Source organism: Streptomyces griseocarneus, assembly GCF_014655595.1.
Classification (GTDB): Bacteria; Actinomycetota; Actinomycetes; order Streptomycetales; family Streptomycetaceae; genus Streptomyces; species Streptomyces griseocarneus.
Map to the genome: position 1 here is coordinate 236435 of NZ_BNBL01000003.1, position 113809 is coordinate 350243.

General features: G+C 71.9%; 103 protein-coding genes and 1 pseudogene (2 of these 104 cut by a window edge). 48 read left to right on the top strand and 56 right to left on the bottom strand.

The features are described from left to right. The 4 genes from IE295_RS09795 to IE295_RS09810 form a co-directional block, all read right to left on the bottom strand. Nucleotides 1-276: the beginning of an ATP-binding protein gene (locus IE295_RS09795; RefSeq protein ID WP_372478820.1), read on the bottom strand. The gene continues 282 nt to the left of window position 1, outside the view; 276 of the gene's 558 nt are visible here — the first part of the coding sequence; its start codon is at nucleotides 274-276; its stop codon lies off the left edge, out of view. Between the two features lie 223 nt (nucleotides 277-499). Next, nucleotides 500-1267 carry an enoyl-CoA hydratase/isomerase family protein gene (locus tag IE295_RS09800; RefSeq protein ID WP_190063162.1) on the bottom strand — a complete coding sequence of 256 codons (768 nt, stop codon included), beginning with the start codon at nucleotides 1265-1267 and terminating at the stop codon, nucleotides 500-502. An 87-nt stretch (nucleotides 1268-1354) separates the two neighbouring features. Beyond that, nucleotides 1355-2593 carry a L,D-transpeptidase gene (locus IE295_RS09805; RefSeq protein WP_190063163.1) on the bottom strand — a complete coding sequence of 413 codons (1239 nt, stop codon included), beginning with the start codon at nucleotides 2591-2593 and terminating at the stop codon, nucleotides 1355-1357. A 222-nt stretch (nucleotides 2594-2815) separates the two neighbouring features. Further along, the gene (locus IE295_RS09810) at nucleotides 2816-4024 is read right to left on the bottom strand and encodes a L,D-transpeptidase (RefSeq protein WP_224323061.1); all 1209 of its coding nucleotides are present in this window, start codon (nucleotides 4022-4024) and stop codon (nucleotides 2816-2818) included. A 183-nt stretch (nucleotides 4025-4207) separates the two neighbouring features. On the opposite strand from IE295_RS09810, the gene glgX reads away from it, so the two are divergent. The 4 genes from glgX to IE295_RS09830 all read left to right on the top strand — a co-directional run bounded on the left by glgX (nucleotide 4208) and on the right by IE295_RS09830 (nucleotide 12662). After that, nucleotides 4208-6481 carry a glycogen debranching protein GlgX gene (glgX, locus tag IE295_RS09815; RefSeq protein ID WP_190063164.1) on the top strand — a complete coding sequence of 758 codons (2274 nt, stop codon included), beginning with the start codon at nucleotides 4208-4210 and terminating at the stop codon, nucleotides 6479-6481. A 34-nt stretch (nucleotides 6482-6515) separates the two neighbouring features. Further along, complete coding sequence (locus IE295_RS09820; protein WP_190063165.1) at nucleotides 6516-8324, top strand: ABC transporter ATP-binding protein; 1809 nt, start codon at nucleotides 6516-6518, stop codon at nucleotides 8322-8324. Further along, on the top strand, nucleotides 8321-10114 hold the full coding sequence (locus tag IE295_RS09825) for an ABC transporter ATP-binding protein (protein WP_190063166.1): 1794 nt from the start codon (nucleotides 8321-8323) through the stop codon (nucleotides 10112-10114). Before IE295_RS09820 ends, IE295_RS09825 begins: the two co-directional genes overlap by 4 nt. A 271-nt stretch (nucleotides 10115-10385) precedes the next feature. Continuing rightward, nucleotides 10386-12662, top strand: coding sequence for a M4 family metallopeptidase (locus tag IE295_RS09830; protein WP_190063167.1), 2277 nt, complete (start codon nucleotides 10386-10388; stop codon nucleotides 12660-12662). 85 nt (nucleotides 12663-12747) lie between these two features. Here the strand turns inward: IE295_RS09830 and glgP are convergent, their stop codons facing one another. After that, nucleotides 12748-15375: an alpha-glucan family phosphorylase gene (glgP, locus tag IE295_RS09835; RefSeq protein WP_190063168.1), complete on the bottom strand. Its 2628-nt coding sequence runs from the start codon at nucleotides 15373-15375 to the stop codon at nucleotides 12748-12750. 172 nt (nucleotides 15376-15547) lie between these two features. On the opposite strand from glgP, the gene IE295_RS09840 reads away from it, so the two are divergent. From IE295_RS09840 to glgB, 5 genes are all read left to right on the top strand, one after another. Continuing rightward, complete coding sequence (locus IE295_RS09840) at nucleotides 15548-16453, top strand: helix-turn-helix domain-containing protein (protein WP_190063169.1); 906 nt, start codon at nucleotides 15548-15550, stop codon at nucleotides 16451-16453. A 510-nt stretch (nucleotides 16454-16963) separates the two neighbouring features. Continuing rightward, nucleotides 16964-18958: an alpha-1,4-glucan--maltose-1-phosphate maltosyltransferase gene (locus IE295_RS09845; protein WP_190063170.1), complete on the top strand. Its 1995-nt coding sequence runs from the start codon at nucleotides 16964-16966 to the stop codon at nucleotides 18956-18958. Next, nucleotides 18955-20667, top strand: a complete 1713-nt coding sequence (treS, locus tag IE295_RS09850; RefSeq protein WP_190063171.1) for a maltose alpha-D-glucosyltransferase — start codon at nucleotides 18955-18957, stop codon at nucleotides 20665-20667. The genes IE295_RS09845 and treS overlap by 4 nt, the downstream gene beginning before the upstream one ends. Nucleotides 20668-21022: 355 nt before the next feature. Continuing rightward, the gene (locus IE295_RS09855) at nucleotides 21023-22513 is read left to right on the top strand and encodes a maltokinase N-terminal cap-like domain-containing protein (RefSeq protein ID WP_190063172.1); all 1491 of its coding nucleotides are present in this window, start codon (nucleotides 21023-21025) and stop codon (nucleotides 22511-22513) included. A gap of 44 nt (nucleotides 22514-22557) precedes the next feature. Then, nucleotides 22558-24900, top strand: a complete 2343-nt coding sequence (gene glgB, locus IE295_RS09860) for a 1,4-alpha-glucan branching enzyme (protein WP_372478814.1) — start codon at nucleotides 22558-22560, stop codon at nucleotides 24898-24900. Nucleotides 24901-24951: 51 nt separating this feature from the next. Here the strand turns inward: glgB and IE295_RS09865 are convergent, their stop codons facing one another. Further along, nucleotides 24952-26622 (bottom strand): MFS transporter, encoded by a 1671-nt coding sequence (locus tag IE295_RS09865; RefSeq protein WP_190063173.1) that lies wholly within the window; start codon nucleotides 26620-26622, stop codon nucleotides 24952-24954. A 134-nt stretch (nucleotides 26623-26756) separates the two neighbouring features. Between IE295_RS09865 and IE295_RS09870 the strand changes: the two genes are divergently transcribed. The 3 genes from IE295_RS09870 (at nucleotide 26757) to IE295_RS09880 (ending at nucleotide 28573) form a co-directional block, all read left to right on the top strand. Continuing rightward, a complete protein-coding gene (locus IE295_RS09870; RefSeq protein ID WP_190063174.1) occupies nucleotides 26757-27371 on the top strand; it encodes a TetR/AcrR family transcriptional regulator in 615 nt (204 codons plus the stop codon). Nucleotides 27372-27599: 228 nt separating this feature from the next. Beyond that, nucleotides 27600-27974: a hypothetical protein gene (locus tag IE295_RS09875; RefSeq protein ID WP_190063175.1), complete on the top strand. Its 375-nt coding sequence runs from the start codon at nucleotides 27600-27602 to the stop codon at nucleotides 27972-27974. Between the two features lie 314 nt (nucleotides 27975-28288). After that, nucleotides 28289-28573 carry a hypothetical protein gene (locus tag IE295_RS09880; protein ID WP_190063176.1) on the top strand — a complete coding sequence of 95 codons (285 nt, stop codon included), beginning with the start codon at nucleotides 28289-28291 and terminating at the stop codon, nucleotides 28571-28573. Between the two features lie 104 nt (nucleotides 28574-28677). Here IE295_RS09880 and IE295_RS09885 read toward each other — a convergent pair whose 3' ends face one another. From IE295_RS09885 to uppS, 4 genes are all read right to left on the bottom strand, one after another. Continuing rightward, on the bottom strand, nucleotides 28678-30048 hold the full coding sequence (locus IE295_RS09885) for a cytochrome P450 (RefSeq protein ID WP_190063177.1): 1371 nt from the start codon (nucleotides 30046-30048) through the stop codon (nucleotides 28678-28680). A 56-nt stretch (nucleotides 30049-30104) separates the two neighbouring features. After that, nucleotides 30105-31094 carry a spirocyclase AveC family protein gene (locus tag IE295_RS09890; RefSeq protein WP_190063178.1) on the bottom strand — a complete coding sequence of 330 codons (990 nt, stop codon included), beginning with the start codon at nucleotides 31092-31094 and terminating at the stop codon, nucleotides 30105-30107. A gap of 67 nt (nucleotides 31095-31161) precedes the next feature. After that, complete coding sequence (locus IE295_RS09895) at nucleotides 31162-32187, bottom strand: terpene synthase family protein (protein ID WP_190063179.1); 1026 nt, start codon at nucleotides 32185-32187, stop codon at nucleotides 31162-31164. Nucleotides 32188-32203: 16 nt separating this feature from the next. Then, on the bottom strand, nucleotides 32204-33013 hold the full coding sequence (uppS, locus tag IE295_RS09900; RefSeq protein WP_190063180.1) for a polyprenyl diphosphate synthase: 810 nt from the start codon (nucleotides 33011-33013) through the stop codon (nucleotides 32204-32206). Between the two features lie 720 nt (nucleotides 33014-33733). Here uppS and IE295_RS09905 point away from each other — a divergent pair. The 3 genes from IE295_RS09905 (at nucleotide 33734) to IE295_RS09915 (ending at nucleotide 35220) form a co-directional block, all read left to right on the top strand. Then, on the top strand, nucleotides 33734-34306 hold the full coding sequence (locus IE295_RS09905) for a dihydrofolate reductase family protein (RefSeq protein ID WP_190063181.1): 573 nt from the start codon (nucleotides 33734-33736) through the stop codon (nucleotides 34304-34306). 49 nt (nucleotides 34307-34355) lie between these two features. Beyond that, entirely contained in the window at nucleotides 34356-34568 is a 213-nt protein-coding gene (locus tag IE295_RS09910) for a DUF4287 domain-containing protein (RefSeq protein WP_190063182.1), read from the top strand. 286 nt (nucleotides 34569-34854) lie between these two features. Continuing rightward, the gene (locus tag IE295_RS09915; RefSeq protein WP_190063183.1) at nucleotides 34855-35220 is read left to right on the top strand and encodes a hypothetical protein; all 366 of its coding nucleotides are present in this window, start codon (nucleotides 34855-34857) and stop codon (nucleotides 35218-35220) included. Nucleotides 35221-35347: 127 nt separating this feature from the next. On the opposite strand, the gene IE295_RS09920 is transcribed toward IE295_RS09915, so the two are convergent. Beyond that, the gene (locus tag IE295_RS09920) at nucleotides 35348-35779 is read right to left on the bottom strand and encodes a hypothetical protein (RefSeq protein WP_190063184.1); all 432 of its coding nucleotides are present in this window, start codon (nucleotides 35777-35779) and stop codon (nucleotides 35348-35350) included. Nucleotides 35780-36037: 258 nt separating this feature from the next. Between IE295_RS09920 and IE295_RS09925 the strand changes: the two genes are divergently transcribed. Continuing rightward, on the top strand, nucleotides 36038-37051 hold the full coding sequence (locus IE295_RS09925; protein WP_190063185.1) for a GNAT family N-acetyltransferase: 1014 nt from the start codon (nucleotides 36038-36040) through the stop codon (nucleotides 37049-37051). Here the strand turns inward: IE295_RS09925 and IE295_RS09930 are convergent. Together IE295_RS09930 and IE295_RS09935 are read right to left on the bottom strand one after the other, a co-directional pair. Further along, complete coding sequence (locus IE295_RS09930; RefSeq protein ID WP_308013107.1) at nucleotides 37048-37233, bottom strand: DUF397 domain-containing protein; 186 nt, start codon at nucleotides 37231-37233, stop codon at nucleotides 37048-37050. The two genes, IE295_RS09925 and IE295_RS09930, sit on opposite strands and share 4 nt — an antisense overlap. A gap of 14 nt (nucleotides 37234-37247) precedes the next feature. After that, nucleotides 37248-38099, bottom strand: a complete 852-nt coding sequence (locus tag IE295_RS09935; protein WP_190063186.1) for a helix-turn-helix domain-containing protein — start codon at nucleotides 38097-38099, stop codon at nucleotides 37248-37250. A 175-nt stretch (nucleotides 38100-38274) separates the two neighbouring features. On the opposite strand from IE295_RS09935, the gene IE295_RS09940 reads away from it, so the two are divergent. Together IE295_RS09940 and IE295_RS34395 are read left to right on the top strand one after the other, a co-directional pair. Continuing rightward, nucleotides 38275-38571: a hypothetical protein gene (locus IE295_RS09940; RefSeq protein WP_190063187.1), complete on the top strand. Its 297-nt coding sequence runs from the start codon at nucleotides 38275-38277 to the stop codon at nucleotides 38569-38571. Beyond that, nucleotides 38568-38636 (top strand): annotated as a pseudogene (locus IE295_RS34395) (hypothetical protein); the annotation flags it as partial. The gene IE295_RS09940 and the pseudogene IE295_RS34395, both read left to right, overlap by 4 nt. A 145-nt stretch (nucleotides 38637-38781) precedes the next feature. On the opposite strand, the gene IE295_RS09945 reads toward IE295_RS34395, so the two are convergent. Beyond that, nucleotides 38782-39612, bottom strand: coding sequence for an XRE family transcriptional regulator (locus tag IE295_RS09945; protein ID WP_224323075.1), 831 nt, complete (start codon nucleotides 39610-39612; stop codon nucleotides 38782-38784). Between the two features lie 386 nt (nucleotides 39613-39998). Beyond that, entirely contained in the window at nucleotides 39999-40709 is a 711-nt protein-coding gene (locus tag IE295_RS09950) for a tectonin domain-containing protein (RefSeq protein ID WP_190063188.1), read from the bottom strand. A 460-nt stretch (nucleotides 40710-41169) separates the two neighbouring features. Between IE295_RS09950 and IE295_RS09955 the strand changes: the two genes are divergently transcribed. Continuing rightward, nucleotides 41170-41898 (top strand): DUF899 domain-containing protein, encoded by a 729-nt coding sequence (locus tag IE295_RS09955; protein WP_190063189.1) that lies wholly within the window; start codon nucleotides 41170-41172, stop codon nucleotides 41896-41898. 8 nt (nucleotides 41899-41906) lie between these two features. Here the strand turns inward: IE295_RS09955 and IE295_RS09960 are convergent, their stop codons facing one another. Beyond that, on the bottom strand, nucleotides 41907-43280 hold the full coding sequence (locus IE295_RS09960) for a cation:dicarboxylate symporter family transporter (RefSeq protein ID WP_372478813.1): 1374 nt from the start codon (nucleotides 43278-43280) through the stop codon (nucleotides 41907-41909). A gap of 125 nt (nucleotides 43281-43405) precedes the next feature. Between IE295_RS09960 and IE295_RS09965 the strand changes: the two genes are divergently transcribed. The 4 genes from IE295_RS09965 to IE295_RS09980 all read left to right on the top strand — a co-directional run bounded on the left by IE295_RS09965 (nucleotide 43406) and on the right by IE295_RS09980 (nucleotide 48057). After that, a complete protein-coding gene (locus IE295_RS09965) occupies nucleotides 43406-45037 on the top strand; it encodes a sensor histidine kinase (protein ID WP_190063190.1) in 1632 nt (543 codons plus the stop codon). Further along, nucleotides 45034-45750: a response regulator gene (locus IE295_RS09970; RefSeq protein ID WP_190063191.1), complete on the top strand. Its 717-nt coding sequence runs from the start codon at nucleotides 45034-45036 to the stop codon at nucleotides 45748-45750. The genes IE295_RS09965 and IE295_RS09970 overlap by 4 nt, the downstream gene beginning before the upstream one ends. A gap of 73 nt (nucleotides 45751-45823) precedes the next feature. After that, on the top strand, nucleotides 45824-47188 hold the full coding sequence (locus IE295_RS09975) for an extracellular solute-binding protein (protein WP_190063192.1): 1365 nt from the start codon (nucleotides 45824-45826) through the stop codon (nucleotides 47186-47188). Continuing rightward, a complete protein-coding gene (locus IE295_RS09980) occupies nucleotides 47185-48057 on the top strand; it encodes a carbohydrate ABC transporter permease (protein WP_190063193.1) in 873 nt (290 codons plus the stop codon). The genes IE295_RS09975 and IE295_RS09980 overlap by 4 nt, the downstream gene beginning before the upstream one ends. A gap of 105 nt (nucleotides 48058-48162) precedes the next feature. On the opposite strand, the gene IE295_RS09985 is transcribed toward IE295_RS09980, so the two are convergent. Continuing rightward, on the bottom strand, nucleotides 48163-48669 hold the full coding sequence (locus IE295_RS09985) for a hypothetical protein (RefSeq protein ID WP_190063194.1): 507 nt from the start codon (nucleotides 48667-48669) through the stop codon (nucleotides 48163-48165). 144 nt (nucleotides 48670-48813) lie between these two features. After that, nucleotides 48814-48966, bottom strand: coding sequence for a hypothetical protein (locus IE295_RS09990; protein ID WP_190063195.1), 153 nt, complete (start codon nucleotides 48964-48966; stop codon nucleotides 48814-48816). Nucleotides 48967-49228: 262 nt separating this feature from the next. On the opposite strand from IE295_RS09990, the gene IE295_RS09995 reads away from it, so the two are divergent. Then, the gene (locus tag IE295_RS09995; protein ID WP_190063196.1) at nucleotides 49229-49879 is read left to right on the top strand and encodes a transcriptional regulator; all 651 of its coding nucleotides are present in this window, start codon (nucleotides 49229-49231) and stop codon (nucleotides 49877-49879) included. On the opposite strand, the gene IE295_RS10000 is transcribed toward IE295_RS09995, so the two are convergent. Together IE295_RS10000 and IE295_RS10005 are read right to left on the bottom strand one after the other, a co-directional pair. Continuing rightward, entirely contained in the window at nucleotides 49864-50145 is a 282-nt protein-coding gene (locus tag IE295_RS10000; RefSeq protein WP_190063197.1) for an antibiotic biosynthesis monooxygenase, read from the bottom strand. The genes IE295_RS09995 and IE295_RS10000 overlap by 16 nt on opposite strands. A gap of 198 nt (nucleotides 50146-50343) precedes the next feature. Next, on the bottom strand, nucleotides 50344-51150 hold the full coding sequence (locus tag IE295_RS10005; RefSeq protein WP_190063198.1) for a VOC family protein: 807 nt from the start codon (nucleotides 51148-51150) through the stop codon (nucleotides 50344-50346). 235 nt (nucleotides 51151-51385) lie between these two features. Between IE295_RS10005 and IE295_RS10010 the strand changes: the two genes are divergently transcribed. The 3 genes from IE295_RS10010 to IE295_RS10020 all read left to right on the top strand — a co-directional run bounded on the left by IE295_RS10010 (nucleotide 51386) and on the right by IE295_RS10020 (nucleotide 53269). After that, nucleotides 51386-51811, top strand: a complete 426-nt coding sequence (locus tag IE295_RS10010) for a CBS domain-containing protein (protein ID WP_190063199.1) — start codon at nucleotides 51386-51388, stop codon at nucleotides 51809-51811. 66 nt (nucleotides 51812-51877) lie between these two features. Then, on the top strand, nucleotides 51878-52300 hold the full coding sequence (locus IE295_RS10015) for a CBS domain-containing protein (RefSeq protein ID WP_190063200.1): 423 nt from the start codon (nucleotides 51878-51880) through the stop codon (nucleotides 52298-52300). Nucleotides 52301-52432: 132 nt separating this feature from the next. Beyond that, entirely contained in the window at nucleotides 52433-53269 is an 837-nt protein-coding gene (locus IE295_RS10020; protein WP_190063201.1) for a carbohydrate ABC transporter permease, read from the top strand. Between the two features lie 16 nt (nucleotides 53270-53285). On the opposite strand, the gene IE295_RS10025 is transcribed toward IE295_RS10020, so the two are convergent. Both IE295_RS10025 and IE295_RS10030 read right to left on the bottom strand, forming a co-directional pair. Beyond that, nucleotides 53286-53684, bottom strand: coding sequence for a PIN domain-containing protein (locus IE295_RS10025; protein WP_190063202.1), 399 nt, complete (start codon nucleotides 53682-53684; stop codon nucleotides 53286-53288). Next, entirely contained in the window at nucleotides 53681-53965 is a 285-nt protein-coding gene (locus IE295_RS10030) for a hypothetical protein (RefSeq protein WP_190063203.1), read from the bottom strand. Before IE295_RS10030 ends, IE295_RS10025 begins: the two co-directional genes overlap by 4 nt. Nucleotides 53966-54223: 258 nt before the next feature. Here IE295_RS10030 and IE295_RS10035 point away from each other — a divergent pair, with 258 nt between their 5' ends. Next, nucleotides 54224-54976 (top strand): ABC transporter ATP-binding protein, encoded by a 753-nt coding sequence (locus tag IE295_RS10035; protein ID WP_190063463.1) that lies wholly within the window; start codon nucleotides 54224-54226, stop codon nucleotides 54974-54976. Between the two features lie 40 nt (nucleotides 54977-55016). Beyond that, nucleotides 55017-57551 (top strand): ABC transporter permease, encoded by a 2535-nt coding sequence (locus IE295_RS10040; RefSeq protein WP_190063204.1) that lies wholly within the window; start codon nucleotides 55017-55019, stop codon nucleotides 57549-57551. An 82-nt stretch (nucleotides 57552-57633) separates the two neighbouring features. Here IE295_RS10040 and IE295_RS10045 read toward each other — a convergent pair whose 3' ends face one another. Beyond that, nucleotides 57634-58659: an ATP-dependent 6-phosphofructokinase gene (locus IE295_RS10045; protein WP_190063205.1), complete on the bottom strand. Its 1026-nt coding sequence runs from the start codon at nucleotides 58657-58659 to the stop codon at nucleotides 57634-57636. Between the two features lie 209 nt (nucleotides 58660-58868). On the opposite strand from IE295_RS10045, the gene pta reads away from it, so the two are divergent. The 3 genes from pta (at nucleotide 58869) to pyk (ending at nucleotide 63797) form a co-directional block, all read left to right on the top strand. Then, the gene (gene pta, locus IE295_RS10050) at nucleotides 58869-60965 is read left to right on the top strand and encodes a phosphate acetyltransferase (RefSeq protein ID WP_190063206.1); all 2097 of its coding nucleotides are present in this window, start codon (nucleotides 58869-58871) and stop codon (nucleotides 60963-60965) included. Between the two features lie 123 nt (nucleotides 60966-61088). Further along, nucleotides 61089-62300, top strand: coding sequence for an acetate kinase (locus IE295_RS10055; protein ID WP_190063207.1), 1212 nt, complete (start codon nucleotides 61089-61091; stop codon nucleotides 62298-62300). Between the two features lie 72 nt (nucleotides 62301-62372). Next, nucleotides 62373-63797: a pyruvate kinase gene (gene pyk, locus IE295_RS10060; RefSeq protein WP_190063208.1), complete on the top strand. Its 1425-nt coding sequence runs from the start codon at nucleotides 62373-62375 to the stop codon at nucleotides 63795-63797. Between the two features lie 71 nt (nucleotides 63798-63868). Here the strand turns inward: pyk and IE295_RS10065 are convergent, their stop codons facing one another. The 4 genes from IE295_RS10065 to IE295_RS10080 all read right to left on the bottom strand — a co-directional run bounded on the left by IE295_RS10065 (nucleotide 63869) and on the right by IE295_RS10080 (nucleotide 67849). Then, on the bottom strand, nucleotides 63869-65143 hold the full coding sequence (locus IE295_RS10065; protein ID WP_190063209.1) for a hypothetical protein: 1275 nt from the start codon (nucleotides 65141-65143) through the stop codon (nucleotides 63869-63871). Then, nucleotides 65133-65582, bottom strand: coding sequence for a DUF6114 domain-containing protein (locus IE295_RS10070; protein ID WP_190063210.1), 450 nt, complete (start codon nucleotides 65580-65582; stop codon nucleotides 65133-65135). The genes IE295_RS10065 and IE295_RS10070 overlap by 11 nt, the downstream gene beginning before the upstream one ends. A 97-nt stretch (nucleotides 65583-65679) precedes the next feature. Further along, on the bottom strand, nucleotides 65680-66312 hold the full coding sequence (locus tag IE295_RS10075; protein WP_190063211.1) for a DUF6230 family protein: 633 nt from the start codon (nucleotides 66310-66312) through the stop codon (nucleotides 65680-65682). A 574-nt stretch (nucleotides 66313-66886) separates the two neighbouring features. Continuing rightward, nucleotides 66887-67849, bottom strand: coding sequence for a tetratricopeptide repeat protein (locus tag IE295_RS10080; protein ID WP_190063212.1), 963 nt, complete (start codon nucleotides 67847-67849; stop codon nucleotides 66887-66889). 205 nt (nucleotides 67850-68054) lie between these two features. On the opposite strand from IE295_RS10080, the gene IE295_RS10085 reads away from it, so the two are divergent. Then, nucleotides 68055-68705, top strand: a complete 651-nt coding sequence (locus IE295_RS10085; RefSeq protein ID WP_190063213.1) for a TetR/AcrR family transcriptional regulator — start codon at nucleotides 68055-68057, stop codon at nucleotides 68703-68705. Nucleotides 68706-68762: 57 nt separating this feature from the next. Here the strand turns inward: IE295_RS10085 and icmA are convergent, their stop codons facing one another. The 5 genes from icmA to IE295_RS10110 all read right to left on the bottom strand — a co-directional run bounded on the left by icmA (nucleotide 68763) and on the right by IE295_RS10110 (nucleotide 72169). Next, nucleotides 68763-70463: a coenzyme B12-dependent isobutyryl-CoA mutase large subunit gene (icmA, locus tag IE295_RS10090; protein ID WP_190063214.1), complete on the bottom strand. Its 1701-nt coding sequence runs from the start codon at nucleotides 70461-70463 to the stop codon at nucleotides 68763-68765. Nucleotides 70464-70540: 77 nt separating this feature from the next. After that, nucleotides 70541-70873 carry a DUF3817 domain-containing protein gene (locus IE295_RS10095; RefSeq protein ID WP_190063215.1) on the bottom strand — a complete coding sequence of 111 codons (333 nt, stop codon included), beginning with the start codon at nucleotides 70871-70873 and terminating at the stop codon, nucleotides 70541-70543. Nucleotides 70874-70928: 55 nt separating this feature from the next. Further along, nucleotides 70929-71438, bottom strand: a complete 510-nt coding sequence (locus tag IE295_RS10100; RefSeq protein WP_190063216.1) for a MarR family winged helix-turn-helix transcriptional regulator — start codon at nucleotides 71436-71438, stop codon at nucleotides 70929-70931. Nucleotides 71439-71525: 87 nt separating this feature from the next. Beyond that, a complete protein-coding gene (locus IE295_RS10105; RefSeq protein ID WP_190063217.1) occupies nucleotides 71526-71828 on the bottom strand; it encodes an MTH1187 family thiamine-binding protein in 303 nt (100 codons plus the stop codon). After that, on the bottom strand, nucleotides 71825-72169 hold the full coding sequence (locus IE295_RS10110; protein ID WP_190063218.1) for a DUF3817 domain-containing protein: 345 nt from the start codon (nucleotides 72167-72169) through the stop codon (nucleotides 71825-71827). Before IE295_RS10110 ends, IE295_RS10105 begins: the two co-directional genes overlap by 4 nt. 170 nt (nucleotides 72170-72339) lie before the next feature. Between IE295_RS10110 and IE295_RS10115 the strand changes: the two genes are divergently transcribed. The 4 genes from IE295_RS10115 (at nucleotide 72340) to IE295_RS10130 (ending at nucleotide 74971) form a co-directional block, all read left to right on the top strand. After that, complete coding sequence (locus IE295_RS10115) at nucleotides 72340-72978, top strand: AIM24 family protein (protein ID WP_190063219.1); 639 nt, start codon at nucleotides 72340-72342, stop codon at nucleotides 72976-72978. Then, on the top strand, nucleotides 72978-73628 hold the full coding sequence (locus IE295_RS10120) for an AIM24 family protein (RefSeq protein ID WP_190063220.1): 651 nt from the start codon (nucleotides 72978-72980) through the stop codon (nucleotides 73626-73628). The genes IE295_RS10115 and IE295_RS10120 overlap by 1 nt, the downstream gene beginning before the upstream one ends. Beyond that, a complete protein-coding gene (locus IE295_RS10125; RefSeq protein WP_190063221.1) occupies nucleotides 73625-74392 on the top strand; it encodes an AIM24 family protein in 768 nt (255 codons plus the stop codon). The genes IE295_RS10120 and IE295_RS10125 overlap by 4 nt, the downstream gene beginning before the upstream one ends. Before the next feature lie 102 nt (nucleotides 74393-74494). Then, on the top strand, nucleotides 74495-74971 hold the full coding sequence (locus IE295_RS10130) for a MarR family winged helix-turn-helix transcriptional regulator (protein WP_190063222.1): 477 nt from the start codon (nucleotides 74495-74497) through the stop codon (nucleotides 74969-74971). Between the two features lie 110 nt (nucleotides 74972-75081). Here IE295_RS10130 and meaB read toward each other — a convergent pair whose 3' ends face one another. Continuing rightward, a complete protein-coding gene (meaB, locus tag IE295_RS10135) occupies nucleotides 75082-76038 on the bottom strand; it encodes a methylmalonyl Co-A mutase-associated GTPase MeaB (protein ID WP_190063223.1) in 957 nt (318 codons plus the stop codon). An 82-nt stretch (nucleotides 76039-76120) separates the two neighbouring features. After that, on the bottom strand, nucleotides 76121-77332 hold the full coding sequence (locus IE295_RS10140) for an acetyl-CoA C-acetyltransferase (RefSeq protein ID WP_190063224.1): 1212 nt from the start codon (nucleotides 77330-77332) through the stop codon (nucleotides 76121-76123). Nucleotides 77333-77471: 139 nt separating this feature from the next. Here IE295_RS10140 and mce point away from each other — a divergent pair, with 139 nt between their 5' ends. From mce to IE295_RS10175, 7 genes are all read left to right on the top strand, one after another. Continuing rightward, nucleotides 77472-77912, top strand: coding sequence for a methylmalonyl-CoA epimerase (mce, locus tag IE295_RS10145; protein WP_190063225.1), 441 nt, complete (start codon nucleotides 77472-77474; stop codon nucleotides 77910-77912). 177 nt (nucleotides 77913-78089) lie between these two features. Beyond that, nucleotides 78090-83009 (top strand): polarized growth protein Scy, encoded by a 4920-nt coding sequence (gene scy / locus IE295_RS10150; protein WP_443732309.1) that lies wholly within the window; start codon nucleotides 78090-78092, stop codon nucleotides 83007-83009. 124 nt (nucleotides 83010-83133) lie between these two features. Then, nucleotides 83134-84072, top strand: a complete 939-nt coding sequence (locus IE295_RS10155) for a coiled-coil domain-containing protein (RefSeq protein WP_086568306.1) — start codon at nucleotides 83134-83136, stop codon at nucleotides 84070-84072. 182 nt (nucleotides 84073-84254) lie between these two features. After that, complete coding sequence (locus tag IE295_RS10160) at nucleotides 84255-85238, top strand: ATP-binding cassette domain-containing protein (RefSeq protein WP_190063227.1); 984 nt, start codon at nucleotides 84255-84257, stop codon at nucleotides 85236-85238. 2 nt (nucleotides 85239-85240) lie between these two features. Further along, a complete protein-coding gene (locus tag IE295_RS10165; RefSeq protein WP_190063228.1) occupies nucleotides 85241-86011 on the top strand; it encodes an ABC transporter permease in 771 nt (256 codons plus the stop codon). 244 nt (nucleotides 86012-86255) lie between these two features. Next, the gene (locus tag IE295_RS10170; RefSeq protein ID WP_190063229.1) at nucleotides 86256-87431 is read left to right on the top strand and encodes an ABC transporter ATP-binding protein; all 1176 of its coding nucleotides are present in this window, start codon (nucleotides 86256-86258) and stop codon (nucleotides 87429-87431) included. Continuing rightward, nucleotides 87428-88408: an ABC transporter permease subunit gene (locus IE295_RS10175; RefSeq protein WP_190063230.1), complete on the top strand. Its 981-nt coding sequence runs from the start codon at nucleotides 87428-87430 to the stop codon at nucleotides 88406-88408. The genes IE295_RS10170 and IE295_RS10175 overlap by 4 nt, the downstream gene beginning before the upstream one ends. A gap of 25 nt (nucleotides 88409-88433) precedes the next feature. Here the strand turns inward: IE295_RS10175 and IE295_RS10180 are convergent, their stop codons facing one another. Then, complete coding sequence (locus IE295_RS10180) at nucleotides 88434-88766, bottom strand: Rv1322 family protein (protein WP_190063231.1); 333 nt, start codon at nucleotides 88764-88766, stop codon at nucleotides 88434-88436. 203 nt (nucleotides 88767-88969) lie between these two features. Here IE295_RS10180 and IE295_RS10185 point away from each other — a divergent pair, with 203 nt between their 5' ends. Then, nucleotides 88970-89995 carry an LLM class flavin-dependent oxidoreductase gene (locus tag IE295_RS10185; RefSeq protein ID WP_190063232.1) on the top strand — a complete coding sequence of 342 codons (1026 nt, stop codon included), beginning with the start codon at nucleotides 88970-88972 and terminating at the stop codon, nucleotides 89993-89995. A 122-nt stretch (nucleotides 89996-90117) separates the two neighbouring features. On the opposite strand, the gene IE295_RS10190 is transcribed toward IE295_RS10185, so the two are convergent. Beyond that, complete coding sequence (locus tag IE295_RS10190; RefSeq protein ID WP_190063233.1) at nucleotides 90118-90510, bottom strand: SCO5389 family protein; 393 nt, start codon at nucleotides 90508-90510, stop codon at nucleotides 90118-90120. 207 nt (nucleotides 90511-90717) lie between these two features. Between IE295_RS10190 and nucS the strand changes: the two genes are divergently transcribed. Beyond that, nucleotides 90718-91377 (top strand): endonuclease NucS, encoded by a 660-nt coding sequence (gene nucS / locus IE295_RS10195; RefSeq protein ID WP_190063234.1) that lies wholly within the window; start codon nucleotides 90718-90720, stop codon nucleotides 91375-91377. A gap of 104 nt (nucleotides 91378-91481) precedes the next feature. On the opposite strand, the gene IE295_RS10200 is transcribed toward nucS, so the two are convergent. From IE295_RS10200 to IE295_RS10210, 3 genes are all read right to left on the bottom strand, one after another. Then, complete coding sequence (locus IE295_RS10200) at nucleotides 91482-94127, bottom strand: ATP-binding protein (protein WP_190063235.1); 2646 nt, start codon at nucleotides 94125-94127, stop codon at nucleotides 91482-91484. A 278-nt stretch (nucleotides 94128-94405) separates the two neighbouring features. Further along, nucleotides 94406-94729: an STAS domain-containing protein gene (locus IE295_RS10205; protein WP_190063236.1), complete on the bottom strand. Its 324-nt coding sequence runs from the start codon at nucleotides 94727-94729 to the stop codon at nucleotides 94406-94408. Nucleotides 94730-94865: 136 nt separating this feature from the next. Next, the gene (locus IE295_RS10210; protein WP_190063237.1) at nucleotides 94866-95714 is read right to left on the bottom strand and encodes a 3-hydroxyacyl-CoA dehydrogenase family protein; all 849 of its coding nucleotides are present in this window, start codon (nucleotides 95712-95714) and stop codon (nucleotides 94866-94868) included. A 244-nt stretch (nucleotides 95715-95958) separates the two neighbouring features. Here IE295_RS10210 and IE295_RS10215 point away from each other — a divergent pair, with 244 nt between their 5' ends. Then, nucleotides 95959-96531 (top strand): cob(I)yrinic acid a,c-diamide adenosyltransferase, encoded by a 573-nt coding sequence (locus tag IE295_RS10215; RefSeq protein ID WP_190063238.1) that lies wholly within the window; start codon nucleotides 95959-95961, stop codon nucleotides 96529-96531. Between the two features lie 85 nt (nucleotides 96532-96616). Here the strand turns inward: IE295_RS10215 and IE295_RS10220 are convergent, their stop codons facing one another. The 3 genes from IE295_RS10220 to IE295_RS10230 form a co-directional block, all read right to left on the bottom strand. Further along, nucleotides 96617-98686, bottom strand: coding sequence for a glycoside hydrolase family 18 chitinase (locus tag IE295_RS10220; protein WP_224323060.1), 2070 nt, complete (start codon nucleotides 98684-98686; stop codon nucleotides 96617-96619). Nucleotides 98687-98765: 79 nt separating this feature from the next. After that, nucleotides 98766-99425: a response regulator gene (locus tag IE295_RS10225; protein WP_190063240.1), complete on the bottom strand. Its 660-nt coding sequence runs from the start codon at nucleotides 99423-99425 to the stop codon at nucleotides 98766-98768. Then, a complete protein-coding gene (locus IE295_RS10230) occupies nucleotides 99422-100609 on the bottom strand; it encodes a sensor histidine kinase (RefSeq protein ID WP_190063241.1) in 1188 nt (395 codons plus the stop codon). Before IE295_RS10230 ends, IE295_RS10225 begins: the two co-directional genes overlap by 4 nt. 160 nt (nucleotides 100610-100769) lie before the next feature. On the opposite strand from IE295_RS10230, the gene IE295_RS10235 reads away from it, so the two are divergent. Then, nucleotides 100770-101342: a hypothetical protein gene (locus IE295_RS10235; protein ID WP_190063242.1), complete on the top strand. Its 573-nt coding sequence runs from the start codon at nucleotides 100770-100772 to the stop codon at nucleotides 101340-101342. Here the strand turns inward: IE295_RS10235 and IE295_RS10240 are convergent. The 14 genes from IE295_RS10240 to IE295_RS10305 all read right to left on the bottom strand — a co-directional run. After that, entirely contained in the window at nucleotides 101339-101788 is a 450-nt protein-coding gene (locus tag IE295_RS10240) for a DUF2550 domain-containing protein (protein ID WP_190063243.1), read from the bottom strand. The two genes, IE295_RS10235 and IE295_RS10240, sit on opposite strands and share 4 nt — an antisense overlap. A 121-nt stretch (nucleotides 101789-101909) precedes the next feature. Further along, complete coding sequence (locus tag IE295_RS10245) at nucleotides 101910-102284, bottom strand: F0F1 ATP synthase subunit epsilon (protein ID WP_190063244.1); 375 nt, start codon at nucleotides 102282-102284, stop codon at nucleotides 101910-101912. Nucleotides 102285-102396: 112 nt separating this feature from the next. Further along, on the bottom strand, nucleotides 102397-103839 hold the full coding sequence (atpD, locus tag IE295_RS10250; RefSeq protein WP_190063245.1) for a F0F1 ATP synthase subunit beta: 1443 nt from the start codon (nucleotides 103837-103839) through the stop codon (nucleotides 102397-102399). After that, nucleotides 103840-104760 (bottom strand): F0F1 ATP synthase subunit gamma, encoded by a 921-nt coding sequence (locus IE295_RS10255; protein ID WP_190063246.1) that lies wholly within the window; start codon nucleotides 104758-104760, stop codon nucleotides 103840-103842. Nucleotides 104761-104762: 2 nt separating this feature from the next. Next, nucleotides 104763-106334, bottom strand: a complete 1572-nt coding sequence (gene atpA / locus IE295_RS10260) for a F0F1 ATP synthase subunit alpha (protein ID WP_190063247.1) — start codon at nucleotides 106332-106334, stop codon at nucleotides 104763-104765. A 121-nt stretch (nucleotides 106335-106455) separates the two neighbouring features. Next, nucleotides 106456-107271, bottom strand: a complete 816-nt coding sequence (locus IE295_RS10265) for a F0F1 ATP synthase subunit delta (protein ID WP_190063248.1) — start codon at nucleotides 107269-107271, stop codon at nucleotides 106456-106458. Then, entirely contained in the window at nucleotides 107268-107828 is a 561-nt protein-coding gene (locus IE295_RS10270; RefSeq protein WP_190063249.1) for a F0F1 ATP synthase subunit B, read from the bottom strand. The genes IE295_RS10265 and IE295_RS10270 overlap by 4 nt, the downstream gene beginning before the upstream one ends. Nucleotides 107829-107869: 41 nt before the next feature. Next, nucleotides 107870-108121, bottom strand: coding sequence for an ATP synthase F0 subunit C (atpE, locus tag IE295_RS10275; protein WP_087926250.1), 252 nt, complete (start codon nucleotides 108119-108121; stop codon nucleotides 107870-107872). A 76-nt stretch (nucleotides 108122-108197) separates the two neighbouring features. Further along, a complete protein-coding gene (gene atpB, locus IE295_RS10280; RefSeq protein ID WP_190063250.1) occupies nucleotides 108198-109010 on the bottom strand; it encodes a F0F1 ATP synthase subunit A in 813 nt (270 codons plus the stop codon). Between the two features lie 264 nt (nucleotides 109011-109274). Continuing rightward, nucleotides 109275-109712, bottom strand: coding sequence for a Cg1360 family ATP-synthase-associated protein (locus tag IE295_RS10285; RefSeq protein WP_190063251.1), 438 nt, complete (start codon nucleotides 109710-109712; stop codon nucleotides 109275-109277). Between the two features lie 274 nt (nucleotides 109713-109986). Beyond that, on the bottom strand, nucleotides 109987-111288 hold the full coding sequence (locus IE295_RS10290; RefSeq protein ID WP_190063252.1) for an MraY family glycosyltransferase: 1302 nt from the start codon (nucleotides 111286-111288) through the stop codon (nucleotides 109987-109989). Nucleotides 111289-111400: 112 nt separating this feature from the next. Continuing rightward, nucleotides 111401-112708, bottom strand: coding sequence for a serine hydroxymethyltransferase (gene glyA / locus IE295_RS10295; protein ID WP_190063253.1), 1308 nt, complete (start codon nucleotides 112706-112708; stop codon nucleotides 111401-111403). A gap of 86 nt (nucleotides 112709-112794) precedes the next feature. After that, on the bottom strand, nucleotides 112795-113448 hold the full coding sequence (locus IE295_RS10300) for an arsenate reductase/protein-tyrosine-phosphatase family protein (RefSeq protein WP_190063254.1): 654 nt from the start codon (nucleotides 113446-113448) through the stop codon (nucleotides 112795-112797). Further along, a protein-coding gene (locus tag IE295_RS10305; protein WP_190063255.1) for an L-threonylcarbamoyladenylate synthase crosses the window boundary here: on the bottom strand, nucleotides 113445-113809 show its 3' portion. Its footprint extends 283 nt past the window's final position; only the last 365 of its 648 coding nucleotides appear in the window; its start codon lies off the right edge, out of view — the gene reads right to left on this strand; the stop codon is at nucleotides 113445-113447. Before IE295_RS10305 ends, IE295_RS10300 begins: the two co-directional genes overlap by 4 nt.

Genomic DNA, 113809 nt, shown 5'->3' on the forward strand with positions numbered 1-113809 from the left:
CCGTTCCGACAGGCCCCAGTGGCGCAGGACGACCGACTGGGTCAGTCGCCGAGCGGCCACGGCGGACTCGGGGCGCGAGGGCAGTCGCACCTCGCCGAGCGTAGGGTCGCCGAACAGCTCCAGCGCCTTGAGCGCCAGTTCGTCCTCAACCGTCGGGGTCCACCGCGCGGGGGCCGTTCCGACCCGCTGCCGTGGCTGCTCCGTTCCCTCCAGGCCCGCCATGCCCCCATCATGGCCGTCCGCACGGCGGCTGGGAGGGGAACGCCGGGATTCGATGGAGCGGAGCTCGCGGTTCCACGGCCGCTGTCCGTCATATGCCAGAGGCCGCAGGCCAATCGGGAAAACCCGACTGACCTGCAGCGACCCCAGGGGTGGAAAAGATCAACGGGTGGGCGGAGGAAGGCCGCATCCGGGACGGGTCGCCCCTGCCGGAATTCCCCCACAAGAGGCATGCTCCGGAATCCACGCCTCCGGGCATTTCACCCCAACCTGCGGCGTCTCAGACGAACTTGGCCTTGCCCGGACCGTCCTCCACGAAGCTGCGCATACCGATCTCCCGGTCCTCGGTGGCGAACAGCCCCGCGAACCAGTTGCGCTCGATGGCGAGTCCGGTGTCGATGTCGGTCTCCAGGCCCGCGTCCACGGCCTCCTTGGCCGCGCGCAGCGCGATGGCGGGGCCGGCGGCCAGCCGGGCGGCCCAGGCGTGCGCCTCGGCGTAGACGTCCGCCGCCGGGACCACGCGGTCCACCAGGCCCAGGGCGAGGGCCTCGTCGGCCTTGACCTGACGGCCGGTGAAGATGAGGTCCTTGGCCTTGGACGGGCCCACGAGCCGGGACAGCCGCTGGGTGCCGCCGGCGCCCGGGATGAGGCCCAGCAGGATCTCGGGCTGGCCGAGCTTGGCGTTGTCGGCGGCGATGCGGAAGTCGGCGCACAGCGCGAGCTCGCAGCCGCCGCCGAGGGCGTAGCCGGTGACGGCCGCGACCACGGGCTTGGGGATGCGGGCGACGGCGGTGAAGGAGTCCTGCAGCCCGCGCGACCGCGCGACCATGGCCGCGTGGTCCATGTGCTGCATCTCCTTGATGTCCGCGCCGGCCGCGAACACCTTCTCCCCGCCCCAGATGACCACCGCGCGGACGTCGTCGCGGCGGGTGAGCTCGTCGGCGAGCTCACGGAGCCGGTCCTGGGTGGCGATGTCGAGCGCGTTCATCGGCGGTCGGTCCAGCCGGACGGTACCGACGCCCTCGGCGACCTCAAGATGCACAGTCATGACACCAGGTTAGTGCCGGTTAACGCCGGGCGGCCCGGTGCACTTGGTCACAAGTGCACCGGGCCGCCGGTCGTGGACGAGGGGCCGTCAGCCGGCCTGGGGGTTGCTCTTGCCCCACTCCGACCACGGCAGGTTCCAGCCGTTGAGGCCGTTCTCCGGCTGGATCGTTTTGTCATCGGAGTTCTTCACGATGACGACGTCGCCGACCAGGGAGTTGTTGTAGAACCAGGCCGCCGGCGTGTTGGGGTCGCCGCCGCCGCGCTGGTCCTCCAGGCCCACGCAGCCGTGGCTGGCGTTCTCCGCGCCGAAGGTGGACGAGCCCGACCAGTAGTTGCCGTGCAGGAAGGTGCCGGAGGTGGACAGGCGCATCGCGTGCGGCACGTCCGGGATGTCGTACTCGCCCTTGCCGTCGCCCTTGGTGAAGCCGACGGTGGCGCCGTTCATGCGCGTCACCTCGTGCTTCTCACTGATGACCATCTGGCCGTTGTACGTGGGGTTGGCGGGGGCGCCGGCGGATATCGGGATGGTCCTGATGACCTTGCCGTCCCGCTCGACCACCATCGTGTGGGCCTTGGCGTCGACCGTGCTGACCTGGCTGCGGCCGACCGTGAACTTCACGGTCTTCGTCTGCGAGCCGTACACGCCCTCACGGCCCTGGACGCCGTCGAGGTTCAGGTCGACCGTCACCTTGGTGCCGGCGGCCCAGTACTTCTCGGGGCGGAAGTCGATGCGGTCGTTGCCGAACCAGTGCGCCTTGACCGGAACCGACGGCTCGGCGGTCACCTTGATGGCTCGTTCGACGGCCTTGGTGTCGGTGATGCCCCGGCTGAAATTGACCGACACGGGCATGCCCACGCCGACGGTGCTGCCGTCCTCCGGCGTGAAGTAGCCGACGAACGTGTTCTGCGGGGTGAGGGTGGTGAACGCCGCGTGCTTCGCGGACGGCCGGTTCCCCTTGTCCTTGGCGATCGCGTCCACGGTGTACTTCGTGGAGGCCGCGAGGTGGCTGGACGGCTCCCAGGCCGCGCCACCGTTGGTTATCTTGCCGTCGATCGTCCTGCCCTTGGCGTCGGCCACCCTGACGGACGTCAGGCTGCCCTTGTCCGCGGTCACCTTGAGCGCGCCGCTGGTGGCCACGTCCTTGGCGCCGTCCGTCGGCGCGATGTTCACGACAGCCTCCGACGGGCCCTTGGCGACCTTCTCGCCGTTCTTCCCGCCGTCGCCGCTGCCGCCGCCGTCACAGGCGCTGACCAGCGTCAGCACCGTTCCGAGCAGCAGGGCGGACAGCCCCACGCGGCGGCCCCGGCTCCCCGATATCGGCTGCACCTTCAAAACGGTTCTTCTCCCCTCGCACGGCCCGCGGCCACGCGGCGCCCCCGAGCGCGGCACCCCGCGCGTTGTCGATAGATAACCACACGTCACCGACAACGCCGATCTGGTGAATGTCACCGTTCGGTCCCAAATGGGGTCGGTGATACGAACCGTGCGCCTGTGGTGAGGGCGGTGACCGAAGTGAAGCGGCAGATTCCGGCCAGGTCAAACCAGGGCTCAGCCGAGCGCCGAACCCGCACGCCACTGGGCCCACGACATGTTCCAGCCACCGAGGCCGTTGTCGGGGGCGACCACGCGTTCCCGGGACCGGACGACCTCCACGACGTCGCCGATCAGCGAGGAGTCGTAGAACCGGCCCGCGGGGGTCGACGGGTCGCCGCCCTGGACGTCCGGCAGCCCGATGCAGCCGTGACTGACGTTCAGCGTGCCGAAGGCGGCGGGGTCGGCCCAGTAGTTGCCGTGCAGGAAGGTCCCCGACGCGGTGAGCCGCATGGCGTGTGGTACGTCCGAGATGTCGTACTCGCCGCCGAAGCCCACCGTGTCCCCGTTCATCCGGGTCACCGGGGCCTTCTCGGTGATCACCATCTTGCCGTTGTACGTGTCGCTGCCCGGCCCGCCCGCCGTGACCGGCACGGTCGCCGACGGCCTGCCGTCGCGGACGACCGTCATGGTGTGGGCGGCGGCGTCGACGGTGCTGACCTGGCTGCGGCCGATGTGGAACCCGACGGTCTTCCACTGGCTGCCGTACACGCCCTGCGCACCGCGCACGTCGCGCAGTCGCAGGTCGAGGGTGACGTCGGTACCCGGCTTCCAGTACGCGCGGGGCCGGAAGTCCAGGCGCGAGGAGCCGAACCAGTGGGCGGCGATCTCGGTCGGCGGCCGGGAGGTGACGCGGATGGCGCGCTCGACGGCGGCCCGGTCGGTGATGGGCCGGCTGAAGGCAAAGGAAACGATCATGCCGGTGCCGACCGTGGCGTAGGGCTCGGGGGTGAAGTAGCCGATGAAACGATGCTGCGGGACATACGTGGTGAACATGCTGTGCCGGACGGCGCGGTGGCCGGAGGAGTCCCGGGCGACGACGTCCACCGTGTAGCGGGCGGCGAGCCCGAGGCCGCCGGGCGCGGGCCGCCAGCTGTGCCGGTCGCCGGAGATCCGCCCCGGCACCGACCGCCGGGCGCCGTCGCGGAACTCGGCGACCGTGACCCGCTCCAGCGTCCCCTCCGGCGAGCGCACCTCGAAGCGCCCGGTGGCCGGGACGTTGCCGGCGCGGTCGCGCGGGGTGATCCGGATCAGCTCGCTGGCCGGCCGGGCGTCGTCCATGTCCACCAGCCGGGTCTTCGGCGCGACGACGGTGCACCCGGCGAGCACGACCAGGACCGCCAGCAGGGCGAGTCCCCGTGCCGCGCGCGAGAGGGCAACTGTCACACCCGGCCCAACGACGCGCGTGGCCGCGGGAAACGAGGCTGCACTCGCTTGCTGCGCCCGATCACACGTGTGAGCGCATGCGTGGATCTGGGAAGAACGGGGAGAAGGACGAAATCGCCAGACACCCGGTCCCGGGAAGCCGGGTGCCCGGCGCGCTACCCGAGAGCCGCCGGAGGCGAACACGTGTCGAGCGCAGCCGAGCAAGAGCCCCGCCGGTACGCCGGGTTCACCGACGTGTGGCCGGGCGGCCCGGAACCGCTCGGGGCCCGCTTCAAGGAGGCCACCGACGCCACGGGCGGCGTGGCGGGGACGAACTTCGCGCTGTGGGCCGGCGGCGCGGAGGCCGTGGAGCTGTGCCTGTTCGACGACGCGGACGGGTCCGTCGAAACCCGTCACGCGCTGACGGAGTTGACGCACGAGGTCTGGCACGGCTTCGTCCCCGGCGTGCTGCCCGGCCGGCGCTACGGCTACCGCGTCCACGGCCGCTGGGACCCCTGGACGGGCGCCCGCTGGAACCCGGCCAAGCTGCTCCTGGACCCCTACGCCCGCGCGGTCGACGGCGAATTCACCACGGCCGGCGGCGGCGCGCTGCCCGCCGAGCTGTACGGACACGTGCGCGACTGGCCGCAGCAGCACATCGCCGACACCGTCCGCGACGAGCGGGACTCGGCCCCGTACGTCCCCAAGGGCGTGGTCGTCGCCGATGACGACGACTGGTCGGACGACCGCCGCCCCAAGACGCCCTGGCCCGACTCGGTCATCTACGAGCTGCACGTCCGCGGCTTCACCATGCGCCACCCGGGCGTCCCCGAGCGTCTGCGCGGCACCTACGCCGGGCTCGCGCACCCGGCGGCGATCGAGCACCTGACCGGGCTGGGCGTGACCGCGGTCGAACTGCTGCCGGTGCATCAGTTCGCCCACGAGGACCACCTGCTGCGGCGCGGCCTGCGCAACTACTGGGGCTACAACTCCATCGGCTACTTCGCCCCGCACGCCGCCTACGCCGCCTCGGGGACGCGCGGCGAGCAGGTGGGCGAGTTCAAGCGGATGGTGCGGGCCCTGCACGCGGCCGGCATCGAGGTCATCCTCGACGTGGTCTACAACCACACCGCCGAGAGCGGCGAGCTGGGCCCGACGCTGTCGCTGCGCGGCATCGACAACCGCCGCTACTACCGCCTGCAGGGCGACCCGCGCCGGTACGCCGACTACACCGGCTGCGGCAACACCCTCCACGTGGTGCGGCCCAACGTCCTGCGCCTGATCACCGACTCGCTGCGCTACTGGGTGACGGAGATGGGCGTCGACGGCTTCCGCTTCGACCTGGCGGCGGCGCTGGCCCGCTCGATGCACGACGTGGACATGCTCTCGCCCTTTCTCGCCGTCATCGCCCAGGATCCCGTGCTGCGCCGGGTCAAGCTGATAGCCGAGCCCTGGGACGTGGGGGCCGGCGGCTATCAGGTGGGGGCCTTCCCGCCCCTGTGGACCGAGTGGAACGACCGCTACCGCGACGCCGTGCGCGACTTCTGGCGGGGCGCCCTGCCGGACGTGCGGGACCTGGGCTACCGGCTGTCCGGCTCGAGCGACCTCTACGCCTGGGGCGGCCGGCGCCCGTACGCCTCCGTCAACTTCGTCACCGCGCACGACGGCTTCACCCTGCGCGACCTGGTCAGCTACGAACGCAAGCACAACGAGGCCAACGGCGAGGGCAACCGCGACGGGACGGGCGACAACCGCTCCTGGAACTGCGGCGCCGAGGGCGAGAGCGCCGACCCCCGGGTGCTGGCCCTGCGCCGGCGGCAGATCCGCAACCTGCTGACGACGCTCCTGCTGTCCACGGGCGTGCCGATGCTGGTGGCCGGCGACGAGATGGGCCGCACGCAGGGCGGCAACAACAACGCCTACTGCCAGGACAACGAGATGGGCTGGGTCGACTGGTCGCTGACCGCCGACCCCGGCTGGCGGGCGCTGCGCGAGCTGTGCGCCCGCCTGCTCGACCTGCGCCGCGCCCACCCCGTGCTGCGCAGCCGGTCGTTCTTCTCCGGGCGGCCGCAGAGCGCGGACGGGCTGCGCGACCTGGCCTGGTTCACGCCGGGCGGCACGGAGATGACCGAGGCCGACTGGTACGCGCCCGCCGCGACCCTCGGGATGTACCTGTCGGGCCGGGACATCCCGCAGCGCGACCGACAGGGCGCACAGGTGACCGACGACAGCTTCCTCGCGGTCCTGCACGCCGGGCCGCGCCCCTTGCGCTTCACCCTGCCGGGACCGCCGTGGGCGGCGGCGTACGAACTCCTGGTCAACACCGCCCTGGAGGACCAGCGCACGGCCCCCGGCCTGCGCAGGGAGGCGGGGAGCCGGATATCGGTGCGGCCGCGTTCGGTGCTGCTGTGGCGGGTGGTGCCCGACGCGGAGGGGCCGGAGCCGCCGCCGGCGGAGCGAGGTCCGAAAACCGAGTGAGCGCCGTCGCCGGCCGACCGTAGTCTCGGCCCTGATGACGGCAAACCGCGAAGCCCCCAAGCCCGGCGGACGTCGTTCGACCGTGCGTTCGCTGGCGCGCCTGTGGCCGTATGTGCGACCGGTGCGCGGCACCCTGCTCGTGGCCGCGCTCGCCGCCGTGCTGGCGTCGTGTTTCGGCCTGGTGATCCCGCTGGCCCTGAAGTGGATCGTGGACGGGCCGGTGGCCGACCGCGATCCGCCGGGGGTGTGGCTGGGCGGGCTGGTGGTGGCGCTGCTCGGCGTGGCGGAGGCCGGGCTGGCCGGGGTGCGCCGGGTCGTCCTGGCCGGGCCGCTGGCGGGCGTGGAGGCCGAGATGCGCTCGGCGTTCTACCGCCGTCTGCAGCGGCTGCCCGTCTCCTTCCACGACCGCTGGCCGTCGGGCCAGCTGCTCTCGCGGGCCACGGCCGACCTGATGCTCGTCCGCGTCTTCCTGGCGTTCCCGCTGACCTTCCTGCTGGTCAACGGGGTGACGATCGTGATGGGGTTCGCCGTCCTGCTGCTGCAGGAGTGGACGCTGGGGCTGGTGCTGCTGGCGCCCGTCGTGCCGCTGATCGTGCTGTGCTCGCTCTTCGAGGAGCGCTACTCCCGCGCCGCACGCACCTCTCAGGACCGGGTCGGGGACCTGACGACGATCGTCGAGGAGAGCGTCCTGGGCATCCGCGTCATCAAGGGCTTCGGCCGGCACCGCGCCCAGGAGCAGGCCTTCGCCCGCCAGTCCGCCCTGCTGCGGGAGTCCGAGCTGCGCAAGGCGAGCCTGCTGGGCAGGCTCTGGGGGCTGGTCACGGCCCTGCCGGAGCTCGCGATCGGGGCGGCGCTGGTGCTCGGGGTGGTCCAGGTCGCCGACGGCGGGCTCACCGCGGGGACGCTGGTGGCGTTCCTGTCGACGGCCCTGGCGCTGCGCTGGCCCGTCGAGTCGATCGGCTTCCTGCTCGCCGTGACCAATGACGCGGCGGCCGCCACGGACCGCTTCTTCGAGGTGATGGACGCCCCCCAGGCCCCGCCCGACGCCGCGCCGGAGCCCGCCCCCGCCGACGGGAGCCGCACCGGGCGGGCCACCGTCCGGGACCGCGGACTGCGCCTGGCGGGCGTGGAGTTCCGCTATCCCGACGCCCCGGCGGCGGCCCCGCCCGTCCTGCGCGGCGTCGACCTGCACATCCGGCCCGGCGAGACCATGGCCCTCGTCGGCACCACGGGCTGCGGCAAGACCACGCTGACCGCCCTCATCCCCCGGCTGCACGAGGCCACGGCAGGGCGGATCACCCTGGACGGCCAGGAGATCACCGCCCTGCCCCGCGCGCGCCTGCGCGAGCTGGTGTCCGTCGCCTTCGAGGAGCCCACCCTCTTCTCCGCCAGCGCCGGGGAGAACGTCCTGATGGGCGCGGCCGGCGCCGGCGAGGCGGAGCTGCGGCGGGCCCTGGCCGTCGCCCAGGCCGGCTTCGTGCACTCCCTCCCCGACGGCCACCGCACCCAGGTCGGCGAGCTGGGCCTGAGCCTGTCCGGCGGGCAGCGGCAACGGCTCGCGCTGGCCCGCGCGGTCGTCGGCGGCCCGCGCTACCTGATCCTCGACGACCCGCTCTCGGCCCTCGACGTGCACACCGAGGCCCTGGTCGAGTCGGCCCTGCGGGAGGTGCTGGCGACCACCACCGCCCTGGTCGTGGCCCACCGGCCCTCCACCGTCCTGCTCGCCGACCGCGTCGCACTGCTCTCCGGCGGCCGGATCACCGCGGTGGGCACCCACCACGAACTCCTGCACGGCAACGGGGAGTACGCCTCGCTCATGTCAGGACCGGAGCGCCGCCCATGACCGAGCCCGCCGACCACGACGTCCTGTCCGCCGCCCAGGGCGCCTCGGCCGCCCTGCTGCGCTCGCTGCTCGCCCCGGCCCGCGGCCGGGTGCGCCTCACGGTGGTCCTGCTGCTGCTCCAGCAGGCCGCCGTGCAGGCCGGCCCGCTGCTCGTCGCCTACGCCATCGACCGTGGCGTGCCGGCCGCCCGGCAGCACGACTACGGTCCGGCGGCCGCGGCCGGCGCCTGCTATCTGCTGTGCGCCCTGGCCGCCGGGCTGATGCGGTACGCCGTGGTCCGGCTCACGGCGCGCATCGGCCAGGACGCGCTGCTGGACCTGCGCGGCCGGATCTTCCGCCACGGCCAGGCGCTCAGCGTCGACTTCCACGAGCGCTACACCTCCGGCCGGCTCGTCTCGCGCGCGACCACCGACGTCGAGTCGATCCGCGAGCTGCTGAACGACGGCCTGCAGGAGCTGATCGGCGTCGCCCTGTCGGTGCTCTACGTCACCGCCACCCTGCTGTACCTGGACCCGGGCATCGGCGGGGCCGCCCTGGTCTCCTTCGTGCCGCTGTCCCTGCTGGTGCGCGGCTACCGCCGGCGGTCGATCGTGGTGCACCGCGCGCGCTCGACGGCCATCGCCGCGGTCATCGTGAAGTTCACGGAGACCATGAACGGCATCCGGCCCGTCCAGGCGTTCCGCCGCGAGGCCGTCAACGACGCGCACTTCGAGCGGCTCAACCTCGAGCACCGGCGGACCAACACCGCCACCTCGCTGGCGATGGCCCGCTACGTGGTCTGCTCGCGGCTGACGGCCAACACCGCGGTGGCCGCGATCGTGGTGTGGGCCGCGTACCGGGTGGCGGAGGGCGGCCTGGCGCTCGGCGTCCTCGCCGCCTCGGTGCTCTACCTGCGCCGGCTGTACGACCCCATCGACCGGCTGGGGATGTTCCTCAACTCCTACCAGTCGGCGGCCGCGTCCCTGGAGAAGATCGCCGCCCTGCTGGCGCAGCGCCCCTCGGTCCCGGAGCCCGCCGTGCCCCTCCCGCTGCCCGATCGGGGGGCCGACGGGCCCGGCCGCGAGGTGGTCTTCGAGGGCGTGCGCTTCGGCTACCGCACGGGCGGCGAGGTGCTGCCGCGCTTCGACCTGACGCTGGGGGCCGGGCGGACGGTGGCGGTCGTCGGCGCGACGGGCGCGGGCAAGTCCACCCTCGCCAAGCTCCTGGCCCGCTTCTACGACCCCGTCGAGGGCCGGGTGCTGCTGGACGGCGTGCCGCTGCGCGACCTCGCCGGGGCGCGGCTGCGGCGCGAGGTGGTGATGGTGACGCAGGAGGCCTTCCTGTTCTCGGGCACGGTCGCCGAGAACATCGCCGTCGGCCGCCCGGACGCGAGCCGCGCGCAGATCGAGGCCGCGGCCGAAGCCATCGGGGCCCATGACTTCATCGCGGCCCTGCCGGAGGGCTACGACACCGACGTCCGCAAGCGCGGCGGTCGGGTCTCGGCGGGCCAGCGCCAGCTGATCTCCTTCGCCCGCGCCCTGCTGGCCGACCCGGCGGTGCTGATCCTGGACGAGGCGACGTCCTCACTGGACATCCCGGGCGAGCGGGCGGTGCAGCACGCGATGCGCACGGTGCTGCGCGGCCGCACGGCCGTTGTCATCGCGCACCGGCTGTCCACCGTGGAGATCGCGGACCGGGTGCTGGTGATGGCCGACGGCCGCATAGTGGAGGACGGCCCTCCGGCGGAACTCGTCGCGGCGGACGGCCACTTCGCTGACCTGCACCGGGCCTGGCGGGACAGCCTCGTCTGAGCGCCCGTTATACGGACATCGATCTTTGGCCAACGGACAGATTCCGGCCAACTTGTTGACGCGCTCCTGACACCCGCTGTGCCGCGGTGGCACTCTTCACCTCGACTGGCGCGGAGCACCCCCACATTCCCCACCTTCCCGCGACAGCCCGATTTTTACCTTTCCCCCCTTTCTCCATTTGTTCTGCCGTGCTCTGCCCGGCCGGCATCTCGCCGCCCGGTCGCCCACCGGCCACCCCACCCATGTCGTGGCCACCGCAGAAGGAGTCAGTGTGAGACCCACCCCCCCAAAGCGTGCCGTAGCCACCGGCGCGCTCGTCGCCGTCACCGCCATGCTCGCCGTGGGCACCCAGGCCGGCACCGCCGGCGCCCGCCCGGACGACGGCAGGGCCTCCGGCCGCCAGGCCGTCGCCAAGGCCGACCCGGGTGCCCTGCCCGCCAAGCTCACCCCCTCGCAGCGCGCGGAGCTCATACGCGAGGCCAACGCCACCAAGGCGGACACCGCCAAGACCCTGGGCCTCGGCGCCAAGGAGCAGCTCGTCGTCCGTGACGTCTCCCGCGACGTCAACGGCACGGTCCACACCCGCTACGAGCGCACCTACGACGGCCTGCCCGTGCTCGGCGGCGACCTCGTGGTCGACGCCACCAAGGGCGGCCAGGTCAAGACCGTGGCCAAGGCCACCAAGGCGCGGATGGCCCTGTCGACGACCTCGCCGTCGTTCGCCGCCGCCACGGCCGAGAAGGACGCCGTGAAGTCCGCCCGCGCCCAGGGCTCGAAGGCCGACAAGGCCGACCGGGCGCCGCGCAAGGTCGTCTGGGCCGCGAACGGCACGCCCGTGCTGGCGTACGAGACCGTCGTCGGCGGCCTGCAGCACGACGGCACGCCGAACGAGCTGCACGTCATCACCGACGCGAAGACCGGCAAGAAGCTCTTCGAGTTCCAGGGCGTCAAGCAGGGCACCGGCAACAGCCAGTACAGCGGCCAGGTCACCATCGGCACGACCCCGTCGTACACGATGACCGACGGGACGCGCGGCGGTCACAAGACCTACAACCTCAACCGCGGCTCCTCGGGCACCGGCACCCTCTTCACCGACTCCGACGACGTCTGGGGCGACGGCACCACCAAGGACCCGGCCACGGCCGGCGTCGACGCGCACTACGGCGCCCAGCTGACCTGGGACTACTACAAGAACGTGCACGGCCGCGCCGGCATCAAGGGCGACGGCAAGGGCGCGTACAGCCGGGTCCACTACGGCAACAGCTACGTCAACGCCTTCTGGTCCGACAGCTGCTTCTGCATGACCTACGGCGACGGCCAGAACAACGCCAAGCCGCTGACGTCCATCGACGTGGCCGCGCACGAGATGACCCACGGCGTCACCTCGGCCACCGCCAACCTCACCTACAGCGGCGAGTCGGGCGGCCTGAACGAGGCCACCTCCGACATCTTCGCCGCGGCCGTCGAGTTCTGGGCGAACAACCCCAGCGACCCCGGCGACTACCTGGTCGGCGAGAAGATCGACATCCGGGGCAACGGCAGCCCGCTGCGCTACATGGACAAGCCCAGCAAGGACGGCCAGTCCAAGGACAGCTGGTACTCCGGCCTCGGCGGCATCGACGTGCACTACTCGTCGGGCCCGGCCAACCACTGGTTCTACCTGGCCTCCGAGGGCAGCGGCGCCAAGACGGTCAACGGGGTCAAGTACGACTCCCCGACCTCCGACGGGCAGCCGGTCACCGGCATCGGCCGGGACAACGCCGCCAAGATCTGGTTCAAGGCGCTGACCCAGCGCATGCAGTCCAACACCAACTACGCGGGCGCGCGGGACGCGACGCTGTGGGCCGCCGGTGAGCTCTTCGGCGTCGGCAGCGAGACGTACAACAACGTCGCCAACGCCTGGGCGGGCATCAACGTCGGCAGCCGGCTCTCGACCGGCGTCTCGGTCAGCAGCCCCGGCGACCAGACCTCGCTCGTCAACACCGCCGTCTCCCTGCAGATCAAGGCGTCCAGCTCCACCACGGGCTCCCTGACCTACTCGGCCACCGGCCTGCCCGCCGGCCTGTCCATCAACGCCTCGACCGGCCTGATCACCGGCACCCCGACCACCACGGGCACCAGCAACGTGACCGTGACGGTGAAGGACTCGGGCGGCAAGACCGGCACCGCCTCCTTCAAGTGGACCGTGAACGCCACGGGCGGCGGCAGCGTCTTCGAGAACACCACCCCGGTCGCGATCCCGGACGCCGGCTCGGCCGTCACCTCGCCGATCGTCGTGACCCGCAGCGGCAACGGCTCCTCGGCGCTGAAGGTGGACGTGAACATCACGCACACCTACCGCGGTGACCTCAAGATCGACCTGGTCGCCCCCGACGGCAAGACGTGGAACCTCAAGGACTCCGACGCCTGGGACTCCGCCGAGGACGTCAAGGAGACCTACACCGTGGACGCCTCCGGCGTCTCGGCCACCGGTACCTGGAAGCTCCAGGTGCAGGACGTGTACTCCAACGACGACGGCACCGTGAACGGCTGGAAGCTCTCCTTCTGAGCCGCTCCCTGCCGTAACCCCTGAACCGGGCGCCGCCCGGGGTGAGTCCTCCTCCCCCGGACGGCGCCCTTTCAGTGCCCCGCCGTCACCGCATCAGCAGCCCGGCGGCCTCGCCGACCGCCTCGGACGGCACCGCCACCAGCCCCAGCTCCGCGCCGCCGGACAGCAGGCGGTGGGCGGGCAGGATGCGCACGGTGTAGCCGAAGGGGCCGGTGCGGTCCAGGGTCAGCGGCCCCTCGTAGAGCCGCCGGCCGTCCAGCCCCGGGGCCCCGGTGGCCTTGAGCGGGAAGGCGACCGTCCGGGTCAGCCGGTCGGCCCCGTCCACCCGGCCCGCCACGGCCTGCACCTCCACGTCCGAGGGGTCCAGCTCGCCGAGGGTCACGCTCACCCGCAGCGAGACCGTGGAGCCCAGCTCCGCGTGGCCGTTGAGCGGGCCGTCCGAGACCGCCTCGACGTGGTCGACCGCCACGGCCGGCCACGCCGCCCGCACCCGGGCCTTCCAGGCGGCCAGCTCGCCCGCGGCGTGGGGCTCCAGCGCCCGGTGGGCCTCGGCGGCGGGCACGTACAGCCGCTCGACGTACTCGCGCACCATGCGCCCGGCGAGGACCTTGGGGCCGAGGGTGGCCAGCGTCCCGCGGACCATCTCGATCCAGCGCCCGGGCAGCCCGCCCGCGCCCCGGTCGTAGAAGCGCGGCGCCACCCGCTGGGCCAGCAGGTCGTAGAGCGCCGCCGCCTCCAGGTCGTCGCGGCGGTCGTCGTCCATGGCCGCCCCGTCGGCGGTGGGGATGGCCCAGCCGAAGTCCGGTTCGTACCACTCGTCCCACCAGCCGTCCAGGACGGACAGGTTGAGACAGCCGTTGAGCGCGGCCTTCATGCCCGAGGTGCCGCACGCCTCCAGGGGCCGCAGCGGGTTGTTGAGCCAGACGTCGCAGCCGGGGTAGAGCCGCTGGGCCATCGCCATGCCGTAGTCGGGCAGGAAGACCAGGCGGTGGCGCACGCGCGCGTCGTCGGCGAAGCGGACGAGCTCCTGGACGAGCCGCTTGCCGCTGTCGTCCGCCGGGTGGGCCTTGCCCGCGACGACGATCTGCACGGGCCGCTCGGGGTGCAGCAGCAGCTCGGTCAGCCGCTCGCGGTCGCGCAGCATCAGCGTCAGGCGCTTGTAGGAGGGAACGCGCCGGGCGAAGCCGATGGTGAGGACGTCGGGGTCCAGCACCCCGTCGATCCAGCCCAGCTCGGCGCTGCCGGCGCCGCGCTCCCGCCAGGAGGCGCGCAGCCGCCGCCGCACCTCGTCCACCAGCTGCTCGCGCAGGGTGCGGCGCAGCTCCCAGATGTCGGCGTCGGAGATGTCGGCCACGGAGTCCCAGCGGTCGGAGCCGCCGACGGCCAGCGCGTCCTCGGCCCGGGCCAGGCCGATCCGCCGGGCGCCGAGCCGGAAGACCTCGGGGGCGACCCAGGTGGGGGCGTGGACGCCGTTGGTGACGGAGGTGATCGGCACCTCCTCGGGGTCGAAGCCCGGCCACAGCCCGGCGAACATCTCCCGGCTGACCTGGCCGTGCAGGGTGGAGACGCCGTTGGCCCGCTGGGCCAGGCGCAGTCCCATGACGGCCATGTTGAACAGCCCGGCCTGGCCGCCGGGGTAGTCCTCCCGGCCCAGCTCCAGGACGCGGTCGACGTCGATGCCGGCCAGCTCGCCGCCCTCGCCGAAGTGCCGGGCGACCAGGCCGGCCTCGAAGCGGTCGATGCCGGCGGGGACGGGGGTGTGGGTGGTGAAGACCGCGCCGGCGCGCACGCACTCCAGCGCGGCGGGGAAATCGGCACCCTGTTCGACGAGTTCGCGGATGCGTTCGAGGCCCAGGAAGCCGGCGTGGCCCTCGTTGGTGTGGAAGACCTCCGGCTCGGGGTGGCCGCTGAGCCGGCAGTACGTGCGCACCGCGCGCACCCCGCCGATGCCCAGCAGCATCTCCTGCAGCAGCCGGTGCTCGCTGCCGCCGCCGTAGAGGCGGTCGGTGACGTCGCGCTCGCCGGGGCCGTTGTCCTCCACGTCGGAGTCGAGGAGCAGCAGCGGCACCCGGCCCACCTGGGCCTTCCAGATGGAGGCGAGCAGCCGGCGGCCGCCGGGGAGGGCGAGGGTGACCCGGCTGGGGGTGCCGTCGGGCTCGCGGAGCATGGACAGCGGGAGCTCGTTGGGGTCGAGCAGGGGGTAGTGCTCCTGCTGCCAGCCCTCGCGGGAGAGGGACTGCCGGAAGTAGCCGTGGCGGTAGAGCAGTCCGACGCCGACGAGCGGGACGCCGAGGTCGCTGGCGGACTTCAGGTGGTCGCCCGCGAGGATGCCGAGGCCCCCGCTGTACTGCGGGAGGGCCGCGGTGATGCCGAACTCGGGCGAGAAGTAGGCGACGGCGGCGGGCAGTCCTTCGGGCTGTTCCTGGTACCACCGGCGGCCGGTCATGTAGTCGTGGAGATCATCGGCGGCCGCCGCGAGCCGCCGCCGGAAGCGGCGGTCCTCGGCCAGGACGGCCAGGCGGTCGGCGGAGACCGACCCCAGCAGGCGCAGCGGGTCGCCGGCGGCGGCCCGCCACCCCTCGGGGTCGACGGACTGGAACAGTTCGCGGGTCTCGGGATGCCAGGACCAGCGCAGATTGCGCGCCAGCTCGCTGAGCGGTCGTAGGGGCTCCGGAAGGACGGGACGCACGCTGAATCGACGAATGGCCTTCACGGTCACGACGGTAGCGGCGCGGGGCGGCCGGAGCCGCTCAAGCGGGACAAGTGCCCCCTTCCGCCTGACGGGCCCGGCGTGCCGCACGGGCCCCCGCGCGTCGTGCGCGTCACGTGTGCCTGACCCTCGCAGGGTCAGGCACACGAGACGCGGCTGCTGTTGACTGGTGCGCATGGACACACCAGCCGAGTTGGGCGACTTCCTGCGCACCCGCCGTGCCGCGCTGCGGCCCGAGGACGTGGGCGTGGTGTCGTACGGGCGTACGCGCCGCGTGCCGGGTCTGCGCCGGGAGGAGCTGGCGATGCTGGCGGGCGTGAGCGTGGCGTACTACACCCGGCTGGAGCAGGGGCAGTCCGCGAACGCCTCCGACGAGGTGCTGGACGCCATCGCGCGGGCCCTGCGGCTGAGCCCCGACGAGCACACCCACCTGCGCAACCTGGCGCGGCCGGGGCGGGCGGCGCGCCGCGCCGCCGAGCGGCCGGCGACGGCGGGGCCGGGGGTGCGGCAGCTGGTCGCGGCGATGGACGCGGTGCCGGCGATCGTCATCGACCACCGCTTCGACGTGCTGGCCTGGAACCCGCTGGCGCACGCGCTGCTGGCGGGCCACCTGGACGCGGACGCGCCCGGCCGGGTGGAGGACCGCCCCAACACCCAGCGGCTGTTCTTCCTCGACCCGCACGCGGCCGAGCTGTACCCGGACTGGGAGAAGGAGGCGCGGCGGGCGGTCTCCTCGCTGCGGATGTCGGCCGGCGAGCACCCGGAGGACCGCCGGCTGGCGGAGCTGATCGGCGAGCTGACGATGAAGAGCCCCCGGTTCGCGGCGCTGTGGGCGCGTCATCCGGTGCGGGCGTGCACCTCGGGGGTGAAGGCCTTCCACCATCCCGTGGTCGGTCCGCTGGAGTTGTCGTTCGAGATGATGCGGCTGCCCGGCACCGGGGGCCAGGGCCTGCTGGCGTTCAGCGCGGCGCCGGGCTCGGGCTCCGAGGCGGCGCTGCGGCTGCTGTCGGCGGCGGGTGCGCCGGTGGCGCGGCGTGCGGGCGGCGCGCACGCCGCCATCGGCACGAGAGAGACTCCCTGAAAAGTACTAGGCGAAATTACGTCCCGCCTACAGCAGCACTGTCCAAGGCCAAATGCCGTCGTGGCCTTCGAAGGTGATGCACGGCACCGACTTCCCTGATGGGGTTTCGTTTGCCGCCTTTCGTCACATTGCACGCGATCGGCCCAGCGGTCAGACTCCCTACGGGTGACGGAGGAACGGCCGCCCTCCGCACGTGGTGCCACGGGAACTACGCACGAGTAGTTCATACGGTCCGGGCATGCCCGGGCGGGCCCGGTGGGAAAGCTCACCCGGTATGCACAGCCGCCCATCCGCCGCCGTGCTCAGGGCGCGGTCTTTCCCCCTCCCTCCGGCACGCCAGCATGTTTGATTTCGGCCCAGCCGCCCACCCGAGTGAAGCGGACAGGAGCAGTCATGCCCGCACCCTCCCGAGCCCCGACGGAGCGGATAGAAAGTACAGAACCTTCCCCCAGCTACCGCTGGGAGGTACCCCCACCAGCCCAGATTCCCGTCGCATCTCCAGGTGATCCCATGATCGGTCGCATCCCCGTCCTGGACCTCGGACCGCTCGTCGACTGCGGTCGAAGGCCCGTCAAGGCCGTGGTGGGCGAGACCTTCGAGGTCACCGCCACGGTGTTCCGCGAAGGCCATGAGGCGGTCGGCGCGAACGTGGTGCTCCGGGGACCCGCGGGCCGCTGCGGCCCGTGGACCCCGATGCGCGAACTGGCGCCGGGCACCGACCGCTGGGGCGCGGAGGTCACCCCGGACTCCGAGGGCCGCTGGACGTACGCGGTGGAGGCCTGGGGCGACCCGGTCGCCACCTGGCGGGCGCACGCGCTGATCAAGATTCCGGCGGGCATCGACGTCTCCCTGGTGCTGGAGGAGGGCGCCCGGCTGCACGAACGGGCCGCGGCCGGGGTGCCCAAGAGCGGGGGCCGGGAGGCGGTGCTGGCCGCCGTCGACGCCCTGCGCGACGCCGAGCGCCCGCCCGAGGCCCGGCTGGACGCGGCCCTGGACCCCGAGGTCGTCGCGGCGCTGGCCGGTCACCCGCTGCGGGAGCTGGTCACCGCCTCCCGCCCGGTGCCGGTCCTGGTGGAGCGCGAACGGGCGCTGTTCGGCTCCTGGTACGAGCTCTTCCCGCGCTCGGAGGGCGCGGTGGTGCGCGAGGGGCGGCGGCCGGTCAGCGGGACGTTCCGCACGGCCGCGAACCGGCTGCCGGCCGTGGCCGCCATGGGCTTCGACGTCGTCTACCTCCCGCCGGTCCACCCCATCGGCTCGGCCTTCCGCAAGGGCCCCAACAACGCGCTCACCGCGGGGCCCTACGACGTGGGCAGCCCCTGGGCCATCGGCTCGCCCGAGGGCGGGCACGACGCGCTCCACCCCGACCTGGGCACGTTCGCGGACTTCGAGCACTTCGTCACGCGGGCGCGCGAGCTGCGGATGGAGGTGGCGCTGGACTTCGCGCTGCAGTGCTCCCCCGACCACCCGTGGGTGGGCAAGCACCCGGAGTGGTTCAACCACCGCGCCGACGGCTCGATCGCCCACGCCGAGAACCCGCCGAAGAAGTACCAGGACATCTACCCCATCGCCTTCGACGAGGACTTCGACGGCCTGCTGGCCGAGACGCTGCGCGTGCTGCGGTTCTGGATGGCGCGCGGGGTGCGGATCTTCCGGGTGGACAATCCGCACACCAAGCCGGTGGTCTTCTGGGAGCGGGTCATCGCCGAGATCGGCCGCACGGACCCGGACGTGGTCTTCCTGGCCGAGGCCTTCACCCGGCCCGCGATGATGCGCACCCTCGGCGCGGTCGGCTTCCAGCAGTCGTACACCTACTTCACCTGGCGCAACACCAAGCACGAGCTCACCGAGTACCTGACGGAGCTCTCGCGGGACTCGGCGGCGTGCATGCGCCCGAACCTCTTCGTCAACACCCCCGACATCCTGCACGCCTACCTCCAGGACGGCGGTCGGCCGGCCTTCGAGGCCCGGGCCGTGCTCGCCGCGACCCTCTCCCCCACCTGGGGCGTCTACGCCGGCTACGAGCTGTGCGAGAACGTCCCCGCGCACCAGGGGAGCGAGGAGTACCTGGACTCGGAGAAGTACCAACTGCGCCCGCGCGACTGGGAGTCCGCCGAGCGCGAAGGCCGCAGTCTCGCCCCCCTGATCACGGTCCTCAACCGGCTGAGGCGTCGTCAGCCCGCGCTGCGCCGGCTGCGCAACCTGCGCTTCCATGACGCCGACAACGACGCCGTCATCGCCTACTCCAAGCGGTCGGGTTCCTCCTGCGTCCTGGTGGTCGTCAACCTCGACCCCCACCACACCCAGGAGGCGACGGTCTCGTTGGACATGCCGGAGCTCGGCCTCGAATGGCACGAGTCCGTCCCGGTGCGCGACGAGCTCACCGGAGAGACCTATCACTGGGGCAGGGACAACTATGTGCGCCTCGAGCCGGGCCGTTCGATCGCGCCCGCGCACGTGTTCTCGCTGCGACCGTCCTCACAGATCGGAGGGTCACCCACACCATGATCGTCAATGAGCCCGTCCAGGACACCTTCGAGGACACTCCCGCGAAGGACCTGGATCCCGACTGGTTCAAGCGGGCCGTCTTCTACGAGGTCCTCGTACGGTCCTTCCAGGACAGCGACGGGGACGGCATCGGCGACCTCAAGGGACTGACGGCCAAACTGGACTACCTGCAGTGGCTGGGCGTCGACTGCCTGTGGCTGCCGCCGTTCTTCCAGTCCCCGCTGCGGGACGGCGGCTACGACGTCTCCGACTACACCTCGGTGCTGCCGGAGTTCGGTGACCTCGCGGATTTCGTGGAGTTCGTGGACGCCGCGCACACCCGGGGCATGCGCGTCATCATCGACTTTGTCATGAACCATACGAGCGACCAGCACGACTGGTTCCAGCAGTCCCGCACCGACCCCGACGGTCCGTACGGCGACTACTACGTATGGGCCGACGACGACAAGCAGTACCAGGGCGCGCGCATCATCTTCGTGGACACGGAGACGTCGAACTGGACCTTCGACCCGGTGCGCAAGCAGTACTACTGGCACCGCTTCTTCTCCCACCAGCCGGACCTCAACTACGAGAACCCGGCCGTGCAGGAGGAGATCCTGGCCGCGCTGCGGTTCTGGCTGGACCTGGGCATCGACGGCTTCCGGCTGGACGCGGTGCCGTACCTCTTCGCCGAGGAGGGCACCAACTGCGAGAACCTCCCCCGCAGCCACGAGTTCCTCAAGCGCGTCCGGGCCGAGATCGACGCCCACTACCCGGACACCGTGCTGCTGGCGGAGGCCAACCAGTGGCCCGAGGACGTGGTCGACTACTTCGGCGACTACGCCAAGGGCGGCGACGAATGCCACATGGCGTTCCACTTCCCCGTCATGCCGCGCATCTTCATGGCCGTACGACGGGAGTCGCGCTACCCGGTCTCGGAAATCCTGGCCAAGACCCCGGCCATCCCCTCCCGCTGCCAGTGGGGCATCTTCCTGCGCAACCACGACGAGCTCACCCTCGAGATGGTCACGGACGAAGAGCGCGACTACATGTGGGCGGAGTACGCCAAGGACCCGAGGATGCGCGCCAACATCGGCATCCGCCGCCGACTGGCCCCGCTGCTCGACAACGACCGCAACCAGATCGAGCTGTTCACCGCGCTGCTGCTCTCCCTGCCCGGCTCGCCGATCCTCTACTACGGCGACGAGATCGGCATGGGCGACAACATCTGGCTCGGCGACCGCGACGCGGTGCGCACCCCCATGCAGTGGACGCCGGACCGCAACGCCGGCTTCTCCTCCTGCGACCCGGGCCGGCTCTACCTGCCGACCATCATGGACCCGGTCTACGGCTACCAGGTCACCAACGTGGAGGCGGCCATGAGCAGCCCCTCCTCGCTGCTGCACTGGACCCGCCGGATGATCGAGATCCGCAAGCAGAACCCCGCGTTCGGGCTGGGCTCGTACACCGAGCTGACCTCGAGCAACCCGGCGGTGCTGGCGTTCCTGCGGGAGCACGGCGACGACCTCGTGCTGTGCGTGAACAACTTCTCCCGCTTCGCGCAGCCGACCGAGCTGGACCTGCGGGCGTTCAACCGCCGGCATCCGGTCGAGCTGATCGGCGGGGTGCGCTTCCCCGCCATCGGGGAGCTGCCGTACCTGCTGACGCTGGCCGGACACGGTTTCTACTGGTTCCGGCTCCGGGGCAACGCCCAGGCGCCCGCGCGCTGACCCCGCGCCCGTGCGCGGCCCTCGAACGGCGGCCGCGCACGGAAGCTCCGGCGGTTTTCCCCGCCGGGCCCTGGGCACTCGTACTACTGCGCCCGGGCCGGGGGGCCGTGAGTCGCCCGCACCTCGCGCACCGGTTTGCACCGCTCGCACGGACCGCACCTTCCGCACGTATCGCACGTACCGCACGGTCCGTGGCCCTGGGCCACGGGCGTCGCACGACATCGCATGCCGGGCGCAGGCGCTGACCGTACGGACGATCCTCGCCCGACACGTCCCGCACCATGCACCGGCCAAAGCCGCAATCCGGGACACTTTGCCCCATCCGTCGTGTGCCCCGGGGAAAGGACGCGACGCCATGTCGGACGCTGCACCGCCGCACCGGGAGGCCACCACCACCCGCCCGGGGCCGCACCCGGGCTCCTCGACGCCCTCCGCCGAGGGGGCACGGGCCTCCGGCGACGCGGGCCGCCCCGACGCGCGGGGACTGCTCGACTCGCTGGGACCGCTGCTGCTGGACTGGCTGCCGCGGCAGCGCTGGTTCGCCGGCAAGGGCCGCCCCATCACCGGCTTCGCCCTCGTCTCGGCCACCGAGCTGCTGCCCCCCTCCGGCGGCGCCCCCGGCCTGCTCCACCTGCTCGTGCACGCCCGGCAGGAGGGCATGAGCGAGGACTGCTACCAACTCCTGCTGGGCGTGCGGGACGTGCTCCCGCCGCACCTGGCGCCCGCGCTCGTCGGCCGCCCCGCGGACGGCCCGCTGCGCGGCCGCGCGGTGTACGAGGGGCTCACCGACCCCCGGCTGGCCACCCTGCTGCTGGAGCGGCTGAGGGTGCCCGGCCGGCTCGGCCCGTTGCGTTTCACCCGCGAACCGGACGTGGTCATTTCGCCGGACCTCGCCCCCCGCCTGCTCGACGCCGAACAGTCCAACTCCTCGGCCGTCTACGGCGAAACGTATATCCTCAAGCTCTTCCGCCGGGTCGGCCCCGGCGTCAATCCCGATCTCGAGCTGCCCCGCGCACTCGCGAACGCCGGCTGTGCGCGCGTGCCCGCGCCCGCCGCCTGGTTCGAGGCCGAACCACGCCACGCCGGCGCGGAGCCCATGACGCTCGGGGTGCTCCAGCCCTTCCTGCCGGGGTCCGCCGACGGCTGGCAGCTGGCGCTGGGCGCCCTGGCCGTGCGGGCCGACTTCACCGCGTCCGCCCGCGCGCTGGGCCACGCCACCGCCGAGGTCCACCTGGCCCTGGCCGAGGCGCTGCCCACCACCGTGCTGGACCGGCACCTGCTCGAGACCCTCGCCGCCGCCATGACCCGGCGCCTGGAGGCCGCCGCCGAGGCCGTCCCCGCGCTGCGCCCCTACCGGGCCGCCCTGCGCGCCGCCTACGACGACATCGCCGCCCCCGGCGGGGCGGGGCGCACCTGGCGCGCCCAGCGCATCCACGGCGACCTGCACCTGGGCCAGGCCCTGCGCACCCCCGCCGACGGCCGCTGGTCCCTCATCGACTTCGAGGGAGAGCCCGCGATCCCGCTGGCCGAGCGCCGCCGCCTCCAGCCGGCGGCCCGGGACATCGCGGGCATGCTGCGCTCCTTCGACTATGCGGCGGCGGTGGGCCGCGCGCCGGGCACCGGCTGGGCCGACGCCGCCCGCGCCGCCTTCTGCGAGGGCTACGCCGCCGTCCACCCCGACGACCCGCGGGAGGACCCCCGGCTGCTGCGCGCCCACGAGACGGACAAGGCCGTCTACGAGGTCCTCTACGAGGCCCGCCACCGGCCCGACTGGCTCGCCGTTCCGATGTCCGCGATCCGCCGGCTCGCGGACGGCCACCGCGCCGCGGGCGGAACGCCCGTGTGATCCCCGATGCCGCCGCCCGGAATCCAGACCCCGGAGGACCTCCAGTGACTGCACGACCGCCGTCCGGCACGCCGACGCCCCCCGAGCCCGGGGCCGTTCCGGCCACGTTCCTGCCCGCGCGGCCCGGTCCGGTGCCGCCCGGCCGGCCCTCGGGAGCGCCGCCCGCCGGGCCGGCGGGCGGGACCCGGGGCGTACGGCCGGCCGCGCCCCTCGACGACGACGCGCGCGGCCGCCTGCTGGCCGGCGCGCATCACGACCCGCACGGCGTGCTGGGGGCGCACCACGTGCCGGGCGGCGTGGAGTTCCGGGTCCTGCGCCCCTTCGCCCGCTCGGTCTCGGTGATCGCCGAGGGGCTGTGCGTCCCGCTGCTCGACGAGGGCGACGGCTTGTTCGCGGCGGTGCTGCCGCTGGGCCAGATCCCGCCCGGATACCGGCTGCGGGTCGCCTACGAGGACGCCGAGCTCGAGATCGAGGACCCCTACCGCTTCCTGCCCGCCCTGGGCGAGCTGGACCTGCACCTGATCGGCGAGGGCCGGCACGAGCAGCTGTGGCACGCGCTGGGATCCCGGCCGATGACCCACGAGGGCGTGGCCGGGACCCGGTTCACGGTGTGGGCGCCGAACGCGCGGGGGGTGCGCGTGGCCGGTGACTTCAACTACTGGGACGGCACGGCCCACCCGATGCGCTCGCTGGGCGGCACCGGGGTGTGGGAGCTGTTCCTGCCGGGCGTCGGCGAGGGGGCGCTGTACAAGTTCCAGATCACCCGGCCCGACGGCTCCCACAGCATGCGGGCCGACCCGATGGCCCGGCGCACCGAGGCGCCGCCCGCCAACGCCTCGATCGTGCACGCCTCGCACCACCTCTGGCGCGACGGCGCGTGGATGGACCGGCGGGGCGCACGGCCCGTGCACCAGGCGCCCTTCTCCGTCTACGAGGTGCACCTGCCCTCCTGGCGCCCCGGGCTGACCTACCGGCAGCTCGCCGACCAGCTCCCCGCGTACGTCAAGGACCTCGGCTTCACGCACGTCGAGCTGATGCCGGTGGCCGAGCACCCCTTCGGCGGCTCGTGGGGGTACCAGGTCACCGGCTTCTACGCCCCGACGGCGCGGCTGGGCACGCCCGACGACTTCAAGTACCTCGTCGACGCCCTGCACCGGGCCGGGATCGGGGTGCTGATGGACTGGGTGCCGGCGCACTTCCCGCGCGACGACTGGGCGCTGGCCCAGTTCGACGGCCGGCCGCTGTACGAGCCGCAGGACCCGGTGCGGGCGGCGCACCCCGACTGGGGCACGCTGGAGTTCGACTACGGGCGCCGGGAGGTCCGCAACTTCCTGGTGGCGAACGCGGTCTACTGGTGCGAGGAGTTCCACATCGACGGCCTGCGCGTGGACGCCGTCGCCTCGATGCTCTACCTCGACTACTCCCGGGAGCCGGGCCAGTGGTCGCCGAACGAGCACGGGGGCCGGGAGAACCTCGACGCGGTGGCCTTCCTGCAGGAGATGAACGCCACCGTCTACCGGCGCTGCCCCGGGGTGGTCACCGTCGCCGAGGAGTCCACCGCCTGGGACGGGGTCACCCGCGCCACCCACCTCCTGGGCGCCGGGGGCTTCGGGGGGCTGGGCTTCGGCCTGAAGTGGAACATGGGCTGGATGCACGACTCGCTGGAGTACGTCTCCAAGGAGCCGGTCCACCGCAAGTACCACCACGGCGAGATGACCTTCGCGATGGTCTACGCGTACAGCGAGAACTACGTGCTGCCGATCTCGCACGACGAGGTCGTGCACGGCAAGCGCTCGCTGGTGTCGAAGATGCCGGGCGACTGGTGGCAGCAGCGGGCCGACCACCGCGCCTTCCTGGGCTTCATGTGGGCCCACCCCGGGAAGCAGCTGCTGTTCATGGGACAGGAGTTCGCGCAGGGCGCGGAGTGGTCGGAGAGCCACGGCCCCGACTGGTGGCTGCTGGACCCCTCGTACGCCGCCGAGGCCGACCACCGCGGCGTGCGCGACCTGGTGCGCGACCTCAACACGTGCTACCGCGCCACGCCCGCGCTGTGGGAGGGCGACACCGTCCCGGAGGGCTTCTCCTGGGTCGACGGCAACGCCGCCGAGGACAACGTCTTCGCCTTCCTGCGCTTCGCCGCCGACGGCTCGCAGCTGCTGTGCGTCAGCAACTTCTCCCCGGTCGTCCGCGGCGCCTACCGGCTGGGCGTGCCGGCCCAGGACACGGTGTGGGAGGAGGTCCTCAACACGGACGCCGCGCGGTACGGCGGCAGCGGCGTCACCAACACGGACCCGGTCAAGGGCGAGGCCGTCCGCAGCCACGGCCGCCCGGCGAGCGTGACGCTGACGCTCCCGCCGCTGGCGACGGTGTGGCTGCGGCCCACATGAACAACGCCGGCCGGGCTGGTTCCAGCCCGGCCGGCGCTCGAGGGCGGCCCCTCAGACCGCTGCCGACTCCTTCTCGTTCTCCGCCTCCGCCGCGTCAGCGGCACCCGGCTTCGACGTCGACCTGCCCGGCAGCAGCACCGCGACCAGCACCGTGCCCACGCCGAGCACGATCGCGCCGACGAGGCTGGTGTGGGCGACGGCGTCGGAGAACGCCTTGTGCACGGCTTCCACGACCGTGTGCGCCTGCTGGGCGCCCAGCGCGGCCGCCTTCTCCGCGCCGACCTTGGGCGCGGCGCCGGCCGCGACCTGCTTGCCGACCTCCTCGGCGACGTACAGGCCCGCGCCGACCGAGTCCTGCGCGGCGCTCAGCGCCTTCTCCGGGAGCTTGGGGCCGCCTGCGGCAGCGGCAGTGGCGGCGGCGTCGCCCAGGTTGGAGGAGTAGGTCTTGGCGAGCACGGTGCCGAGGACGGCGATGCCCAGCGAGCCGCCCATCTCGATGGAGGTGCTGTTGACGGCGCCGCCGACGCCCAGCTGGTCCTCGGGGAAGGAGCCCATGATGGCGTTGGTGCACGGCGAGAGCGACAGGCCGATGGCCAGGCCCAGGATCACCAGCGGCAGGACGAAGTCGTCGTACGTCGAGGACGCGTCGACGCGGGTGAGCAGCGCGATGGCGACCGTACCGACGGTCATGCCGAGCGCGACGGTCACCTTCATGCCGAGCCTCGGCGTGAGCACCGCGGTCAGCGCGCCGCCGACGAACACCGCGCCGGCCAGCGGCAGCATGCGCACGCCGGTGTCGAGCGGCGAGTAGCCGAGCACGAACTGCAGGTGCTGGGTGAGGTAGTAGAACGCGCCGAAGACGGCGAGGAAGAAGAGGGCGACCGCCAGGGTCGAGCCCGCGAAGGCGCGCCGGGTGAAGCGGCGCACGTCGAGGACCGGGTGCGGGTGGCGCAGCTCCCACAGGACGAAGAGGACGAGGCCCACGCCCGCGATGACGGCGGCGGCGATCGCCTTGGCGCCCCAGCCGAAGTGGGGGCCCTCGATGATCATGTAGATGAGGGAGCCGACCCAGGCGACGGACAGCGCGCCGCCGACGTAGTCGATCTCCTTGACGCCCTCGGCCTTGGACGGCGGGACGAGCAGCAGCGCGCCGAGGATGCCGAGGGCGGCGATCGGCACGTTGATGAGGAAGGTGGAGGCCCAGCCGTGGTCCTCCAGCAGCGCACCGGCCACCAGCGGGCCGACGGCGATGGCGAGGCCGGCCGTGGCGGTCCATATGGTGATCGCCTTGGCGCGCTCGGCGCTCGGGAAGGTCGCGGCGAGCAGTGACAACGTCGCCGGCATGATCATGGCCGCGCCGACGCCCATCACGGCGCGGGCGGCGATGACGCCGGTGGAGCTGTCGACCAGCGAGCCCGCGACGGAGGCGGCGCCGAAGACGACGAGGCCGAGAACGAGCGCTCCGCGGCGGCTGTACTTGTCGCCGACGGCGCCGAGGATCAGCATCAGCGCGGCGTAGGGGACGGTGTAGCCGTCGATGACCCACTGCAGGTCCGAGCTGCCGAGGCCCAGGTCCTTGACCATGTCGGGGGCCGCGACCGTCAGCGAGGTGTTCGCCATGACGATGATCAGCAGGCTGAGGCAGAGCACGCCCAGCGCGGCCCAGCGCTTCTTGTACGGACCGTCCATCTTGTCGACCGGTGTCGACATCACGAGGCCCATCGGTCACCCCTTTCACAATCTTGCACAGTGCTGTGCAATTACACACTGGTGTGCAAATTACGGGACCGCGCGACCGCGTGCAAAATGTGGGCAGACGAATCGGCCACGGCCGACAGGATTGAGAAGAGAACCCGATGACCGGCAGGACGACCGGCCGAGCGGACGCCAATCGCCGCCGCATCATGGACATCGCCCTCGCGGAGCTGCTGCGCGATGCGGACGCGAGCATGGACCAGATCGCCCGCGCCGCCGGCGTCGTCCGGCGCACGGTCTACGGGCACTTCCCCAGCCGCGACGCCCTGGTCGCCGCCCTGGTCGACGACGCGGCGGAGTCGGTGGCCGCGGCCCAGGCCGAGGCCCTGCGCGACGTGGCCGACCCGGCCGAGGCGCTGGCCCGCTCGATGCTCGCCGTCTGGGACATCGCCGACGGCTACCGGCTGCTGCTCTCGCTGGCCCAGCGCAGCGTCACGATGGAGGGCATCCACCAGCGCCTGGAGCCGGTGCGGCACGAGTGCACGGCGATGCTGCAACGCGGCCTGGACGAGGGCCGCTTCACCTCGCCGCTGCCGGCGCTGGCCCTGGCCTACGTCCGCGAGCAGGTCTTCTTCGGCGTGCTGCAGGCCGTCAACGACGGGATCGTGGCACCGGAGGAGGGCGGCCGCTCCGCCGCCGTGACGGCCCTGACGGCGGCGGGCGTTCCGGCGACGGAGGCCGTGGAGCTCGTCGGCAACCTGCCGGACGCGTCCTAGGGCCTGCCCGGTGGGTGGGTCATGTGGCTCGCCACTGTCCACATCACTCCAAGGAGCCCCTCACGGGGCGCTCTTGTGGTGGAGAGCCGGAGCGTGGAGGCGGCCGGGTGGTGCGAGAGGTAGGCGTGCGCTCGATCAATCGGGTGGCGGAACGTTCTTTTTATCGTTTGGCGAGGTGAATGGGGCAACGTGTGGGGTGTCACCCCCTCCCGAAGGGATCCCGCCGCCATGAAACTCCGTCGTGCCGCGTCCGCTGCCGTGGCCGCTCTCGCTCTGGTCCTCATGCTGCCTGGTTCATCGGACGCCGCCACCGGCACGTTCAGCTACCAGGCTTGGGACAAAAAGAGCGAGACCATGAAGAGGTTCGCTCTGACCGACCCGGCGAACGACGTCACCAAGCCCTGCCACGACATCCCGGAGTCCGACGACCCGGACACGGAGGACTACGCCAGGGCGCCGCACAACGAGACCGACATGTATGCCCACATCTGGAGCGAAACCGGCTGCGTCGGCGATCACACGATCCTGAAGGCGCACGGGACGCAAGAGCCCGACGATCCCGCATTCTTCTTCCGTTCGGTGTACTTCAGCGAAACCATCTGACCCGCCAGTCGGCCCCAGCGGCTGCGGCATGGCGCCCAGGGCGCCCCGGCGTTCCGGGGCGCCCATGCGTGTACGTGGGCCGCTGTTGCCGGACGCCCGCCGTGGCGTTGCCCTCTGGAGCGGCCTGCCGCTGGTAGACCCCGGGGGCGCGGGGTGACGGGTGTGCGCGGGGTACGCACCGAATGCGCCGGTGGTGACACCCGGAGGTGACGTGACCGATGGCCCCGTCGTGTGGTTATCAGACCGAGTGACTGGAAGCTGATCGTCCGGTCCTATGTTTCACTCCCCGCTCACTGGACTCGTGAGGAAACGTTATGAACTCCACCTTCCGCGCCCGTCTTTCCGCCGTCGTGGGTGCCGCGGCGCTGATCGCGGGCGGCGCGCTCATCGCCGCACCGGCCGCCCAGGCCGACGGCCCCTCCTGCGCGGGGTTCCTGGCCGCCAGCCCCTCCCCCAACCGCGCCAACGACCTCAACAGCATCGGCTGCGCGGTGGGCGGCCTGGATCTGCCGGCGGGCGAGACGCTGTGCGAGGTCGTGCAGCACCAGGTCGCCCAGGTCCGGGCGGACCGCGCCGTCAGCGCCTGCAAGCTCGCCTGAACCACCGCCAACAGCTGGCACGTGGCCCGCGCCTCCACCACGAGGCGCGGGCCACACGCCGTTGTACACAGCTACCGACCGAAACGATCTGCGCACGGGCCCGGTCACACGGCCCATCGGACAGCCCCGCGCGGCCGCACGGTCATCTCGAGCCGGCTGATCCGGGAGATGGCGTGGTGGATGACCTCGGGGGCGGCGTCGCTCTCGTACGTCAGGCGCCACCGCGAGCAGAGCGACGCGAGGACGACGGCCATCTCCGCCGACGCGAAGGTGTTGCCGACGCACTGCCGGTTCCCGGCTCCGAAGGGGATGCAGGAGCCGGGTGGCAGGTCCCTGGCCGTACGCTCCAGCCAGCGGTCCGGGTCGAAGGCGTGGGGATCCGGGTAGACGGCGGGGTCCCGGTGGATCGCCTTCGCGCTGAAGAACACCTGTGTTCCCGCCGGGATCCGGACCCCGCCGAGCACCACCTCCCGGACCGCCCGCCGGGTCAGCAGCCAGCCCGGGGTGTACAGCCTCAGCGTCTCCGCGATGACGTGGTGCGTGCGGCGCAGCCGGGGAAGGTGCCGGGAGGTGACCGGGGCGACGGTTCCGGCCCCGCCCAGGACCTCGTCCAGCTCGGCGTGCAGCCGCTCCCGCACCGCGGGGTGCCGGTCGATCTCGTACAGCGCCGCGGCGAGCACTCCGGCGGTGGTCTCGTACCCGGCGGCGAGCAGGGAGACCAGCTCGTCGCGGATCTGCTCGTCGGCTTCGCCTGCGGCCTCCTCCGCCTCGGCGGCGCGGGCGTCCAGCAGGACGGACAGCAGCGTCTCGCCGGCCTCGGCAGCCGGGGGCGTGGACCTGATCAGTTCGTCGAGCGAGCCGCGCAGCCTCGCGACGGCGGCGGCGAAGCGCCGGTTGCCCGGGGTGGGGAGCCGCTCCCAACAGTCCGGCAGGAACGTACGGGCGGGCACTCCGCGCAGCACGGTCCGCAACGCCTGCCGCATCTCCGCGCTGACCCGGTGGGACGGCGTGGTGGACAGCAGCGCGCCCGCGACGATGACGAGCGTCAGCTCCTCCAGGGCCTCGACCAGCTCGACGCGCGCGCCGGGGCGCCAGCCGGCGGTCATGGCCCCCACGTGCCGCGCCATCCCGTCCGCGTAGCAGGCGATGCGGTCCGGACGGAACATGGGCTGGATCAGCCGTCGCTGCCGCAGGTGGAAGGAACCGGCGGAGGTCAAAAGGCCGTTGCCGAGGAAGGGCCGGGTCTTGTCGAAGATGCGGCCCTTGTCGAAGTCGCCCGCCCGCTCCACGAGCAGGACGTGCACCAGCGCCGGGTCGGTGACGACGCAGGCACGGGACGGCCCCAGCCCGATCCGGACGACGCCGCCGAGCGCGGTCAGCGATTCGAGGAAGGCCATGGGACGGGTGAGCACCGGGATCACGTGCCCGAGGAGGGGCAGCCACGCGGGGGCACGGGGGACCTGGGACAGTTCCACGCTCGGGTCCTCTCGTCGGGCTCGGCGGGCTGGGCGGGCTCGGCGGGCTCGGCGGGCTACGGAAGGAGTCGGAGGTAGTCGGGCAGGTCCCCCGGGGGTGGTCCGCCGAAGTAGGACACCGGCAGGTGGAGGACCATGTACCCCAGGTAGGCGACGTTGGCGATGCCGATGCCGGCCAGCAGCCGGGCCCACGTCCGGCCGGTGCCGGAGAGGAGTTCGCCACCCCGGAACGCCCAGATCTCCCGCCCGGCGGCCAGCGCCCGCTGCTTCATGACGACCATGGGTGTGACCAGGCACGCGGCAATGATGGCGACCCCCGTCATGGGCAGCTGGTACCAGTGGCCGCTGAAGAGGGAGAGGCTCCGGATCGCGTGGGGGTAGCTGTACGAGCCGCCCTGCAAGTAGGCCGCCTCGATGGCCGTGGACGCGGCGACCGCGACGGCGAACGTGACGAGGACGAGCCGGGTGCGGCCCCAGTGCGGCCGGCGCCGGACGATGCGGCCGATGAGTGGGGACGCGCCCCAGTACCAGAAGATCGTCATCCCGTAGGAGAGGCCCGAGGCGGCGAACAGCGTTTCCACCTGCTGCTCCGGGTGGGGGCCGTGCCATCCGGGGATGTACGGGCCCCACGAGGCGACATGGATCATGTAGCGGCTCTGCGTGGCCATCAGTTCGCGGTAGTTGACGAGCGGGGCCTGCCAGAGGCCGGTCAGCCAGCCGGCGAACAGGGCCGCGTCGAAGGTGAGTTCACCGGCCCGCCGGCACGCGCGGACGACCTTGACGGTGACGGCCAGGAGAGCGAGGACCACCAGGCCCTGGAAGGCCCAGGCGAACACCTTCCGGCCGGTGGAGATGCGGTACGGGCGGGGTTCGACGGGATGCCATCCGCCGTCGAGGAGCCAGGGGCCCATGACCGCGACGGCGGCCAGGACGGCGAGCAGGCCGGCGGCGGCGCAGCCGAAGACGGGCGTGCGCCAGATGGGCGTGCGCCAGACGGGCACGCCGGCGGGGCGGGGCTGCGGGACGGGGGCGGTGCGCTGCGTCATGACGCTTGCCTCCCGGGCGGGGGTGGGGATCCGGGACGGAGGGGGGGCGGGCCGGTGCGCGATGCCGCTACGCGGACCCGGTGGTGCGTGCCGTGATGCCGAGCCGTCGCGCGTACGCGGGTATGTGGGGGTTGTCATGGGGGCGGTAGCGGACGGTCGCGCGGTCCCAGGCGTCGGCGGCGTGCATCAGGGCCTTCATCGCGGCGACGTGGGTGCGCAGGGCGTCGGCGGCCGTGCCGTTCGCGAGGTCCGGCGCGCAGCACTCGGGGAGCCGTCGCTCGAGGAAGCGGAAGAACTCCACCTGCAGGCGGACGCGGCGGACCAGGTCGCGGACGGCCTCGTCCCGGCCGAGCCCGGTGGTGCGCTCGAGGACCAGGACGCCGTTCTCGGTGTCGCCCTGGGCCTCCTCGGTCTCGACCGAGCAGATGTCGTTGGTGAAGGCGCAGACGTCGGCGGTGACGGTCCGCATCGCCTGGACGGCCGGCGCGTCGCGGAGGGCGTCGGGGAGCTCGCGGCCGCCGGTGGACTCGTCCATGTCCAGCCAGATCTGCGAGGCGATGGTGACGCGGCGGGTGCGCAGGTAGTCGTCGAGGTCGAGCGATCCGCCGGCGCGGCGGCGGGCGGCCTCCGCGACCTGGCCGGCGATCCAGCCGTGCCAGTGGCGCGCGGCCCGGGCCCGCCACGCGGGGCTCATGTGCCCGCCGACGCGGTGCCAGAGGTCGAGCCAGGCGGCGGCCAGGGGCGGCAGCGCCGAGGGATCCGTGGGGGCGGGCAGGCGGGCGATGGCGTCGCACAGCGGGCGGCTGCGCCGCGCGGCCTCGTCCGGGTCCCTTCCGGCGGGGCCGGTGAACTGGTCGTCCCACAGGCCCATCCAGCACAGCACGTCGTGCCCGAGTGCGAGGCCGGCCCGGCCGGCGTCGGGCAGCATGCGGCCGGTGCAGTCGGCCAGGTCCATCGCGAACAGGGCACGGACGGACGCGGGGTCGGCCAGCCCGTGCGCGGCGATCCACCGCGCGGTGTGGGCCTCGGCCTCGGCGACGTGGGGGCTGATGCGGGCGGGAAAGGGGATCTCGAAGTCGATGTCCTGTGGCATCGGGATCACCGGGAGGCTACCGGCCGTGCCGGCGGTCGCGGGCCGTGTACGCGTGCAGGGCCGCGGTGAAGTCGGCCTCGGTGAAGTCGGGCCACAGCGTTTCGGTGAAGTACAGCTCCGCCTCGGCCGTCTGCCAGAGCATGAACCCGGACAGGCGTTGCTCCCCGGAACTGCGGATGACCAGGTCCACGTCGGGCTGCCCGGCGGTGGACAGCTGCCCGGCCAGCCGGCGCTCGAGCACGGCCGGGGAGGGCGGCGGCCCGTCGCAGCCGAGCCGGGCCAGCGCGCACACGGCGTCGACGATGTCGCCGCGGCCGCTGTAGGCGATCGCCACGTTCACGGTGGTGCCCGTGGCGCCACGGGTGTCCTCCTCGATCCGGCGGAGCGCCTCGGCCCCGTCAGGAGGCAGGCGGTCGAGCGAACCGATGACGCGGATGCGCCGGCGGCCCTCGTCCGCCATCGCGCGGGTTCCGTCGGTGACCGCCCGCAGGATCTCGGCGACGGCGTCGGGACCGCGGCGCAGGTTGTCCCGGGACAGCGCCCACACGGTGACGAACGGCACGCCCGCCCGCTCGCACCAGGTCACCAGCTCGCACACCCGGCTCGCCCCGCTGCGGTACGCGTCGGCGAAGGGGCGCTGGTGGCGTTCGGCCCAGCGCCGGTTGCCGTCCAGGATCACCGCCAGGTGTCGCGGCACCCGCGGGAGCGCGCCGCACGGTGCCGGGCCGGGCCGCTCGTCGCGCCCTTCGTCCCCTGATGCGCCGGCCGGCTCGTCGGCGAGCCGTACGCAGTACCGCTCCAGGTCCAGCAGTGCGGCCGACATCATGACAGACACCTCGTTCCCGTACGTGCCGTCTCTTCAGCCCATCGTGACGGACGCCAACAGCCCTGGTCAGGAGGCGCGTTGGCCTGGGAGGAGAGCACACGGCGGCATGCATGTGCCCTCGGCATGGCCGGTGCGGGAACGCGCTGCCCCGCGCCCCCGCGCGGGACGAAACGGGCGCGGGAACGCCGGTGCCGCCGCGGCTCGCGACCGCCGGAGCGGGCGGTTCGACGGCCGCCGGGGGCGCGGGCGGCCGGTCTGCCCTGAACGGGGCCGGCCCGGTGCGGCTGCGGCCGGCGTGAGAGACGGCGGGCGCCGGGCGGGCCGACGGCCGACCCGGGTGTCTTGCCACCGGGGCCCGCAGCCGCGGCGGCGGCGGAGTGGGTCATGTCGCCGGGGACGTGGAAGGCGGTCCGGAACAGGCCCGGTTCCTCCTGGGCGAAGCAGAGGTAGCCGGTGCCGACGGCGCGGAAGCGGGCGCGCGAGGCAGCCGCCGCGTCCGCGGTCGGCGGCAGGGCGACCTGCCGGCATGGGCGCCGCCTCCAATGTGGACAGCGTCCACTTAGGTGATCTAGGCTCTTGCATGATCATTCCGGGGGTGCGGATCGCCGCACGCTCTGAATGTGAACATCGTGCACAAGGGTTGGTCGGCGGCCGCCCGAACGCTCTTTCATCAGGGGGATTCCGCTTCTCCCCGGACACGAGACACCGAGGAACCCCACGATGCGTACCCTGATCAGCACCGCGTTCATCTCGCTCGACGGCGTCGTCGAGGCCCCGGGCGGCGAGCCCGGCTACCGCAACTCCGGATGGACCTTCAAGCACACGGAGTTCGTCCCCGAAGCGTTCGAGATCAAAGGCCGGGAGCAGCAGGAAGCCGCCGCGATGCTCATGGGCCGGACCAGCTACGAGGCGTTCAGCCCGGTGTGGCCGGACATGGCGGACTTCGCCGACTACAAGGTCATGCCGAAGTACGTCGTCTCCACCACCCTCACCGACAGCGACCTGGTGGCGAACTGGGGCGAGACCACGATCCTGCGCTCGCTCGACGAGGTCGCCGCGCTCAAGGAGACCGAGGGCGGCCCGATCGTCCTCCACGGCAGCGCATCCCTCAACCAGGCCCTCTCGGACGCCGGCCTGATCGACCGCTACCACCTCCTCGTCTTCCCGCTCCTCCTCGGCGCGGGCAAGCGCCTCTTCAGCGCCACCGACAAGGACACCCAGAAGCTCAAGCTCATCGAACACGAGACCTACGCCAACGGCCTGCAGAAGAACGTATTCGACGTCGTCCGCTGACAGGCCGCGCACCAGAAGTACGCACACGGACAGAAGGACGGAACCCGAGATGACCGCAACGCCGAAAGGCCCTGCCAGCTACTTCCCCTCCATCGAGAAGAAGTACGGCCGCCCGATCACGGAATGGAAGGATCTCATCCGCTCCTCGCCCCTGACCAAGCACATGGAGCTTGTCACCTGGCTGAAGGCTGAACACGGCCTGGGGCACGGCCACGCCAACGCACTGGTCGCCCATACCCTCGCCGAAGACACCGGCAAATGAACCACCCCCGGTAGGAACTCGTCGCACAGGGTCTGTCCTGAACGGGGCCAACCTGGTGAAGCCCCTGCTGGTCGCGGTGGTGGGCCGCTGATGGACAAGCGGCATTGGCCAGCGGATCACCGTCCGTACGACCGCGAACAGGGGGCACCACCATGCTCAACCGCGCACGAGCGATGACGGCACTGGCAGCGGCGGCCTTGGCCGCGACGCTCTCCGCAGGCACCGCGGCCCAGGCCGCCCCGACCGCCACCGCCGACCGGGCGAACTCGCCGCGAAGCGCGCTCTGATGACGGCCGGCTCGGTCCCGGACACCGCCTTCACAGTGGCGTCGGGCGGGACCGGCGCGGCCAGTTGGAACGCCACCCGGTACGGCTACACCGGCACCTTCCGCGACGGCTCGAGCATCCTGGACGTCGCCTGGACCTCGTCACGTCTCAAAAGCTTCGGGATCGCTCCGAACCGCACGATCTGGCACGCGTGGCCCGGCTCGGGCCGCTGGCAGGAAATGCCGCACAACGGCCGGGCCGACGACGTGGGCGCGGCCGCGGCGGACGGTGCCCGACGCGCCGTTTCCGTGTCGGTGTACGGCAGCGGCTACTGGTGCAGCGTCGACCCGGGCAACGGCCGATGGGGGGCGTGGTCGCGCTGCTGACCCCGGACCGTGCCCAGGGCATGTCTGACGGGACGCTCAAAACAACTCTTCCCTACAACTCTGGCCCCGGACCATCTGGCCCAGGGCCAGAACACCCCAACGTCTTCGTCGGTCCACCAGGTCATGCTCAGGGCCGGAGCATGACGTTCACCGTTCCGAAGGCCTGGGCGCCCTTGTACCGCTTGTCGCCCTGGAACGTGGCGACGTAGCCGTTGGTGAGCGTGCCGACGGTGGTCGGCCCCAGACGGATGGGCCCGTTGCAGGCGGCCTCGCCCTCGCCATCGGTGACCGCCCGGCAGATCTCGGTGCCGTCCGGCGTCCAGAAGTACACCTTCTTGCCCGCCAGCGGTTCGCCGCTCGCGGCGTCGGACAGGAAGGCCCTTGCCCCGATGGAGGGCGGGAAGACATTGGCGACCGCCTGCCGCGTCACCAACCGGGTCGCGCGTGCCTCGTGCGCGCTCCCTCCTGCGTGGGCGGAGGCCGTCGGGGCGCTCCCCAGGGCGGCGGCGACGGCCACAGTGAGCAGGGGCACGGCGAACCGGAGCGCGGGGACGGGCATGAGAACTCCTCAGGGAACGCGGGAAGAGCCGGTCATCGTCTCTTCGTACAGGCCGATCAACGGCGCAGCGCTGTCATGGTTACGTAGGGTCCGGCCGGTTTCACCCCGCAGTGCTCGTTACTGCCCGGTCCCGGGAGAGTGGGCCGTGCGACGGTGCGGGCTACGCTTTCGGGTGCAGCGTCCACACGGTCGTCACCTCGCGGCGGTCATCTTCGGAAAGCCGGACGCGCCCCTTTCCCCGCCCGTATCGTGCGCGGGATGAGCGACCTCCTTCGCATCGGCGCATCCCCCACCGACGCCGATGTCGATGCCTGGCACTCCGTCGTCACCGCCGCCCACGCCGCCGACCTGCCGCCCACCGTCCCCGCACCCTGCCGGGTCGAGACAGCAGGTGGTCTGCGCGTGCCCCGGGTGCGCAGCCGGCACATCAACCTGGCCGTGCCCATGTCTCATGGCAGGCCCGGGGAGTTCGCCGGGGTCGCCGCGCTGCGGCTGTTCGACGAGGCAGAGAACCGGACGACCGCCTGGATCGAGCGGCTCGCCGTCCGGCCGGAGGTGCGGCGGCGTGGTATCGGCAGCCGGTTGTGGGAGGCGCTGCGTGCCGTGCTGGTCGAGGAAGGGCGTACCTCCGTGGGGCTGGAGGTCGAACTCGGTGGTGCGGGCGAACAATTCGCCCTTGCGCACGGCTTCCGCTGTGCGCTGCCGTTGACGGTGTACGTTCTGGACCTCGCCCATGAGGGCGGTGCTCCAGGTCCGTCCCTCCCCAATGGCTACCGGTTCGTGGAATGGACCGGTGTCGTCCCCTCCCGGCACGCCCCCGCCTTCTCGCTCGCGCATCAGGCCATCGCGGATGTGCCGCGCGGGGACTTGGAGATGAGGCCACGCGTATGGGACGCGGAGCGCGTGCGTGTCCTGCAGCAGGCGAATGTCGATCGTGGTGCGGTGCTGCTGACCGTCGTGGCGGTCTCCCCGGACGGGGCGCATGCCGGGTATTCGGTGCTGGGGCTGCCGTCGTCGGACGCTGTACGTGCGGTGCTGTACGAAACCGCCGTCGTGCCCGCCCACCGTGGGCTCGGTCTCGGGCGCGCGGTATCGCTGCGGATGCTGGAGGTGCTGAGGGACCAGCGGCTGCCGGTACGGGAGATCGCTGGGACCGTGGCCGATGGCAACAGGCCGATGCGCGCGGTCGGCAAGCCGTTCGGGTACCGGCCCGAGCGGTCGCTCGGGTTTTACCAAGCGCGGTGGGATTACGCTCGTGACCAATACACCTAGCGCCACCGCCCCCCGGTTGCCGTTGCGAGCAGGGCTCGCAGGGCGGCCGGGGAGGTGGCGATCACGGTGTTGGGGGCGTCGCTCTCGCGGAGGAGTATTCGGTCGGCCGCCGGGTTGGCGAGTTCTATACAGTCGCCTTGGCTGTCAGTCGAGAACGACGACTTCTGCCACTGAATAACCACGATTCCTCACATCTTCATAGCTGCTGTGCCACTTTACGAATGAAGTCTCGTGAGCGCTCTGGAGTGAGCGCCGTTTCTTCGATGCGGTCCAGAACGGACCGGTAGTTGCCGAGCTGCGTCTCGCTGTCCAGGAATGCCGAACCCGTCGGCGTATCGACATGGACCGTGTCGAGCTGCGGAACGCTTCCCGAGATGTAGAGCGTCGAGCCCCCAGCATGGGGGAAACCGCCGGCTGAGAAGGGGACCACCCTCACCGTAATGCTGTCGCGCTCCGCCTCGTTCAAGACGTGTTCGAGCTGCGAGCGGGCTACGCTGCGACCTCCGAACTGCATCAACAGGGCAGCCTCATGGATGAGGTACGTACATGTAGGCGGTTGCGGTCGATCAAGAACGTCACGCCGCCTCATTCGATGCGAGAGCCTGCGCCGAAGGATTACCGGGCTGAGAGGCGGCATCGCCTGACGGAACACTGCTCGAGCGTATTCCTCGGTTTGTAGCAACCCCGGCAGATGCATGATCTGCAACGCTCGAAACCCGACCGCATGATGCTCCAGCTCGGCGAGATCGAGCGCCGCACTGCCCAGGGAGTCGCGGTATTCGTCCCACCAGCCTCCGCTGCGCTCCTCGGTCATGGCGACAAGCGCATCGACGAGCGCAGGCTCCGGGCAGCCGTAGGAGGTAGCCCAGGCGCGGACCCGTTCACCGCTGACGCCGTGACGGCCCGACTCGATGTTGCTCATGCTCGAACGTTCGGTGCCCAGCAGACCGGAGGCTTGAGCAAGTGACAGCCCTGCTCGCTCCCGCATCCTTCGGAGCTCCGCACCCAGCCTCCGCTGTCGGACGGTTGGGGCCTTCCTCGGTGGCATCCGTTCCCCTCCTGTCGGCACTCAGTGTGGCGCGTGACCGGAAGAGGGTCCACTCGTTCCAGTGATTGAACTCGTTTCGTAAACGGTTAGAACTCTCGTGTTCTACCGTCGACGCAGACGAACTTCGGTCAGAGCCCAGCGAGTTGGAGGAGCCATGTACCGCAAAGGCGCATACGTGGTGGACGTACGTGAGGACAGGATCGCCCAAGTGATCGGCGGCACCAGCAGCCGCGTACAGCTACAGAGCCCGGACGGCTCCCTGCAATGGGAAGTACCCTTCGCCGCCCTGCGATTGGCGACCGGCGCGGAGCGCGAGGCGGCGGGGCTGCGGCCGTATCTCAGTACGTGCCCCGACTGCGTAGAACTGGCGACGCGCCGCCGCACCGCACCGCCCGGGCAACGCGGCAAGGCCACCGCCGACGCGCACCTCCACTGGGTGACGGCGCACTCCACGCCGGAGGCGAACCGATGACGACCTGCCACCACCCCGAATGGGAATCCGCCGGAACCGGCGAGGCCCGCTGCAAGCGCTGCGGCACTCGCCGCTTCACGGACTACGGCGCCCTACGACCCCCGGCCTGCCCGAAGCGGTGCGACCACCGGCCCGTACACGCGCCAAGACCGACCGCATGGCGGCCACACTCATCTCCCGCACCGCCTACCACCTCACCCACTGGGGCCGTCAGGCGAGAACACCGACGCGGGCGGCGAGCCCGCGTAGCTCGGTGGTTGTTCGCCCGGAGACCAGCAGGCCGGAGACCAGCGACTTCACGGCCGGGCGGGCATGGGTCTCTTCCGGGGCGTGGTGTTCGGCGGCCAGGAGCGCGCGGATGCAGTCGTCCTGGCGGTTCCAGCGGGCGAAGGCTGTGGCGATGTCGATGTAGTAGCGGGCCCGCCGGCGCGGGCGGCGGTGTAGGCCGCGGACTGGATCAGTAGGCCCCGCTGGGCCGCCAAGGCCGGCTCGCCGCCGCGGAGGGCGGGGTGGTCGGCGGCCGCCAGGGCGATGGAGAGGGCCTGCTCGTGCCAGTCGGCCTTGCGGGCCAGGACCGCGAGCTGTCGCGCGGCTTCCGCGACCAGCAGGGGCTCGCCGGCGGCTTCGGCGGCCTGGCGGGGCACGGTCGGCGGCCATCCAGCCGAGCTGCTGCTCCTCCAGCTTGATCAGCATGCGCGTGGCCAGCAGGTAGCTGTGGGTCAGCAGCCCGTCGTCCTGGGCACCTTCACCACCGGCCCGGGCGTGGGCCGCGCAGATCAGCCGGGGCAGCCGTACGGCCAGACTGCTGTACGCGCAGGCGTGGAAGTCGGTGAAGGCGCGGGCCAGATCCGTGCGCAGGACCGCCGCCGACGGCACGGTGACATCCGCATCCAGGCCGAGCATGGCGTCCCGCAAGCGCGTGACCAGGGCCTCGCCGGCGGCGGCGTCCTCGCCGGGTGTCCTGCCCGTGGGCAGGACGGGGGCGCCGACGGCCGCGGCGGCCGTGACCGCGAGGTTCGCGAGCAACTTCCTGCGCCGCACCGGGTCCTCCCCGCCTTCTCGACGAGCCGTCTCCGCCACCCTAGGACGGGGCAGGCGCGGGTAGGCGGCGGTTGGCCCGATCGGGCGCGGCAGGGCTCCATCGTCGCCGACATGCTGCAGACGGCGTAGTACACCCGTCATGTGATCTCGCGGTACAGGGATCTGCACCAGTCGGTCCTGGATACGGAGGAAGCCCGTCCGGGCCCGCACAAAGCACCAGGAGAGTCCGACGGCGCTCCCCGGCGTCCGCGTCCGGAACGAGGCAGAAGGGTCAAGGGCCCGTTGGCCGCCAGAGACGCAGGAAAGCTGTGCCCGTGCGGCCCCGGCCTGCGCCCGGTCCGGGGCCGGGCCGGGGCCGGGCCGGGGCCGCGTCAACCGGTCGCCGATCAGCTCGGCTGGTCGCCGGTGTACCGGTAGATCTCGGCGCCGCTGTTGATGTGCCACACGGTGCCGTCGGCGCCGGCGGCGATGTCGATGGCCGTGCCGGGGATCTTGACCCACGGATTGCCGCCGGAGGCGTCGTTGTTGGTGTAGCGATAGATACTGCCGCCCGGGTCGACGCCCCACACGTTCGTCCGGGAGCCCACCGCGATGCGCTTCAGGCTGCCGTTGACGTTCTTCCACGGGTTCGCGCCGTCCTGGTCCCCGGTGTACCGGAAGACCTGGTTGCCGCCGTTGACGCCCCACACGGTGCCGTCGGCGCCCGCGCCGATGTCGCTCAACGCCCCGGGGATCTTGATCCACGGGTTGGCGTCGTGGTTCGTGTACCGGTAGATGGCGCCTGCGGAGTCCACGCCCCACACGTTCGTCCTGGAACCCGCGTCGATGCGGACCAGGCTGCCGGAGATGCCCTTCCACGGGCCGCCGTCCTGGTCCCCGGTGTACCGGTAGATCTGATTGCCGGCGTTGACACCCCATGTCGTACCGTCGGAGGCCGCCCCGATGTCGCTGAGGCCCCCCGGGATGTTGATCCAGGGGTTGGCGTCGTAGTTGGTGTACCGGTAGATGGCGCTCGCCGCGTTCACCCCCCACACCGTCGTCCTGGACCCCGCCGAGATGGCAGTGAGAGCACCTGCGACCTTCACCCAATCCGCCATGCCACATCATCCTTCCCCGAGCGGTTGCTGACCCGGTCATCCTCGGTGAAAAAACGAGCTGGCAAAGCGGAAGAATGCTTGTCTTAATACTGAATAAGCCTGTAAATCGATGTTTTAACGACCATCACCTTGCCTGCCGAGGGACGGGAGAGGTTCAGTCGGGAGCTTTTCGGCTGGAAGTGCTGTCCCTCATATAGGGGATCGACGCATATGCCGGTTCATGCCTCCCGCCGGGACGTCCCCGCCGACCGGAGGCGGACGGGCCGGCGTGCGAGCGCCATCCGTGGCGGCCCGGCACCCCGCCCCCGCGCCCTGGCGCCGCCCGGACCCCGCCCCGATCGCGTACGCCTCGCGGCGTAACCCGGAGCGGCCCCGCTCGCCCCGCTCGGTGTGCGCGTGGGGCGATGGCGGCCGACCCTGGACGCAGGGGGTCTGCTCCAGCCGAAGGGTGAACGCCGTCATGAAGACTCCCCCGATCGTCGCGCCGCAGGAGTGGGAGGCCGCGCGCCAGGAGCTGCTGGTGGAGGAGAAGCGGCTGACGCGGGCCCGTGACGCGCTGGCCGCCAAGCGGCGGCGGATGCCGTGGATGGCGGTGGAGAAGGGGTACGCGTTCGACGGCCCCGGGGGCAGGGTGGGTCTGCTCGACCTGTTCGAGGGGCGTCGTCAGCTGATCGTCTACCGCGCCTTCCACGAGCCCGGCGTGTTCGGCTGGCCGGACCATGCCTGTCGCGGCTGCTCGATGGTGGCCGACCATGTCGGCCACCTGGCCCATCTGAACGCCCGCGACACCACTCTCGTCTTCGCCTCGCGCGCGCCGCAGCCGGACATCGAGCGGGTGAAGGCGCGCATGGGGTGGACGATGCCCTGGTACACGATCACCGACAGCTTCGACGCCGACTTCGGCGTGGACGAGTGGCACGGCACGAACGCGTTCATCCGCGACGGCGACAGCGTGTACCGCACCTACTTCATCAACGCCCGCGGCGACGAGGCGCTGGGGAGCACCTGGAGCTACCTCGACATGACCGCGCTGGGGCGGCAGGAGATGTGGGAGGACTCGCCCGAGGGCTACCCCAGCACCCCGCCGTACGAGTGGTGGAACTGGCACGACGCGTACGGCGGCGACGCCGAGCCGGCGCCGGAGTGGCTGGCCAAGACGCGCCAGGGCCCCCGGGGCCGGCGCGACTGATCCCGCCCTTACGCCGGTACCGGCTCCTTCTCCCCCGAGGGGTCCGGCGCCTCGCCGTGCCCGTGGCCGTGGCCGTCGTCGACGAGCGTCGCCTCGTCGAACGGCACGTGCCCCGCCAGGACCTCCCGTACGCGCGCGTGGTCGATCTCCTTGGTCCACGTGCCGATGAGCACCGTGGCCACCGCGTTGCCCGCGAAGTTCGTCAGGGCGCGGGCCTCGCTCATGAAGCGGTCGATGCCGACGATCAGTCCGACGCCGTCGACCAGGTCGGGGCGGTGGGACTGCAGGCCGCCCGCGAGGGTGGCGAGGCCCGCGCCGGTCACGCCGGCCGCGCCCTTCGAGGCGACGATCATGAAGAGCAGCAGGGAGACCTGCTGGCTCACCGACAGCGGATTGCCCATCGCCTCGGCGACGAAGAGGGAGGACATCGTCAGGTAGATGGCCGTGCCGTCGAGGTTGAAGGAGTAGCCGGTGGGGACGGTGATGCCGACGACCGGGCGGCTGACGCCCAGGTGCTCCATCTTGGCGATCAGCCGCGGCAGGGCCGACTCGGAGGACGACGTCGACAGGATCAGCAGGAACTCGCGCCCCAGGTACTTCAGCAGGGTGAGGATGTTGACCCCCGCCACCAGGCGCAGCAGCGTGCCCAGCACCACCACCACGAAGATCAGGCAGGTCGCGTAGAAGCCGATCATGATGACGGCCAGCGACTTCAGGGCGTCGACGCCCGTCGCCCCGACCACGGCCGCGATCGCCCCGAACGCGCCCACCGGCGCCGCCCACATGATCATGCCGAGGATGCGGAAGACCAGCTTCTGCAGGTGGCCGATGCCGCGCAGCACCGGCTCGCCGGCCGGGCCCATGGCCTGCAGGGCGAAGCCGGACAGCAGGGCGACGAGCAGGGTCTGCAGGACCTCACCGCCGGTGAAGGCGGAGACCATGGTGGTCGGGATGATGCCGAGCACGAAGGCGGCGGTCGACTCGTGGGCGGCGCCCTTGGCCTGGGCCTCGCCCGCGTGCCGGAGGGAGTCGGTCAGGTGCAGGCCGCTGCCGGGCTCCAGGAGGTTGCCGACGACCAGGCCGATCGCCAGGGCCACCGTGGACATCAGCAGGAAGTAGCCGAGCGCGAGCCCGCCCACGGCGCCGACCTTGGCCGCCTTGCGCACCGAACCGATGCCGAGCACGATCGTGCAGAAGATGACCGGCGAGATCATCATCTTGATCAGGTTCACGAAGCCGGTGCCCAGCGGCTTGAGCTCGACCGCGGCGCCCGGCGCCGCGAAGCCGACCGCGACGCCCGCGAGCACCGCGCCGATCACGGCCAGATAGAGGTAATGGGTCCGGTCCGGCCTGCGGCCGGCCGATGGGGACTGCACTGCCACGGTTGTCTCCTCGTGATGCCTGGACGCGTCCGTACGTCGTCGCGGAGACTATGCACGCGGATGTGACGGCGGTCACCCTTGCGTGCATTACGTTCACGAACGCGCGGGCAGGCACACTGTCCGCCATGCGCAAACCTCGCATACGCCGCCCCCGCAGCCTGGCAGGCCAGCTCTTCGCGATGCAGATCGTGCTGGTCGCTGCCGTGGTGGCCGCCTGCGCGGTCTTCGCCTACGTCTCCGGCCGCGGCCAGGCCCAGGAGGCCGCCCGCCGCCAGGTCACCGCCGCCGCGGCCGCCGTCGCCGCGTCGCCCGCCGTGCGCGCGGCCGTCCGCGCGCCCGATCCCAGCGCCGCGCTGCAGCCGTACGCGGAGCGGGTGCGCCGGGACACCGGCGTCGACTTCGTGATCATCATGAGCCCGGGCGGGGTGCGCTGGACCCACCCCGACCCGCTCCGGATCGGCGAGCGCTTCCTCGGCCACACCGGCCCCGCCCTGCGCGGGCAGGCGTTCTCGGAGACGTACACCGGCACGCTGGGCCCGTCGGTGCGGGCCGTCGTGCCCGTGCACTCCGGTTCCGCCGGCGTCACCGCGCTGGTCAGCGCCGGCATCACCGTCGACGCGATCAGCGCCGACATGCGCCGCCGGCTCGCCGTGCTGTTCGCGGTGGCGCTGTCCGTGCTCGCCCTCGGCGGGGCCGGGACGTACCTCCTCAACTCCCGGCTGCGCCGCCACACCCACGGCATGAACGCCGCCGAGCTCGGCCGCATGCACGACTACCACGAGGCCGCGCTGCACGCGGTGCGCGAGGGGCTGCTGATGCTCGACGGGCGCCGGCGCATCGCCCTGATCAACGACGCCGGACGGGAGCTCCTCGGCCTGCACGGCGACGTCGTCGGCCGCCGCGTGGACGCGCTCGGCCTCACGCCGTCCGTCACCGAGGCCCTGCTGGCCCCCGGGCCGCGCGTCGACGAGGTGCACCTGACCGCCGAGCGGATCGTGGTGGTGAACACCTCGCCGGTCTCCGGCGGGGAACGGCAGGGCACGGTGGTGACCCTGCGCGACCACACCGAACTGCAGGCGCTGTCCGGCGAACTGGACTCCGTGCGCGGCTTCGCCGAGGCACTGCGCTCGCAGGCGCACGAGGCCGCCAACCGGCTGCACGCGGTGGTCTCCCTCATCGAACTCGGCCGCGCGGACGAGGCCGTCGACTTCGCCACCGCCGAGCTCGAGCTGGCCCAGGCCCTGACCGACCGGGTGGTGGCCGCCGTCGCCGAACCGGTCCTGGCCGCGCTGCTACTGGGCAAGGCCGCCCAGGCCAACGAGCAGGGCGTGGAGCTCGTCCTGGCCGACGACACCCGCGTCGACGACGGGCTCCTGCCGCCCGGACTGCCCGCCCGCGACCTGGTCACCATCCTCGGCAACCTCGTCGACAACGCCGTCGAGGCGGCCCGCGACGCCCACCGCCCCGGCCGCGTCACCGTCACCGTGCGCGCCGACGGCGGCGAACTGCTGCTGCGGGTCGGCGACAGCGGCCCCGGCGTGGCGCCCGAGGCCGTGGACGAGGTGTTCCGGCGCGGCTGGTCCACCAAGTCGCCCGGGGCCGCCCCGCACGGCCGCGGCCTGGGCCTGGCGCTCGTCCGGCAGGCCGCCCGGCGCAACGGTGGCACGGTCGCCCTCGGCGCCTCCCCCTGCGGCGGGGCCGAGTTCACGGTCCGGCTGCCCCTGCGTGTCCGTACGTCCGAAGGAGTCCCCGCATGAGCACGAGCCCGAGACCGCTGCCGAGAGCCGCGGCGCCCCCGATCAGGGTGCTCGTCGTCGAGGACGATCCCGTGGCCGCCGACGCCCACGCACTGTACGTGGGCCGGGTGCCGGGGTTCACGGTCGCGGGCGTGGCGCACTCGCGGTGCGACGCCTCGCAGTTCCTCAAGCGGACGGCGGTCGACCTGCTCCTGCTCGACCTCTACCTCCCCGACGGCCACGGCCTCCAGCTGGTGCGCTCGCTGCGCGCGGCCGGGCACGCCGCGGACGTCATCGCGGTCACCTCGGCCCGCGACCTGGCCGTGGTGCGCGAGGGGGTGTCGCTGGGCGTCGTCCAGTACGTGCTCAAGCCCTTCACCTTCGCCACCCTTCGCGACCGCCTGGCCCGGTACGCGGAGTTCCGCGCCGCCGCCGGGGAGGCGAGCGGGCAGGAGGAGGTGGACCGGGCGCTGGCCGCGCTGCGCGCGCCGCAGCCGGTGGCGCTGCCCAAGGGGCTGGCCGTGGACACCCTGCAGGCCATCACCGACACCCTGCGCTCCGCCGGCGACGGCGGCGTCTCGTCGGGGGCGGCGGCCACGTCGGTCGGCGTCTCGCGGATCACCGCGCGGCGCTACCTGGAGTACCTGGTGGACACCGGGCGGGCCGGACGGGCCCCGCAGTACGGGCAGATAGGCCGGCCCGAGCTGCTCTACCGCTGGGCCGGCAGGCGCTGAGGTCCCGGGCGCGTGCGGCGGGGCCGCCGGGGGAACGTACGACTCGACATCCCAAGGTGCAGGAGGTCGTGCCGTGCGCCCCACCAGCCCCGTACCCCTCGTCGCCGCCCTCACCGCTCTCGCCGCCCTCGCGACGCTCACCGCCTGCGGCGACTCCGGCGGCGACCGGGACACCGTGAAGGTCGTCTACCCGCGCAGCACGGACAACAAGGTCCGGCTCATGGACGACTACCTGGCCGTGATCAAGAAGCAGTTCGAGCGGGAGCACGCGGGCAAGAAGCTCCGGCTCATCCCCGTCCAGGCCACCCAGGACGACTACTACGCCAAGGTCCAGCAGATGATGCGGTCGCCGAAGACCGCCCCGGACGTGGTGCACGAGGACACCTTCGTCCTCAACTCCGACGTCAGGAGCGGCTACTTGAGACCGCTGGACGACAAGCTGGCCGGCTGGAAGCACTGGAACCGCTTCGCGCCGGCCGCGAAGGCGTCGGCCAAGGCGGAGGACGGGAAGACGTACGGGGTGCCGGACGGCACCGACACCCGCGCCCTGTGGTTCAACAAGGAGCTCTTCGCCCGCGCCGGCCTGCCGGCCGACTGGCACCCCGGGACCTGGAACGACGTCCTGGACGCCGCCCGTACGCTCAAGCGCCGGCTGCCCGGCGTGATCCCCCTCAACGTCTACACCGGCAAGGGCGCCGGCGAGGCCGCCTCGATGCAGGGCTTCGAGATGCTGGCGTACGGCACGGGGTCCGATCCCCTCTACGAGCCGTCGTCGAAGAAGTGGGTGACGGGCGGGGCGGGCTTCCGCGACGCCCTGGACTTCGTCCGCACCGTCTACGCCGAGAAGCTGGGCCCGGATCCCTCGGACGCCCTCTCCCCCACCATCGGCACCCGGGTGACCAACGACTGGCTGCCGGGCGGCAGGCTGGCCATCGCCCTGGACGGCTCCTGGCTCGGCAAGTTCTGGCTCGCCTCCGGGGCCAGGCCCTGGCCCCAGTGGTCGAAGGTGATGGGACAGGCCGCCTTCCCGACGCGGGACGGCAAGGCGCCCGGGCGCGTCAGCCTCTCCGGCGGCTGGACGTGGTCCATCGGCGCCAAGTCGCCCCGGGCCGACCTCGCCTGGCAGCTCATCGAAACCATGCAGACCCCCGCCAACGCCACCGACTGGACCGTGCGGGACGCGCAGATCGCCGTACGCGACGACGTGGCCGCGGCGCCCGCGTACCGCACGTCGATGCCGGGCGTCGCCTTCTTCACGGACCTGGTCAAGGACACCCGCTACCGCCCGGCCCTGCCGGTCTACCCGCAGGTCTCCAACGCCATCCAGGAGGCGATGGAGTCCGTCACCACCGGCGACGCCGACACGGCGGGGGCCGCCCGCCGCTACGACGAGCGGCTGCGGTCGATCGCGGGCCCGTCGGGCGTGACGGCCCGGTGAGCGCGCGCCGCGCCGCGGGCGGCCTCCCGCGCTGGCTCCCCCTCGCCCCGGCGAGCGCCCTGTTGCTGCTCTTCCTCGCCGGGCCGATCGGCTACTGCGTCGTCCTGGCCTTCACCGACACCCAGCTCTCGGGACAGGCGTCGGCCTCGTTCGTCGGCCTCGCCAACTTCCGGCGCGCCTTCGCCGACGACGACTTCGTCAACGCGGTGCTGCTGACGCTGGTCTTCACGGTCGTGTCGTCGATCGTCGGCCAGAACACGCTGGGCTTCGCCCTCGCCGCCCTGATGCGGCGCGCCTCGAAGGCGGTGCGGACGCTGACGGGCACGGTGGTGATCGCCGCGTGGGTGCTCCCGGAGATCGTCGCCGGGTTCCTGCTCTACACGTTCTTCACCCGGGAGGGCACGCTGAACGCCGTCCTGGAGGGGCTGGGCCTGCCCGGCCAGAACTGGCTGTTCACCCTGCCCATCCTCGCCGTCTCGTTCGCCAACGTCTGGCGCGGCACGGCCTTCTCGATGCTGGTCTACTCGGCCGCGCTCGCGGAGATCCCCCGGGACGTGACGGAGGCGGCGGAGGTCGACGGGGCGAGCGGCGTGCGCCGCTTCTGGCACATCACCCTCCCGATGATCCGGCGCTCCATCGGCACCAACCTCATGCTCAACACCCTGCAGACGCTGTCGGTCTTCGGCCTCATCTGGGCCATGACGCGGGGCGGGCCGGGCAACCGCAGCCAGACGCTGCCGGTATTCATGTACGACCAGGCGTTCCTGAAGTCCCTGATCGGCTACGGCACGGCGGTGGCGCTGCTGCTGTTGCTGGTGGGAGGGCTGTTCTCAGCGGTGTACGTGCGGTTGCTGCGGGAGGAGGTGTGAACGGTCCCCCTCCCGCGGCGACCGGGACTACTGGCCGGGATTAGTGACCGGAACTACTGACCAGGACTACTGGCCCGGACTACTGAGCGGGATCACTGACCGGGACTACTGGCCGAGCGGCGAGACCGCGTTGCACAGCGCCAGGCCCGTGTCCGAGGCCTTCGCGGTCTTCTCGTCCAGGACCTTGCCCTTGTACGTGATCTTGCAGCCGCCCTCGCCCTCGGTGACCATCGCGCTGACGGTCGGGGACTCGATGCCCTTGAGGGTGACCGTCTTCTTCCACGGCGTCTTCGGCTTCTCCTCGGTGGTGAAGTCCGGCTTGGCCGCCGAGCCCTTGCCCTCGTTGAAGTCGACCGAGTCGACGGAGCCGGTGACCTCGTAGGTGACCTCGAAGCTGCCGCCCACGGCCTTGTCGACCGTGTCCACGGCCTTGTCCTCGACCTTCTTCTTGGCGTCGGAGGCCTTCTCCTCGACCGACTTCCTGGCCTCGCCCTCCTCCTTCCCGGCTGCCTTCCGGACGTCCTCGGTGCTGCAGGCGGTCACGGCGGTCAGCGCCAGACCGGCCACGGCGAGGGCGGAGAGGGTGCGGCGGACACGGGCGGAGCGGTTCACGAAACGTTCCTTCGAGCAGTGGGGGTGGGGCACAGCCGCTCGAGTCAACAGCAAAGAAAAAGCAAAGACAAGCCCGGAATCATAACGGTTGGCAGGGCGGAAGGAGGGGCGGAACCGTAGGCTCCACCCCTCCCTCAGCCGGCGTCAGGAATGGGAGCGGACGCCCGCCCCGCCCTTGCCGTGACGCACCAGCACCACCAGATTGGCGACGGCGCCGAAGAGCCCCGTCACGGCGGCGACCCGGTCACCGGGCAGCGCGGCACAGGCGCCCATCACGACGATGACGACGACCACCACGACGGCGATGTCCGGGAAAGCCTTGCGTTTCCACGGGGGCCGTAGGGGACGATAAGAGAGTGACTGACCCATCCGGTCCGTCCTTCCCGCCGATGACATCGGCTGGCTGGGCCGCCATGTGTCCTCTTGTGCTTGCGAGGCCGGGGACACTGGCGGCTTGTCAACTTCCGCGCCACCAGCATGTATTGACCGTTGTCCCTGTTCAATCGAACGAGACAATACGACTACAATACGCGCCCAATCGGCGACAATGGGGGACGACATGCCCAGACGGCTCACGCATCTGGATTCGGCGGACGGACCCTTGGCCCGGTTCGCCCTCGAACTCCGCGCCCTGCGCGACGCCGCCGGCTTCGACGCCCCGACGGTGGATCAGATAGCGGTGCGCTCCCACATCCCCCGCTCCACGCTCTACGCGGCGCTGCGCGGCCTGCGCGTACCCACGCGCCCGGTTCTGGGCGCGCTGGTCACGGCCTGGGACGGGGATCCGGTGGAGTGGCTGATGAAGCGCACGGCGACGGAGGCGGAGCTGGAACGCGAGCGGTCCCGCCGCCGGCCCGTTCCGGTGCCCGGGCCTCGCCGGGCACCGGACGGGCCGGCGGTGGAACCGACCCCGCTCCCGGGGCAGTCCGGCATCGGCCCCACGCGAGGGGCGGCCGACTTCGCCGCCGCGCTGCGACACCTGCGGCACACGGCGGGCGCCCCGTCGTTGCGGCAGATCGCGAGGCGGATCCACACCAACGACGCACTCCCCGCCGTGGTCAGCCCCTCGACCCTCTCCGATGTCTTCCGCGGCCGGCGGATCCCCCGATGGGACGTCCTGCGCAGCGTCGTCTGGGCCCTCGACGGCAACGAACAGGAGTGGCTGAGGCGCTGGCAGGACGTCCAGTCGGCGACCTACGGAATCAGGTAGTTGTAGACCTCGAACACCGTCGAGTCGAAGGGCGGCGCCCCCAGTTCCACCGCCGCCGGGATGACGCTCTTCTCCAGGAAGGCGCGGAACGCCTCCTCCGACTCCCAGACGTCGATCACCTGCCACTCGCCCTCGCCCGCCGGCGTGGCGACGTGGGCCAGCAGCCCGGCCGGCGGGTTCGCCGTGTCCGGGATCGCCTTGTCGACCGTCGCCTGGTACAGCTCCGGGTTCCACCCCGCGCCACGGCTGTGCACCATCACTGCCATCCGTCGCTCCCTCCGCACCTGAGGTTGGTTGCGCGTTCAACGCTACGGTCGGGCCGGGTGCGGGAAGGAGTGGTGTCCGCCCCGCCCCGCGGCACACCCCCACGCCGGAGCGCGGAAGGGGCGCTGTGCCCGGCGCGTGCCCAACTCGGCTGCCTCCTGGAGGAGTCGGAGCGCGACGGCATCACGGCGAGGCGGAACTCACCCCATCACCACGGTCGGCGGCGTCACCGGCGGCTGCGGCTTGATCACGGCGAACGTCGCGCCGAAGGGGTCGGCGAGCCAGGCCATGCGGCCGACGTCCGGCACGTCGGAGGCCGGCACGCGGACCGAGCCGCCGCCGCCCTGCGTCCCGCGGACGACGGTGTCGACGTCGGCGACGGCGAAGTAGGGGATCCAGCGCGGGGTCTCGCTCTCCTCGAGGAGGGGCACGACGCCGCCGAAGGAGGCCTCCTGCTGGTCGTCACCGTCCGCGGTCGACAGGACCGTGTACGTCATGCCGGGGACCTTGAGGTCGGCGGAGCGCCAGCCGAACACGCCCCGGTAGAAGGCCTTGGCGGCGGCGGGGTCGCCGACGTGGAGTTCGGTCCAGCACAGGGAGCCCTCGTCGGAGGTCTTCTCGAGGCCGGGGACGGCGGCCGGCTGCCAGACGGCGAAGTCGGCGCCGCCGGGGTCGGTGAAACAGCCCATGCGGCCGGCTTCCATGACGTCGAACGGGGCGACCCGCACGACGCCGCCGCCCTGCTCGATGGCCTTGGCGGTGGCGTCGGCGTCGGACGTCTGGAAGTAGACGGTCCAGGCGGAGCTGGCGCCGTCCTCGCTGAGGGGGCCGAGCGCGGCGACGTTCCTTCCGTCCTTCTTGAAGAAGCCGTAGCCGCCGGCGTCGGGACCGGCCGACTCGAGGTCCCAGCCGAAGACGGAGCCGTAGAAGGCGGCGGCCGCCTCCGTGTCGGGCGTACCGAGGTCGAGCCAGTTGGGAGCGCCGGTGACAAAGTCGGTGGTGAGCATGGTGGGGTGCTCCTTCGACGGATTCCGCCGGGTTTCCCCGGCCGGAATCAGTCTGGCACCGGCGGCCGGGCCGCGCCCTTCGCGCGGGCGCGCGGGCCCGTGCGCGGGGGTGGGAGGGGTTCGGGGGGCGTCACCCGAACGGAGCAGTCCTCCGATCGCCCCCGGGAGCGGGGCGAGGGACGATGGAGGTGCCATCAGGAGAGCACATCAAGATCACAGCACTCAGGAGGCACACATGACCACGGCCAAGGAGATCATGCACCCCGGAGCCCACTGGCTCACCAAGTCGGACACCCTGGAGCGCGCGGCACAGCTGATGCGCGACCTGGACATAGGGGCCCTGCCGGTGGCCGACGAGGACAACAACGAGCGGCTGTGCGGCATCATCACCGACCGCGACATCGTCGTGAAGTGCATAGCGGAGGGCCGTACGCCGGCCGAGTGCTCGGCCGAGGAGCTCTGCGAGGGCACTCCGCGCTGGGTCGATGCCAACGCCGACATCACTGATGTGCTCCACGAGATGGAGGACCACCGCATCAAGCGGGTGCCCGTGGTCGAGAACAAGCGCGTCGTCGGCATCATCAGCGAGGCCGACCTCGCCCAGCACCTCACGGACGACCAGATAGCCGAGTTCGCGGAGATGGTCTACGCCCGGCGCTGACCACCTGCCCACCGGCCGGCCCGGCGAGCCGTCTTCCCGGAGGGCCGAAGGCCGAGGAGGCCGATCATGACCAAGGCCAAGGACATCATGCACGAGGGCGCGCAGTGGATCACAAGGGAGGAGACGCTGTCCCGCGCCGCCCAGGTGATGGATCTGCTCGACGTGGGCGCCCTGCCGGTCAGCGACGAGAGCGGCCGGCTGTGCGGCATCATCACCGACCGCGACATCGTCGTGAAGTGCCTGGCCAAGGGGCACGACCCGGCCAAGGTGACCGCCGCCGACCTGTGCGAGGGCACACCCCGCTGGATCGACGCGAACGCCGATGTCGACGACGTTCTGCACGAAATGGAGATCCACCGGATCCGCCGGCTGCCGGTGATCGAGAACAAGCGCCTGGTCGGCATGATCAGCGAGGCCGACGTCGCCCGGCACCTGCCGGACGCCCAGGTCGCGGCCTTCGCCGGGCAGATCTACTCGCCCGCCCGGTGAGCCGCCCGGTGAGGCGAGGGCAGGCCCGGCAGGCCCGCTGACGCACACCTCCGGCGCGCGCTACGCTCCCCTTGGCCCGCTCGCGCGACGCCGCGCGGCGGAGCGCCACGCCATGCCGCGCCCGGAGGTGCCATGCGCCCGCTCCTCGCCCGCCGCACCCGTCACCGTCTGGCCGCCGACGCCGCGCTGCTCGCCGTGGCGGCGGCCTTCGCCGTACCGCCGCTGTGGCTCGTCCTGTCGTCCGTGGACCCCGAGGCCGGACTGCGGGTGCGTACGCCCGCGCACGCCACGCTCGGCAACTTCTCGTCCGTCCTGACCGACGAGATCACCTTCACCCCGATGCTCAACAGCCTGCTGCTGTGCGGCGGGGCCACGCTGCTGACCATCGCCTGCGCCGCCCTCGCCGCGTACCCGCTGTCGCGCTACCGCTCGCGCTTCAGCCGGCCGTATCTGCTGGGGCTGCTGTTCGCCACGTGCCTGCCGATCACCGCGATCATGGTGCCGGTGTACGGGCTGTTCGTACGGATCAACCTCATCGACACCGTCTACGGCACCGCACTCTTCCTCGCGACCGCGCAACTGCCCTTCGCCATCTGGCTGATGAAGAACTTCATGGACGGCGTTCCGGTGCTCCTGGAGGAGGCGGCCTGGACGGACGGCGCCGGCCGGCTGCAGACGCTGGTCAGGGTCGTCCTGCCGCTGATGGGGCCCGGCGTCGCGGTGGTGACCGTCTACTGCTTCATCATGATGTGGGGCAACTTCTTCGTGCCCTTCATGCTGCTGCTCACCCCGGACCAACTCCCCGCGTCCGTCAGCATCTTCACCTTCTTCGGGAACTACGGACAGGTCGCCTACGGCCAGCTGGCTGCCTTCTCGATCCTCTACTCCACGCCCGTGATCCTGCTCTACGCCCTCATCGCCCGCCGCCTCGGCGGCGGCTTCGCGCTCGGGGGCGCGGTCAAGGGGTGAACGGAGGGATCTGTGGTCACTGGAAGCCCAGCATGCCGGGCGAGTCGATGTCCACCGTGACCACGCCGGGCGGATAGGCGTTCTCGTGACCGGTCAACAGGATCGACATGCCGGTGAATTCGGCGCGCGGGAGGGCGCAGTACAGGGCGTGGCAGGTGTCCGGGCCGCCGTAGCCGTCGCGGATCATCTTGCCTACGCTGACGGTGGCGACCGTATCGAGAATGTCCACGTCCACAGCGGAGTAAGCGAGCACACGACGTGCAGCGTCTTCGTCGTCCGCTTCGGCCTGCAGGAGACACAGGGCAGGAATCGTCAGGCGGTCGCCTGGCGTACGAGCCATATTGCCGGCGAGTCTGTTCAGCGCCTTGTGCCCCTGGCCAAGAGCCTTCACCGCACTGGTGTCAAGGATGATCACGCCGCGGCACCCCGGGCCACGCGGGCCTTCTCTGCGGCGATCTTGTAAATGTTGCTGAGGACGTCCGGCCCTTGGTCGAACTCTTCGTCACTGATCTCGATGCCGATCAGACGTCGCGCGATTTCCCGATCGGCGGCGAGCCGCTCGGCACGCTGGGCCGCAGTGGGCTGCTCGGCAGCCAGGTCCTCCACCAGCTGGCCGATGGTGATGCCGCGCTCCTTCGCAAGCTCGGCAAGATGATCACGGGTCTTGCGCTGAACCTGGATCGTCGTGGTGTCCATAGCTGCACCATAGACCAACGACGGCCCGGTGCACCGCCCCTTTCACCCCTTCGGGTTCTGTGCACCTCGAGGAGGACGCCGTCCGTCTCCAGGACTACGCCACACCGGCACCTCGGACCCAAAGTGCGACGCCGGAATCCGGCCTGACGGCTGACGTTCCGCCGGGCCGGCGCCCGAAGAATTGGAACCGCTCGTTCCAGACTTCCCCGCCTCGGAGGAGACCCCGTGTCCTACCCGGCTGCCCACGCCACCGCCCACATCCCGCGTTCGCGCGCCGTCGCCGCCCGGGCCACCGGGCTGAGCAAGGTCTACGGGCAGGGCGAGACCCGCGTGGCCGCCCTCGACTCGGTCTCCGTGGAGTTCCGGCGCGGCGAGTTCACCGCGATCATGGGGCCGTCGGGCTCCGGCAAGTCCACGCTGATGCACTGCATGGCGGGCCTGGACGCGATCTCCTCCGGCTCCACGCGCATCGGGGACACCGAACTCGGCTCGCTCGGCGACCGGCAGCTGACCCGGCTGCGCCGGGACAAGGTCGGCTTCGTCTTCCAGGCCTTCAACCTGCTGCCGACCCTGACCGCGCTGGAGAACATCACCCTCCCGATGGACATCGCGGGCCGCAAGCCGGACCCGCAGTGGCTGCAGCAGATCGTCATGACGCTGGGCCTCTCCGGCCGCCTCGCGCACCGGCCGAGCCAGCTCTCCGGCGGCCAGCAGCAGCGCGTCGCGGTGGCCCGCGCGCTCACCGCCAAGCCCGAGATCATCTTCGCCGACGAGCCGACCGGCAACCTCGACTCCCGCTCGGGCGCCGAACTGCTGGGCTTCCTCCACGAGTCCGTACGGGCGCTGGAGCAGACGATCGTCATGGTCACCCACGACCCCGTCGCCGCCTCCTACGCCGACCGCGTCCTCTTCCTCGCCGACGGCCGCATCGTCGACGAGATGCGCGAGCCGACGGCCGACGCGGTCCTGGACCGCATGAAGGCCTTCGACGCCAAGGGCCGTACGAGCTGATCCCCGCCGGACTCGAACGTCAGGACTGACCCCACCCATCATGTTCCGTACCGCCCTGCGCAATCTCCTCGCGCACAAGACCCGGCTGATGATGACCGCCCTCGCGGTCCTCCTCGGCACCGCCTTCGTCTCCGGCACCCTGATATTCAGCGACTCCGTCGGCAGCGCCTTCCGCGACAAGATGGCCAAGAGCCTCGACGACGTCGCCGTCTCCGTGACGGCGGGCGGCCCCGGCACCGACGCCAAGGGACAGGGCGTCCTCGACTCCCGCGCGGTCGACAAGGTCCGCGCGCTGCCCGGTGTGGCCTCCGTGCGCCCCTCCGTCGAGGGCATCGCCATGATCGCCGACAAGCACAACAACCCCACCGGCGGCGAGTGGGGCAGCGCCGGCGTCAACTACGTGCCCGGCAAGGACGGCAAGGACAGCCGCTACCCGCTGGTCAAGGGACGGGCCCCCGCCGCCGGGGGCGAGATCGCCCTGGACGAGAAGACGGCGCGCAAGACCGGCACCGAGGTCGGCGGCACCGTCCGGATGGCCGTCGACGGTCCCGTCATGACCAAGAAGCTCGTCGGCATCGTCAGGACCGACAACCCCCGCGTGAGCGCGGGCGGCAGCCTCGCCGTCCTCGACACCGCGACCGCGCAGAAGCTCTTCGGCAAGCCGGGCGAGTTCAGCGAGCTCGTCGTGTCCGCGACGCCCGGCACCGACCCGGACCGGCTGACCGCCGAGGTCCGCAAGGCGCTGCCGGAGAACTTCGACGCGCAGAGCGGCAGGAAGCTGGCGGCCGACCAGTCGAAGATGATCGACGAGCAGACCAGGTCGATCCGTACGACCTTCCTGGTGTTCGCCGGCATCTCCCTCTTCGTCGGCGTCTTCATCATCGCCAACACCTTCACCATGCTCATCGCCCAGCGCAGCCGGGAGATCGCGCTGCTGCGGGCCGTGGGCGCCTCCCGCCGCCAGGTGGTGCGCTCGGTGATGATCGAGGCCGGGCTGCTGGGCCTGATCGCCTCCGCCCTGGGCCTCGGGCTGGGCCTGTGCGTCGCCGTTCTCCTGCCCCGGCTGCTCAACTCCACCGGGGCGAACCTGCCGGACGGACCGCTCGTGATCGAGCCGACGGCCGTGCTGAGCACCCTCGCGGTGGGTGTCGTGGTCACCGTGCTGGCCGCCTGGCTGCCCTCCCGCAAGGCCGCGAAGATCGCCCCGGTCGAGGCGCTGGCCTCGGTGGACCAGGCGCCGGCGCCGCGCGGCCTGGTGGTGCGCAACTCCATCGGCGGCGTGCTCACCGCGCTGGGCGTCGGCCTGATGCTGTACACGACCACGTTCCGCGACCGCGGTGGCCTGGTGCCCGCCATGGCCGGCTCGGCCCTCACCCTCACGGGTGTCATCGTGCTGGCGCCGCTGCTCTCCCGCCCGTTCGTGGCGCTCCTCGGCAGGCTCGCCATCCGCTTCTCCGGCGTCAGCGGCAAGCTCGCCCGGGAGAACGCCCTGCGCAACCCGCGCCGTACGGCCGCCACCGCCTCCGCGCTGATGATCGGCCTCACGCTGATCACGGGCCTGACCGTGGGCGCGGTCTCGGCCAACGAGGGCATGAACCGGATGGGCAAGCAGGACCTGACCGCCGACTACCAGGTCAAGTCCTCCAGTTACGGCGGCCTCGCCCCCGAGATCGGCGGGCAGCTCGCCGGGCAGGCCGGCGTCGCCGCCGCCGTCCCGCTGCGCTCGATCGGCTTCCAGAGCGACGGGCACCCGGCCCTGGCCGTCGGCACCGACCTGTCGGCGCTCGGCAAGGTGACCGCTCTGCGCGTCACCGGCGGCTCGCTCACAAACGTGCGCGGCACCGGCGCCGTCGCCGTGTCCGAGGAGTACGCCAAGCAGCGGAACCTCACGGTCGGCTCCACGCTGCCCATGGAGTTCTACGACGGCAAGCGGGCCCGGGCCAAGATCGTCGCCGTCCACGCCGACAACGACGTGCTCGGCGACGTCCTCACCGCCACCGCCCTCGTGAACGCCCACATGGACAAGGTGCGCGACGACAGGGTGCTGGTGAAGGCCGCCCCCGGCGCGGCCGACGGCCTGCGCGAGAAGATCAAGGACGCCTTCGGCGGCAACCCGCTGATCAAGGTGGAGAGCCAGGACGACCTGCGCCGCGCCGAGGCCGGCAACATCGACCCGGTCCTCAACATGGCCTACGGCCTCCTCGGCATGGCCGTCGTCATCGCCGTCATCGGCGTGGTCAACACCCTGGCGATGTCGGTCTTCGAGCGGACCCGCGAGATCGGGATGCTGCGCGCCGTCGGGCTGGCCCGCCGTGAGGTCAAGCGGATGGTGCGGCTGGAGTCCGTGATGATCGCGATGTTCGGCGCGGCGCTGGGCGTCGGGGTCGGCGTCTTCCTCGCCTGGTCCGGCGGGCACCTGCTGCGCTCGTCCTTCCCCCAGTACGAGATGGTCGTGCCGTGGGCGCGGATCGGGGTGTTCCTGCTGCTGGCCCTCGCGGTGGGCGTCCTGGCGGCCGTCTGGCCGGCCCGCCGGGCGGCGAAGCTCGACGTGCTGGAGTCCATCGGGGCGCAGTAGGCACGTGCGCGAAAGGGCGGTGGGTCCGCGGACCCACCGCCCTTTCGGCGTTCGTACGAATTCGTATGAAGAGGAAGAGGGACTAGAAGACCGACTCGGCCTCGTCCATCCGGCTCTCCGGCACCCGCTTGAGCTCGGTGATCGCGTCGGCCAGCGGCACCATCTCGATGTCGGTGCCCTTGAGCGCGGTCATCTTGCCGAAGTCGCCGCGGTGCGCCGCCTCCACCGCGTGCCAGCCGAAGCGGGTGGCGAGGACGCGGTCGTACGCGGTGGGCGTGCCGCCGCGCTGGACGTGGCCGAGGATGACCGGGCGGGCCTCCTTGCCCAGGCGGCGCTCGAGCTCGCCGGCCAGCTTGGTGCCGATGCCGGCGAAGCGCTCGTGGCCGAACTGGTCTATGGCGCCCTTGGCGTAGTCCATCGTCCCCTCGGCCGGGTGGGCACCCTCGGCGACGCAGATGACGGCGAACTTCTTGCCACGGGCGAAGCGTTCCTCGACCATCTTGACCAGGTCGGCCGGGTCGAAGGCGCGCTCGGGCAGGCAGATGCCGTGGGCGCCGCCGGCCATGCCGGACTCCAGGGCGATCCAGCCGGCGTGCCGGCCCATGACCTCGACGACCATCACGCGCTGGTGGGACTCGGCGGTGGTCTTGAGCCGGTCGATGGCCTCCGTCGCGACACCGACGGCGGTGTCGAAGCCGAAGGTACGGTCCGTGGAGGAGATGTCGTTGTCGATGGTCTTGGGAACGCCGACGACGGGCAGGCCCGCGTCGGAGAGCATCCGGGCCGCGGTCAGCGTGCCCTCGCCACCGATGGGAATGAGGACGTCGATGCCGTGCTCGCGGGAGAAGTCCTTGGCGTTCTCGCAGGCCTCGCGCAGCCGGGCGCGCTCGAGGCGGGCCGAGCCGAGGATGGTGCCGCCGCGGGCCAGGATGCCGCTGACGGCCTCCAGGTCCAGCTTGCGGAAGCGGCCGTCGAGCAGACCCTTGAAGCCGTCCTCGAAACCGATGACCTCGTCACCGTGGCCGACCATCGCCCGGTGCACCACCGAGCGGATGACAGCGTTCAGACCAGGGCAGTCGCCGCCCGCGGTGAGGACTCCGATGCGCATCGTGCTGTGTCTCCTGCTCGCTACTGGTACCTGTGAGCCGGACCGATTGTTTCACGGGCCGGGCGGTAGTGCCGCACTCCGCCGTCACCCTCCTGAGGAGCGCCTTATCCACGGACGCAGGTATTGTCAAGAGGGCAAGGCCACCTTAACGGGTATTTCTTGACGACGAACACGACGACAGACACGGCGAAGGATCAAGGAGAGCACGCGTGACGCGCAGCGTGTACGTGACCGGGACCGACCGGGGCGACGGGCGCCAGGTCATCGAGCTGGGAGTCATGGAGCTCCTCACCCGCCACGTGGAGAAGGTGGGCGTCTTCCGCCCCCTCTTCCACGGCGACGGGCCCGACCGTCTCGTCGACCTGCTGAGGTCGCGCTACCGGCTGGCCCAGCCGGCGGAGAGCGTGGTCGGCCTGACCTACGGCGAGGCCGCCGCCCTGCAGGCCGAGCGCGGCACCGACGAGCTGGTCTCGCTCCTGGTGGAGCGCTTCCACGCGGTGGCCCGCGAGCACGAGTACGTGCTCGTCCTGGGCACCGACTTCGCGGGCACCACCCTCCCCGACGAGCTGGCCCTCAACGCGCGGCTGGCGAACGAGTTCGCCGCCTCCGTGATCACGGTCGTCGGCGGCCAGGAGCAGTCGGCCGAGTCCGTGGACGCCGAGGCCCGCAACGCCTACCGCGCCTACGAGAGCCTCGGCTGCGACGTGGTCTCCCTGGTCGTCAACCGCGTCTCCCCCGCCGACCGCGAAGCCGTCGCCGCACGGCTCTCGGCGACCCTGCCGGTGCCCTGCTACGCGCTGCCGGAGGACGACTCGCTCTCCGCGCCGACCGTGCGCCAGATCGTGCAGAAGCTGGGCGCCGAGGTGCTGCTCGGCGACGACGCCGGCCTCTCGCGCGACGCCAAGGACTTCGTCTTCGGCGGCGCCATGCTGCCCGTCTTCCTCCCCGCCCTCACCGAGGGATGCCTGGTGGTCACCCCCGGCGACCGCGTGGACCTGATCGTCGGCGCGCTCGCCGCGCACAGCGCGGGCGCCCCGCCCATCGCCGGCGTGCTGCTGACCCTGGACGAGCGCCCGGGGCCGGACATCCTGGCGCTGGCCGGCCGGCTCGCCCCCGGCACGCCCGTCGTCTCGGTGCCCGGCGGCTCCTTCCCCACCGCGGCCGAGCTGTTCGCGGTCGAGGGCAAGCTGGAGGCCTCCTCGCCGCGCAAGGCCGAGACCGCGCTGGGCCTCTTCGAGCGCCACGTGGACACCGCCGAGCTCACCGACCGCATCGCCGTGGCCCGCTCCGGCCGCGTGACGCCGATGATGTTCGAGCACGAGCTCATCGAGCGCTCCCGCTCCGCCCGCCGCCGCGTCGTCCTGCCCGAGGGCACCGAGGAGCGCGTGCTGCGCGCCGCCGACGTGCTGCTGCGCCGTGACGTCTGCGACCTCATCCTGCTGGGCGAGGAGGACACGATCCGCAAGCGCGCCGCCGAGCTGAGCATCGACCTGGCCGAGGCGCAGCTCATCGACCCGCAGTCCTCGCCGCTGCGCGAGCGCTTCGCGGAGATCTACGCCAAGGCGCGCGCCCACAAGGGCATGACCGTGGAGCTGGCGCACGACGTCGTCGCCGACGTGTCCTACTTCGGCACCCTGATGGTCCAGGAGGGCCTGGCCGACGGCATGGTCTCCGGCGCGGTGCACTCCACCGCCGCCACCATCCGCCCCGCCTTCGAGATCATCAAGACCGCGCCGGGCGCCCAGATCGTCTCCTCGGTCTTCTTCATGTGCCTGGCCGACCGGGTCCTGGTCTACGGCGACTGCGCGGTCAACCCCGACCCGAACGCCGAGCAGCTCGCGGACATCGCCATCCAGTCCGCGGAGACCGCCACCCAGTTCGGCGTGGAGCCGCGGATCGCGATGCTGTCGTACTCCACCGGCACCTCCGGCTCCGGCGCGGACGTCGACAAGGTCCGCAAGGCCACCGAGCTGGTGCGCGAGCGCCGCCCGGACCTCCTGGTCGAGGGCCCGATCCAGTACGACGCCGCCGTGGACGCCGCCGTGGCGAAGACCAAGCTGCCCGGCTCCGAGGTCGCGGGCAAGGCCACGGTCCTGGTCTTCCCGGACCTCAACACGGGTAACAACACCTACAAGGCCGTGCAGCGCTCGGCCGGCGCCGTCGCGGTCGGCCCGGTCCTGCAGGGCCTGCGCAAGCCCGTCAACGACCTCTCGCGCGGCGCGCTGGTCCAGGACATCGTCAACACGGTGGCCATCACCGCCATCCAGGCCCAGGGCGAGCAGCGCGGCGAGCGCACGGAACCCTGAGCCGCGCCCCCCGCGTCCGTACGGCCGTACGGGCACCCGGCGGGCCCCGCGCCCGCCGGCCCGTGCGGCCGGGCACCCCACAGCCGTAGAAACCCCCACCCGCCCCCCAACCGGAAAGCCCAGATGACTTCCCACGCCACCCGAGTCCTCGTCCTCAACTCCGGCTCCTCCTCCGTCAAGTACCAGCTGCTCGACATGGCCGACGGAGCCCGTCTGGCCGTCGGGCTGGTCGAGCGCATCGGCGAGGAGACCTCGCGGCTGGCGCACACCCCGCTGGCGACCGGCGGCAGCAAGCGCGAGCGCGTGGAGCCGATCGCCGACCACGCGGCCGCGCTGAACGCCGTCGCCGAGGAGCTGGCCGCCGACGGGCTGGGCCTGGACTCCCCCGAGCTGGCCGCGATCGGCCACCGCGTGGTGCACGGCGGCCGGAAGTTCACCGAGCCGACCGTGATCACCGACGAGGTCGTCGCGGAGATCGAGCGGCTGATCCCGGTCGCCCCGCTGCACAACCCCGCCAACATCACCGGCATCCGCACCGCCCAGGGCCTGCGCCCCGACCTGCCGCAGGTCGCGGTCTTCGACACCGCCTTCCACACGACGATGCCGGAGTCCGCCGCGCGCTACGCCATCGACGTCGAGACGGCCGACGCCCACCGCATCCGCCGCTACGGCTTCCACGGCACCTCGCACGCCTACGTCTCCCGCGAGACCGCCCGGCTGCTGGGCAAGGACCCCTCCGAGGTCAACGTCATCGTCCTGCACCTGGGCAACGGCGCCTCGGCCTCGGCGGTGCGCGGCGGCCGCTGCGTGGACACCTCGATGGGCCTGACCCCGCTGGAGGGCCTGGTCATGGGCACCCGCTCCGGCGACCTGGACCCGGCCGTGATCTTCCACCTGGCGCGCACCGCCGGGATGTCCGTCGACGAGATCGACTCGCTCCTGAACAAGAAGAGCGGTCTGATCGGACTGTGCGGCGACAACGACATGCGCGAGATCCGCCGGCGCATCGACGAGGGCGACGAGCGGGCGGAGCTCGCCTTCGACATCTACGTGCACCGGCTGAAGAAGTACATCGGTGCCTACTACGCGGTCCTCGGCAGGGTCGACGCCGTGGCCTTCACCGCGGGCGTGGGCGAGAACGCCGCTCCCGTGCGCGAGGCCGCCGTGGCGGGCCTGGAGGAGCTGGGCCTGGCCGTGGACGCCGACCTCAACGGGATCCGCTCGGACGCGGCGCGGCTGATCTCCCCGGAGCACGCCCGGGTCGCGGTGGCAGTGGTGCCGACCGACGAGGAGCTGGAGATCGCCACCCAGGCGTACGCGCTGGTCAGCTCGTGATCGCCGACTGTTCCTTGGTCATTCCCACAGCTCGAATATTCCGCTCCGAAACAAACCGATAGGATCCGCCTCATGCGCCGTTCCAAAATCGTCTGCACCCTGGGCCCCGCCGTCGACTCCTACGACCAGCTGAAGACGCTGATCGAGGCCGGCATGAACGTGGCCCGCTTCAACATGAGCCACGGGACCCACGCGGAGCACGAGGAGCGGTACAACCGCCTCCGCAAGGCCGTCGAGGAGACCGGCCGCGCGGTCGGCGTCCTGGCCGACCTGCAGGGCCCGAAGATCCGCCTGGAGACCTTCGCGGACGGCCCCGTGGAGCTGGTGCGCGGTGACGAGTTCACGATCACGACCGAGGACGTCCCGGGCGACCGGACGATCTGCGGCACGACCTACAAGGGCCTGCCGGGCGACGTCGTCAAGGGCGACCAGGTCCTGATCAACGACGGCAACGTCGAGCTGCGCGTCACCGAGGTCGACGGCCCCCGGGTCAAGACGATCGTCATCGAGGGCGGCGTCATCTCCGACCACAAGGGCATCAACCTGCCCGGCGCGGCGGTGAACGTCCCGGCGCTGTCCGAGAAGGACATCGAGGACCTGAAGTTCGCGCTCGCCATGGGCTGCGACATGGTCGCGCTGTCCTTCGTCCGCGACGCCGCCGACGTCCGCGACGTCCACCGCGTCATGGACGAGGTCGGCCGCCGCGTGCCGGTCATCGCCAAGGTCGAGAAGCCCCAGGCCGTCGACAACATGACGGAGGTCGTCATGGCCTTCGACGGTGTGATGGTGGCCCGTGGCGACCTGGCGGTGGAGTACCCCCTCGAGCGCGTCCCGATGGTGCAGAAGCGCCTCATCGAGCTGTGCCGCCGCAACGCCAAGCCGGTGATCGTCGCCACCCAGATGATGGAGTCGATGATCACCAACTCCCGTCCGACCCGCGCCGAGGCGTCCGACGTCGCCAACGCGATCCTGGACGGCGCGGACGCGGTCATGCTCTCCGCCGAGTCGTCGGTGGGCGCCTACCCGATCGAGACCGTCAAGACGATGTCCCGCATCGTCGAGGCGGCCGAGCAGGAGCTGCTCTCCAAGGGCCTCCAGCCGCTGGTCCCGGGCAAGAAGCCGCGCACGCAGGGCGGTTCCGTCGCCCGCGCCGCGTGCGAGATCGCGGACTTCCTGGGCGCCAAGTCGCTGGTGGCGTTCACCAAGTCCGGTGACACCGCCCGCCGCCTGGCCCGCTACCGCGCGGCCCAGCCGATCCTGGCCTTCACCACGGACACCTCGACCCGCAACCAGCTCACGCTGAGCTGGGGCGTCGAGACCTTCGTCGTCCCGCACGTGGAGAACACGGACGCGATGGTCGACCTCGTCGACGCGGAGCTGCTGAAGCTCAAGCGCTACAACGACGGCGACACCATGATCATCACGGCCGGCTCCCCGCCCGGCGTCCCCGGCACCACCAACATGGTGCGGGTGCACCACCTGGGCGAGAACCGCTAGGTCCGCGCAGCACGAAGGCCGCCACCCCCACGGGGGTGGCGGCCTTCGCCTGTTCAGCGGCCTTGGCCTTTTCAGGGGTACGTGCCCTCCGTCAGGTACTGGTGGAGGTTGGGGATGTGGAGCGTCCCGCCGTACTGGCCCGACTGACGGATCTTCACGTCGGTGAAGAAGATCGGGATCGGCAGCTTCACGCCCGGGATCAGCGGGGGCGGGCTCGTCGGCGACTGCGTCGCCGGGATCAGCCCCAGCAGCTTGCCCTTCAGCTCCTCGGTGTACATGGTGATCCGGCCGCCGCCGACCGTGGACTCCGTTCCGATGCCGGCGACGTGGTACTGCTTGCCCTGGCTGTTGACGATCTGGTGCAGGTCCCTGATCGCCAGGGAGTCCGCGGTGAACTTCAGGACGGACTTCTGCTGCCCGTTCACCGTCGTGATCTTCTTGACGCCCTCGTAGGTCAGCCCGGTCAGGGTGAGCCGGCTCGCCTCCAGGTACCAGGGCTGGTTGGGGAAGGCGCGCTTCTCGTTCTCGTCGATGACGTTGGGGCGGGGGCAGGGGGGCGGGGTCTTGCCGTCCCCCGAGGGGGACGCGGACGGCGACGGGGACGGCGACGCCGAGCCCGACGCGGAGGGGGCCGGGGGCGTTCCCTTGGCCTTCGGTGTGTCCTTGGCCTTGGGGGTGTCCTTGGCCTCGGGCGTGTCCGCCGGACGGGCGGACGGGGACGGCGACGCCGACGGCGAGGCGGAGGGGCCGGGCACTGCGCCCGTACCGCCCGGCTGCGCATCGCCCTTGCGGCCCGTGAGGATGTCGCCAAGCTTCTCGCCGAGGCCCAGCGGGTCCAGCGGGTTCGTCTTCTTGGACGGCGACGCGGTGGGGGACGGGGACGCGGACGCGGAGGGGCGCGGCGAAGCCGCCGGCGGCTTGGCGGACGGCGAGCCGGAGGGCTCGCGACCCCGGCTCGTCGCACCGCTGTCGCCGCCGCCCGGCTTGGCGGACGCGGACGGGGAGGGAGAAGGGGATCCGGACGGGGAAGGCGACCCGGACGAAGATCCGGACGGGGTGGGCTCGTCCGTGGGGCCGGCCGACGCGTCCGGGCCGGCGTCCGGCGCCGTGACGCATCCCGCGTCCCCGAAGGGGTTCACCGGCTGTACGGGCCGGGCCTGCGCCAGGGTCGGCGTGAGGCCCATGCCCATCAGCACCGCGCCGGGCATCGCCGCGAGGGCGACCGCCTTCCCGGCCGGCATGTGCAGCCGGGACAGCAGCGGCTTGCGGGGCGCGGCGTGCCGCGGGCCCGGTCTCGTGGGGCCGCCGGGGCTGCCGGGGCCTTCGCGGTCGTGGTCAGTCGGCACGGTGCCCCCCGCCGGAGTCCTCGGTGACGGCCACCGCCGCCGGCCTGCCGGGCATCCAGGAGACGCCGAGCCCGCCCCCGACGAGGGCGAGCAGGAAGCCGACCAGGAAGGCGCCGAAGTTGGAGACGACCAGCGAGACCAGCGCGAGCAGGATCGCGGCGACGCCCGCGAAGACCCTCGACTGCGGCTGGTACCACATGGTCAGTCCGAGCACGATCAGCAGGACGCCGATGATCAGCGAGCCGGCGCCCGCCGTCGTGGCCATGCGGATGTGCAGGTCGCCCAGAGTCATCGTCTGGTACGGGATGTACATGATCGGGACGCCGGCCAGAATGCACAACAGGCCGCCCCAGAAGGGGCGTCGACCCCGCCAGTCCCAGAACGAACGGCGGGTGCGGCCGAGAGTGTCGATCAGCCGTGGTCGCGTGTCGGCGCTCATGAGTACAGCTCCTCGGGACTGGCGAATCGGTGGTACGCGGGCGGCGGCGGCACGGGCACGAGGGCGGAGGCCGCCCCGTACCCGGCCGTTCAGCGCGCTACTTCGTGGGGCACGTGGCGGCGCCCATGCTGACGCCCATGTGCAGACCCGGCAGGGTGAAGGTGCCCGCCGAGGTCGCCCACGCCTTCTGGTTGACGTCGGTGAACTCCACCTCGTCGGCCTGCTGGGCGAAGGAGCCCGGTACGTAGGCGCCGCGCCCGTCCTTGTCCGGGGCCGCCGGCCCCGGGCCCTTGGTGGTGTCGCTCACCGAGACGCCGATGTCGACGTTGGTGAACTTGGCGTTGGCGGAGAGGTCGTCGGCGTCGATGAAGAGCTTGGTCGCCTCGACCTTCTTGTCGCCGTCGCCGGCCGTCAGCTTCATCGTCACGTCGCCGATGGGCGTCGGGATGGTCACCGCCTGGCAGAGCTTGGTGATCTCCGCCGAGTTGATGCCGACCACCGCGACGGGCTTGTTGCCCTTCTTTGTCTGGTCGAGCGCGCCGTACTGGACGAACCCCTTGCCGTTGAGGCTCTTCGCCGTCACCTGGAACTGCTGGCCGGAGACGCTGAACGACGCCGCCAGCGCGCCCTCGGCGAGCGCGACGCCGATCGCGGCCGTCGCCGCGACGCTGGGGACCATGACGACCGCGAACCGGCGCCATCTGGTCCCGCCACGAGTCTGGGACTTCACGACTTTCCTCCTTCTCGGACGTACATCTCCGGCCGCGGGCTTCTTCGGCCCGCGCCGGGATGGGAGAAGTGCTACGTCCTCGGAAAGGAGAGCGCCGTCGCACGTGACGGCGCGCACCGCGCCCGCTGCACATCGGCGTTCACCCCCGAGCGACAACCACTGGCCACGCCTTCGCGCAACCGCGGGAACAGGCCCCGCCGTTGGCGGCGGGGACCCCCCTGTCCCAGGACCGGCGCCGGGGCACCGGTCCACCCGGTGGGGACCCACACACCGCGCGCCGACCGGTGGGACGGATCGCGGGTATGGACCGGGCTGCGCCGATCGTGGTCCATTCGCGCCCGGGGCACAAGAGGTTGATTACTCGCGAGTAACGGGGCGATAACCACCGGGAGACCAGTCCGCATCGGACCAGTGGGTGAAGGTGCCGGAGCGTGTCCGAGCACAGGCGGAGAAAAACAGAAGAACCCGGGCGAATGCCCGGGCTCCTCTTACTCGCAGTAACAGGGCGCGCGTTTACCAAGTTTTGGTAAAGCGCGGTGGCTGTGCCGCTTGGGACACAGGTGGCGCGAGGCCGTCAGAACAGCGCGCGCGACAGCGCCGTACGCGCCGCCGTCACCCGCGGATCATCGGAACCGATCACCTCGAACAGCTCGAGCAGCCGCACCCGCGCGGCGTCCCGGTCCTCCCCCGCCGAGCGCTTGACCGCGTCGATCAACCGCCCGAAGGAGTCCTCCACATGCCCGCCGACCAGGTCGAGGTCGGCCGCCGCGATCTGCGCCGCCACGTCGCCCGGCGCCTCGGCGGCCGCCTTGCGCACCTGCTGGGCGTCCAGACCCTGGACGCGCTCCAGCAGCTCGGCCTGCGCGAGGCCCAGCTTGGCCTCGGCGTTGCCCGGGTCGTCGGACAGGACGTTCTTGTAGGCACGCACGGCACCGCCCAGGTCACCGGCGTCCAGCGCCTCGTGCGCGGCACCCAGGACGCTGTCGTACGGGCTCACCGGAGCCGCCGGCGCGGCCTCGGCGACCTGGCCCGGCTCGACGGGCGCGCCCACGATGCCGAAGCGCTGCTCCGCCACCGCGATCAGCTGGTCCAGCACCTGCCGGATCTGCGCCTCGGGCGCGGCCCCCTGGAACAGCGGCAGGGCCTGCCCGGCCACCACGGCGAAGACGGCCGGGATGGACTGGACGCCGAACTGCTGGAACAGCAGCTGGTTCGCCTCGACGTCGACCTTGGCGAGCACGAAGCGCCCGGCGTACTCCTGCGCCAGTCGCTCCAGCAGCGGGCTCAGCTGCTTGCACGGCTCGCACCAGTCGGCCCAGAAGTCGACGACGACGGGCACTTCGGCGGAGCGCTGCAGGACCTCCTGCTCGAAGCCCGCCTCGTCGACGTCGAGGACGAGCCGGACGTCGGCGGCGGGCACACCGCCGTGGCGCGCGGCCTCGGCCCGCGCCTGCTCCGCCTTCTGCTTCGCTTCCCCGGCCGCCTTCACCGCGGCGAGGTCGACCACTCCACTCATGGACATGTTCCGTGGCTGCATGGGCCTATCCTCCCCCCTTCACACGGTGAACCGGAAAAGTACGGCCGTAGCGGTTCGCTGTGACGCCGGGTCCCCACCCGGCGTCCGTGGTTGTCGCTCTTACGCTACGAGCCGTAGCGTAACTGGAGGGGACGGGTCTGGGGCAAGGTTTCCCAGTGATCTGCGTCTCACACCTCTTGACCTACCCGGCGGTAGGGTCGGCCCCATGAGTTCCGCCCCGCCCCCCGCCCACCCCCGTCCCGGCGGCGGCCGTACGGGCCGGCCCCGCGACCCCGCGGCGGACCGGGCGATCCTGCACGCGACCCGCACCGCGCTGGTCGAACTCGGCTGGGGCAAGCTGACGATGAGCGACGTGGCGGCGCGCGCCGGGGTCGCCAAGACCACCCTCTACCGCCGCTGGGCGGGCAAGAGCGAGTTGGTGGTGGACGCGGTGGCGGCCCTCTTCGACGAGCACCTCGAGCTCCCGGACCGGGGCAGCCTGCAGGCCGACATCGAGGGCGTCGTGCTGCGGTTCGCCGCGCTGCTGGAGCGGCCGGAGGCGAAGACCGCGCTGATGGCGGTGGTGGCCGAGTCCACCCGGGACGACGCGCTGCGCGACCGGATCCGCTCCGCGATCGTCGACCGGCAGAAGTCGCTGGTGCTGCTGGGGCGGGAGCGGGCGCAGGCACGCGGGGAGCTGCCGCGGGAGGACGACCCGGAGGTGGCGGCGCGCACGGCGGACCTGATCTTCGACGTGATCGCCGGGGCGGTGGTGCACCGGACGCTGGTGAGCGCGGAGTCCGTGGACACGGAGTGGGCCCGGGGCTTCGCCGGGATGCTGGTGGGCGGGCTGGCGTCCGTTCGCTCCTTCCCGTAAGCCTCGAACGCCGGCCGGGCTGCAAGTGCAGCCCGGCCGGCGCTTGAGGCCGAAAACTCAGAAACCAGCCGGCTCCGTGTAGACGCCCCACTCCTCGCGGAGCACGTCGCAGATCTCGCCCATCGTCGCCTCGGCCCGTACGGCCTCGAGCATCGGCTCGATCATGTTGGAGCCGTCCCGCGCGGCGGCCAGCATCGCCTCCAGCGACCGGCGCACCTTGGCGTCGTCGCGGTGCGTCTTGCGGTCGGCCAGGACGCGCACCTGCTCGCGCTCGACCTCGTGGCTGACGCGCAGGATCTCCAGGTCGCCGGTCACCGAGCCCTCGTGGCAGTTGACGCCGACGACGCGCTTGGCGCCCTTCTCCAGGGCCTGCTGGTAGCGGAAGGCGCTCTCGGCGATCTCGCCGGTGAACCAGCCGTCCTCGATGCCGCGCAGGATGCCGGAGGTGATGGGACCGATGGGGTGCCTGCCGTCGGGGTGCGCCCGCAGGCCGCGCTCCTTGATCTGCTCGAAGATCTTCTCGGCGTCGGCCTCGATGCGGTCGGTGAGCTGCTCGACGTACCAGGAGCCGCCCAGCGGGTCGGCGACGTTGGCGACGCCGGTCTCCTCCATCAGCACCTGCTGGGTGCGCAGGGCGATCTCGGCCGCCTGCTCGCTGGGCAGGGCCAGGGTCTCGTCGAGGGCGTTGGTGTGCAGGGAGTTGGTGCCGCCCAGCACGGCGGCGAGGGCCTCGACGGCGGTGCGGACCACGTTGTTGTACGGCTGCTGGGCGGTCAGCGAGACGCCGGCGGTCTGGGTGTGGAAGCGCAGCCACTGGGCCTTGTCGGTCTTCGCGCCGTAGACCTCCTTCATCCAGCGGGCCCAGATCCTGCGGGCCGCGCGGAACTTGGCGATCTCCTCGAAGAAGTCGACGTGCGCGTCGAAGAAGAAGGACAGGCCCGGCGCGAAGACGTCGACGTCGAGCCCGCGGCTGAGCCCCAGCTCCACGTAGCCGAAGCCGTCGGCGAGCGTGTAGGCGAGCTCCTGGGCGGCCGTGGCCCCGGCCTCGCGGATGTGGTAGCCGGAGACGGACAGCGGCTTGTAGGCGGGGATGGAGCGGGCGCAGTGCTCCATCAGGTCGCCGATCAGGCGCAGGTGGGGCTCGGGCGGGAAGAGCCACTCCTTCTGCGCGATGTACTCCTTGAAGATGTCCGTCTGCAGCGTGCCGTTGAGGACGCCGGTGTCGACGCCCTGCCGCTCGGCGGCGACGAGGTACATGCAGAAGGCGGGGACGGCGGGCCCGCTGATCGTCATGGAGGTGGTGACGTCGCCCAGCGGGATGTCCTTGAAGAGGATCTCCATGTCGGCGGCGGAGTCTATGGCGACGCCGCAGTGGCCGACCTCGCCGAGGGAGCGGGGGTCGTCGGAGTCGCGGCCCATGAGGGTCGGCATGTCGAAGGCGACCGAGAGCCCGCCGCCGCCGTTGGCGAGGATCATCTTGTAGCGCTCGTTGGTCTGCTCGGCGTTGCCGAACCCGGCGAACTGGCGGATGGTCCAGGTGCGGCCGCGGTAGCCGGTGGCGTACAGACCGCGGGTGAAGGGGTACTCGCCGGGCCAGCCGATGCGCTCGAAGCCCTCGTAGGTGTCGCCGGGGCGGGGGCCGTAGAGCGGCTCGACCTCGTCCCCGGACAGCGTGGTGAAGTCCGCGTTGCGCTTGCGGGCCTTGTCATAGCGGGCCTGCCAGCGGCGACGGCCCTCCTCGATGGCTTCAGCGTCCATGCCTCCGAATTTACTAGGACGTCCTAGTAAATGTCGATGGCCAACCGCCGGGCGCGTACTGCACCCGGCGGAGAAGGTCAGGCCTTGGCGACGACCGGAGCCTCGTCGGCGATCATCGGCTCGATCTCGCGCACGACCTTGCGCTCGACGAAGAACGCGGCGGTCGGGATGGTGCCCGACACCAGGACCCACAGCAGCTTGCCGATCGGCCACTTGGCCTTGGAGCCCAGGTCGAAGGCGAAGACCAGGTAAATGATGAAGAGCACGCCGTGGATCTGGGAGATCACGAGCGTGGCACCCGCACCTGTGTCGAAGCCGTACTTGAAGACCATGGCGGCGCAGAGCACCAGCAGCATCACGGCGGTCAGATAGGCCATCACCCGGTAGCGGGTCAGCACGCTTCGCTTCATGCCCATGAGCGTAACCGCCCGATTTGCGGGATCTTCGCGCGGGTCGGCCCGCGCGTCAGTCCTCGGCGAAGTCGCCGGCGGCGACCCGCAGCGGCCGCAGCATCCCGAAGATCTCCCCGCACTCCTCCGCGTCGTACGCGGCGAGCCCGAAGTCCATCGCCATCAGGTCGCGGGTGGCCGACTCCACGACCTCGCGGCCCTTGTCGGTGATCGAGGCGAGCGTGCCGCGGCCGTCGTTGGGGTTGGGGCGCTTGTCCACCAGGCCGGCCTTGACCAGGCGGTCCACGGTGTTGGTGACCGACGTCGGGTGGACCATCAGCCGCTCGCCGATCTTGGACATCGGCAGCTCGCCGGCCTTGGAGAAGGTCAGCAGCACCAGCGCCTCGTAGCGCGCGAACGTCAGCCCGTACGGCTTGACGACCGCGTCGACCTGCCCGAGCAGGATCTGGTGCGCCCGCATGATCGAGGTGATCGCGGCCATGGAGGGCACCGATCCCCAGCGCTGCTTCCAGAGCTCGTCGGCGCGGGCGATGGGGTCGAAGGGGAGGCTGAGCGGCTTCGGCACCCGACCGACCATACCGGGCGGTCGCACCCCGATCTCCCTCATCTCGGATATCGGGATGCGGCCGCCGCGGCGGCACAGGCGGCGGGGTCAGGCCCCGCCCTGCTCCAGGTAGCGCTCGACCGTGGCGACCTTGGACGTGAGCCCGTCCGTGACGCCCTTGCGGATGTCGGCCTTCAGCACGAGCGAGACGCGTCCGCAGCGCGCCTCGACGGCGGCGACGGCGCGCTTGACGACGTCCATGACCTCGTCCCACTCGCCCTCGACGGACGTGAACATCGCGTCCGTGCGGTGGGGCAGGCCGGACTCGCGCACCACGCGGACCGCGTCGGCGACGTATTCGCCGAGGTCCTCGCCGACGCCGACCGGGGAGACGGAGAACGCGACGATCATGCGTTGACCACGCTCTCCTTGCGGGCGCGGGCGGCGATGACGCTGGCCTCGGCCTCACGGCGCAGCATGCGGTCGGCGAAGAAGCCGCCGAAGGGCAGGACGGAGAGGACGAAGTAGAGCGCGGCGGTCTTCACGGCCCACTTGGTCTTGTTCCAGGCGTCGAGCCAGAAGATCACGTAGATGATGAAGAGGATGCCGTGGACGGGGCCCAGCACCGGCACGGCGTTGAAGTCGGTGGTGCGCTTGAGCACCGCACAGATGCCCAGCAGGAGGAAGGAAACGGCCTCCGGGGTGGAGACCAGGCGGAGCCGGCGCAGGGCGGAGGCGGTCTTGAGGTCCACGGGCACACCTTCGGTCGCGAGTGGCGGTACGGTCACGGCTTGTGACGGCATTCACAAGCCGCTCCATTGTCGCAGCCCTGCAATAGATCAAGGGATCCGGGTCCGTTCCGGGGGCATTCCTGGCCGCTGAGGCCTGTTGGAGCCGTATGTCCGCCCGCTAGCGTCGGGGCGTGGCTCAGTTTCGGCTCCACGGGAGCAAGGTCCTCGCCGTCGACATGACGGGGGACGCGGTCAAGGCCAAGAACGGCTCGATGGTCGCGTACGAGGGCGAGATGGCATTCAAGAAGATGACCGGCGGCGGTGACGGCCTGCGGGGCATGGTCACCCGCCGGCTCACCGGCGAATCGATGGAAGTCATGGAGGTGAAGGGACACGGCACCTGCTACTTCGCGGACCGGGCGAGCGAGATCAACCTGGTCACGCTGCGGGGCGAGACGCTGTACGTGGAGGCGAGCAACCTGCTCTGCACGGACTCGGCGCTGCGGACCGGGACGACCTTCACGGGCCTGCGCGGCGCCTCGCAGGGCAACGGGCTGTTCACCACGACCGTCGAGGGCTCCGGCCAGGCGGCGATCCTCTCCGACGGGTCGGCGATCGTCCTGCGGGTGACCCCGCAGATGCCGCTGCAGGTCGACCCGGGCGCGTACATCGCGCACACGGGCCGGCTCAAGCAGCACTTCCAGTCCGGCGTGAACTTCCGGACGTTCATGGGCGAGGGCTCGGGAGAGGCGTTCCAGATCCGCTTCGAGGGCGAGGGGCTCGTGTACGTGCAGCCGAGCGAGCGGAACACCATCGGGGGTGAGATCTGATGGCATTCCGGCTTCTGAATTCGCGCATGGTCGAGGCCCAGGTGGTTCCCGGGCAGCCGCTGTTCAGTCAGCGCGGGGCGATGCTCGCCTACAAGGGCGACGTCTCCTTCACCCCGAGCATCACCGGCGGCCAGGGCGGCGTCATGGGGATGATCGGCCGGCGGATCGCCAACGAGGCCACCCCGCTGATGACCGTGGAGGGCAGCGGGACGGTGATGTTCGGCCACGGCGGGCACCACGTCCACGTCGTGGAGCTCTCCGGGGACACGCTGTACGTCGAGGCGGACCGGCTGCTGGCCTTCGACGGCGGCCTGCAGCAGGGAACGATGTTCATGGGGTCGCAGGGGGGCGTGATGGGCATGGTGCGCGGTCAGGTGACCGGGCAGGGCCTCTTCACCACGACCCTCAAGGGGCATGGCGCGGTGGCGGTGATGGCCCACGGCGGCGTCATCGAGCTGCCCATCACCCCGCAGCGGCCGGTCACCGTCGACCCGCAGGCGTACGTCGCCCACCGCGGCGACGTGCGCAACAAGCTGTCGGCCGCGCTCGGCTGGCGCGAGGTGGTCGGGCGGGGCAGCGGGGAGGCGTTCCGGCTCGAGCTGTCGGGCAACGGCACGGTGTACGTACAGGCGTCGGAGGAGAAGCTGTGAGCGGCCCGGTCATTCATGACGCGACGACCCTGCCGGCGAACGACAACGTCAATCCGTACGCGTTCAGCGTGGATCTGAAGGGCCAGTGGTTCCTGCAGAAGGGGAAGATGATCGCCTATTACGGGCAGATCAGCTTCCACGGCATCGGCCACGGTCCGCTCGACCGGCTGATCGCGGGCAGCTTCCACTCGCCGCTGCACGCGGCGGACTGGGTGGTGGCCGAGGGGCAGGGGAAGATGCTGCTCGCGGACCGTTCCTTCGACGTCAACTCCTATGACCTCGAGGACGGCAACCTCACGGTCCGCTCGGGCAATCTGCTGGCCTTCCAGCCGTCGCTCTCGCTCAAGCAGTCCATCATCCCGGGGTTCCTGACCCTGATCGGGACGGGGAAGTTCGTGGCCGCCTCCAACGGGCCGGTCGTCTTCGCCGAGCCGCCGATCCGGGTGGACCCGCAGGCGCTGGTGGGGTGGGCGGACTGCCCCTCGCCCTGCCACCACTACGACCACCAGTACCTGCGGGGGGTCATGGGCGGGGTGCGCCGGCTGACGGGGCTGGGGGGCGCGTCCGGTGAGGAGCACCAGTTCGAGTTCGTGGGCTCCGGGACGGTGCTGCTGCAGTCCACCGAGCGGCTGATGGAGGAGATCCCGACGGGCGACGCTCCCCCTGAGCAGGCGGGCGTCCCGCACGCAAGTCCCGGAAATCAGCCAATGACACCGCGCTTGCCGGGTCAGCTGGGCGACCTCCAGCGCCGCTTCGGGCTGTGAGCGGTACCCTGCGGAGTGTGACGTCGAACGCATGACCTCTCGTTCCGCTCGTTCCGCCCTGTCATTTAGTTAATCTTTCAACTTCTTAGGTAGAATCCATCCATGGACACCGAGAACGGCACTCGCTGGCTCAGCGACGAGGAACAGGCCACCTGGCGCGCCCACCTGGACGTGAGCCGGCTGCTGATGCACCAGCTCGAACGGGACCTGCAGCCGTTCGGCCTCACCAACAACGACTACGAGATCCTGGTCAACCTCTCGGAGTCGGACGACCACCGGATGCGGATGAGCGACCTCGCGACCGCCACCCTGCAGTCCAAGAGCCGTCTGTCGCACCAGATCACGCGCATGGAGAACGCCGGTCTCGTCCGCCGGGAGAACTGCGAGTCCGACCGCCGCGGCCTGTTCGCCGTGCTCACGGACCACGGCTGGGAGACCATGCGCAAGGTCGCCCCGCACCATGTGGCGTCCGTGCGGGAGCACTTCATCGACCTGCTGTCGGCGGAGGAGCTCAAGGCCCTCCAGGAGTCCCTGCGACCGGTCGCCAAGCACCTGCGCTCCGCGCGGGGACGGATCTGACCGTTCCCGGACGCCACTGATCGCCGTCCGATCGCCGTCGCCGCCGGAAATACTCTCCGGCGGCGACGGCGATCGGCGTTTCGGCCCTCGGCGTTTCAGGTCTCGGCGTCTCAGCCCTCGGTGAGGCCCGCCACGAGTTCGTCGGCGGCCGCGTAGGGATCGAGGTCGCCGCCCACCACGCGCTCGGCGAGGGCGGCCAGTCGGCGGTCGCCGCGCAGGTCGCCGATGCGCTCGCGCAGCGCCGTCACGGCGATGGTCTCGACCTCGTGCGCGGCCCGCCGGCGCCGCCGGTCCGCGAGGACGCCCCGCTCCTCCATCCAGGCGCGGTGCTTCTCCAGCGCCTCGACCAGCTCGTCGGTGCCCTCGCCGCGGGCGGCCACCGTCTTGACGATGGGGGGCCGCCAGTCGCCGGGCGCGCGGGACTCGCCCAGGCCCAGCATGTGGTTGAGCTCGCGGGCCGTGGCGTCGGCGCCGTCGCGGTCGGCCTTGTTGACGACGTAGACGTCGCCGATCTCGAGGATGCCCGCCTTCGCGGCCTGGATCCCGTCGCCCATGCCGGGCGCCAGCAGCACCACCGACGTGTCGGCCTGGGAGGCGATCTCGACCTCCGACTGCCCCACGCCCACGGTCTCCACCAGGACCACGTCGCAGCCGGCCGCGTCCAGCACCCGGATCGCCTGCGGGGCGGCCCAGGCCAGGCCGCCCAGGTGGCCGCGGGTGGCCATCGAGCGGATGTAGACGCCCGGGTCGGAGGCGTGCTCCGACATCCGGACCCGGTCACCGAGCAGCGCACCGCCGGAGAAGGGCGAGGAGGGGTCGACGGCGAGCACGCCGACCCGCTTGCCCATCCGCCGGTACGCGCTCACCAGCGCCGACGTCGAGGTGGACTTGCCGACGCCGGGCGAGCCGGTCAGGCCCACCACATAGGCGCCGCCCGTGAGCGGGGCCAGCGCGGCCATCACCTCGCGCAGCTGCGGGGACGCCCCCTCCACCAGGGAGATCAGCCGGGCCACCGCGCGCGGCCGGCCGTCGCGTGCCTGCTCGACCAAAGCGGGGACGTCCACCATCACTGCTCCGTTCCACACATCGGATGCCGGCCGCGGGCCGGGGTCGGTTTCCGGAGTCGGTTTCCGGAGTCGGATTCCGGGGTCAGTTGCCGGGGACGCGGACGATCAGGGCGTCGCCCTGGCCGCCGCCGCCGCAGAGCGCGGCCGCGCCGGTCCCGCCGCCGCGGCGCTTGAGCTCCAGGGCGAGGTGCAGCACGATGCGGGCGCCCGACATGCCGATCGGGTGGCCGAGCGCGATGGCGCCGCCGTTGACGTTCACCTTTTCAGGGGATACGCCCAGATCCTTCATGGACTGCACCGCGACGGCCGCGAACGCCTCGTTGATCTCGATCAGGTCGAGGTCGTCGACCGTCAGCCCCTCCTTGCCCAGCGCGTGCCGGATGGCGTTGGACGGCTGGGACTGCAGGGAGTTGTCGGGGCCGGCCACGTTGCCGTGGGCGCCGATCTCGGCGATCCAGGCCAGGCCCAGCTCCTCGGCCTTCTCCTTGCTCATCACGACCACCGCGGCGGCGCCGTCGGAGATCTGCGAGGACGTGCCGGCCGTGATCGTGCCGTCCCTGGTGAAGGCGGGCCGCAGCTTGCCCAGCGACTCCGCCGTGGTCTCCGGGCGGATGCCCTCGTCCTTGCTGAAGACGACCGGCTCGCCCTTGCGCTGCGGGATCTCCACGGGGGTGATCTCGGCCTCGAACAGGCCGTTCTTCTGCGCGGCGGCCGCCCGCTGGTGGGACAGGGCCGCGATCTCGTCCTGCTCGGGGCGGCGGATGCCCAGCCGGGTGTTGTGCTTCTCGGTGGACTCGCCCATCGCGATGTTCTCGAAGGCGTCCGTCAGGCCGTCGTGCGCCATCGCGTCGAGCATCTCGACGGCGCCGTACTTGAAGCCCTCGCGGGACTTGGGCAGCAGGTGCGGGGCGTTGGTCATCGACTCCTGGCCACCGGCCACCACGATGTCGAACTCGCCCGCGCGGATGAGCTGGTCGGCCAGCGCGATGGCGTCCAGGCCCGACAGGCAGACCTTGTTGACGGTCAGGGCGGGCACGTTCATGGGGATGCCGGCCTTGACGGCGGCCTGGCGGGCCGGGATCTGTCCGGCGCCGGCCTGCAGCACCTGACCCATGATCACGTACTGCACCTGGTCGCCGCCGATGCCCGCCCGGTCCAGCGCCGCCTTGATGGCGAAGCCGCCCAGGTCGGCGCCGGAGAAGCTGCGCAGCGAGCCCAGCAGGCGGCCCATGGGCGTGCGGGCGCCCGCGACGATGACGGAGGTGCGGCGATTGTTGCCGTTCGTACCAGACATGGACGCGGCCCCTTCGAGCAGAGGGATGTTAACGACGGTTCCCGTCAATGTACTGAGCGGTACGGCACCCGGTCACCGGGCCGAAGGTGTGATCGCGCGCACGTTGCGTAACCACCCCGTCCGGCGGTGCACTGGAGCCATGCTGACGCGCATCGACCACATCGGGATCGCCTGCTTCGACCTCGACAGGACCGTCGAGTTCTACCGTGCCACGTACGGCTTCGAGGTGTTCCACACGGAGGTCAACGAGGAGCAGGGCGTCCGCGAGGCCATGCTCAAAATCAACGGGACGTCCGACGGCGGCGCCTCCTACCTGCAGCTGCTGGAGCCGACGCGGGAGGACTCCGCGGTCGGCAAGTGGCTGGCGAAGAACGGCGAGGGCGTTCACCACATCGCGTTCGGCACCGCGGACGTGGACGGTGACGCGCGGGCCATCGGGGAGAAGGGCGTACGGGTCCTCTACGACGAACCCCGCCGGGGCTCGATGGGCTCGCGCATCACGTTCCTGCACCCCAAGGACTGCCACGGCGTGCTCACCGAACTGGTCACCTCGGCACCCCGCCCGGAGGCGGAGCACTGACCCACCCCTCCCCCGGCCGGTAGAGTGCGGGTTCGGCCGGGGTTACCGGGTGGCCCCCGGGCCCGGGCTGTACCGATGATCTGACACCATTTCTTCGGAAGGGCGGGCTCCGGGTTCCACCACCGACGCAGTACGGGGCCGGCCGCCGACGCGACCAGGGGACGGATGGACCGCGCTGTGCGGGGCTACGAGCGCCAGGAGAGTCAGCTGGAGGAAGCCGACCACCTCTCGAAGTTCGAGGCCGAGATGAAGCGGCTGAAGACCGAGCGGGAGAAGGCTGTCCAGCACGCCGACGACCTCGGCTACCAGGTCGAGGTGCTGCGCGCCAAGCTCCACGAGGCGCGCCGCAACCTCGCACACCGTCCCGCCTATGACTCGGCGGACATCGGCTACCAGGCCGAGCAGCTGCTGCGCAACGCCCAGATCCAGGCGGAGCAGCTGCGCACGGACGCCGAGCGCGAGCTGCGCGAGGCCCGGGCCCAGACGCAGCGCCTGCTCCAGGAGCAGGCCGAGCGCCAGGCCCGGATGGAGGCGGAGCTGCACGCCGAGGCGGTGGCCCGCCGCCAGCGCCTGGACGAGGAGCTCAACGAGCGCCGCCGCACCGTCGAGTCGCACGTCAACGAGAACGTCGCCTGGGCCGAGCAGCTGCGCGCCCGCACGGAGTCGCAGGCGCGCCGGCTGCTGGAGGAGTCGCGGACGGAGGCCGAGCAGGCCCTGGCCGCGGCCCGTACCGAGGCCCAGCGGCTGACCGAGCAGGCCAGCAGCCGGCTCGGGGCCGCCGCCGAGGAGGCCCGCGCGGAAGCCGAAGCGATCCTGCGCCGGGCGCGCACGGACGCCGAGCGGCTGCTGAGCGCCGCCTCCGCGCAGGCCCAGGAGGCCACCGACCACGCCGAGCAGCTGCGCACGTCCACCAGCGCCGAGTCCGACCAGGCCCGCACGGCCGCCACCGAGATGACGCGCACGGCCGAGACGCGCCTGCAGGAGGCCGACACGGCGCTGCGCGAGGCGCGGGCCGAGGCCGACAAGCTGGTCGCCGAGGCGAAGGAGGCCGCCTCCCGGCGGCTGGCCGGCGCCGAGTCGGACAACGAGCAGCGCACCCGTACGGCCAGGGCCGAGATCGCCCGCCTGGTGAGCGAGGCCACCAAGGAGGCCGAGGCCCTCAAGGCCGAGGCCGAGCAGCTGCGCGCGGACGCCGCGGCCGAGGCCGAGCGGCTGGTGGCCGAGGCCGCCGAGAAGGCGCGCAGCGCCGTCGCCGAGGACTCCGCCGCCGCCCTGGCCAAGGCCGCCCGTACGGCCGAGGAGGTGCTGGCGAAGGCGTCGGAGGACGCCCTGGCCACCACGAAGGCCGCCGCCGCCGAGGCCGAGCGGATCCGTGGTGAGGCGGAGGCCGAGGCCGAGCGGCTGCGGGAGCAGGCCGCGGACACCGCCGAGCAGCTCAAGGGCGAGGCGAAGGACGACACCAAGGAGTACCGCGCCAGGACCGTCGAGCTCCAGGAGGAGGCCCGGCGGCTGCGCGGGGAGGCCGAGCAGCTGCGTGCGGAGGCCGTCGCCGAGGGCGAGCGGATCCGCGGCGAGGCGCGCCGCGAGGCGCTGCAGCAGATCGAGGAGGCGGCCAGCACCGCCGAGGAGCTGCTGGGCAAGGCCAAGGCCAACGCGGAGGAGACGCGCGCCGGCGCGACCGCGGAGAGCGAGCGGGTGCGCACCGAGGCCGCCGAGCGTGCCGCCACGCTGCGCAAGCAGGCCGAGGAGGCCCTGGAGCGGGCCCGCGCCGAGGCCGAGGAGATGGCCGAGGAGGCCGAGGACCACGCCGAGCGCACGCGCACCGAGGCCGCCGAGGCCGCGCGCCGTACGCGCGAGGAGGCCGAGCAGGCGGCCCGCGCCCGCGCCGAGGAGGCCGCGGCGGAGCTGGCCCGGCTGCAGTCCGAGGCCGAGCAGCGCGTGGAGTCGGCCGAGACGGCGCTGCGCGAGGCCCGTGCGGAGGCCGAGCGGCTGCGCCGGGAGACGGCCGAGGAGAGCGAGCGGCTGCGCACGGAGTCCGCGGAGCGGGTGCGCGCGCTGCGGGAGCAGGCCGAGGACGAGGCCGAGCGGCTGCGGGCCGAGGCCGCCGAGGAGGCGGCCGGGGCCCGCGCGGAGGGCGAGGCCACGGCCGCGCGCCTGGTGAGCGAGGCCGAGGAGGAGTCGGAGCGGCTGCGCACGGAGGCGCAGGAGAGCGCCGACCGGCTGCGGGCGGAGGCGAACGCCGCCGCCGAGCGCACGGCCGCCGAGGCCGCCGAGGCGCTGGCCGCCGCGCAGGAGGAGGCCACCCGGCGGCGCCGGGAGGCCGAGGAGCTGCTCGGCGACGCCCGTTCGGAGGCGCAGGCCGAGCGCGAGGCGGCGCACGAGCAGAGCGAGGAGCTGCTGGCCTCGGCGCGCAAGCGGGTCGCCGAGGCGCAGGAGGAGGGGCGGCGCCTGGTCGAGGAGGCCGAGCAGCGGGCGAGCGAGCTCGTGGCCGCCGCCGAGCAGACCGCCCAGCAGGTGCGCGACGCCGTGGCGGGTCTGCACGAGCAGGCCGAGGAGGAGATCGCCGGGCTGCGTTCGGCCGCCGAGCACAACGCCGAACGGACCGTCACCGACGCCCAGATCGAGGCCGACCGGGTCCGTGCCGAGGCGTACGCCGAGCGCGAGCGCGCCGACGAGGAGGCCGCGGCCACCCGTGCGGAGGCCAAGGCCGCCGCGGAGGCCGCCAAGGAGCTGGCGGAGCGCACGGTCGCGGAGGCCATCGCCGAGGGCTCTCGCGTGGAGGCCGAGGCCGCCCGGGTCCTGGACGAGGCCCGCGAGGCGGCGAACGCCCGCCGCACCGAGGCCGCCGGGCAGGCCGACGAGCTGATCGCCGAGGCCTCGAAGGAGGCCGAGCGGCTGCGTGCCGAGGCGGCCCGTGCCCTCGAGGAGGCCCGTGAGGCGGCCGACGCCCAGCGGGCGGAGGCGGGCGAGCAGGCCCGCGTCGCGCTGGCCGAGGCCGGCGAGGAGGCCGAGCGGCTGCGGACCGAGGCGGCCCGTACGGTCGACGAGGCCCGCGAGGCCGCGAACGCCCGTCGCACGGAGGCCGCGCAGCAGGCGGACGAGCTGATCGCCGAGGCGACGAACGAGGCGGAGCGGCTGGTGGCCGAGGCCGCCGAGCTGGTGGAGACCGCCACGGCGGACGCCGCCCGGCTCGAGGGCGAGGCCCGCGAGGCGGCAGAGGCCCACCGGTCGCAGGCCGAGGCGGACGCGGACCGGCTGCGTGCCGAGGCGGCCCGTACGGTCGACGAGGCGCGCGAGGCGGCCAACGCCCAGCGCACGGAGGCCGCGCAGCAGGCGGACGAGCTCATCGCGAAGGCGGCGAGCGAGGCGGAGAAGATGGCCGCCGAGGCCGCCCGCACCCTGGACGAGGCCCGTGAGGCCGCCGAGGCCCAGCGGGCCGAGGCGGGCGAGCTGGCCGAGCGTGCCCTGGCCGAGGCCGCCGAGGAGGCGGAGCGGCTGCGTGCGGCCGCCGTCGAGAAGAAGGCCAAGGCCGACGAGCAGGCCGACGCCGTGGTCGCCAAGGCGACGGCCGAGGCCGAGCGGCTGGTGGCGGACGCGTCCGCGAAGGCGCAGCAGATGCGCACGGACGCCTCCGACGCGCTGGCGTCGGCGGAGCAGGACGCGGCGCGTACGCGCGCCGAGGCCCGCGAGGACGCGAACAAGATCCGGTCCGAGGGCCGGGCCGAGGCCGACCGCATCGTCAACGAGGCGGCGGAGCTGACGGCTTCGGCGCAGGACGACGCCGATCAGATCGTGGACAAGGCCCGCCAGGCGGCGAACGCCCGCCGGGCTGAGGCAGCGCAGCAGGCGGACGAGCTCATCGCGAAGGCGACGAGCGAGGCGGAGAAGATGGCCGCCGAGGCCGGCCTGGCCCTCGAGGAGGCCCGCGAGGCCGCCGATGCCCACCGTGCGCAGGCCGCCGAGCAGGCCGAGCGTGCCGTCGCCGAGGCGGAGGCCGCGGCGACGCGGCTGCGCTCGGACGCGGACGAGGCGCTGGAGAGCGCCCGCCGGGAGGCGGCGCGCACCACCGACGAGGCGCGCGAGGCCGCGAACGCCCGTCGTGCGGAGGCCGCCGAGCAGGCGGACACCCTGGTCGCCGAGGCGACGGCGGAGGCGGAGCGGATGGCCGCCGAGGCCGCCGAGGCGCTGGCCGCCGCGCAGGAGAACGCCAACAGCACGCGGGCCGACTCCGCGCGGATCAAGGCCGACGCCGTCCAGGAGGCGGAGCGGCTGCGCGCCGAGGCCCGTGCCGAGGGCGAGCGGACGATCGACCAGGCCCGGGACGCGGGCGCCAGGAAGCTGGCGGACGCGGCCGAGCAGGCGGACGCGCTGGTCGCCAAGGCGCAGGAGGAGGCGGTACGGGCCGCCACGGCCGCCGAGGAGCAGGCCGACGCCATGGTGGGCGCCGCCCGCAAGGAGGCCGAGCGGATCGTCAAGGAGGCCACCGGCGAGGGCAACGCGCTGGTGGAGCAGGCCCGTACGGACGCCAACACCATGCTCGCCGAGGCGCGTGGGGACGCCACCGCCATAAGGGAGCGGGCCGAGGAGCTGCGCTCCCGGATCGAGACCGACGTCGAGGAGCTGCACGAGCGGGCCCGCCGGGAGGCGGCCGAGGCGATGCAGTCGGCGGGCGAGCGCTGCGACAAGCTGGTCGCTGCCGCCACCGAGCAGCTGACGGAGGCGGAGGAGAAGGCGGAGAAGCTGATCTCCAACGCCCAGAGCGAGGCCAGCAAGGTGCGCATCACCGCCGTGAAGAAGGCGGACGCCCTCATCAAGGAGGCCGAGCAGAAGAAGACGGCCGCTGTACGCGAGGCCGAGCGCCTGCGCACCGAGGCTCGGGAGGAGGCCGCGCGCCTTCTCGAGGAGGGGAAGCGGGAGTTGGAGGTCCTGGTCCGCCGTCGCGAGGACATTCAGGCCGAGATTTCCCGTGTCCAGGACGTGTTGGAAGCGTTGGAATCATTTGAGTCCCCGGGGGCGGGTGGCTCCAAGGACGGCGGGGTGAAGGCGGCGGCCGGTGTCGGCGCAACTCGATCGGGTGGCAAGCAGGACCGAAAGTAGCCACTCAATCGAGGGGTCATTTTCCAGATTCCCCCACCGTCTACCACCATCTGCTCGATGACACGCCGCTCACGCCCCTAGGATTCGCTCTATCACCTCACAGGTCTCCAATGACAGGAACCCCATGAGCGACACTTCCTCCCCCTTCGGCTTCGAGTTGGTGCGGCGTGGATACGACCGCGGCCAGGTGGACGACCGCATTACGAAGCTCGTAGCGGACCGTGACAGCGCACTGGCCCGGATCACTTCTCTGGAAAAGCGCATCGAGGAGCTGCACCTCGAAACGCAGAACGCTCAGGCCCAGATCAATGACGCCGAGCCGTCGTACGCGGGGCTCGGGGCGCGGGTCGAGAAGATCCTCAGGCTGGCCGAGGAAGAGGCCAAGGACCTGCGTGAGGAGGCCCGGCGGGCCGCCGAGCAGCACCGCGAGCTGGCCGAGTCGGCGGCCCAGCAGGTGCGCAACGACGCCGAGTCGTTCGCCGCCGACCGCAAGGCGAAGGCGGAGGACGAGGGCGCCCGGATCGTCGAGAAGGCCAAGGGCGACGCCGCCCAGCTGCGCAGCGAGGCGCAGAAGGACGCCCAGTCCAAGCGCGAGGAGGCGGACGCCCTCTTCGAGGAGACCCGCGCCAAGGCCGCCCAGGCCGCCGCGGACTTCGAGACCAACCTGGCCAAGCGCCGCGAGCAGTCCGAGCGCGACCTGGCCTCCCGCCAGGCGAAGGCCGAAAAGCGCCTTGCGGAGATCGAGCACCGCGCCGAGCAGCTGCGCCTGGAGGCGGAGAAGCTGCGCACGGACGCCGAGCGCCGGGCCCGGCAGACGGTGGAGACCGCGCAGCGCCAGGCCGAGGACATCGTGGCCGACGCCAACGCCAAGGCGGACCGCATCCGCAGCGAGTCCGAGCGCGAGCTGGCGGCGCTGACCAACCGCCGCGACAGCATCAACGCCCAGCTGACCAACGTGCGCGAGATGCTGGCGACGCTGACCGGAGCGGCCGTGGCGGCGGCCGGGGTGCCGGGTGACGACGAGCCGATCTCGCGCGGCGTTCCGGCCCAGCAGAGCCGCTGACACGGCGGCCGCACCGCACTCGGCCGGGGGATCCTGTGCTCGGCGCGTCATGTGCCGCCCGAAGGGGCGCCTGACGCGCCGAGTGGTCTGTGGGAGAGGGGCTTCCGGAAGGGCGCGCACCACGTATGGCGGAGCCTGTGCCACCGGTGGCGGGGCCCGGTGGGCGCGCTTACCGTGGCTGAATGATCGAGCTTGAGGGGCTGACCAAGCACTACGGCGACGTCCGCGCCGTGGATCACCTCACGTTCACCGTCCGGCCCGGCATCATCACGGGCTTCCTGGGCCCCAATGGGGCGGGCAAGTCGACGACCATGCGGATGATGCTCGATCTGGACCACCCCACCAGCGGCACGGTCCGCATCGACGGCAGGCACTACCGCGAACTGCACGACCCCCTCAGGACCGTCGGCGCCCTGCTGGACGCCAAGGCGATGCACGGCGGCCGCAGCGCGTACCACCACCTGCTGTGCCTGGCGCAGAGCAACGGCATCCCGGCGGGCCGGGTGCGGGAGGCGCTGGACACCGTGGGGCTGTCCTCCGTGGCCCGCAAGCGCACCAAGGGCTTCTCGCTCGGCATGGGCCAGCGCCTGGGCATCGCGGGGGCCCTGCTGGGCGATCCGCAGATCCTGATGTTCGACGAGCCGGTCAACGGGCTCGACCCCGAGGGCATCCACTGGATCCGCAACCTCATGAAGGGCCTGGCAGCGCAGGGCCGTACGGTCTTCGTCTCCTCCCACCTGATGAGCGAGATGGCGCTGACCGCCGACCACCTGGTGGTCATCGGCCAGGGCAGGCTGCTGGCCGACACCAGCATGGCGGACTTCATCGCGGAGAACTCCCGCTCGTTCGTGCGGATGCGCTCGCCCGACCACGAGCGGCTGCGGGAGGTGCTGCGCGGCGCCGGCATCGACTTCGCGCCCGGCGCCGAGGGGGCGCTGGAGGTCGCGGGCGAGGACGCGGCGCACCTGGGCGAGCTGGCGGCGCGGCACCAGCTCGTGCTGCACGAGCTGAGCCCCCAGTCGGCCTCGCTGGAGGAGGCGTTCATGCGGCTGACGGCCGGGTCGGTGGAGTACCACGCGCACGAGAACCACCGCCCGGCGGCCGCGGCGCCGGCGCCCGCGGCGGACGGACAGTGGGGTGCCGGCTGGCGGAAGAAGGGATCCTGACCATGGCGGTGGCGGCCCAGGTCCTGCGGTCGGAATGGACGAAGATCAAATCCGTGCGTTCCACGGTGTGGACGCTGGGACTCGCACTGGTGGTCACGGTCGGTCTCGGTGCGCTGATCAGCGCACTCGCCAAGAAGGACTTCGACCGCCTCGATCCGCAGGGAAAGATCGAATTCGATCCCACATTCGTCAGCTTCGCGGGAATGGGACTCGGTCAGCTCGCATTGATCGTTTTTGGTGTGCTGGTGGTCTCGAATGAATACAGCACGGGAATGATCCGCACATCGCTGGCGGCCGTCCCGCAGCGCGGCACGTTTCTCTTCAGCAAGATCACCATTGCCACGCTGCTCGCATTCACCGTCGGAATGATCACGAGTTTCGCGGCGTTCTTCACCGGCCAGGCGATGCTGGGGATCCACCGGGCCTCGCTCGGCGACCCCGGCGTCCTGCGCGCCGTCATCGGCGGCGGCCTCTACATGACGCTGATCACGGTCTTCTCGATGGGCGTCGCGACGATGCTGCGCAGCCCGATGCTCTCGCTCGGCATCCTGATGCCGTTCTTCTTCCTCATCTCCGCCATCCTGGGCAACGTCTCCGCCACCAAGAAGGTGGGGCGCTACCTCCCCGACCAGGCCGGCCAGAAGGTCATGCGGGTCGTCACGGTCGGCGACGACGCTCCCTACGGCCCCTGGGGCGGCTTCGCGATCATGGCCCTGTGGGTGGTGGCGGCGCTGATCGGCGGCTACGCGGTGCTCACGCGCCGGGACGCGTAGGCCTGTCGGCGGATCATCACGAACGCACGCGTCGCGGTGACCGCGCATTCCGCCGGGCCCTCGCCGCTGCGGTCTCCCGCCGCCACGGCGCCGGACAGGCCCCGGCGCGTGTCCACGCAACCCCGGCATCCGGGCCTTATCACGCCCGTATCTCTCGCATATCGGGAACCGTCAACCCCTCGTCTATCCTCCTAACCCTTACGGGGGCGCCACGCCCTGACCGAAAGCTCGCGAGGGGCGGAGAATGATCGAGGCAGTCGGCCTGACGAAGCGCTACGGCGCCAAGACGGCCGTGCACAACCTGACGTTCCAGGTACGGCCGGGGGCCGTCACCGGCTTCCTGGGGCCCAACGGCTCCGGCAAGTCGACGACGATGCGCATGATCCTCGGCCTGGACGTGCCCTCCGCAGGCCGGGTCACCATCGGCGGGCAGCCCTTCCACAAGCTGCCCAACGCCCCGCGCCAGGTCGGGGCCCTGCTCGACGCGAAGGCCGTGCACGGCGGCCGCAGCGCCCGCATGCACCTGCTCTCCCTCGCCCAGCTCTCCGGCATCCCCGCCCGCCGCGTCGACGAAGTCCTCGGCGTCGTCGGCCTCCAGGACGTGGCCCGCAAGCGCTCCAAGGGCTTCTCGCTCGGCATGGGCCAGCGCCTGGGCATCGCCGCCGCCCTGCTCGGCGACCCCCAGGTGCTGCTCTTCGACGAGCCGGTCAACGGCCTCGACCCCGAGGGCATCCTCTGGGTCCGCAACCTCATGAGGAGCCTGGCGGCCGAGGGCCGTACGGTCTTCGTCTCCTCGCACCTGATGAGCGAGATGGCGCTGACCGCCGACCACCTGATCGTCATCGGGCGCGGGCAGCTCATGGCGGACATGAGCGTCAAGGACTTCATCGCCGCGAACTCGGCCGGCTTCGCGCGCGTGCGCACGCCCGACGGCGAGACCGAGGCGCGCGAGAAGCTGACCGCCGCGCTGGTCGGGGCCGGCGCCCAGGTGCTGCCCGAACAGGACGGCGCCCTGCGGGTGACGGGCCTGGCACTGCCCCGGATCAGCGACATCGCCCACGACGTGGACACCCGCCTGTGGGAGCTCTCCCCGCACCAGGCCTCCCTGGAGGAGGCGTACATGCGGATGACGCAGGGCGCGGTCGACTACCGCTCCACGCAGGACCAGCGCTCGGGCCTGCAGGCGCCGCCCGCCCAGCCCGGCTGGCAGCAGCCCGCCGCCGTCCCGCAGGGCTGGGCCGAGCAGGCCTACCCGGTCCTGCCGGGCGAGCAGCCCAACCCCTACGCCCAGCCGGCCCCCGCGCCGCAGGCGCCGGCCCCCGCGGCCCCCGCCACGCCGCCCACTCCCCCGCCCACCGGGCCCGCTCCGCAGGGCGCGCCCGCCGACCTGACCAAGCGCGACAGCGAGGACGCCCGATGACCACCCCGCAGCAGCCCCCCGCGCCCCCGCAGAACGCCCCGCAGACCCCGCCCCACGCAGCGCCGGCCGGGCCCGCGCCCGTGGCGCCGCCGCACCCGGGCGCGCAGCCCGCCGCCGGGCACCCCGGCCAGGCGCAGGGGTACTGGCCGGGCCAGGCGCCCGCCGGCGGCCCCGCCGGCTACGTGTCGCCGATCCCGATCCGCAGGGCCACCCTCCTCGACGCCGTCGCCTCCGAGTGGACCAAGATCCGGTCCGTGCGGTCGACGATGTGGACGCTGGGCATCATGGTGCTGCTCGTCCTCGGCATCGGCTTCCTGGCCGCGACCCTCGTCGCCGGCCAGGACGGCGACACCGGCAACTCCTCGCCGCTCGCCCTCGGTTTCTTCGGGGTGCTGCTCGGCATCATCTGCGTGGTCACGCTCGGCGTGCTGACGATCTCCTCCGAGTACGGCACCGGCATGATCCGTACGACCCTGACCGCGTGCCCGGACCGCGGGCGGGTGCTGGCGGCCAAGTCGCTCGTCTTCTTCCTGCTGACGTTCGTGATCACCCTGGTCTCCACCGGGATGATCGCGATGGTCGACTCCACGCTGCTCAACGGCATGACCAGCTACAGCCCGGACGCCGACGCCTGGCTGCGGGCGACGGTCGGGGTGAGCCTGTACGTGGCGACGCTGGGCCTGCTGGGGCTCGCCGTGGGCGCGCTGCTGCGGCACTCCGCCGGGGCGATCACGGTCATGCTGGGCGTGGTCCTGCTGCCGATGGTGCTGTCGCTGTTCATGATGGGCGACGCCCTCTCGGACGTCCGCAAGGCGCTCATCGAGTACTCGATCCCGATGCAGCTCTCGGCGTTCTACGCCACCGAGGCCGACCACATGACCGGGCCCACGGGCTGGACCCCGCTGTGGATCATGCTGGGCGTGGCCGCCGTGGCGCTGGCCGGCGCGTACGCCTCGATGACCAAGCGCGACGCGTGACCGGCCGCTGAACAGGCGGCCCGGGTCAGTACCGGGGCGCGTTGCGAGACCGCTGGAGCCGCGCGCTCCGGCGGTCTTTCGCGTTCCAGCAGGAGGTGTGCCAGTGCCGGCGGTCCTCGACGCCGCCGCCGAACTGCGGCCAGGCCACCACGTGCGGCACCCCCGGCGGGATCTCCTGGTCGCAGCCGGGGCACCGGTAGTGCTTCGCCGCAGCGCCGCCGCCGATCATGCGGACCGCCCACTCCTCGCCCTGCCAGCTCTCGGTGCGCTCGAGGCCGTAGCGCGCGCCGCTGTCGTCGCGCGGGAGGGGGGACGTGCGGTCGGTCCCGCCTCGCGGGCGGTTTCGGCGCGGGGACACGGGGCACCTCGGTGGGTCTGGGGCTACGGGTCGTGACCAGCCTACGCGTCACGGTCACCGCCCCGGCCCGGTGTCCCCCGGCTCTATGGCGCCCGCGCTCCGATCATCATGAAAACTTCACGCACGGCCGTACCTTCGGCACGTGTCAGCCGTTATTGCCTCCAGGGGGATGCCGCGTCGGTCGCTAGGAGGAACAAAGAGCGATGCGCGTTGGAGCATTTGTCCTGGCCGCCCAATTCCCGGGCCAGGGGCACGGGGAGGCGCTGTACCGGGCCGTCCGCTCGGCGGAGGTCGCCGAGGAGGCGGGGCTGGACGCGGTCTGGCTGGCAGAGCACCACTTCGTGCCGTACGGAGTGTGCCCGTCGGCGGTGACCCTCGCCGCCCTGCTGCTCGGCCGCACCCGCACCCTCGGGGTGGGCACGGCCGTCAGCGTCCTGCCCACCACCCACCCGGTGACCCTGGGGGAGCAGGCGGCGCTGCTGCACCTCACCTCGGGCGGAAGGTTCACCCTCGGGGTGGGCCGCGGCGGGCCCTGGGTGGACCTGGAGGTCTTCAACTCGGGCCTGGGGGCGTACGAAGAGGGGTTCCCCGAGTCGCTCGAACTGCTGATGCGCTGGCTGCGGGAGCCCCGGGTGGGCAGCGAGGGAGAACGGTTCTCCTTCCGCGAGGTCCCGGTCGTGCCCCGCCCGGACGAGCTGCTGGACTCCGCCGGCCCCGGCGTGGTCGTCGCGTGCACCTCGCCCGCCAGCGTGCGGCTGGCGGCGGCGCACGGGCTGCCGATGCTGCTGGGCATGCACAGCGAGGACCAGGAGAAGGCGGACATGGTCGCCCTGTGGCGCAAGTGCGCGCTGGAGGCGGGGCGTTCACCCGATGAGGTGGCGTCGGCCGGTCATGTGGCGGCCGGGGTGGTGCAGATCGCCGACCGGTGCCAGGAGGCGCGCGAGACGCTGCTGAAGACGATGCCGGGCTGGCTGCACCACGGCCTGTCGGCGCACGTGACCGTCGACGGCAGGACCCGCCGGATGCGCGATCCGCTCGCGTACACGGAGCTGCTGTGCGACCTCCACCCCGTCGGCTCGCCCCGGCTCTGCGCCGACCGTCTCGCGGCCACCCGCGAGCGCACGGGCATCGGCCGCTTCGCGCTGCTCGCCGAGGGCTCCGGCGACCTCGCGGCCACCGAGGAGAACCTCCGGCGCCTGGGCACGGACGTGCTGCCCCTGCTCGTCTGACCCGGTTCCCGTCCGCGTTCCCGTCCGCCTCACCTCGTCCGACCCGCCGGCCACAGGCCCCGGCGGAGCTGCCGCCCCCGTTCTCCGCACCTCCCGCACTCGGAGCGGCAGCACAGGACGCGTCAGCAGTCCCGGAGCTCCGGCGACTGGTTCAGCAGCTGGCCCCTGATCGAGGTGAAGCGGGCCAGTCGCTCGTCCACCGACGGGTCGGTCGGGAAGACGGCCACCCGGTGGCAGTTCTGGAACGCCAGGCGGACCCCGAAGTGCCGCTGCAGCGCACCGCGAATCGCGTCACTCGCCAGGGCGCGCAGCAGCTGGCCGCGCGCCTGCTCGTCCGGCGGGGGCGTCCGGTTGTCGGCGAACTGTCCGCCTTCGACCTTGAGCCGGTCCACCAGGGAGCTGATCATCTCCCATGCGTAGGGCAGGGAGGTCCGGACGCAGTCGACGAAATCGGCTTCGTCGACCTCGCCTCGCTCGGCCTGTTCGAGGAGGGCCGGTGAGACGTCGAGCGACATGGGTTCTCCTCTCGCGACCCCGCGAGCGGGGTCTCAGGGATGGGCGAGCGGACGACGACGCCCTGTGCCCGTACGGCGACCGCCCGCTTCAACGGTAATCCGGCCACTGCTGCCCCACCAGGAGAACGCGGACAACTGGCCAAAGCCCGAGGGGGTCTTCCGGGGCGAATCGCGTGAAGTGGCAGGAGTCGAGTAGCGTGGCTCACCATGCGTCTCGTCATCGCCCGTTGCTCCGTGGACTACGCGGGCCGGCTCACCGCCCACCTGCCCTCCGCCCCCCGCCTCATTCTGGTGAAGGCGGACGGCAGCGTCTCGATCCACGCCGACGACAGGGCCTACAAGCCCCTGAACTGGATGTCGCCGCCGTGCACCCTCAAGGAGGGCGACGGAGTCTGGACGGTGATCAACAAGGCGGGCGAGAAGCTCATCATCACCATGGAGGAGGTCCTGCACGACTCCTCGCACGAGCTGGGCGTGGACCCCGGCCTGATCAAGGACGGCGTGGAGGCGCACCTCCAGGAGCTCCTGGCGGACCGCATCGAGACCCTCGGCGAGGGCTACACCCTCATCCGCCGCGAATACCCCACGGCCATCGGCCCGGTGGACATCCTCTGCCGCGACGCGGACGGCGCGACGGTGGCCGTGGAGCTCAAGCGGCGCGGCGAGATCGACGGTGTGGAGCAGCTCACCCGCTACCTCGAGCTCCTCAACCGCGACCCGCACCTGGCCCCCGTGCGCGGCATCTTCGCCGCCCAGGAGATCAAGCCCCAGGCCCGCGTGCTCGCCACGGACCGCGGCATCGGCTGCGTCGTCCTGGACTACGACGCGCTGCGCGGCATCGAGGACGACAAGCTGCGGCTGTTCTGACCGGCCGGCCGCCCGGACCTCTCCGGGCGGCCGCCGCACGACGCGAAAGAGGGCCCGTACGGTGCGTACGGGCCCTCTTCGCGTGGGCGCGGGGCGCAAGACCCCTAAGCGACCGGAGTGCCGCTGCCCGTGGAGCCGCCTGTGGAGCCGCCGCCCGTGGCGGTCCCGCCCGGGGCGGGGCCGCTCGCCGAGTTGGAGCTGGCGCCCGTGGGGGGCTGGGGGGCCTTGGTCGGGGGCTCGGGGGGCGTGGTGGTCGGGGGCTTGTCCTCGGTCTTCGTGGGCGTGGGCGGCGTCGGCCTGGGGCTCTCCCCGCCGCCGGGCGAGCGGGTCGGGCTCTGCGAGGGCCGGCCGGGCGTGGGCGACTGCGTGGCCGGGCCGCCGCTGCCGGACGCGGACGGCGAGGCACTGCCGGACGCGCCGGGCGAGCTGGGCGTCCCGCTGGCCCCGGGCGACTGGCCGGGCTTGCCCGCGTGGCCGGGCACCTGCGGGTGCCCGCTCTCGCCCGGCGCCGGCTCGTCGGCGCTCAGCCCGCCGCCGCCGTCCTGCTGCGATGCCGACTGGCCCGGCTTGACCGTCTCCGAGCGGTCGCCGTCCTTGCCGCCCGTGGTGGCGCCGAGGGTGACGACGGTGCCGAGGACGGCGGCGAGGAGGGCGCCCGCGCCCGCCGCGAGGAGGTTGCGCCGGTTGCCGCCCGCCATGAGCTTGTGCGCCCACGATCCCCGGCCCAGCGGGCCGCGGCGCGGGGGCGCGGACGGGCCGGGCACCGCCGGTGCGGCGGCCGCCGGGGCACCGGCCGCGGCCGGCACGCGGCTGACGATCGCGGTCGTGGCGTCGGTGGGCTGCGGCCGGGCGGGACGCGCCGTGGCCGGCTTGGCCGGGGGCGCGGCGGACTCCTCGCTGCGGGCGGCCGGGACCTCCTCGCCGGAGGGCGTACGCCCGGGCAGCGGGGGCAGCGGCGGTACGGCCGTGGAGCCCGTGCGCGCCGGGCCGCCGCCCGGCACGGTCCGGGCGCCCATCGCCAGGCCCGAGCGGTCGGCGACGAGGGCCAGCGCCCGGCGTCCGGCGACCGCGCCGCGCCTGTCGGCGAGCACGCCGCGCAGCCCGATGGAGGCCTCCAGCTCCGCACGGGCCCGGTCGAGGTTGCCGGTGCACAGCGCCAGCACGCCCAACTCGTGGTGGAAATACGCTTCTTCGCCGACTTCGCCGGCCAGGCGTGCGGCCTCCTGGCCGGCGCGCAGGCTGCGTTCCCAGGCGCCCCAGTGCAGCGCCGCCGCGAAGGCCGGTGCGGCGGTACGGGCGAGCAGCACCGCGGCGGCCCGGTGCCCGGCGTCGCCGTCGGCGATGAGGGCGCCGAGCGCGGCGAGGATCGCCTCGCCCTCCACGGCGATCCGCTCGGGGGTGACGGAGGGGTGCCCGGCCCACCAGGCGTAGTGCTGGGCGGCGGAGTGCGCCCGGGCGGCGGCCTCGTCGCCGTAGCCCTCGGCGAGGAGCTGCTCGGCCACGCCGGCCGCCAGCCGGTAGTGGGCGCCGACGGGGGTGATCAGTCCGCAGGCGAGGAGGTCGCCGACGGCAGCGTCGGCGTGGGTGTCGCCGGCCAGGGCGGGCAGGTGCGCCTGGTGGGGCATCTCGCCGCCGAGCGCGACGGCGAAGCGCAGGGCGTCCCGGGCGGCCTCGCCCAGCCGGGAGGCGAGCAGGGCGGCGGGGGCCGCCGCCTCGGCGAGGGTGGGCAGCGGTGCGGTCCGCCCGTCGCCCTCGCCGTCGCCCGCGGCCTCGGCGGCGGCCGCCGCGTAGGGCCGCTCGGCGAAGACGCCGAACTCGTCGGCGGCGGGGGGCTGGGAGGTGAGCTCGTCCAGCTGCCGCAGCAGCGCGCCGGCCTGGACGAACCGCAGCGGCAGGCCCTCGGACTCGAACCACAGGTCCGCGGCCCAGCCGGCCTCCTCGTCCGTGAGCGGCCGGTCGACGGCCAGCTCCAGCAGCTCCAGGCAGCCGGTGCGGTCGAGTCCGCCGAGGAAGACCTCTTCCACGTGCGAGTCGGTGGAGGGCGCGGCGACGTCGGGGGTGGCGGCGAGGAGGAAGGCGCACTCGGGTGTGGCGTCGAGGAGTTCGTCGAGCGCGGCGCCGCCGAACTCGAGGTCGTCGAGGACGACCACGGCGCCGATCTCGTGCACGGCGGCCAGCAACTCGCCCCGCTCCAGGCGGTGCAGCGGCGCGTGGTGGACGGCGGTGAAGAGGTCGTGGAGCAGGTCGGCCGGCGTGCGGCGGTAGCCGCTGAGCCGGACGACGCCGTCGGGCGCCAGGCCCGCGCAGTCCTCGGCGATGGCGTCCAGCAGGACGCTGCGGCCGGCCCCGGAGGGCCCGGTCAGCCGCACCGAGCGGCCGCGGGAGAGCAGCCGGCCCAGGCGCTCGCGCTCCTCCGTGCGCCCCACCAGGGGCAGATCGGGACCGGTCCGGCGGGCGGGCGGCGGGGGCGCGGCGGCGCGGCGCAGGCCGTCGCGCCGCTCGGGGCCGTGGCGCTCCGGTCTGGCGGGCAGGGCGCCGGGCGGGCAGGGCTCTATCTCGCTGCCGTCGACGGGGTTGACGGTGAGGAGGTAGTCACCGGTGACGAGCTGGACGACGCGGACCGGACCCTGTGCGGCGGGGGCCTCCGGTGTCGCGGCGGCCTCGCGCGGCGGGCGCTGCGGGGCGCCCGTCTCGTCGGGAGTCCGCTCGTCGTCGTGGAATTCCTCGGATCCGCGGTTCGTCGGGTCCATGGTTCAGAGCCCCCAAGATGCGTGGCGTGCCGTCGTGCCCTCCGGCCTGTCCGCACTCCTTCGACCTCCGGCCGGGAGCTGTCCGGGCCGTCGATTCCGGTCCGGTGCCCGCCGTGGGCTTTCGTAGGCGGCGGGAAACCGAACAGACCTTGCCACAGTATCTACGACGGGGAGGGTGCCACGGCGCCACGGGACGTCACAGTCTCATGAGGATCGGGGCACTCGGGCCTCGAGGGGCTCACCGGGCCCGTCCGGCGCCCCGTGGCACACGAGGGGTCTCACACGCGCGGCAGGGGGCGCCGGGGGCAGTCCTCCTCGATGGCGAGGATGCGGTGCAGCCGCGTGGCCACCAGGAGGCGCTGCATCCGGTCCGGCACCCCGCGCAGGACGAGCCGCCGGCCGGTGCGGCCGGCGCGGCGGTGGGCGCCCATGATGACGCCGAGGCCGGTGGCGTCCCAGGAGTCCAGCTCGGTCAGGTCCAGGACGAGGTCGCCCCGGCCGCCGTCCAGGGCGGAGTGCAGGACCGTACGGGCGTCCGCCGCGCTGCGGACGTCGAGGCGGCCCCCGACGACCAGTTCGGCGTGATCGCCCCTGATGTGCATATGCGCTCCCGGGAGTGGTGCCTGATGTGGATGTGGCTCTAAAGAACTGACTGCCTCTCACACCACAAAGTTGCCGCCTTCAGGCGAACCAATACCAAGTTCACCCTGGTGGGTGAACTTGGTATCAATCCGGCCGTCAGTGCTGGTAAAAGCCCTGGCCGCTCTTGCGGCCGAGGTCGCCGGCGTCGACCATGCGGCGCATGATCTCCGGCGGGGCGAACTTCTCGTCCTGGCACTCGGTGTAGATGTTGCCCGTGGCGTGCATGAGGATGTCGATGCCCGTCAGGTCGGCGGTCGCCAGCGGCCCCATGGCGTGCCCGAAGCCCAGCTTGCAGGCGATGTCGATGTCCTCGGCGCTGGCCACGCCCGACTCGTACAGCTTGGCCGCCTCCACCACCAGCGCGGAGATCAGGCGGGTGGTGACGAAGCCGGCGACGTCGCGGTTGACGACGATGCAGGTCTTGCCGACGCCCTCGGCGAACTCCCGGGCCTTGGCGAGCGTTTCGTCGCTGGTCTTGTAGCCGCGCACCAGCTCGCACAGCTGCATCATGGGAACGGGCGAGAAGAAGTGCGCGCCCACGACGCGCTCGGGGCGCTGCGTGGCGGCCGCGATCTTGGTGATCGGGATGGCGGAGGTGTTGGAGGCGAGGACGGTCTCGTCCTTCACCAGCCCGTCCAGGGTGCGGAAGATGTCCCGCTTGGTGTCGATGTCCTCGAACACCGCCTCGACGACGATGTCGGCGTCGGCGGCCGCGTCGAGATCCGTGGTCGTGGTGATCCGGGCCAGCGCCTGCTCGGCGGCCGCGGCCTCCAGCTTCCCCTTGGAGACGAACTTCTCGTACGAGGCCTTGATGCCGTCCGTACCGCGCTTGAGCGCCGCGTCGGTGACGTCCCGCAGCACGACGTCCCACCCGGCCTGGGCGGAGACCTGCGCGATCCCGGAGCCCATCAGTCCGGCGCCGATGACGGCGAGCTTCTTGGCCACCACTGTCCCCTTACTCCCTGTGCATGTATCTGTGCATTCACGCCTCTCCGCCCGGAGATTAGCGCCCGTCGGCGCACGTGTGGGCAGTAAGAGATGCGCGTCACGTCCCAGATGACGGACGTCACACCGAGACGGCCACGGGGTATGCCCCACGGTGCAGTTGGGTCACTTCCGTCACACTGATCACAGGTTGGGGCGCGGCGCGGGCGGCCCGCGCGGGCGGTGCGTGGCTAGGCTCGTACCCATGGTCAATCTGACGCGCATCTACACCCGCACCGGCGACGACGGCACGACCGCACTCGGTGACATGAGCCGCACCGTCAAGACCGACACCCGCATCGCGGCGTACGCCGACGCGAACGAGGCGAACGCCGCGATCGGGGTGGCCATCGCGCTCGGTCAGCTGCCGGCGGAGGTCGTCAAGGTGCTCGTACGGGTCCAGAACGACCTCTTCGACGTGGGCGCGGACCTGGCGACCCCGGTCGTGGAGGAGCCCAAATACCCGCCGCTGCGGGTGGAGCAGTCCTACATCGACAAGCTCGAGGCGGACTGCGACCGCTTCCTCGAGGACCTGGAGAAGCTCCGCAGCTTCATCCTGCCGGGCGGCACGCCGGGCGCCGCCCTGCTGCACCAGGCCTGCACGGTGGTCCGCCGGGCCGAGCGCTCCACGTGGGCGGCGCTGGAGATGCACGGCGACATCATGAACCACCTGACGGCCACCTACCTCAACCGCCTCTCGGACCTGCTGTTCATTCTCGCCAGGACGGCGAACAAGGACCTCGGCGACATCCTGTGGGTGCCCGGCGAGAACCGCTGAGGCGGATGAGAACCGCTGACGCGGATGGAAGACCGGGGAGACGGGGGGCCGCTCCGTCTCCCCGGCCGCTTGGGGGTGGGCAGGGCTACCGGAGCCCGTCGTCCACGGCCTTCATGAGCGTTCCGCCGTCTCCCGACATCTCCCAGATCATCACGCCGCCGAGCCTCTTCGTCTTCAGCCAGGCCGTCTTCTTCCCGATGGACCAGGCGTCGTCGAAGGTCCACCACTGGCCGCCCGCGCCCGTGTAGCCGTACGTGGCGACCGACGTCTCGTCGTGGCGGACGGTCAGGTTGGGGACGGACGCGAGGAGGTTGTCGTAGCCGCGGGTGCCGGCCTCCTCGGGGAACTGGCCGGGGGCCGCGCCGCCCGCGCTCTGCCAGGCGCCGTTCGCGCCGCCGTCGGCGACCTGCTGCCAGCCGCGGCCGTAGAAGGCCAGCCCCAGGACGACCTTGCGGGGTTCGACGCCGGCGTCGAGATAGGTCCGCACGGTGGTGTCCACGCTGAACTTCGTGGTGTACGGGTCCTTGGGGTCCTCGAACAGATTGCCCTGGTGTCCCGTGCGATTCGGCTCCCAGCTGTTGTCGCTGCCCGAGCCGTGGAAGTCGTAGCCCTGGACGTTGGCGAAGTCCATGGAGTCCAGGACGCTGGGCGTGCCGTCTTTGGTGGTGATGTCCCAGCCCGCTTCGATCTTGGCAGGGTCGGCCGGGGTGAAGGCGGTCAGCAGGTACTTCTTCCCGGTCGTGGAGCTCAGCGCGTCGAGCTGGCGGCGGAACTCCGCGAACAGCAGGGTGTTGTTGGCCTTGTCGTCCTTGGAGACGTGGTTGCCGGCGTGGCCCTCGGAACCCGGCCACTCCCAGTCGATGTCGAAGCCGTCGAAGATGCCGGCGGCGACGCCCGCCCCGCCGCGACCGTTCGTCGCGGGCAGGTTCCCCTTGATGTACATGTCGATGCAGGACTTCACGAACTTCTGCCGCGAGGCGTCGGTCCTGGCGACGTCGGAGAAGTACTTGCTGTAGGTCCAGCCCCCGATGGACATGTTGATCTTCAGCTTGGGGTGCTTGGCCTTGAGCTTCTTCAGCTGGTTGAAGTTCCCGGCCAGCGGCTGGTCCCAGGTGTCGCCCACGCCGTCGACGGACTCGCCGGCGCCGAAGCCCTTCTCGTAGTCGGCCCAGGAGTCACCGGCGCCGTCGCCCTGGGAGGGGTCCTGGGGGTTGGGCGTGGTGGCCTTGGTGACGCCGTTGAGACAGGTGAGATTGACCGGATCGATGTTGGAGAAGGCGTAGTTGATGTGGGTGAGCCGGGCGGCGGCCCCCGTGGTGTCGAGGGACTTCACCGTGTAGCCGCGCCCGTAGATGCCCCACTGCACGAAGTAGCCCGCCTTGACGGCGTCCGTGCCCGGCTGGGGATCGCCGCCCCCGCCCGTGGTCCGCACGTTGAGCGGGGCGCTGGCGGGGCCGGTCTGGTCGGCGGTGTCGCGGGCGACGACCGTGTAGGTGTAGTCGGTGCCGGCGCTCAGGCCGGTGTCGGTGTGGGCGAGCTTGGCGACGGTGGCGACCTTGGCCTTGCCGCGGTAGACGTCGTAGTTCTTGACGCCCTTGTCGTCCGTGGCCGCGCCCCACTTGAGGGAGACGCTGTCGGCGGTGACGGAAGCGGCGGTGGGGGTGCCCGGGGCGCCGGGCGGGCTGTCGGACGGCGATCCGCCGTCGCAGGAGCCGCCGTTGATCCGGCAGCCGGAGGGCTCGCCGTCGCCGGAGCCGACGAAGCCGAAGGTGACGGAGGCGCCGGGCGCGACGGTGCCGTTGTACTCGCGGTTCCTGGCCGTCACATGCCCTGAGGAGCCGCTGACCAGCGCGTCCCAGTACGAGCTGACGGTGGTGCCGGAGGGGAAGTCCCACTCGACGGTCCAGCCGTCGAGGGCGGTGGTGCCGGTGTTCTTCACCGTCCACTGCGCCTGGAAGCCCGTCCCCCAGTCGGAGGTCTTGGCGAAGGTCGCCGTGACGGCGGGGGCGGCAGGGGCGGCGGGGGCGGTATGGGCCGGGGCGGCGAGGCCGACGACGAGGCCGAGGGGGAGCAGCAGGGCGGTGAGCGCCGCGAGCGGGGCTCTGGAGGTGAGGCGTCCGGGTAATCTTCCGTGTCCCGTGGTTCCTGTGCTCAAGGCAAGCTCCTCGGGTGAGGGCCGTACAGGGTGGGGGGTGCGCGTTGTGAGGGGAGCGTAGGAAGGTCCGTACCAATGGTCAAGAGGTCTGGACCAGACCCAACTCCCGGGCCAGCACCGCCGCCTGCACCCTGCTGCGCAGCTCCAGCTTCCCCAGCAGCCGGCTGACATGGGTCTTCACCGTCGCCTCCGCCATGCCCAGCCGTCGCGCGACCTCCGCGTTCGACAGCCCCTCCCCCACGCACGCCAGCACCTCCCGCTCGCGGCGGGTGAGGACGTCGAGCACGGACGCGTCGGGCGCGCCGGGTGAGCGCACGGGCGTAGGGTGCGCGAACTCCGCGATGAGCCGCCGGGTGACGACCGGGGAGATCAGCCCCTCCCCCCGCGCCACCGTGCGCACCGCCGTCACCAGGTCCGCCGCCTCGCTGTCCTTGAGCAGGAACCCCGCGGCGCCCGCCCGCAGCGCCCCGAAGACGTACTCGTCCAGGTCGAAGGTGGTCAGCACCAGCACGTCGGCGAGGCGCTCGCCGGTGATCAGCCGGGTGGCCGACACCCCGTCCATGCGCGGCATCTGCACGTCCATCAGCACCAGGTCCGGCCGCAGCTCACGGGCCAGCCGGACGGCCGTCTCGCCGTCGCCCGCCTCCCCGACGACCTCGATGTCCGCCGCCGAGCGCAGAATGAGCACGAGCCCCGACCGCACGGCGGCCTGGTCCTCGGCGACAACGACACGGATCATCGCGTCTCCTCCTCGTCCACGGGCAGCAGGGCCCGTACTTCCCAGAACTTCCCCTCGGCCGGCCCGGCCGCCAGCTCGCCGCCCAGCAGCGCGACGCGCTCGCGCATGCCGGTCAGGCCCGCCCCGGCCCCCGGGGCGCGCGGCCCCGGCCGGTCGCCCAGGACGCTGGCGATCCGTACCACCAGGGCGCCGTCGTCCCTGGCCAGCGCCACGCTCACCTCGCCCGGCGCCGCGTGCTTGACCGCGTTGGTCAGCGACTCCTGCACGATGCGGTACGCCGCCAGCTCGACCGGCACGGGCAGGGCGCCGGGGCCCCGCCCGTCGTGCAGGACGAAGGAGAAGCGGTCGTCGCGCACGGCCGTACGGGCCTGCTCGAGCAGTGCGTCGAGGCCGGCGAGGGTCGGGGTGGGCGCCGGCTCGTCCGCGTCCTTCGCCTGCTCGCGCAGCAGACCGATCAGCCGGCGCATCTCCGCGAGGCCCTGCACGCTGTTCTCCCGGATCACCCCGAGCGCCTCCCGGGACGCCCCCGGCTCGTCGATCGACAGCGCGGCCGAGGAGTGTATGGCGATGGCGGACAGGTGGCCCGCGACCATGTCGTGCAGCTCGCGCGCCATGCGGGCGCGCTCCGCCCCCACCGCCTCGCGCCGGTCCAGCTCGGCCAGCAGCGCGGTCCGCTCCGCCGCCAGCCGGGCGGCCTCGGCCCGGTCCCGGTGCACCCGGATGCCCACGCCCGTCCAGGCGGGCGCCACGGTGATCAGCGCGAAGGTGATGCCGAGCAGCAGCGCCGCCGGCTCCCGCATCAGGGCCAGCGCCAGCAGCGTCGCCACCACCGTGCCGATCTCGCAGGCCCGGGGGATGCGGCGGGCCGTGGCGGGCGACCCGTACAGGACGGCCGCGTAGACCAGGTCCGTGTACATCACCACGGTGGCCAGGAGCGTTCCCGTGCAGATGTCCAGCGTCACCGCCGCCGTGCCGATCGCCAGGGCCGTCAGCGGGGCCCGGCGGCGCAGCAGTTCGGTGCCGGACATCACCACCAGGGCGACGAGGGAGAGCCACGTGGGCAGCCCCCCGACCGGCTTGCCGTAGTACAGCCCCATGAGCCACAGCAGCAGGCCGCCGAGCAGCCCGGAGGCCGCGATGAGGGCGTCGACGCGCTGGGGGTGGCGGAGGAAGCGGACCGGCATGGGTCCATCACAGCACGTCGTACGGGGTCCGGCCGTCCGCCGGGGGGCTCCTCGGCACCGGCCGGCAGTACATCGAAGGATGCAGTCCGATGTCGTCGTGCGCGATGACGAAATGCCCGGTCAGGGACGTGAGGCTGGAGGCGAGGGAAGGGAGAGAACCGTGATCGTCACGCTGATCGTCGCCTGCGAGGTGGGCTTCTGGATCCTGCTGGCCGGCGGACTGAGCCTGCGATACCTGGCCCGGATGCCCCGGGCGGGGATCGCCGTGCTGTTGCTCGAGCCCGTGCTGGAGCTGGTGCTGCTGATCGTCACCGCGATCGACCTGAAGAACGGCGCCACGGCCGGTATGAAGCACGGCCTGGCCGCCGTCTACATCGGCTTCTCGGTGGCTCTCGGCCACTCCATGATCAAGTGGGCCGACCAGCGCTTCGCCCACCGCTTCGCGGGCGGCCCGCCGCCGGTGAAGCCGCCGAAGTACGGCATGGCGCGCACGGTGCACGAGTGGAAGACGGCCGGCCAGTGGGTGCTGGCCGCGGTGATCGCCATGGGGCTGCTGCAGGCGGCCGCGTGGTACGTGGGGGGCTCGGGCGACGTCAGCTCGCTGCGGATGTGGCAGTCGAGGATGCTGTGGGTGATCGGCATCAACGTGGTCATCGCGCTGAGCTACACGATCTGGCCCAAGCAGGAGAAGAAGACCGAGCCGGCGGAGGAGCGGGAGAAGACCCGCGCCTAGGCGACGTTGACTCTCTGCCCGGGCGGGGCCGCCTCGAGCCAGGCCAGGAAGCCGGTGAGCGCGTCCTCGCTCATCGCCAGCTCCAGGCGGGTGCCCTGGTGGAGACAGGCCAGGACGATGGCGTCCGACAGCAGCGCCAGCTCCTCCTCGCCCTGCGGCGTGCGCCGCTCCAGCACCTCGATGGAGTCGCGCTGCAGGACGCGGCGCGGGCGAGGGGCGTACGAGAAGACCCGGAACCACTCGATCCGGTCACCGTTGTAGCGCGCGACCCCGTACACCCAGCCTTTTCCGGCGGGTCCGGGGTCGTTTTCGGGAACGTTCCAGCGCAGACTGCAGTCGAACGTACCGCCGGACCGCTGGATGAGCCGCCTGCGCAGCCCGAAGACGAAGAGTCCCACCAGCACCAGTAGAACGACGATGCCGCTCACGAGCAGAGCGAGGACCATCTCCACCGACCTCCTCGCATCATCTAGAGCTGCACCTGCGTTATCGCCTCAGCCGCGGACCGCCCTGGAGGTCTTCCAGGCCGGTCCGCGGCTGAGGGTCGTACTCGAAGCGGGACGCGGGCTAGCGAACGCCCGTGACCGCCTTCAGCCGGACATCCGCGCGGCGCTCGGCGGCCGCGTCGGCGTCCGCCTTGGCGCGCTCGAGCGCCCGCTCGGCGCGCTCGACGTCGATCTCGTCGGCAAGCTCCGCGATCTCGGCGAGCAGCGAGAGCTTGTCGTCCGCGAACGAGATGAACCCACCGTGCACCGCGGCGACGACGTTGCCGTCGGCGGTCTTGATGGTCACCGGGCCGGACTCCAGCACACCGAGCAGCGGCTGGTGGCCGGGCATGACGCCGATGTCACCCGATGTGGTACGCGCGATGACCAGAGTGGCCTCGCCGGACCAGACGCTTCGGTCCGCCGCGACCAGCTCGACGTGCAGCTCAGCAGCCAACGTGGCTCCTCGGGTCTCCACCCGCCGGGTGTGGCGGGTGTTGGGTCAAAGAATAGGGGACGTACGGACCGGGGGCGGGGCAGCCCCGCCCCCGGCCGTCAGAGCACGGGGCTCAGGAGACGCCCAGCTCCTTGGCGTTGGCCTTGAGGTCCTCCAGGCCACCGCACATGAAGAACGCCTGCTCCGGGAAGTGGTCGAACTCACCGTCGGCGATCGAGTTGAACGCGGCGATGGACTCGTCCAGCGGCACGTCGGAACCGTCGACACCGGTGAACTGCTTCGCGGCGTGGGTGTTCTGCGACAGGAAGCGCTCGATGCGGCGGGCGCGGTGGACGACCAGCTTGTCCTCTTCGCCGAGCTCGTCGATACCGAGGATCGCGATGATGTCCTGGAGGTCCTTGTACTTCTGCAGGATCCCCTTGACGCGCATGGCGGCGTTGTAGTGGTCCTGCGAGATGTAACGCGGGTCCAGGATGCGGGACGTCGAGTCCAGCGGGTCGACCGCCGGGTAGATGCCCTTCTCCGAGATCGGACGCGACAGAACGGTCGTGGCGTCCAGGTGGGCGAAGGTGGTCGCCGGGGCCGGGTCGGTCAGGTCGTCCGCGGGGACGTAGATCGCCTGCATCGAGGTGATCGAGTGACCACGGGTCGAGGTGATGCGCTCCTGCAGGAGGCCCATCTCGTCGGCGAGGTTCGGCTGGTAACCCACCGCGGACGGCATGCGGCCGAGCAGGGTCGAGACCTCGGAACCGGCCTGGGTGAAGCGGAAGATGTTGTCGATGAAGAACAGCACGTCCTGCTTCTGCACATCGCGGAAGTACTCCGCCATGGTCAGACCGGCCAGGGCCACGCGCAGACGGGTGCCCGGGGGCTCGTCCATCTGGCCGAAGACCAGCGCGGTCTTGTCCAGAACGCCGGAGTCCGCCATCTCGTGGATGAGGTCGTTGCCCTCACGGGTGCGCTCACCGACGCCGGCGAAGACGGAAACGCCCTCGTGCAGCTTGGCCACACGCATGATCATTTCCTGGATCAGAACGGTCTTGCCGACACCGGCACCACCGAACAGACCGATCTTGCCGCCCTTGACGTACGGGGTCAGGAGGTCGACGACCTTCAGGCCCGTCTCGAACATCTCGGTCTTCGACTCGAGCTGGTCGAACGCCGGGGCCTTGCGGTGGATGGACCAGCGCTCGGTGACCTCGGACTCGGCCTCGGGGTCGTTCAGGATCTTGCCCAGGGTGTTGAACACCCGGCCCTTGGTGACGTCGCCGACGGGGACGGTGATGCCGTCGCCGGTGTCGGTCACGGCGGCCTGGCGGACCAGGCCGTCGGTGGGCTCCATGGCGATGGCGCGAACCATGCCCTCGCCCAGGTGCTGCGCGACCTCGAGCGTCAGGGTCTTCTTCTTGCCGGCCTCGGCCGGGTCGGAGACCTCGACGGTCAGGGCGTTGTAGATCTCCGGCATGGCGTCGACGGGGAACTCCACGTCGACGACCGGGCCGATGACCCGCGCGACGCGGCCCGTCGCCGTGGCCGTCTCAACAGTGGTGGTCATTTATCGGTCACTCCCCGCGGTCGCGTCGGCCAGAGCGCTGGCGCCACCGACGATCTCGCTGATTTCCTGGGTGATGTCGGCCTGGCGGGCCGCGTTGGCAAGCCGCGTGAGCGACTTGATGAGCTCTTCGGCGTTGTCGGTCGCCGACTTCATCGCCCGGCGGCGGGCCGCGTGCTCGGAAGCGGCGGCCTGCAGCAGAGCGTTGTAGATCCGGGACTCGACATACCGCGGGAGCAGTGCGTCGAGCACGCCCTCGTCCGACGGCTCGAAGTCGTACAGCGGAAGGATCTTGTCCTTGACCGCCTCGGACTCCTCGGCCGTCGTCTCCAGGCTCAGCGGCAGCAGCCGCTTGTCGACCGGCGTCTGCGTCATCATCGACACGAATTCCGTGAAGACGATGTGCAGCTCGTCCACGCCGCCCTCGGCCGTGTCCTGCTGGACGGCCTCGATCAGCGGACCGGCGACCTTCTTGGCGTCGGCGTAGGTCGGGCTGTCGGTGAAGCCCGTCCACGACTCGACGACCGGACGCTCGCGGAAGCCGTAGTACGCGACGCCCTTGCGGCCGACGATGTACGTGACGACGTCCTTGCCCTCCGCCTTCAGGCGGGTGGTGAGCTGGTCGGCGGCCTTGATCGCGTTGGAGGAGTAGCCGCCGGCCAGACCGCGGTCGCTCGTGATGAGCAGGATCGCGGCCCGGACCGGGTTCTCCACCTCGGTGGTCAGGGCGTGCTTGGTGTTGGAGCCGGTGGCAACCGCGGTCACTGCCCGGGTGAGCTCACTGGCGTACGGAGCGGACGCGGCCACCTTGCGCTGTGCCTTGACGATGCGCGAGGCGGCGATCATCTCCATCGCCTTGGTGATCTTCTTGGTCGCGGAGACGGTCTTGATCCGCCTCTTGTAGACCCGGAGCTGGGCACCCATGCTCAGCCCTCGCCCAGCAGCTTGCCGTCCGAGGTCTCGAACTGCTGCTTGAAGGACGCGATGGCGTCACCCGTGGCCGTCAGGGTGTCGTCCGACATCTTGCCGCCCTCGCGGATCGACGTCATCAGGCCCTTGTGCTCACGGTGCAGGTAGTCCAGCAGCTCGCGCTCGAAGCGGCGGATGTCCTCGACCGGAACGTCGTCCATCTTGCCGGTGGTGCCGGCCCAGATGGAGACGACCTGGTCCTCGGTGGAGTACGGAGCGTACTGGCCCTGCTTCAGCAGCTCGACCATGCGCTTGCCGCGCTCCAGGGCGGCCTTGGAGGCCGCGTCCAGGTCGGAGCCGAAGGCGGCGAACGCCTCGAGCTCGCGGTACTGGGCGAGGTCCACACGGAGGCGGCCGGAGACCTGCTTCATGGCCTTGTGCTGGGCGGAGCCACCGACACGGGAGACCGAGATACCGACGTTCAGCGCGGGGCGCTGACCGGCGTTGAAGAGGTCCGACTCCAGGAAGCACTGGCCGTCGGTGATGGAGATGACGTTGGTCGGGATGAACGCCGACACGTCGTTCGCCTTGGTCTCGACGATCGGCAGACCGGTCATCGAACCGGAGCCCATCTCGTCGGAGAGCTTGGCGCAGCGCTCCAGCAGACGCGAGTGCAGGTAGAAGACGTCACCCGGGTAGGCCTCACGGCCCGGCGGGCGGCGCAGCAGCAGGGAGACGGCGCGGTAGGCGTCGGCCTGCTTCGAGAGGTCGTCGAAGACGATCAGGACGTGCTTGCCCTGGTACATCCAGTGCTGGCCGATGGCCGAGCCGGTGTACGGGGCGAGGTACTTGAAGCCGGCCGGGTCGGACGCCGGGGCGGCGACGATCGTCGTGTACTCCAGGGCGCCGGCCTCCTCCAGCGCGCCGCGCACGGACGCGATGGTGGAGCCCTTCTGGCCGATGGCGACGTAGATGCAGCGGACCTGCTTCTTCGGGTCGCCCGAGCGCCAGTTGTCGCGCTGGTTGATGATCGTGTCGACGGCCAGCGCGGTCTTGCCGGTCTGACGGTCACCGATGATCAGCTGACGCTGGCCACGGCCGACCGGGGTCATCGCGTCGACGGCCTTGTAGCCGGTCTCCATCGGCTCGTGGACCGACTTGCGGACCATGACGCCGGGGGCCTGCAGTTCGAGGGCGCGGCGGCCCTCGGTCGCGATCTCGCCGAGGCCGTCGATCGGGTTGCCCAGCGGGTCGACGACGCGGCCGAGGTAGCCCTCGCCGACCGCGACGGAGAGCACCTCACCGGTGCGCTGCACCGGCTGGCCCTCCTCGATGCCGCTGAACTCGCCGAGGACGACCGCACCGATCTCGCGCTCCTCGAGGTTGAGGGCGAGACCGAGGGTGCCGTCCTCGAACCGCAGCAGCTCGTTCGCCATGGCCGAGGGAAGACCCTCGACCTTAGCGATGCCGTCGCCGGCAACGCTGACCGTACCGACCTCCTCGCGCGAGGCCGCGTCCGGCTTGTACGCCTGGACAAAGTTCTCCAGTGCGTCCCGGATCTCCTCCGGCCGGATCGTGAGCTCCGCCATCTGGGTTCCCTGCTCTCCTTGTTGGGCCCGAAGTAATTCTGGGGGGTCTGGGGACTGTCCCCCAGAGGACACCGTCGGCCCAACTCGGGCCGTCAGTACATGCTCTTGAGTTGGTGGCTGGTCAGCCGGCCATCCGGCGGCCCGCCTCCGCGAGCCGGTCCGCGATGGTGCCGTTGATGACCTCGTCGCCGATCCGCACCTGGATGCCGCCGAGGACCTCGGGGTCGACGTCCAGGTTGACGTGAACACGCCGCCCGTACAGCTTGGCGAGCGCGTCACCGAGGCGCTGCTTCTGCTGGTCGCTCAGCGGCACCGCCGAGATGACCTCCGCGACCATGCGGTCCCGTCGGTCCGCGGCCAGCTTGGAGAGGGCGTTCAGCCCACCTTCCAGGCTACGGCCACGCGGCGCGGACACCAGTCGGACGACCAGGCGCTCGGTGACCGGGTTGGCCCGGCCGCCCAGCAGCTCGCGCACCAGGGCCGCCTTGGCGGACCGGTCCGCGACCTTGTCGGTCAGCGCGGCGCGCAGCTCGGAGTTCGAGGCGACGATCCGGCCGAAGCGGAACAGCTCGTCCTCGACGTCGTCCAGGTCGCCGGCACGCTCGGCCGCGATGAGGTCGGCGCCGGCCGCCAGCTCCTCGATCGCGTCGACCAGGTCGCGCGAGCGGGACCAGCGGGAGCGGACCATGCCCGCCACCAGGTCGGCGCACTCGTCGCCGACCTGGCCGCCCAGCAGGCGCCGGGCCAGCTCGGCCTTGGCCTCGCCGGACTGCGCCGGGTCGGTCAGGACCCGACGCAGCGACACCTCGCGGTCGAGCAGCGCGGTGACGGCCGCGAGCTCGTCGGCGAGCTTGGCCACGTCCACGGACGTGCCCGCCGCCAGCGCGTCGAGGCTCTCACGTGCGGAGGCGAAGGCCTCCCGGCTCGCTCCGCTCATCGGGTGGCCTCGGCCTTCGTCACATCGGCCGACTTGTCCTCGAGCGCGTCGAGGAAGCGGTCGATGGTCCGGCTCTGGCGGGCCGAGTCCGCGAGGGACTCGCCGACGATCCGGCCGGCCAGGTCGATGGCCAGCTGGCCGACGTCCTGGCGCAGCGTGGCCGCGGCGGCCTTGCGGTCGGCCTCGATCTGGGCGTGGCCGGCAGCGATGATCTCCTCACGCTGCCGCTGTCCCTCGGACCGCATCTCGGCGATCAGCGCGACGCCCTGCTCCTGCGCCTCCTGACGCAGACGCGCGGCCTCGTGGCGGGCGTCGGCCAGCTGTGCCCGGTAGTCCTCGAGCACCTGCTGCGCCTCGGTCTGGGCCGCGGCGGCCTTCTCCATGCCACCCTGGATGGCTGCCCGGCGCTCGTCCAGAACCTTGTTGATGTTCGGGAGGAGCTTCTTGCCGAGGAAGAAGAAGACGATGGCAAAGGCGATCAGACCGATGACAAGCTCTGGGATCGGCGGGAGGAGGGGGTTCTCCAGCTCCCCCTCGGACGCCAGCAGGGCGTTCACATCAGTGCCTTTCGTCGAAACAAGTGGTCGTCAGGCCGCGATCAGGCAGACGGGTAGACGAACGGCATGACCAGACCGATCAGGGCGAGCGCCTCACAGAAGGCGAAGCCGAGGATCTGGTTGGCGCGGATCAGGCCGGCCGCCTCGGGCTGGCGGGCCAGCGCCTGGGTGCCGTTACCGAAGACGATGCCGACGCCGACGCCGGGGCCGATCGCGGCGAGGCCGTAGCCGATCGAGCCCAGGTTGCCCTTGATCTCGACACCAGCGGCGATGGTCTGGAGAGCAGCAGACATGCTCGTTCTTCCTTCTCTTTCACGGACCGGTGGGGGTTGGCCACCGGACGATTGTTGGACTGGGCAGGCGAGGTGCTCAGTGGTGCTCGGCGAGCGCGCCCTGGATGTAGTTCGTGGCCAGCAGGACGAAGACGTACGCCTGGACGGCCTGGATGAAGAGCTCGAAGCCCGTCATGATGACGGTCATCACGAAGGAGACACCGGCGTAGGCGATGCCGATGCCGTTCAGCAGGTACCAGCTGGCGATGGTGAACATCAGGATCAGCAGGTGGCCGGCGAACATGTTCGCGAAGAGCCGGACGGCGTGGGTGAACGGCCGGACCAGCACGTTCGAGAAGAACTCCAGGATCACGGCCAGCGGGAGAACGCCACCGAGCGACTTGTCGTAGCCGGTGATGTTCTTCAGACCGCCGACGAAGCCGTGGCGCTTGAAGGTCAGGTACATCCACATGACGTAGACGATCAGCGCGAGCGCTGCCGGGAAGGCGATGATCGAGGTCACGGGGAACTGGGCGACCGGGATGATCGACCAGAGGTTCATGATCCAGACGAAGAAGAACAGCGAGACCATGAAGGGGACGTACTTCTCGCCCTCCTTCTTGCCCAGCGCCTCGTAGACGATGCCCCGGCGGACGAAGTCGTAGCCCGCCTCACCGACCATCTGGAGCTTGCCCGGGACCACCTTGGCCTTGCCGAACGCCGCCCAGAAGAAGCCGATGACGATGACCGTGGTCAGCACGGCCAGCAGCATCGGCTTGTTGAAGTCGAAGCCGCCAATGCTGAAGATCGGCTCAAAGAGGAACGAGTGGAGGCCTGGGGCCGGGAAGCCGCACCCATCGAAGATGTGGCAATCGGTCTCGAAGGCGAGCAGCGTCTGGTCAGCACTCACCGCGAGCTCCTTCAGCGTGGCGCATAGGTACGGCAACCTCGTTGTGTCGGCGCGGCGCACAGCCGCGGAACGGCACTGGACTGGTCTTGCGGATGGGGGGGCAGGTGATCGGCGCGGAACCGATCGGCGTAAGCGGCATCAGCTGCATGGACCGCCGATCGCGTCCCGGGAATCTCGGGAGTTCAGCCGCCTGCGCCCACTGTGCCTCAGATGGCACCGGACGATAGCAGGTGAGCACGCGAGCACTTATCCCGGGCCTACCTGTCACGACGGAGACCCGGCGGGCGCGGAGTTCTTCGCGTCGGCGGAATCCGGATCGACATAAAAGATCTTGGCCTTCATGTACGCCCGCGTCTGGGCAGCGGTCCACACGAGGACGGCGGCCAGGAGGGCGAAGGCGAAGGCGCGGGTATTGAACAGCGACGTGTCCCGGAAGACCGCGAGAACGACGGCGGAGATCAGGAACTGGGTCACATAGAGCACCAGGCCCATGGCCTGGAACAGATGCGGGAACGACTTGGCGGTCCGCTGGAGGACGAACAGGCCCATGGCCATGATCCCGCCCCCCACGGCGGTGCCGACGGCGGCACCGATTCCCCCCTTGCCACCGGCGAGCACCGAGCCGGCGACGACGGCGACCACGCCGGCGAGGGCGGTCGGGACGGCGCACTGCAGAAGTGTTCGGGCGTCGTTGGACTGCATGAAGGGTTTCTCCGGCGAAGTCGGAAGCAACGATTCGTCGTGGACGAGCGTATCCCCGGGAGTGAGGCACAGCTCGCCACGAAGGACCGCCGCACCACGGCCCTTCGGCTCTATCACTCGGGTTTCGTGAACGGTATCACAAACTATTTGATGAGGTCTTTACCTACATCGTGTGCCGCACGTCACACGCACGGGTCAATTCGCTGGTCATGGGGCTGACGGAGCCCTGAATTCTCTGCTATGCGGCCTTGCCGGAAGAGGATTTTCCGCCGCCCTAGGAGACCTTCCGGGTGTGCGCGAAGCGCGACCGGTCCCCGACGGCCGTCGCCCCGTGCAGGCCCGCCGGCACGGGCTCCCGGCGCTCCCCCGGACCGGCGGTAACCGGCTCCGCGGCGGGCGCGGGCACGGCCTTGCGGCGGTAGCGCGGCGGGACGAACCGCTCGGCCCAGCGCGGGGCGCGCGGGGTGAAGCGCGGCATCAGCAGCAGCACCAGGCCGACCGCGCTGAGCACCACGACCAGCAGCAGGATCCAGACGCTGGCGGAGTTCACGGAATAGGCCACCGCACCGAAAGCGATCAGGGCCGACCAGAAATACATGATCAATACCGCTCGGCTGTGCGAGTGGCCGATTTCCAGCAGCCGGTGGTGCAGATGTCCCCGGTCCGCCGCGAACGGCGACTGCCCCTTCCAGGTGCGCCGCACGATCGCCAGCAGCAGGTCCGCCACCGGCACCGCGATCACGGTCAGCGGCAGCAGCAGCGGAATGTAGACCGGCACCGTGGCGTGCACCGCCGCCCGCTCGGATCCCGCCCACAGCTTGAGCGCGTCCGGGTCCACCTGGCCGGTGATCGAGATCGCGCCGGCCGCCAGGACCAGCCCGATGAGCATCGAGCCGGAGTCGCCCATGAAGATCCGGGCGGGGTGCATGTTGTGCGGCAGGAAGCCCAGGCACATGCCCATCAGGATCGCGGCGAAGAGCGTCGCGGGGGCGGCCGCCTCCAGACCGTGCCCGAACCACATCCGGTAGGCGTACATGAAGAACGCGGCCGCCGCGATGCACACCATGCCCGCGGCCAGGCCGTCCAGGCCGTCGACGAAGTTCACCGCGTTGATGGTGATCACCACCAGCGCGACGGTCAGCAGCGTGCCCTGCATCGGGGTCAGGGAGACCGTGCCCACGCCGGGCACGGGGATGAAGAGGATCGTCAGGCCCTGCAGCACCATCACACCGGCGGCGATCATCTGCCCGCCGAGCTTGACCAGCGCGTCCACGCCCCACTTGTCGTCCAGCACGCCCAGCAGCCAGATCAGGCCCGCGCCCGACAGCAGCGCCCGTGGCTCGTTGGACAGCTCGAAGACGTGCTTGAGGTTGGACAGGTGCGCGGCCACCAGCAGTCCCGCGCACAGCCCGCCGAACATCGCGATACCGCCGAGCCGGGGCGTGGGCTCCCGGTGCACGTCGCGCGCGCGGATCTCCGGCATGGCGCCGGCCAGGATCGCGAACTTCCGCACCGGGCCCGTCAGGAGATAGGTGACCGCCGCGGTGACGCACAACGTCAGCAGGTATTCACGCACGGGCTGCCCCAGGGATCGCGCCGGACATCACAGCCTCACACCATATTCGCGTCCGCCCCGGAACCGTGAATGCGGTGGAAGACGGTCACCGCCTCCCGCCGGTTCCAAATGATCACATGTGGGAGCGATACGGGGGGAAGTTTCCGGCCAGCGCCGCCACCTCCGCGCGCACCTCGCCGTCCCCGCGCTCCGCGCGCAGCGCCGCCCCCATGAGCGATGCCACACGGACCATCTCCGCCTCCCCCATGCCCTGGGTGGTCAGGGCCGCCGTGCCCAGCCGCAGGCCGCGTGCGCCGCCCCGGGCGAGGCCGCAGGTGTCCAGGACGATCCCGGCCGCGGCGAGCCGCCTGCGGGCCGTGGCGCCGTCCAGGGCGAGCGGCGCGGCGTCCACGGTGATCAAGTGCGTGTCGGTGCCTCCCGTGGCGATGAGGAGCCCCTGACCGGCCAGCGCGGCGGCCAGCGCGCGGGCGTTGGCGACCACCTGATGGGCGTACGCCGTGAACGCGGGCGTCGCCGCCTCCCCGAAGGCGACGGCCTTCGCCGCGACGGTGTTCATCTGCGCGCCGCCCTGGGTGAGCGGGAAGACCGCCCGGTCGATCCGCTCGGCCAGCCGGGCCCCGCACAGGATCAGCCCGCCGCGCGGCCCGCGCAGCACCTTGTGGGTGGTGGCGCAGACCACGTCGGCGTACGGGACGGGGCTGGGCGCCGCTCCCCCGGCGACCAGGCCGATGGGGTGGGCCGCGTCCACGACGAGGTACGCGCCGACCTCGTCGGCGATCTCGCGGAAGGCCGCGTAGTCGGGGTGCCGGGGGTAGGAGATCGAGCCGCAGACGATGGCCCGGGGCATGCGGTCGCGGGCCAGGACGCGCAGCTGGGCGTAGTCGATGAGGCCGGTGTCCTCGTGCAGCCCGTAGCCGGCGAAGTCGAACCAGCGGCCCGAGAAGTTGGCCGGGGAGCCGTGGGTGAGGTGGCCGCCGTGCCGCAGGGACAGCGCCAGCACGGTGTCGCCGGGATGCAGCAGCGCGGCGTAGGCGGCCAGCACGGCGGCGGTGCCGGAGTGCGGCTGGACGTTGGCGTGCTCGGCGCCGAAGAGGGCCTTGGCCCGGTCGGTGGCGATGCGCTCGGCGAGGTCGACGAGCTCGCAGCCGCCGTGGTGGCGGGCGCCGGGATAGCCCTCGGCGTACTTGTTGGTCAGCGGCGAGCCGAGGGCGGCCAGGACGGCGGGAGAGGTGAAGTTCTCGGCGGCGACGAGCTGGAGACCGGTCGCCTGGCGCTCGGCCTCGGCCAGCAGCAGCCCGGCCAGCTCGGGGTCCTGGTGCCGCAGCGCCTCGAAGCCGTTTCCCCAGGCGGGGTGCGACCGTTGCTGCTCCCCGCGCACGGGGGCGCCGGCGCCCCGCGGGGGTGTGTGGGTGACGGGCATCGCTGCCTCCGGGCTGTGCGGCGCGATGGTCTCAGCACCCACTGTAGGCCCGGGTCGGCGCGCCCGCAGGGGACCGCCGGGGTGGCTCAGGAGCGGGCCGGGACTCCCGTGAGGGCGGTGACGACCGGGTCGAGGGCCTGGTTGATCTCGTCACCGATGGAGCGGAAGAACGTGATGGGGGCGCCGTAGGGGTCGTGGACCTCGTCGGCCTCGGCGTTGGGCGCCAGCAGCCAGCCGCGCAGGGCGGCGGCGGCCTGCACCAGGGCACGGGCGCGCTCGACCACTCCGCCGGCCCGCTCGGGGTCCGGCAGCGTCGCCGGGTCTATGGCCCGTACCAGCCGGGTGAACTCCTTCAGCGTGAAGGTGCGCAGCCCCGCCGAGTGGCCCATGGAGATGACCTGGGCGCGGTGGTCGCGGGTGGCGGTCAGGACCAGGTCGGCGCGGATGACGTGCTCGTCCAGCAGCTCACGGCCGGTGAAGCCGTGCGCGTCGGCGCCGAAGTCGGCGAGGACGGTGGCGGCGTGGGCCTCCATGGGGGCGCCCTCGTGGCCCCAGGTGCCGGCGCTCTCCACCACCAGGCCGCCCGCCGTGGGGTCGCCGAGGCGATGCGCGAGGGCATGCCGGGTCAGCCGCTCGGTGATGGGCGAGCGGCAGACGTTGCCGGTGCTGACGTGGAGGATGCGGAAAGTGTCGGTGGTGGTGTCCGGTCCCGCTATGCCACGCCCCTGCGGGGCGATCAATTGGCCACCTCGAGCTCGGGTACCACCTCGCGGAGCTGCTCGGCGCTGATGGCGCCGGCGCGCAGCAGGACGGGCACCTTGCCGGTGACGTCCACGATGGAGGACGGCACGTCGGCCGGGGTGGGGCCGCCGTCGAGGTAGACGGAGACGGAGTCGCCGAGCATCTCCTGCGCGGCGTCGCAGGTCTGCGGGGCCGGGTGGCCGGTGAGGTTGGCGCTGGAGACGGCCATGGGGCCGAACTCGGTCAGCAGCTCGATGGCGACCGGGTGCAGGGGCATGCGCACGGCGACGGTGCCGCGGGTCTCGCCCAGGTCCCAGGTCAGCGACGGCTGGTGCTTGGCGACGAGGGTGAGCGCGCCGG

What these genes read in the sequence shown, in the direction of transcription:
- IE295_RS10020 (WP_190063201.1), top strand. Translation starts at nt 52,433, where the DNA reads ATGCGCCCGCTCCTCGCCCGCCGCACCCGTCACCGTCTGGCCGCCGAC.
- IE295_RS10040 (WP_190063204.1), top strand. Translation starts at nt 55,017, where the DNA reads ATGTTCCGTACCGCCCTGCGCAATCTCCTCGCGCACAAGACCCGGCTG.
- IE295_RS09955 (WP_190063189.1), top strand. Translation starts at nt 41,170, where the DNA reads ATGAAGACTCCCCCGATCGTCGCGCCGCAGGAGTGGGAGGCCGCGCGC.
- IE295_RS09915 (WP_190063183.1), top strand. Translation starts at nt 34,855, where the DNA reads ATGACGGCCGGCTCGGTCCCGGACACCGCCTTCACAGTGGCGTCGGGC.
- IE295_RS10285 (WP_190063251.1), bottom strand. Translation starts at nt 109,712, where the DNA reads ATGCAGTCCAACGACGCCCGAACACTTCTGCAGTGCGCCGTCCCGACC.
- IE295_RS10105 (WP_190063217.1), bottom strand. Translation starts at nt 71,828, where the DNA reads ATGATCGTCGCGTTCTCCGTCTCCCCGGTCGGCGTCGGCGAGGACCTC.
- IE295_RS10175 (WP_190063230.1), top strand. Translation starts at nt 87,428, where the DNA reads ATGACCACCCCGCAGCAGCCCCCCGCGCCCCCGCAGAACGCCCCGCAG.
- IE295_RS09800 (WP_190063162.1), bottom strand. Translation starts at nt 1,267, where the DNA reads ATGACTGTGCATCTTGAGGTCGCCGAGGGCGTCGGTACCGTCCGGCTG.
- atpA (WP_190063247.1), bottom strand. Translation starts at nt 106,334, where the DNA reads ATGGCGGAGCTCACGATCCGGCCGGAGGAGATCCGGGACGCACTGGAG.
- IE295_RS09970 (WP_190063191.1), top strand. Translation starts at nt 45,034, where the DNA reads ATGAGCACGAGCCCGAGACCGCTGCCGAGAGCCGCGGCGCCCCCGATC.
- IE295_RS09965 (WP_190063190.1), top strand. Translation starts at nt 43,406, where the DNA reads ATGCGCAAACCTCGCATACGCCGCCCCCGCAGCCTGGCAGGCCAGCTC.
- IE295_RS10215 (WP_190063238.1), top strand. Translation starts at nt 95,959, where the DNA reads ATGGTCAATCTGACGCGCATCTACACCCGCACCGGCGACGACGGCACG.
- IE295_RS09855 (WP_190063172.1), top strand. Translation starts at nt 21,023, where the DNA reads ATGTCGGACGCTGCACCGCCGCACCGGGAGGCCACCACCACCCGCCCG.
- IE295_RS10240 (WP_190063243.1), bottom strand. Translation starts at nt 101,788, where the DNA reads ATGGTCCTCGCTCTGCTCGTGAGCGGCATCGTCGTTCTACTGGTGCTG.
- IE295_RS10140 (WP_190063224.1), bottom strand. Translation starts at nt 77,332, where the DNA reads ATGTCTGGTACGAACGGCAACAATCGCCGCACCTCCGTCATCGTCGCG.
- IE295_RS09870 (WP_190063174.1), top strand. Translation starts at nt 26,757, where the DNA reads ATGACCGGCAGGACGACCGGCCGAGCGGACGCCAATCGCCGCCGCATC.
- IE295_RS09910 (WP_190063182.1), top strand. Translation starts at nt 34,356, where the DNA reads ATGACCGCAACGCCGAAAGGCCCTGCCAGCTACTTCCCCTCCATCGAG.
- IE295_RS10160 (WP_190063227.1), top strand. Translation starts at nt 84,255, where the DNA reads ATGATCGAGCTTGAGGGGCTGACCAAGCACTACGGCGACGTCCGCGCC.
- IE295_RS10120 (WP_190063220.1), top strand. Translation starts at nt 72,978, where the DNA reads ATGGCATTCCGGCTTCTGAATTCGCGCATGGTCGAGGCCCAGGTGGTT.
- IE295_RS10255 (WP_190063246.1), bottom strand. Translation starts at nt 104,760, where the DNA reads ATGGGTGCCCAGCTCCGGGTCTACAAGAGGCGGATCAAGACCGTCTCC.
- IE295_RS09995 (WP_190063196.1), top strand. Translation starts at nt 49,229, where the DNA reads ATGCCCAGACGGCTCACGCATCTGGATTCGGCGGACGGACCCTTGGCC.
- treS (WP_190063171.1), top strand. Translation starts at nt 18,955, where the DNA reads ATGATCGTCAATGAGCCCGTCCAGGACACCTTCGAGGACACTCCCGCG.
- IE295_RS10010 (WP_190063199.1), top strand. Translation starts at nt 51,386, where the DNA reads ATGACCACGGCCAAGGAGATCATGCACCCCGGAGCCCACTGGCTCACC.
- IE295_RS10045 (WP_190063205.1), bottom strand. Translation starts at nt 58,659, where the DNA reads ATGCGCATCGGAGTCCTCACCGCGGGCGGCGACTGCCCTGGTCTGAAC.
- IE295_RS10155 (WP_086568306.1), top strand. Translation starts at nt 83,134, where the DNA reads ATGAGCGACACTTCCTCCCCCTTCGGCTTCGAGTTGGTGCGGCGTGGA.
- IE295_RS10095 (WP_190063215.1), bottom strand. Translation starts at nt 70,873, where the DNA reads ATGAAGCGAAGCGTGCTGACCCGCTACCGGGTGATGGCCTATCTGACC.
- IE295_RS10200 (WP_190063235.1), bottom strand. Translation starts at nt 94,127, where the DNA reads ATGGACCCGACGAACCGCGGATCCGAGGAATTCCACGACGACGAGCGG.
- IE295_RS10085 (WP_190063213.1), top strand. Translation starts at nt 68,055, where the DNA reads ATGAGTTCCGCCCCGCCCCCCGCCCACCCCCGTCCCGGCGGCGGCCGT.
- IE295_RS10225 (WP_190063240.1), bottom strand. Translation starts at nt 99,425, where the DNA reads ATGATCCGTGTCGTTGTCGCCGAGGACCAGGCCGCCGTGCGGTCGGGG.
- IE295_RS09935 (WP_190063186.1), bottom strand. Translation starts at nt 38,099, where the DNA reads ATGCCACCGAGGAAGGCCCCAACCGTCCGACAGCGGAGGCTGGGTGCG.
- IE295_RS10205 (WP_190063236.1), bottom strand. Translation starts at nt 94,729, where the DNA reads ATGCACATCAGGGGCGATCACGCCGAACTGGTCGTCGGGGGCCGCCTC.
- pyk (WP_190063208.1), top strand. Translation starts at nt 62,373, where the DNA reads ATGCGCCGTTCCAAAATCGTCTGCACCCTGGGCCCCGCCGTCGACTCC.
- glyA (WP_190063253.1), bottom strand. Translation starts at nt 112,708, where the DNA reads ATGCCCGTCACCCACACACCCCCGCGGGGCGCCGGCGCCCCCGTGCGC.
- IE295_RS09865 (WP_190063173.1), bottom strand. Translation starts at nt 26,622, where the DNA reads ATGGGCCTCGTGATGTCGACACCGGTCGACAAGATGGACGGTCCGTAC.
- IE295_RS10000 (WP_190063197.1), bottom strand. Translation starts at nt 50,145, where the DNA reads ATGGCAGTGATGGTGCACAGCCGTGGCGCGGGGTGGAACCCGGAGCTG.
- IE295_RS10130 (WP_190063222.1), top strand. Translation starts at nt 74,495, where the DNA reads ATGGACACCGAGAACGGCACTCGCTGGCTCAGCGACGAGGAACAGGCC.
- atpD (WP_190063245.1), bottom strand. Translation starts at nt 103,839, where the DNA reads ATGACCACCACTGTTGAGACGGCCACGGCGACGGGCCGCGTCGCGCGG.
- IE295_RS10005 (WP_190063198.1), bottom strand. Translation starts at nt 51,150, where the DNA reads ATGCTCACCACCGACTTTGTCACCGGCGCTCCCAACTGGCTCGACCTC.
- IE295_RS10080 (WP_190063212.1), bottom strand. Translation starts at nt 67,849, where the DNA reads ATGCAGCCACGGAACATGTCCATGAGTGGAGTGGTCGACCTCGCCGCG.
- atpE (WP_087926250.1), bottom strand. Translation starts at nt 108,121, where the DNA reads ATGTCTGCTGCTCTCCAGACCATCGCCGCTGGTGTCGAGATCAAGGGC.
- IE295_RS10015 (WP_190063200.1), top strand. Translation starts at nt 51,878, where the DNA reads ATGACCAAGGCCAAGGACATCATGCACGAGGGCGCGCAGTGGATCACA.
- meaB (WP_190063223.1), bottom strand. Translation starts at nt 76,038, where the DNA reads ATGGTGGACGTCCCCGCTTTGGTCGAGCAGGCACGCGACGGCCGGCCG.
- IE295_RS10170 (WP_190063229.1), top strand. Translation starts at nt 86,256, where the DNA reads ATGATCGAGGCAGTCGGCCTGACGAAGCGCTACGGCGCCAAGACGGCC.
- IE295_RS09895 (WP_190063179.1), bottom strand. Translation starts at nt 32,187, where the DNA reads ATGCCACAGGACATCGACTTCGAGATCCCCTTTCCCGCCCGCATCAGC.
- IE295_RS09825 (WP_190063166.1), top strand. Translation starts at nt 8,321, where the DNA reads ATGACCGAGCCCGCCGACCACGACGTCCTGTCCGCCGCCCAGGGCGCC.
- IE295_RS09875 (WP_190063175.1), top strand. Translation starts at nt 27,600, where the DNA reads ATGAAACTCCGTCGTGCCGCGTCCGCTGCCGTGGCCGCTCTCGCTCTG.
- IE295_RS10185 (WP_190063232.1), top strand. Translation starts at nt 88,970, where the DNA reads ATGCGCGTTGGAGCATTTGTCCTGGCCGCCCAATTCCCGGGCCAGGGG.
- IE295_RS10055 (WP_190063207.1), top strand. Translation starts at nt 61,089, where the DNA reads ATGACTTCCCACGCCACCCGAGTCCTCGTCCTCAACTCCGGCTCCTCC.
- IE295_RS10070 (WP_190063210.1), bottom strand. Translation starts at nt 65,582, where the DNA reads ATGAGCGCCGACACGCGACCACGGCTGATCGACACTCTCGGCCGCACC.
- IE295_RS10165 (WP_190063228.1), top strand. Translation starts at nt 85,241, where the DNA reads ATGGCGGTGGCGGCCCAGGTCCTGCGGTCGGAATGGACGAAGATCAAA.
- IE295_RS09890 (WP_190063178.1), bottom strand. Translation starts at nt 31,094, where the DNA reads ATGACGCAGCGCACCGCCCCCGTCCCGCAGCCCCGCCCCGCCGGCGTG.
- mce (WP_190063225.1), top strand. Translation starts at nt 77,472, where the DNA reads ATGCTGACGCGCATCGACCACATCGGGATCGCCTGCTTCGACCTCGAC.
- IE295_RS09880 (WP_190063176.1), top strand. Translation starts at nt 28,289, where the DNA reads ATGAACTCCACCTTCCGCGCCCGTCTTTCCGCCGTCGTGGGTGCCGCG.
- IE295_RS09905 (WP_190063181.1), top strand. Translation starts at nt 33,734, where the DNA reads ATGCGTACCCTGATCAGCACCGCGTTCATCTCGCTCGACGGCGTCGTC.
- IE295_RS09925 (WP_190063185.1), top strand. Translation starts at nt 36,038, where the DNA reads ATGAGCGACCTCCTTCGCATCGGCGCATCCCCCACCGACGCCGATGTC.
- IE295_RS10230 (WP_190063241.1), bottom strand. Translation starts at nt 100,609, where the DNA reads ATGCCGGTCCGCTTCCTCCGCCACCCCCAGCGCGTCGACGCCCTCATC.
- IE295_RS10190 (WP_190063233.1), bottom strand. Translation starts at nt 90,510, where the DNA reads ATGTCGCTCGACGTCTCACCGGCCCTCCTCGAACAGGCCGAGCGAGGC.
- icmA (WP_190063214.1), bottom strand. Translation starts at nt 70,463, where the DNA reads ATGGACGCTGAAGCCATCGAGGAGGGCCGTCGCCGCTGGCAGGCCCGC.
- IE295_RS09920 (WP_190063184.1), bottom strand. Translation starts at nt 35,779, where the DNA reads ATGCCCGTCCCCGCGCTCCGGTTCGCCGTGCCCCTGCTCACTGTGGCC.
- nucS (WP_190063234.1), top strand. Translation starts at nt 90,718, where the DNA reads ATGCGTCTCGTCATCGCCCGTTGCTCCGTGGACTACGCGGGCCGGCTC.
- IE295_RS09845 (WP_190063170.1), top strand. Translation starts at nt 16,964, where the DNA reads ATGATCGGTCGCATCCCCGTCCTGGACCTCGGACCGCTCGTCGACTGC.
- IE295_RS09820 (WP_190063165.1), top strand. Translation starts at nt 6,516, where the DNA reads ATGACGGCAAACCGCGAAGCCCCCAAGCCCGGCGGACGTCGTTCGACC.
- IE295_RS09950 (WP_190063188.1), bottom strand. Translation starts at nt 40,709, where the DNA reads ATGGCGGATTGGGTGAAGGTCGCAGGTGCTCTCACTGCCATCTCGGCG.
- IE295_RS10265 (WP_190063248.1), bottom strand. Translation starts at nt 107,271, where the DNA reads ATGAGCGGAGCGAGCCGGGAGGCCTTCGCCTCCGCACGTGAGAGCCTC.
- IE295_RS10030 (WP_190063203.1), bottom strand. Translation starts at nt 53,965, where the DNA reads ATGGACACCACGACGATCCAGGTTCAGCGCAAGACCCGTGATCATCTT.
- IE295_RS09840 (WP_190063169.1), top strand. Translation starts at nt 15,548, where the DNA reads ATGGACACACCAGCCGAGTTGGGCGACTTCCTGCGCACCCGCCGTGCC.
- uppS (WP_190063180.1), bottom strand. Translation starts at nt 33,013, where the DNA reads ATGATGTCGGCCGCACTGCTGGACCTGGAGCGGTACTGCGTACGGCTC.